Here is a 115,343-nt window from a genome sequence, read left to right as displayed (position 1 = left end):
TACCACTATTTAACAATGCCGGATGGGGATGGTTTTTAAAAAGGTTAGATGACTAAAATAATACCCTGGGAGGTGAAAGCTCCACCACACCGCACCATGAGTTTAACGCAGTGTCACTCGTGGCGGCATCCTATAATCCTATCAATCCAAAAAATCTTAGTTTAGTTTACTGCGCAGGTACTTACTTATAGCGCCAACAGACGAACCAACTGCCCTTACTGCCGATTTTAACCTTTCAGGTGTAATATTGAATTTTTTTGCCCAGAATTGAAGCTCATCATCTTCACTCACATTTATCATGTGGTTAAGGCCAGCGGGGGTTATAGCTTTGGGTTGCATGTTACGGAATTTGGGTTTAGCAAATAGATAACAACGTGCTTTGTGAATGGTTTTTGGGAAAGTGAAAATATTTTAAAAAAATTATGCGGACGGTGAAACTGCCATCCGCATATAGCACAGGCCTGCGACCTGTGCTGATGAGTTTCGCTCCTTTGGAGCTTTAGGAATGGATCCTCTTTAAAATGACGGGAAACAATGGAAAGCTTACAGGTGAATTACAGCGAAACATCAAACCCCAAAGGGGCGACATCCGCCAGCGCAGGTCGCAGGCCTGCGGTCAATTGCGGTATTAAGCGTGATTTGACCGTACCACAATCGGCCTTTTGTTGCGGTAGTGCCTTATTACCATCCATACCACTATGCCTGCAATAACAAATACCCAAAGGTTAGCCAATCCCAGCACCACATTTTCAAAAATAGACCAGCCATTTTCAATACTGCCGCCCAGCCTTTTAAAAAATGGCAGGTTATAGTCCGAGGGATCGTCATTAGCTATGGTCTCTTTATAGATTGTGTTACTTTGGTAAAAACTCAGGCTAACAATGCTATTTTTTACCTCGTCGTCAATTTGCTTGTTGCCAATTTGCTGGTCAACCATATCATCCTTTAAAGCCAATACATTAGCGGGGTTCTTTATCACCACCTTGCCGGCCTTTTGCTGGCTGATTAAATCGTTGCGGTTTTTAAGCTTCAGCCTTGCTGCCATATACTCCAATGATTTATCCGAGATATCCATCCGGCGTACATTTAATACTACGCCCATGTGTGCAACCTCGTTCATAAATTCCTCCAGTTTTTCGGATGGTATTTTTACGGTGATATCGGCAGTAGTGCTAAATGAGGTTACCCGGATGATTGAATCCTCGCTTTTTTTGATGTCTACGCTACGCATACCTGACGATTCGACCTGGTGGTGCATTACCATGCCTTTATAACCTGTGGTAAGTGCGGTAATCTTTTCGCTGGTTTGCTGCACATCTTTTACTTTAAAGCGCATGTCGGCGGTTTTTACCAGTTTGGTTTCAAGTCTGGCGGTATCGAAGGCCCGACTTGTCGAAACGGTGGTATCTGCACTGCTTGCAAACTCTTCCGAACCGCGTTTGCCTTTACAAGCTGCCAGCAATACGATAACTGCCAGCAGGGGAATTAATATTTTTGCTTTCATAACTCAGTATTTGTTTTAACGTTTACAATTGCCTGCTTTTTATTTATTCGCTTAACCAGCACCCAGGTTATCAGTCCGAGCGGTACCAGCACCCATGCTTTAATCAACAAGGCAACAAAGTCGACAAAGACATCCCAGCCTTCTTTTATTGATGTGCCGATGCGCTTTGTAGCCGGTTCATTGTATGAAGATGGATTATTGCTTGCAAGGATTTCGCGGCTAACCACATCATTCTCATAAAAACTAAGTGCGATAACGCCTGTTTTGGCCGAGTCGGCGATGCGGCGGTTATCTATCTGGTGATCAACCATTCGGTTTTTTAGCTCCAGGATGTCACGCGGACTTTTAGCTGCCGCAGGCTTTTGTTCTTCGGTTGATGTTAATTCAGCTTCGTTCTTTAATTTAAGTTGGGTTGCAAGATAATCGAGGGTTTTATCGTTCACGTTCATGTGGCTGCTGTCGATATGGATACCCAGCCGGGCCACCTGCAACAGGAAAACTTCCAGGTAAGCAGGCGGAATTTTTACCGTCATCTCGGCAGTGGGCCTGGTAACGGTAACCCGCATAATGGAATCGTTGCTGCGTTTAAAATCCTGCTGGCTTTGGGGCGTTGAATTGATGGTTTGATGAACAATGGTGCCCTTTAAATCGGCCGTAAGTGAGGCCACCTGTTCGGTGGTTTGCTGTACGCTTTTAACCTTAAAGTGGATGTCGGCTTTTTGTACCAGCCGGCGAACTGGTTGCGCAGTATCAGTTTTGTGCGATTTGTGTACCGGTACTTTTTTGATTACAGCAGTGTCGGGTGTAGTGGATTTATGCAGGATTACTTTTTCATTTGTGACGCTGTCGCCGGCAGTAGATTTTTGAACAACTACATTCGCGCTTGTAGCGCTGTCTGCGGCACCACTTTTCGAGTCCATTTTGCCCTTGCAGGCACAAAAAAGCCCCAGCCCCGCAAGTAGCGGGATTACATGTTTTGTTTTCATAATAAAAAATTAATTTGTTTGTTTTTTGGTACTTATTGATACCCGTAAGTGCCAAAAGGTGACCCGTTTGTGAAGAAGTTGGCAGTTAGGAGCTGGCAGTTGACCGTCCTGATTTTTTGAGCAGCAGTAATTAGTTATTATTGGGATGACTGCAATGGAGGCAAAAGAAGTTGTGATTGACACTTCGGTCAGAAATTGCCCGTCCCGGATTCGTGACTAAGCGATTTGAATCCATTAATCTTTCCTTTTGGAAATTCTCAAGACTATAGGCATTCCAAATATTCTGATATGTTTAGCACGTCCGGTCCTGGCGTTAGAAACCAGTGTGATTACCCACCATGTACGATACTGTCCAGGTGGGAGCGGGGGAATTTATCAACGTAGATTAAAACAAATATTTAATACCAAAATCCATGGTTTGTGTATTGAGCGTTATGGGATTCAACTCCTGTACTGTTGAGTCGAAAGAGACGTTTGGTGCGGCGGTGAAAGCAAAGTGGATCTCAACGCGGTCGCTCAATCTAGCGCCGGCCTGTAAAAGAAAGCCCGTTGAAAAACCGCTTGGTTTGTAAGGATCGGCTTTTGAGTAAGTGATCACTGTATTATAAATACTCGTATTTAATGTGTGTAACGATTGGTTGGAATAAAATGAAACGTTGAACAAAACACCTGCATCTAAATATAACTTCAGCTTGCTGGTATTGTAGATATTAAAAATAGCCTGCGGCGATAAGGAAACGATGCTTTGGTTAAATTTATAGTCGACAACAGTTGTTGAAGGTATCCCAAAACCCGGATCGGCCGAATAGTGATAGTTGGGTTTTGTAAAAGTGTAAGAAAGTTCGGTCCTGAAAATGAACTTTTGCACTACCGAATTTCCTAAAATATCAAGACCTATATTGATCTTCGGTGTTATGCCGGTGTACGACTGCTGGCTATTGATTTTACCAACATTGTTTACCGTGGTCTTGATGCTGTTGGCGGCCAGTCCGACAAAGGGCCTTAAAACAGACTTGGTCTTTGCAGCTATAGCTTCGCCATTTACTTTATTAATCAGCGGCTCAAGGTCGCGGAATTCATAGTTCGCCTCGTTGATCTGTTTGCTTAAGTTGTCGCTCACCGGCATAAATTTACCGATGTGTAACTGTAGCTGGCCTTTGTAAATATCGACATTTACCACATTGTTATAGTCGCTAAAATAGCGGTAGTACCTCAGTTCGATAGGGAGCGTGTTGGTCTCGGCGATCAGGAACCAGGTCTTTAATTCGTCTTTATAGGAGTAAAGAGTGAGGTGCTTACCCGTTACAGCCACTTTTAAATACACCAGTACATTTTTTTTTGCGGTGTCGATATGATCGCGAAGGTCCTGGAGGTTAGTGGCGCCGGTGCTTAGCGGGCCTGCATAAGTAATGTAAGTTTCGAGTCCGTTTACATGCACTTCTTTTGAAGTTTGCGGCGTAAATTCAGTCGCTTGTTTATCAGATGTGCTGTTTTTATATTCGATCGATTTGGGACACAGGTCCCATTCCCTATAATTTATATAGCCTTTCAACGTATCGCCATTACTTTGTATTACATAGCCGGGGCGGTAATTGGATTGTGCAAAAATTGCAACTGGTAACAGGAAAATTAAAAGAGCGTAAAGAAATCTCATCAGAATTGTGAACGGTTAAGTTTGCAGTAGTGAATTACTGCTAATGTAATTAAATTTAGCGATTGTGGTAAAATTACAACCTCTAAAACCATTATATTGTAAGTTTTAGCGGCTTACTATTATTCAGACGGGCAACTATCCTAAATTGCCCGTCTGAATAATAGGGGGAAAGAAAATTGATATAAACTTTTGACAGATAAGTTATTAGGGCTTATCGTAAAATGGACACTATATTTAGGCATTTTAACCGGTTTTAAGCGTAATAAAAACTTATTTAGAATTATTATAAATTAGATATTGGTGTCATTTATTTGTCACTGATACTGTAATAAATTTTACTTTTGTGCTTGAAAATTTCGGGTTATACATACATTTCTCTGTGAATATCAATCATTAACAAAAAAATTATTTAGTATAAATACGCTTTATGAGGAGTTTCTCATTGATTTTTAAACAATTCTCACGGTCGGTTTTACTGATTGCCTGTTTTGCTTTTATGGGCACCTATGCCTATGCACAGGGGGATGCCGTAAAGGGCGAGGCCCTGTTTAAGGCCAAATGTACCGCCTGTCACAAACTTGACCAGCAAGTTGTAGGTCCGGCTTTAGGTAAACTAATTACCGACGAAACCGACGACAAATTCCTGACTAAATGGATCCAGAACAACCAGGCATTAATTGCGGCTAAAAACCCGAAGGCTGTTGCTATTTTCAGCCAGTTTAACCAGGCAAATATGACTGTGTTTGCCGATTTGAGCGATGCGGATGTAGCTGGTATTTTAACGTACGTACGTACTGAATGGAAAAAAATGTCTGCTGCACCTGCTCCGGGAACTGGTCCAGCCGTTGTTGTAGATAAAGGCCCAAGCAAAATAATCATCCTTTCGCTGTTAGGCGTTATTGTTTTAGCGTTTATAGTGATACTGGTTTTAAACCGTGTTATTACAACATTAGAGCGCTTGCTGGCAAAAAACAATGTTACTATACTTGAGGAAGAAGCAGTTGCCGGCGAATCGGTTGACCGTTTAGCTTTCTTAAAAAAACTCGCAAAAAATAAGAAGTTCGTCTTCTTTGTACTGCTCTGCGGTACTATATTTTTAGGCGTTTACACATTTATCGGCCTATGGACTACCAACCTTCACCAGGGTTATCAGCCTGTTCAGCCTATAAAATTTCCACATGACTTGCACGCCGGAGCAATGAAAATTGATTGCCAGTACTGCCACTCAGGTGCTTACAAATCAAAAAATGCAACCATCCCGTCGTTAAACGTGTGTATGAACTGCCACAAGGTGATATCTTCGGCTTTTGGTTCAAAAACAGCATCTGTTGAAATACATAAGATATATGACGCCCTGGGATTTGACCCTGCGACACAGAAGTATGATACTACAAAAGCGCATCCGGTTCAATGGATACGCATACACAACCTGCCCGACCTGGCCTACTTTAACCACTCGCAGCACGTAAAGGTTGGCAAAATTAAATGCCAGACTTGCCACGGCCCGGTACAGGAAATGAAAGAAGTTTACCAGTACTCGCCACTTACCATGAAATGGTGTATACAGTGCCACAAACGTACCAATGTTGACTTTAAAGACAACGCTTACTACGCAAATTTACAGCAGGTACACGATTTACTGAAAGACGGAAAACAAGTTACTGCGTCGCTAATGGGCGGTATCGAGTGCGGCAAATGCCATTATTAATATTATTAAAACGCATTACAGTTTATATAGCTTAAATGGATAGCAATAAAAAATACTGGAAAGGTTTAGAAGAGCTGAACAAAACCCCGGAATTTGTTGAATTAAACAAAAACGAATTTGCGGAGCCTATTCCTATTGAAGATATTTTAACCGGTGGCGGTTTAACAGGTCGTACCCCACGCCGCGATTTTTTAAAGGCGCTTGGTTTTGGCGTTGGTGCTGTAACATTGGCTGCCTGCCAGCCGGTGCCTGTGCACAAATCATTGCCTTACTTAATTAAGCCGGAAGAGGTTACGCCGGGTATACCTAACTACTATGTTTCGACCTACGACGGGCAAGCCATTTTGGTTAAAACCCGTGAAGGCCGCCCTATTAAAATTGAAGGTCACCCGAATGATATTTTAGCTAAAGGTGGCGCAAGTGCGCAGGCACAAGCATCTGTACTAGACCTGTATGACGTAAACCGTTTACAAGGCCCGTTAAAAGATGGCAGCCAAACAGGCTGGGCTCAGGTGGATGATTTTGTGGTGAGGGAATTATTGGCGATTCAAGCCAGCGGTAAAAAAATCGCGATTGTATCTTCAACCGTAACAAGCCCTTCAACACTGGGTGTTATTGCTGATTTTGTTAAGCAATTTCCTGCTGCAAAACATATTAATTATGATGCCGTATCTTACACAGGTATCATACAGGCAAATCAAAACAGTTTTGGTAAAGCAGTATTGCCGCACTACAACTTTGATAAAGCCGACATTATTGTAAGTTTTGCTTCCGATTTCCTGGGCACCTGGATCTCTCCTGAAGAGTTTACCCGTCAGTATGTTTCAAACAGGAACAACAAATCGCTGGAAAGCAAAAAAATGTCGCGCCATATCCAGTTTGAGACTGGTATGAGCCTTACCGGTTCAAACGCCGACGTAAGGATCCCAATCAAACCATCGGAAGAAGGTGCTGCACTTATTGCTTTATACAATGCCATCTCGGGCTCAAGTCTTGCAGGTAAAGCATTAAACAACAAAGTTGCTCAAAACGCTGTTACCATCGCCGCAAAGGAGTTGCTTGCAGCTAAAGGCAAAGCGCTGGTTGTTGCCGGTTCGAACGATGTTGCTACACAGATACTGGTTAACGCTATCAACTCGTTGTTAGGCAGCTACGGCACTACAATCGATTTGGATAACCCGTCGTTACAATATGCAGGTAACGATGCCGAGTTTGTTGAGTTTGTAAATGAAATGAAAAGCGGTGCGGTTGGTGCAGTATTCTTTTTGAATGCCAACCCTGCTTACGACTATTATAACAGCAAAGATATTGCCGACGGACTGAAGAAAGTACGTCTAAAAGTGTCTTTCGCTACCAGTACCGACGAAACTTCGTCGCTTTGTAACGTAGTTGCTCCAAACCATCACTATTTGGAATCATGGGGCGATGACAATGCAATCAGCGGTTATTACACCGTGATGCAGCCAACCATCAACCCCGTTTATGATACCCGCCAGGCTGAACAAAGCCTGATGAAATGGAGCGACAACCCTGCAAAAGAATACTACCGTTACGTACGCGACAACTGGGATAAAAACCTGCTTGCTAAAGGCGGCTTATCAGGTCAGAGCGGCTGGGAAACTTTACTGCAAACAGGTTTTGTAAAAGAAACTCCGAAAGCAGGCGGTTCGTACGCATTTAACATGAGCTTAAGCGCTGTTGCGCAAACTATATCAGACCACAGCACTGAGCTTACTGCTGCCGATGGCAAAACTGAAATGTCGCTTTACCAAAGCCCTGCAATAAGGGATGGTAAACGTGCCAACAACCCATGGTTGCAGGAATTGCCTGATCCGGTTTCGAAAGTAACCTGGGACAACTTTGCTGCCATGGCCCCAGCGGACATGAAAGCAAAAGGCTTACAGGATGGCGATGCGGTTAAAATTGTTGCAAATGGTTATACCATATCATTACCGGTGTTATCACAACCTGGCCAGGCACGCGGTACCATATCGGTAGCTGTTGGTTACGGCCGTACAGTTGTTGGACCGGTTGGTATCAACGTTGGTAAAAATGCATTCCCTTTTTACAGCCTGCGTAACAAAACATTCCAAACCAGCGCTGTTGCAACTTTAACTTCGGTTGGCGAAAACTGGCCATTGGCACAAACACAAACACACCACTCTATCGAGGGCCGTAACAGCATTATTAAGGAAGCTTCATTTACGCAATACCTTAAAAACCCTGCCAGCGGAACTGGTAAAGAAGAAGGACATAAAGAATACAAACCAGATTTGTTCTGGCAGAAACACGATAACCCTACTTACGACTGGGTTATGGCGATCGATCTTAACGCCTGTACAGGTTGCGGCGCGTGCGTAGTTGCATGTAACGCCGAGAATAACGTACCGGTTGTTGGTAAAGACGAAGTTAGCCGCCGCCGCGAAATGCACTGGATACGTATCGATCGCTATTACAGCTTTGACGATAACGGAACAGAAGGTGGTGTTACCAGGGAGCACGCAATTGCCGATCTTAATGTTGATCAGCTTGACCATGTAAAAGTGGTTTACCAGCCAATGCTTTGCCAGCACTGCGAGCATGCACCTTGCGAAACTGTTTGCCCGGTATTGGCAACCGTTCACTCGAGCGAAGGCTTAAACCACATGGCTTACAACCGTTGCGTTGGTACACGTTACTGCGCTAACAACTGTCCTTACAAAGTGCGCCGCTTTAATTGGTTTAACTACTGGAACGATTCGCGTTTTGATAACTACCTGAATAACGAGCATACACAATTAGTACTTAACCCAGATGTGGTAACACGTTTCCGCGGGGTTATGGAAAAATGCTCAATGTGTATCCAGCGTATACAGGCCGGTAAACTGAAAGCTAAAATAGAAAAACGCCCGCTTAAAGACGGAGAAGTAAAAATGGCCTGCCAGCAAACATGTTCGGCAAACGCTATTGTGTTTGGTAATGCAAACGACCCTGAATCAGAAGTTTCAAAGGCTTTGGCCAGCGAAAGAACTTATTACGTATTAGAAGAGCTAAACGTAAAACCAGGTGTTGGTTACCAAACAAAAATTAGGAATATATCTGAAACTGAGGCTTAAATTATACAAGAGAGAGAAAATAGAATATGGCATCTCATAGTGAATCGATAATCAGGGAACCGTTAATTACGGGCGAGAACATTACCTACGCCCAAATAACGAATGATGTACTTCGCCCTGTAGAAAATATGCCCGGTAAAGCGTGGTGGATAGGTTTTACTGTAGCATCATTAGGCGCATGCCTTTGGGTGTTTGCAATAAGCTACACGTTCTGGAACGGGTTAGGCGCCTGGGGTTTAAATAAAACAGTAGGCTGGGCCTGGGACATTACCGGTTTCGTGTGGTGGGTAGGTATTGGTCACGCCGGAACGCTTATTTCGGCAATCCTTTTACTGTTCCGTCAAAACTGGCGTAACTCCATTAACCGCTCGGCCGAAGCGATGACAATCTTCGCGGTAATTTGCGCAGCCACTTACATTTTGGCTCACATGGGCCGCCCATGGATGGCTTTGTTCTCGTTACCAATCCCTAACCAGTACGGTTCGTTATGGGTTAACTTTAACTCACCGCTTATCTGGGACGTGTTCGCGATATCAACTTACTTCTCGGTATCATTAGTTTTCTGGTACACAGGTTTATTGCCCGATTTGGCAACTATTCGTGACCGTGCTACAGGTATCCGCCAAAAAATATATTCGGTATTGTCATTCGGCTGGACAGGTTCAGTTAAAACCTGGCAGCGTTTTGAAACCGTTTGTTTGATTTTGGCCGGTATATCAACGCCGCTGGTATTATCAGTACACACTATTGTATCCATGGACTTTGCCACATCCCTTGAACCGGGATGGCATACTACTATATTCCCGCCATATTTCGTTGCGGGTGCTATCTTCTCGGGTTTCGCCATGGTGCAAACACTGTTGCTGGTTACCCGTAAGGTATTAGGACTTGAAAACTACATCACTATGTTCCACATTGAAGCGATGAACAAAATCATCCTTTTAACAGGTTCGATAGTAGGTGTGGCTTATTTAACAGAGTTTTTCATCGCCTACTACTCTGCCGGCGAATACGAGCAATATACATTCCTTAACAGGTTTATAGGGCCATACTGGTGGGCTGGTTGTATGATGTACGGCTGTAACGTATTGATGACCCAGTTAATGTGGTTCAAAAAAATACGTACAAATATCCCAATTTCATGGGTACTGTCTATCGTGGTAAATATCGGTATGTGGTTTGAGCGATTTGTAATCATCGTTGTTTCCCTGCACCGCGACTTTGTACCATCAAGCTGGGCTATGTTTTATCCAACCTGGGTTGACGTGAGCGTTTTTATCGGTTCAATAGGTTTATTCTTTACCATGTTCCTGTTATTCATCCGCGTATTGCCGTCAATAGCAATGGCCGAAGTAAAACTGATATTGAAGAGCAGCAGCGAGCAAGCCAAGAAGAAGCTGATTGCACATGGCGGTTTGGATAGTGAGCAGGTCGATTTTTACAAAGACGCGTTAACATCGTTTGACAGTGTTAATATTAAAGATTACAAAAAAGCATAAAAATGAGCACCACAAAATATATTTTAGGCCTTTTTGCAGATCCTGATGAGCTGATGCACGGGATTGATACGCTACAGAAAAACAGCGTGCCTATTTACGATGTTTACACCCCTATGCCAATACACGGCATTGAAAAGAAGCTTGGCATTAAGGATTCGCGTTTAGGTTATGCAGCATTTATGTTCGGTTGCCTTGGTGGTACAACCATTTTCAGCATGGCTTATTTCATGCTGGTGCAGGATTGGCCAATGAACATTGGTGGTAAACCGGCATTTGCTGTTCCGGATTTTGTTCCTATCACGTTTGAGTGGACAGTTCTATTTACCGCTTTTGGTATGGTGTTGACATTTTTTTATGCGACGCACCTTTTCCCGGGCCGCACGCCACGTGTGATGGAACTGAGGGCAACCGACGACAGGTTTGTTATTGCCATTGACGCAAAGGGCAACATCCCACACGAGGATATCACGAATTTATTAAAAGAAGCAGGAGCAGTAGAAGTTAAGCATAACGACAGAAAATATGTTAGCTATGAATAAAAGTAAAATATTGGGCATAACGGTTATTGCTATTGTTGCAACAGTAATTATATCATCGTGCAAGGATAAGAGGAGTACCGGATGGGAATACGCTCCCAATATGTATGAGCACATTGCATACGACCCCGACCAGAAGAACGACAATTTTAAGGATGGTAAAACCGCCCAACTGCCACCTGCAGGTACAACCCCGCTTGGTTTTGTAAGGTTTGATTATCCGAATACAAAAGATGGCTACGAAAAAGCCAGCCTTGAAGTAAAAACTACATTACCGCAAACTCAGGCTAACTATGCTGATGGCAAGCTATTATTCGAGCACTTTTGCTCACCATGCCATGGTGTAACAGGTCAGGGTGATGGTTTGGTGGTAGCGCACGGTTATCCGCCGCCGCCGTCATATTCAAAAGGCAATTCGTCGCGCGGTGGCGCCATGAAAGACCTTACGGACGGTAAAATTTATCATACTATTACTTACGGTTTAAACGCTATGGGTTCATACGCATCACAGCTGGAGCCGAAAGAGCGCTGGAAAGTAATTATGTATGTTCACCATTTACAAACTTTATAAGCTGAATTATTAATGAATACTTCTCATAGTTTCGACGGGCAATTTGAATTTAAAGGCAGGGCCAAAACCTGGAGCCTGATCATGATCCTTGTAGGCGTGGTTGGATTACTTGCCGGCTTCCTGACAGGGAATGGAGAACGCACTTTTGCCGACTTACTATTAAACGGCTATTACATAAGCTGTGTATGCATTTGCGGTATTTTCTTTTGCGCGGTGCAATATGTGGCACAGGCCGGATGGTCGACTGCTGTTTTACGCGTTCCGCAGGCATTTGCAAAGGTTTTACCTTACGCAGGTTTAATTTTACTTGCAATTATAGTTGCCGGCTTATTTTTAACTCACCAGGGCCCTAACGAAGAAGGTAAGATAACTGAACTACCTTATCTGTATAAGTTATGGGCGCTTAAAGGTGTAACCCTTAAGGGAAATGAAAATTACGACGCTATTATTACTGCCAAATCAGGATACTTAAATAAAACATTCTTTTTAACTCGCCTGGTAATTTACCTTGGCAGTTACGCGCTTATTGGCCGTATGCTGGTAAAATACTCGCAAAATGAAGATGAACTGGGTGGTATGTTTAACTACAACAAAAGCTTCAAGATGTCGGTATTGTTCCTTCTAATATTTGGCTTTACTGTTCCTTTGTTTGCTTTTGATACCATCATGAGTTTAGAGGCACACTGGTTTTCAACCATGTTTGGCTGGTACAACTTTGCAGCCCTTTGGGTTAGCGGTTTGTCGGTTATTACGTTATCGCTGATACTTTTACGAAAGGCGGGTTACATGCAATGGGTTACAGATGATCACTTGCATAATCTTGGCCAGTTGATGTTTGGTTTCTCGGTGTTCTGGACTTACCTGTGGTTTGCACAATTCCTGCTTACCTGGTATGCCAATATTCCTGAAGAGGCCGCTTATTTCTACCGCAGGTGGGAGCCGCAATTTAAACCGTGGTTTTGGTTAAACATTGTGATCAACTTCCTTGCCCCTTTGTTAACTTTAATGTCGCGCGACTCGAAACGTAAGGTAGCAGTGTTGCAGGTGGCATGCGTTATATTGATATGTGGTCACTGGCTTGATTACTGGCAGATGATTATGCCCGGAACGATAGGCGTTAGTGGTGGAACAGAATGGTACAATATATTGAGCCCCATAGATATTGCAGTGTTTGTTGGCTTTGCAGGCTTATTTGTACTGATGTTTGGTACCGCGTTAAGCAGATTTAAATCGCTTATACCTAAAAAACATCCGTTGCTGGAGGAGAGCCTTCATCATCACATATAATAATTGTTATTTTTGCACTTTAATAAAAAAGAATACCAAACAACCAATAAAATGGGATTCAAACATCTAATAAATTCTAAAAAAACACTATCGCTTTTTGCAGCGTTCGTGCTGTTTGGCACCAACCTGATGGCGCAAACTCCAGCGCAGGGCGATGCTGCCACGGTTGATAAAGGCGCCATGTGGACGGGGATTGCTTATTATGTACTACTGTTTTTAGTTGCAGCAGTTTGTGTTGCGATAGTGGGTAAAATATTAAGGGTTTATGACCTTACCCAAAAAATGCAAGGTAAAAAAGGCATAAACTGGAATGGCGTTATGGGCATTTGCTGTGCGATATTTATAGTAGCAGGCATATATGGTGCGTATTGGTCGTTAACAGTGCAGGGAGCTATGAAGTTACCTGAGTCGGCATCGGCCCACGGTGGTTCAATTGACGATATGTTTACCACAACAACTATTTTAACGCTAATAGTATTTGTTATTACACAAATTTGCCTTTTTGGTTTCGCATTCGTTTACAGGGGTTCCGATAAGCGTAAAGCTCATTTCCTTCCGCACAATAATACTATTGAGAAGGTATGGACAATTATCCCTGCCATAGTTTTAACCATATTAGTTGTATTCGGATTTTTTACCTGGCAAAGGGTAGAGAACAGTTCTCAGCAAAAAGGCGATATAAACATTGACGTTACCGGTCACCAGTTTGCCTGGGAAATTCGTTATCCTGGTGCCGACGGAGAATTAGGCTCGCTTAACTTCAGGCTTACTACAGCAGCCAATAAGTTGGGCGTAGATTTTAAAGACCGCCACAGTTTCGATGATCTTTCAGCAGATACGCTTGTTGTGCCTGTTGACAAATCGATAAGATTAAATATTCATGCGCAAGACGTTATACACAGCGTTTACATGCCTCACTTTAGGTTGCAGCAAAATGCTGTGCCGGGCTTGCCCACCTTTTTTAAATTTGTACCTACTATCACAACCGCGAAAATGCGGATGATAACCGGCAACGCTAATTTTGAATATTTGCTTTATTGTAACAAAATATGCGGATCGGGACACTGGAACATGCAAAAAGTAGTGCGTGTTGTTTCGCAAGCTGAATATCAGGATTGGATAACAAAACAAAAACCATACTTAAGCGACCAGTTAAGAAAAGAGTTGCACGTTGCTGATAGTAAGCCTGCAAACCAGGTATCAGCGTCAAACAGGTTAGCGGTAAACAATTAATATAAGAGTAACGATTATGTCAACATTAGCAGTTCACGATCACGGAGTAGTACACCACGAAGAAAGTCACGAACACCATCATAAAGCAACTTTTCTTAATACATACGTATTTAGCCAGGATCATAAATATATCGCCAAGCAATTCCTTGTTACAGGGATTATCATGGCCTTCATTGCCATGTCGCTGTCGATATTATTCAGGATTCAGCTGGCTTACCCGGAAAAATCATTTCCGTTTCTGACAACATTGCTTGGTCATTTTGCGCCAAACGGCCGTATCAGTGCCGATTTTTATATGTCGCTGGTAACAATCCACGGTACCATCATGGTATTCTTTGTATTAACTGCAGGTTTGAGCGGTACATTTGCGAACTTGTTGATCCCGCTTCAGATTGGTGCACGTGATATGGCATCGCCGTTTGTTAATATGCTTTCGTATTGGTTCTTTTTGATGGCCAGTATAGTAATGCTGTCATCTTTCTTTGTACAAAGCGGCCCTGCAAGCGGTGGCTGGACAATTTATCCGCCATTGTCAGCACTGCCAAAATCTATGCCTGGTTCAGGGATGGGTATGACGCTGTGGCTGGTAAGTATGGTGATGTTTATTGCATCGCAGTTAATGGGTGGTATCAACTATATCAGCACGGTATTAAACATGCGTACTAAAGGTATGGACCTTTGGAAAATGCCGTTAACAGTTTGGGCTTTGTTCCTTACTGCTGTATTGGGTGTATTGTCATTCCCGGTATTAGTTGCAGGTGTTGTGTTGCTTATTTTTGACCGCAGCGCCGGTACCAGCTTTTACTTGTCAGACATCGTTCTTAACGGTTCAGTTCAGCCTTACGAAGGCGGCAGCCCGATATTGTTCCAACACTTATTCTGGTTCCTGGGTCACCCCGAGGTGTATATAGTAATTATGCCTGCGATGGGTCTTTCGTCAGAAGTACTGTCGGTAAACTCACGCAAGCCAATATTTGGTTACCATGCAATGGTTTACTCATTAATTGGTATTTCGGTATTATCATTTATCGTATGGGGACACCACATGTTTGTAACGGGTATGAATCCGTTCCTGGGCGGTGTGTTTATGATAACGACGCTGATTATCGCGGTGCCGTCGGCGGTAAAAACATTCAACTGGTTGGCCACGTTATGGCGCGGTAATATCCGCTTTACGCCGGCTATGCTTTTTGCAATCGGCATGGTATCGTTCTTTATCTCTGGTGGTTTAACAGGTATCTTTCTGGGTAACGCTGCTTTGGATATCAATCTGCACGATACTTACTTTGTTGTTGCCCACTTCCACCTTGTAATGGGATCGGCGGCTATATTTGGTATGCTTGCCGGGGTTTATCATTGGTTCCCTAAAATGTTCCGCCGTATGATGGATGAGCGTTTGGGTTACCTGCACTTTTGGTTAACATTTATCGGCGCTTACCTGGTATTCTTCCCGATGCACTTTATGGGTCTTGAAGGTGTACCACGCCGTTACTATGCCTTTACCGAGTTTGAATCGATGAAGCACTGGTTAACTGTTAACGTATTTATTACGTGGTCGGCTATTATGGCCGGTATTGCACAGCTTGCTTTCGCATACAACTTTATTCATTCTATTTTCTGGGGTAAGAAAACCGTTCAAAACCCATGGAATTCCAACACACTTGAGTGGACTGCGCCAATTGAGCATCACCATGGCAACTGGATAGGAGAGATACCTACCGTTTACCGTTGGCCATATGATTACAGCAAGCCGGGACATGATGAAGATTTTATACCGCAGCACATACCGTTTTCACAAACCATGAGTTCGAACCTTCCTCATGACTTTGAGGATAACCCGGGCGGTTTGGCAGAGCACACCAAATGGACTGATGCGCAAAAAGCTAACGAAGCGGTAAAATAAGTCCTGAGTCTTTAGTCCTGAGTCGTAAGTATTAAGTTTAATAAAGCTTTGCTTATGCCTTGGGACTAATTATTTGGATACTTTGATGAAATATATTGTTTTTGAGCCTTTGCCCCATGCCACTATGGCCTGGGACTTAAGACTTAGGACTTAAGACTTAACATGAGGACATCCACGTCGAAAATCCGGTTCCAGAAAATTAACCTCGCTACAATAATCCTGCTGTTTATATTGATACTTGCCGGTGGAGTTGTACGCAGCACGGGGTCGGGAATGGGATGCCCGGACTGGCCGAAATGTTTCGGGAGGTATGTACCGCCGACGAATGTAAACGAACTACCTAAAGATTATAAGCAAGAATACGTTGCCGGCCGGCTGGCTAAAAATCAACGTTTTGCAAAAACATTAGATGTGTTTGGTTACAGTGATTTAGCTAAACGGATTCGTGAAGACCGTTCAATATTGGTACCTGAAGATTTTAACGCTGTTAAAACCTGGACAGAATACATAAACAGGCTTATAGGTGCGTTATCGGGTTTGTTTTTAATCGCAACGGCCATTTATGCATTTGCTTATCGCGCCGATACTAAATGGATACCTTTTTTAAGTATACTGAACGTTATCCTGGTAGGTTTCCAGGGTTGGCTGGGCTCTATAGTAGTTTCAACAAACCTTGTAGCGTGGATAGTTACCGTGCACATGTTGCTTGCACTGGCTATACTGGCGCTTGCTATTGCTACTTACCACCTGGCTCGTGTTGACGGCAGGCCGGGATTAACAGTTAATCCGCTGGTACATGTTGTAACGTTACTTGCTTTAATAGTAAGCATAGTACAAATTGCATTCGGCAGTGAAGTGCGCGAAAAAATTGATGCTGTTGCAGGCCACTTGCAAGGCGGTTACCGCGACGACTGGATAAGCAATGCAGGCACCATTTTTACCCAGCACCGCGATGTAGCTATTATTGTTTTTATAGCCAATATAGTATTGTATGCTTTGGTTAGGAAAACATTTAGCCGCCACTCTATACAGCAACAAATAATGAGCTTTGCGTTTTTAATGATAATGCTGCAAATAGTTACCGGTATAGTATTGTCGTACTGGGCTTTGCCACCGGTTGCGCAGGCTGCACACGTGCTGCTGGCAACGTTGGTTTTTGGGGCGCAGTTTTACTTGATGTTGAATTTGTACCGGTCGGTTAAAGGGGGGATGCACGGATGATTTGGAGCGATTTTTCAAAGCTGATAAAATTAAGGCTCACCTTTTTGGTGGTGTTTTCGGCATCCATATCATTTTTAATCGGCAGTAAGGTTAACGGTCATATCGACTGGATGAACTGGCTGAAGCTGATAGGTGGCGGGTTTTTAGTAACTGCAGCGGCCAATTGCTTTAACGAAATTATAGAGAAGGACCTTGATAAGCTAATGAAGCGAACCATGGACCGGCCAATGCCATCAGGTAGGATGACCAACGGGCAAGGCCTTGTAATAGGCTTGTTTATGGGCATAGCCGGTACCATATTGTTAGGCGGGCTTAACTTAACAGCGGGATATTTATCAGTATTTTCGGTTTTGTTATATGCATTTGCTTATACGCCATTAAAGCGGAAATCGCCAATAGCAGTTTTTGTGGGCGCTATACCCGGGGCATTGCCACCGCTTATTGGTTACGTTGCCGCGCATCCGCAGATCGATAATATCGCGTTAATCCTGTTCGGTATACAGTTTGTGTGGCAATTCCCGCATTTCTGGGCTATTGCCTGGGTACTTGATGACGACTATAAATTGGCGGGTTTCAGGCTGTTGCCATCCGGAAAAAGAAATTTAACGAGTGCAATTTTTACCTTTGCATCCACTATAATATTGTTACCGGTAAGTTTATTGCCGACATACTATGGCTATGGCGGTTATTATGTTGGCGTGGTTTCGTTAATATGCAGCTTATTGTTTTTATACATGGCATTTAAGCTATTAAAAGATTTGGAAATTCCATCAGCAAAAAAACTGATGTACGGTTCCTTTTTTTACCTGCCGATAGTGCAGTTAATGTTTTTATTTGATTTTATAGGAAAAGTGAAATGATGGCTCAAATACAACAGGAAGACAAACAAAACCTCGGTGCTAAAAAGTTCAACATGTGGATATTCATATTCACATCGTTCCTGCTTTTTATGGGGTTTATGAGCGGTTTTATAGTATACGTTGGCGGCCGCGGGCATGCCTTGCAGGTATTGTTGCCGAACGCATTCATATATAGCACGGTTGTTTTAACGCTTAGCAGCCTAACCTTAATAATGGCAAAAAAAGCCGCGAAAGGTTTGCAGTTAGCCCAACAACGTTTATACTTATGGCTCACGCTTTTTTTAGGGATTGCATTTTTGGCCCTGCAGATTAACGCTTGGCTGGTTTTAATAAAAATGCAGGTGTTTTTTTCAAACCCTAATGCCGCACGTTCATTTATTTACGTGTTTAGCGGCATACATTTTTTACACGTTATAGCAGGCTTACTGGTACTATTAAATACAGTATTAGCCACTTACAGGAACATACCGCAGGTTAAGAATATATTTAAGATCGAAATGGCATCTATTTTTTGGCATTTTCTCGATATTATGTGGATTTGTCTGTATGTTTTTTTACTTTTGAACCAAAATTAAATAATTATCCAAGTACAAATGAGTACAGTAGTAACACAACAAGTTGATGAGGTAAAATCAACACCATGGTCGGGGGGCAGGTCGCCTTTCAATGTTGAGTATGGTAAAATGATGATGTGGTTTTTCCTCCTTTCGGATGCTTTTACATTTTCATCATTACTAATTTCATACGGCGCTTTACGTTTTAGCGCACCAGTTTGGCCAACGCCATCTTTGGTATTCCAATCTTTTCCGGGGCTTATTGAAAAAGATGCGCCGCTGGTTTTTGTGGGTTTAATGACTTTAATCCTGATATTAAGTTCGGTTACCATGGTACTGGCTGTTGAGGCTGGTCATCGTAATGCGAAAAAAGAAGTTGTTACTTGGATGCTCTTGACGGTTGTGGGTGGGTTAATGTTTTTGGGCTGCCAGGCATTAGAATGGAACCATTTATATCACGAAGGCTTTTGGTGGTCGAAAATCCCGAATAAGGAAACATTGCAGGAGTTTTTTAAGCCAGGCGTTCCGTTGTCGCAACAACAGATGTCGAGTCACCAGTTTGCTAACTTGTTCTTCACTATAACAGGTTTCCACGGTTTTCACGTATTCTCGGGAGTTGTAATTAATATCATCATCACCATTAACGTGTTAATAGGCACATACGCCAAACGCGGCAGCTACCTAATGATTGAAAAAGTTGGTCTTTACTGGCACTTTGTAGATTTGGTGTGGGTGTTTGTATTTACTTTCTTCTATTTAGTTTGATAATTTAAAAAGATATTATATGTCATCAGAAACTGCAACCATTCATCATGACGATGCCGCACATGGCGAACATGAGGGAATGACTAAAAAAAGAATACTGAATGTTTTTTATATCCTGTTAGGTATAACTGCTGTTGAGTTTTTTGTAGCACTTGTTATAGCACCTAAGCATCCGGGCGCGTTGTGGATAAACCCGATATACATTGTATTAACGCTGGTTAAAGCGTTCTACATTATAGCTTATTTCATGCACTTGAAATTTGAAAAGATGGGGCTGATTATGGCCATTGTGCTCCCCGTGCTTTTCATCATCGGCTTAATATTGGTACTTACAAATGAAAGCCATTATTGGATTGAACTAAGGCGTGCCCTGAGCAGCCTGTTATAATGAAGGCAGGCATTTCAAAAAAAATCATGATCCTGGTACTTGTTTTAGTAGTACCGGGATTTTTATATTATTTACTTGACGCTCACGGCAAAAACAGGTACCAGCAGTTGAACATATTCGGCGACAAAACTGTTGCAAAAACCACCCACAAGGTAAAAGGCAAGGCCATCCCGGATACAATATACCACACGCTGGCCGATTTTAAGCTAACCGACCAAAACGGCAAACAGGTATCGTTAAGCACTTTTAAGGATAAGATATTTGTCGTAAACTTTTTTTATACAGGCTGCCCGTCGGTGTGTAAACTGATGAACGAGAATGCAAACGTTCTCGACTCATTGTACAAAAAAAACAAGATGGTTTATTTTGTATCGATTACGGTTAACCCAAAACAAGATGACGTTTCGACTTTAAAGAAATATGCTGATGGTTTTAAAGGACTAACGCCAAAACGTATGTTTTTAACGGGCGACACTTCTACCATATACAATCTGGCCCGGACAGGCTTTTTGGTAAACGCCCTGCAAACCGGCCCCAATGACTTTGTATACAGTGATAAGCTGATATTAATAGACGCCCAAAAACGAATAAGGGGGTATTATACCGGGGCATCGTCAAAGGATGTTGACAAGCTGAATGATGAAATTAAGGTTTTGTATTTGGAGGAGGTAAGAAATGGAGAGCCGGCCGTATATTAAATCAGCTGGCAGTAAGTAACCATTATGTTGATAAAGTAAGATTTGATTTTGTTACTAGAAAGATGACCGATAAATTTATATTCCGATTTGTAGCAGCCGTTTCTGTATTTGTGTTTGCGGTAGTGTTAATTCTTAACAGGAAAATATTGCCGGTGCCCGAGGTTACCCCGGCGTTCACCATTTACCTGCCGAAGCTTAATGCAATTTTAAATGGCACCTGCAGCGTACTGCTGCTTGTATCGCTTTACTTTATCAGGCATGGTAATATAACAATGCACAAGCGGGTTAATATACTGGCGTTTTGCCTGTCATCACTTTTCCTGGTATCATACATTACGTTTCATTACCTCATGAAAAAAGAAACCGTTTTTGGCGACCTTGACGGTGATGGCATACTATCTGGCGCGGAACGTGACTCGGTTGGCAGTGTCCGCACCGTATATCTCACTATATTAATTTCCCACATTATATTAGCCGCGGGCGTGTTGCCGCTAATTCTGCTAAGCTTTTACCGTGGCCTGCAAATGCAGGTACAAAAGCACAAAAAACTGGTTCGATGGACATTCCCAATCTGGCTGTATGTAACCATCACCGGAGTTATTGTGTATGTAATGGTATCTCCTTATTATCATTTTTAGACAGATAGCATTACTTCTTCCGCAATTCTTCTAATTTTCGCCGGGTATCCGCTGTTTCCCGCAGGCTTAGCGATTTAGTGTAAGCCTCGATGGCTTTTTGCTTTTCACCGGTTCCTGCATAAAAATCGCCTATGCTGTCAAAAGCATTGCCGCTTTGCGGATGGATATCAATGTTCCTTTTGAAAAGAGAAAAAGCCTCCTTTGTTTTTTTGCTACCCCAACAATAATAGGCAAGGCTATTCACCAATGACTCGGGCGGCACAACGGTGTACCCAAAGCGGTCTGATAGCATCTTGAAATGAGCCGAGAGTACCGAATCTATATTTAGCTCCGAGTGGCAGGCAAACGGGCTCGTTAAAAATGGATAATAATTAAACAAGTACCGTAGTGCATCGTATTCTGCGTTTAGCTCGATAGTGCCATGTCGTTCATTGGGGTAAAATTTATAGCTCCAGTTAAGCCCCCTGGGTTTCGCCTCTTTCAAAGCCTTAATAAAGGGTAACACAGACCGTGTTACGTTTGTACGCGGGTTAAGCGTGTCCTGCATTACTGTTATTGTATCCGTTCCTGGTGTCATGTTGTTAGCAAAGGCCACAAATAATGATTTCTTTGCGATATTAAGGGTTGATAATTGTTGCTGTGCCTGCTTCAACAGTTTTTTGTTATCCCACCACAAACTTGGGTCGATAACGATGTAGGCGTTAAATAATCCGGTGTGGTTAACGAGTGTATTTACGACCGTTAAACCGCCCAGCGAGTGCCCGCTGAAAACGCGATAGGGTGCGGTCGGGTAATGGCTGTCAACGTAAGGGAAAAGCTCATCGGTAATAAATCTTATAAATTTTTCGCCGCCGCCCGACACGTTGTCGCCTGCGACAGGGGTAGGTGTAAGGTCGCGCTGCCGCACGGTATTTGTTATGCCAACAATTATCATATCAGGAATCACACCCGCCATCTGCTGCACTATACCAACTGCTGAATTGAAATGGTCTTCGCCATCCAGGATATACAGCACCGGGTATCGCTCGTCCTTACCGCCATCCGGAATATGCATCAACAAAGCCCGCTTCTCATTCAGAACTTTCGAGAAAATAGTATCAACCGCGCCAATCACAATCCGGTTATCCGGTTTTTGTCCCATTGCCGAGATACAGATGGCGCAAAACAATAAGGTTGTAAATATTCTCATAATTCTTTTCTAAATTCACTAATTCACCAAATCGCTCATTCACTAATTAATCCCTCACCACTTTGTTGTTTTCTTGCCATCAACCTTTACCGGCTGATAAGGATGGTCGAGAAACTCCGCTATCAACACATCCCCTTCCCGGGTATTTAGCGCAGGTCCATGCGTTTTATCAGTAAACAGCACCCGCTGGCTGTTTGGCATATAATGGTGAATTACATCGTTATAAAATGCCGGGCAGTATGGGTCGGTATCCCCGGTTGACAGCAGGGCCGGCACATTTGAATACACCGGAGTTTTTGCGACTGGGTTTACAGGTTTTACGTTCCAGCAACTGCATAGCGGGTGGTTAACATTATTAAACCTGTACCCGGCAAGGTATGGAAATAGTTCGTTTTGTTTATCAATGAGGTGTTGGTCGGCGTACTGTATTTGCTCCGAGCAATACACCGAATAGCGCATGCCCAGCGTGTTACTTTTGCCTGCGTTAAAAATATCATCAAAATATCGCTTCATATACGCCTGCTGCTTACCGTCGATAACCTGTGTAATTAAATACGGTACATTTTTAAGCTGTCCGTTATCCTGCAGGTTGTTCATCAAAAAATCAATTAGCTCGCTGCGGTGATATTTTATAGTGACGCTGTCAGCGCTGCCTTTCTCCAAATATTTTATACTGAATTCCTTATTACCAATGGCGTTAAAATATTGCTTAAACCGCTGCTGTAAGTTGGCATACAATGGGTTATTTGTCGAGTCTCGGTCGCAATTACTAAACACTTTATTAAACGAAGCATTTATGCTGAACATGGCGTCTTCTTCGTAATTAATAAATCCTGGTAGTGCCGAATCAAGAATTACTGACCGTATATGCTGCGGATAATTTCGCAAAACAGTAAGCATCAGCCCGCCGCTGTACGAAATGCCCATCAAATTCAATGAATCGATATTGAGCGCGCGGCGTAAATCTTCAATGTCGGCAGCGTTCTCAATGGTGTTATAAGCTGATAGATCGTTACCGTCGCTAATTAGTTTTTTGCGGCACCTGGCCGCTTCTTTTGCAAGCGCGCTATCTACAGGCTGGTTTTTACGATAGGCGTCCTTGATGGCATCGCTAATACCATCGCACGACAGGCATGGCTGGGCATAGGAAGTCCCACGTTGTTCAAAGGCAATATAATCGCGGTTTTTGGAAAATTGGCGGTAATTGATAAAACGCACTCCTCTTAAAGAACTTGCCCCAGGCCCGCCCGAAGTATAAAGCACCGGGTCTTTTCGTTTATTGGGATTATTACTTTCAACAACAATAAAGGGCAGCTTAATGGTTTTTCCGGCAGGTTTGTTCCTGTTTTCGGGCACTATTAAGTAGGCGCAACGGGTTTTCAGGCTATCGTTTTTAAAGATGCAATCGCAAGGTTCTATTTTTGGGGTATATGATTTTTTTTGTTGTGCGGAGGATATATGATAGCTAAATATAATGCAGCAAAATAGTAGTAGAGTATGTTTTGTCATTTGTCGAGTAGTTAATACTTAGCAAAGTACGGGCATTAAAGGGCGGTTTTTTAGTAAAAAACGGACAATCTTAAAATACGAAAACAGCTAAACTATATTATACGTTAGCTTTTGCCCGGTAAATTTTACCACATCTTTGTAAAAATGGCTCATATCATAGTAGCCAAAATCGTAAGGGGTAAATATTTCTTTTTGATTTATATAGGCAGTTAATGCTACGCGGGTGCGCATAATGGAGAAATAGTTTTTTGGCGATGTGCCCACCACTTTATTAAAATACCGGTTGATGGTTTTCGAGGTGACAAACATCTTTTCGGCCATTTGCGAGGTGTTTATCTGCATACCGGCAGCATCATAATTTCCAATGCAATCAGTTACAAACTGCAGGTAATGGTCGCTATGGGAGCCTTTGTAACAACCTAGCAGGAAGCTTTGCATCAACTCCAGCCTTTCTTCAAAACACAATGGGTGTTTGATTTTTTTAAGCAGAGGCGGCGGTAATATTGTGTTTAAATCTATTACTTGCCCAATCAGAATTGCCTGGTTGATGCCCAGCACAGCTTCGAGCCCGCCGGGAAGAAATTTGACAGTGAAGATATGGTCGGTAGGCTGTTTAAACTTTTCAACGCTGGTATCGCGCAAAACCAAAATATCGTCATCAGCTCTAATTAAGTGCGTTTTGTCGGCTACCAATAAGACGTACGGTGTGCCAAGGTTTATCCAAAAAGTGGGGGTATAACTGGGGAACATTTTTACGCTTTTAAACTCAGGCGTTAAATTGTTCCTAAATAGATTTTCAGCAGGTGGCATCGATTCCGAAAAAAACTCAATGTGGGCAGCCAGTTCATCGCACGGAGCTGCAAATTGATGTACTTTACGGATATCGTTAAAAATCTCAACCATTTAAAAATAAGACGAAGGAAACTTGAAATAGTTACAGGAAAGGGTAACAGGCACGATTTTAAAACAGGCAATAAATAAATAGTTTTTTCGCAAAGCGAATTAAACAATTTTAACCAAAAAACCTTTTAGCTTTGGCCTTTCAGCTTTCATCCTTATGAACAAGATACTCTGCTTCGGCGAAATACTTTGGGATACTTTTGGCGACGAAAAAGTTGCCGGCGGCGCGCCTATGAATGTTGCACGCCACCTGGTGCAGCAACACATGGATGTTTTATTTGCCAGCAGGGTTGGTAAAGATACGTCCGGTGATGGGTTGCTGGAATTTTTAAAAGGCAATGGCCTGTACAGCGAACTCATACAGGTTGATGAAAAGCTGCCATCCTGCGAAGTAACTGTGCAATTGGACAGCCAGGGCGTGGCCACCTACATTATCCCCGAACCCGTATCATGGGATAACATTCAAACCGAATCGGCCCTTACAAAAGCAGCTGCCCAGGCATCGGCAATTGTGTATGGCAGCCTCGCCTGTCGCGAAGGAATAACCCGCGATACGTTACTAAACCTCCTACAGGAAACCACCGCGCTAAAAATATTCGACGTAAACCTGCGCGCGCCACATTTTACCATGTCGACTATTGAAACGCTGGTTGCCGGCGCCGATGTAATAAAAATGAACGAGGATGAAGCGGCCCTGCTGATCGGCAGCAATACCAGCGACCTGAAAGAAAATATCATTGAGTTTCAGAAGAAATATCACCCCAAAACGATTTGCGTTACCCGTGGCGAACATGGCGCCATGGCCTGGCACGACTACGAATTTTACGAACACCCTGGCTGCCCGGTGAACGTTGTTGACACGGTAGGCGCCGGCGATGCTTTCCTGGCTGCGTTTGTATCGGGCCTGTTAAAAAATGAGCCCATGCAGGGGGTAATTGAGAAAGCGTGTTTGGTAGGCTCGTATGTTGCAGGTAAACGCGGTGCGAACCCTATCTACGATGAGAGTCTTTTAGCAAAGTTTTAAATCAATATCCAAATCCAATCCTGCTAATCGAAAATTCCACCATCAGGGGGCTTGGGGGGCTTTTGTCATATTCTCATAACAATTCCATCTAAAACCTTTTTTTAAAAACTTTTACAAATAATATTCCGTTATTTTATATCAGAAAGGGCATTGTATGCGTGGATTCGAATTTTCGAAATTTAAACCCAGCCAGATTCAAAAAGGCGGGTTTGAAGAATTACTGAAATTATTCCTGGAGTTGCTTAACTATACCGCCGGCGATGCTGGCGAAGCTTTGGCTTGGATGAATGAGCTTGATAAGCAATATAACCTTACCAACGATGAGTATGGTATGGGCGATTTCATCGATGAGCTAAAGCAAAAAGGATACTTAAGCGAGGAGGAGCAAAGTGGTGGTTTCAGCATCACTGCTAAAACCGAGCAAAGCATCAGGCAGTCGGCATTGGAGGAGATTTTTGGGAAACTGAAAAAATCTGGGAAGGGGAATCACCGGTCGCCGCAATCAGGGCAGGGGGACGAGAAAAATGCTGAGCGTCGCGAGTTTGAATTTGGCGACAGTCTCGACCAGATCAACATGACCCAGTCGATCCATAACGCACAGGTTAACCATGGCATCGGCGATTTTATGATGACTGAACGTGACCTGGAAGTTGAAGAGATGGATTACAAAACCCTTACTTCGACCGTGCTGATGATTGATATTTCGCACTCGATGATATTGTATGGCGAGGACAGGATCACCCCTGCAAAAAAGGTAGCCATGGCGCTGGCTGAACTTATCCGCACCAAGTACCCTAAGGATACTTTGGATATTGTTGTGTTTGGTAACGATGCCTGGCCGATAACCCTAAAAGACTTACCGTATTTGCAGGTTGGCCCCTATCATACCAATACCTATGCCGGCCTCGAGCTGGCTAACGATTTGCTGCGGCGCCGTAAAACGCACAACAAGCAAATATTTATGATTACCGATGGTAAGCCCACCTGCTTAAAAGAGGGTACTAAATATTATAAGAACAGCATAGGGCTCGACAGGAAAGTGGTTAACAAAACCCTTAACATGGCTGCCCAGTGCAAACGGCTGAAAATACCCATTACCACATTTATGATTGCCAAAGACCCATACCTGCAGCAATTTGTTCGTAAATTTACCGAGACAAACGGCGGTAAAGCTTTTTACAGCTCGCTGAACGGCCTGGGCGAATATATTTTTGAAGATTACATCCGTAACAGGCGAAAAACAGTAAGATGATTTCTTAATTTGAAGATGTGTTAATTTGAAAATTTGAAGATGAATTGATTCTTCATTTTCAAATCATCAAATCGTGAAATTTTCAAATCGGATAATCATCAAATTGACAGCATATGAAAGTTGAGCAGATAAATCACCTTGTATTAACGGTGAAAGACATTGACGAAACCTGCAATTTTTACAGGGATGTTTTGGGTATGGAGGTTGAAGAATTTACAGCGCGAAAAAAGGCACTGAAGTTTGGCAACCAGGGCCTCAGCCTACGCCAAAAGGGCAGGAGCTTTGATTTGGAAGCTGATAAGCCTACGCCTGGCTCGCTTGATATTGGTTTTACGGTTGCAGAGTCGATAGAGCAAATAAAAGCTGAACTTGAGAGTAGAAACATAGCAATTGAGGGGCTGGTTGAACGCCGTAACGCGGCAGGCAAAACCACCTCCATTTATTTCCGCGACCCCGATAGAAATTTAATCGAGGTAAGCAATCACATAGCACATTAGCATTAGATGAATAAAAAAGATATAACCACCCTCGGGCAGTTAAAAAAAACAGATTACAAAAGCCGGTCGGTGAAGGATGAATTGCGCGAGAACCTGATTAAGCAATTGCAAAACGGCGAAGGCGGATTTGAAGGCATAGTAGGATTTGAAGACACGGTAATACCCGATTTACAAACTGCGATACTATCGCGCCATAACATTTTGTTGCTTGGCTTGCGTGGTCAGGCCAAAACCCGTATTGCGCGCTTGCTGGTTAATTTGCTGGATGAGTGGATGCCATACATTGAAGGTTCTGAACTGTACGATGACCCGCTGGCACCGATATCGTGGTTCGGGCATCATGAATTATTAGCCAAAGGCGATGACACGCCGATAGGCTGGGTGCACCGCTCCGAACGTTACACTGAAAAACTAGCTACCCCTGACGTTACCGTTGCCGATTTGATTGGCGATGTAGACCCCATAAAGGCGGCCACCATGAAGCTTAACTACTCCGATGAGCGTGTTATCCACTTCGGGCTAATTCCACGTGCACACCGCGGCATATTCGTAATTAATGAGCTGCCCGATTTGCAGGCGCGTATACAGGTATCGCTGTTTAATATTTTACAGGAGCGGGATATTCAAATCCGAGGCTTTAAGCTGCGCTTGCCGCTGGATATACAATTTGTGTTTACTGCCAATCCCGAGGATTATACTAACCGTGGTTCGATAGTTACGCCGCTGAAAGACCGTATTGAAAGCCAGATATTAACCCACTACCCACGCTCGGTTGAAATTTCGCGCAAAATAACCCAACAGGAAGCATCCCTCTCTGCTGACCAAAGGGCAACCGTTGAAGCTGATGGCCTGGTAAAGGATTTGGTTGAACAAATTGCTTTTGAAGCCCGTAATTCGGAATACATCGATAAAAAATCGGGCGTATCAGCCAGGTTAACGATATCAGCCTATGAAAATTTAATCAGCAACGCAGAAAGGCGGATGTTGATCAATAAAGAAAAAACTACTGCTGTTCGCATTTCAGACTTTTTGGGTGTGATCCCGGCCATTACCGGTAAAATTGAGCTGGTATACGAAGGCGAGTTGGAAGGGCCCGGCAAAGTGGCTAATATCCTTATCGGTAAAGCCATAAAAACGCTGATGGTGCAATTTTTCCCTGACCCGGAAAAAGCCAAAAAAGCCAAAGCACCAAACCCATATGCCGAAATTATCAATTGGTTTGGCGACGGGAACAACCTTTCGCTGGTTGATGAGTTGCCTTTGCAGGAATATAAAAAAGCGCTTAACTCTGTTCCCGGTTTAAAGGCGCTGGTTAAAAAATTCCATCCGCGGCTAACCGAAAGCCAGGATTTGTTGCTGATGGAGTTTGTGCTGCATGGCTTGTCGGAGTTTTCGCAATTAAGCAAAGGCTTTTTGGATAACGGATTTGCGTTCTCGGATATGTTCAACAGTTTGTTTAATTTGCAGCCTGATGACGACGACCTTGATATAGATGATGATCGTTATTAATCGTAAATTTCCAGCTGATAATGAATGGATTACACCTGCAGGTATTTTTACTTGTTGCCGCACTTTTATTGATCGACTTGTATGTTTTAAGCGGTTTAAAAGGTGCATCGAAAAAATGGAAATTCCTGCAAAAAAAGCGCTTTCCACTGTATTATTGGATGTTTTCCACTTTCCTGATTGCCGACCTGTTTTTCGTTGTTTACGTAAAAATGGGCGTGATGGGCAGGGTGGGGCTTATTACATTTTTTTTCCTGGTGTTCCTTTTCAAAATATCGTTTGTCCCATTTATTGCAATAGATGATTTAAGGCGGTTAGTCATATCCATAAAAAAACGAATTGCAACGCGTAGTGGCGTATTGCATACGCCCACGAATATACCCGGACAAACAGCAACATCAACTGCAGCACCAAAAAACATTCCCGATATCCCACGGTCCGAGTTTTTAATGAAGGCAGGTTTGCTGGCAGGCGTAGTGCCATTGGCCGCCTTAAAACTCAATATGAAAAGCGGGCTATATGATTATCATATCAAAAGGCAAAAGCTGTATCTCCCTAACTTGCCGAAAGCATTTGACGGGATAAGACTGGGGCAAATATCCGACATTCATTCCGGTAGTTTTTTTAATAAAACAGCGGTGCTTGGCGGAGTGGAGATGCTGATGCGGGAAAAGACCGATTTTATATTTTTCACCGGCGACCTGGTAAACTCTATGAGTAACGAGGTTAAAGATTACATCGAGATTTTTAACAAGGTAAAAGCGCCACTGGGTGTTTATTCGTGCCTTGGTAACCACGATTATGGCGACTATGCATGGTGGCCCAACGCCGCAGCCAAACAAAAAAACCTGGAAGAAATTATCGGCGCACACAAAACACTGGGCTGGGATTTGCTGATGAACGAGAACCGCCGTTTAAAAGTCGATGGGGAAGAAATAGGAATACTCGGCATTGAAAACTGGGGCGAACTGAGCCGTTTTCCAAAATACGGCCGTATGGACCTCGCAGTCAAAAACACTGGTGATTTGCCGGTAAAGTTACTGCTATCACACGATCCATCACATTGGCGGGCACAGGTGCTGCCGCAGTATCCTCAAATTGACGCAATGTTTTCGGGCCATACGCATGGCATGCAAATGGGCGTACGGACAGAGCATTTTCAATGGAGCCCGATACAATATATTTATAACGAATGGGCCGGGCACTATCAACAGGGCCGGCAGCAATTATATGTTAACGTTGGCTATGGCTTTTTAAACTTTGCCGGAAGAATTGGAATATTGCCGGAGATTACGATATTTGAACTAAAAGCCGGGAATGCACCTGTGGGAAAACAGTCCTAAGTTTGTAGTCTTAAGTCCTGAGTGGGATTATGGTTTTCTGACTTAAGACTCAAGACTACGGACTTAAAAAGACTACCATCAATCGAAAATGAAAAAAACATTTTATTCTGTTTTTGATTTTCTGCTGTTCAGTAATATTTTCATGTCACTTTGTGCCGTTGCACAGGGTCTGCTTACATTTTACCTCATCGGTGCCAAGCCGATGTTACCTGTTCTGGGCCTTTTATTTACGTCAACATTAGGCATTTATAACTTCAGTATCCTGGCCACCAAAACCGGCGACCCGCTTAAATCACCGTATTTACGTATAAGATGGTTTTTTGGACACTACCGGTTAATGGTAACATTCACCATCGTGTCACTGCTTTCGTTAATCCCGCTGTTTGTTTTGCTTTCGATGGAGTCGCGGATACTGCTGATATTTTTAGGTATTATTTCCTTTTTCTACAGCATCCCGCTATTTACCATCGGCGATCAAAAATTCGGGTTGCGGCACATACCCTGGTTAAAACAGTTTATGATAGCCCTGGTATGGACGATGAGTATTGTTTTGCTGCCGGTGCTGGAAGCGCAGCATTTTCATTTAACAACCATCAGTCTGCGTGATATTACCATATTAATAGCCAAACGCTTTCTGTTTATCGCAGCCTTAACCATCCCTTTTGATATCCGCGATTTGTTTGACGACCGCAAATCGGGGTTAAAAACAGTGCCCACCGTTTTAGGCGAAAAAAATGCCTACCTGTTTTGCCAGATATTGCTGGGCGGGTATATTATCCTGTTGCTCCTTTTTAAAAATCATACCATTGGACACGATTTTTGGGCTTTGGCGCTTTCAGTCATCTTAACCGGCTGGCTCATCTTCAAATCAAAATGGGAGAAGAATGAGTATTATTACTTTTTTTGTATGGACGGCGTACTGATACTGCAATATTTGTTGGTCCTATTGTTTAATTGGATTTGGGGATATTTTTAACCCTAATAAATCTGATTTCCACATTAACTACTCCGCCACCGGCAATTCAATACTGCTTGCAAATTGCGCCGAATGATACACCTTCTGCGTGGCCGGTTGATAATCACTTTCCTTTGCTTCAAAAATATTAGGCACATACTTTTGCGGGTTGCGATCGATAATAGGGAACCAGGTGCTTTGTACCTGTACCATGATTTTGTGGCCTTTTTTGAACATGTGGTCGGCGGCGTGTAAATCAATAGTGTATACCTCAACTTTGTTGGGCGTAATAGCCTCCGGGTTACTAAAACTATTTCTAAACCGTCCCCTAAAAACGTCGTCGGCAATCATTAACTGGTAACCCGACATTTTTGGTTCTTTCTTATAATTTTCCGGGTACACATCTATCAGTTTTACCACCCAGTCAGCGTCGCTGCCGGTTGTGGCGGCATATAGTTTGGCAATCACGTCACCGGTTATGGTTACATCCTGCGTTAGCGTATCGGTTTTCCACGTCAGTACATCGGGACGGCTGTCAACGAAACGCTGATCGTCGGTAAGCCACGTATACCAGCGTGAGCCGGGGCCGTATGTTTCCTCAATTGGCCTTGCACGGTAGGGCACCGGTTTTGCCGGATCGGATACATAACTGTCAAATGGCTTTGCCTCTTTTGCTGATGGCTTGTCGAAAGATAGTTTACCGTTGCTGTGAAAATAAATATTTTTGGTGGCAACATCTTTTGGCGGCCAGGCCGAGTAGTTCTTCCATTTGTTTGAACCGGTTTGAAAAGATATTACTTCGGCAAATTTGCCATCGCCTTTATCCTTCAAATACCAGGCAAACCATTTGGCCTGTATCTCTTTCCTGAAATAAGTTGCTGTAGGCTCTTCAAACTTTATGTTGCCCAGGCTCCGGCCATCGCCGCCTGCCCAGCCGCCATGGCGCCATGGGCCCAGCACAATGAAATTCTGATTTTTTGTATCCTTTTTTTCTAAAGCTTTATAGGCATCCTGGGGGCCAACCATATCTTCCTGGTCCCACCAGCCGCTAACATGCTGTATAGCAAGCCGTGGATAGTCCAACCGCGATTTTAGCGCCTGCTTTTTCCAGTAGGCATCGTAATTTGGGTGGATAGTAAAGTTGTTCCAGCTGGGCAACTTGTCGTGGATGTATTTTTTGTTCATGTTTGATAATGGCCCCAGCTTCAAATACCAATCGTAGGTATCATAATTGCCAAATTGGTAAAGCGAATCTGTCTTTGATATTTCTTCCATAAAAGCATATTCAAAAGCATAGCTTAAACGGAATGCCCCGTTATGGTGCAAATCATCATTCATAAACATGTCCGAAGGTGTTGCCTGTTCTGAAACGGCCTTTAATGCCGGATGTGGGTCGAGTGCGGCTATGATGGTTGTCCAGCCATCGTATGATATACCGTACATGCCTGCTCTGCCGTTGTTGTCCGGGATGTTTTTTAACAGCCAGTCTATCGTATCATAAGTATCGCTGGCTTCGTCAATGGCTTTAGGATTGCTTTTGTCCCTGCTAAAGCGCATCATCGCATACTTACCTTCCGACAAGTACCTGCCCCTTATATCCTGGAAAACAAAAATATAGCCGTCATCAGCCATGTCCTTAACGTAGCCCTGTTTTTCAGGGCTGGGATATTCGTTAACACCGTAGGGCGTTCGCAATATTAAAAACGGTAACTTTTCAGTTTGTCCTTTTGGTGAAAATATAACAGTGTGCAATTTAATGCCGTCGCGCATGGTTATCATTTCTTCCCGGCGGTTGTATTTATCCTCTGGTTTTACCTGTTGGGCCTTTAAACTAAAAACGTCGAACAGTAAAACACCAAAAAGGCTGACTCTTATAAATAATACTTTCATCTTTGCTGAGTTAAGGTTATTAAAGATAGGTAATTCGTTGATTAAGTTGATTAAGTGAGTGGTTAAGTGGGTTAAAATAATTTTGAACTAAAAAGTGGCTTCCAACTATAATAATTCAGCGTGGTTTTATGATAGGCTTTCGCGACTGGTTTACGGGCGGGCTTTGATAAACGCGCAGGTTTACTTACTGCAATTTGTGCCTGCCAATAGTGCCGTTTTGATAGTTGGCGGCGGCACCGGTTGGATACTGGAAGAATTAACCAAAATACACCCATCGGGCCTCGGCATAACTTATGTGGAGATTGCTGCCGATATGATGGCCCGCTCCAGGCGACAAAATACCGGGCTAAACAGCGTTGTTTTTATTAATGACGCCATTGAAAATGTAGGTATTAATAGGGAATTTGATGCAGTGATAACACCTTTTTTATTTGATAATTTTACAGAAGCAACTGCACAAACAGTGTTCAACTATATCCATCAGTTGCTTAAGCCTGGCGCGATTTGGCTTAATGCCGATTTTCAACTTACCGGCAAATGGTGGCAAAGTGTTTTATTAAAAGCTATGTTTTTATTTTTCAGGATTCTTTGCAAAATCGAAGCATCGGAATTGCCGGATGTGGACCGGCTTTTTACTTCGGGTGGCTTTAAGGCGCTTGAGGGAAAATGTTTTTATGGTGATTTTGTGGTGGCGAAAATCTACAAAAAAAGGTAGAGACACAAAGTATTGTGTCTCTACAAGGAGGGCTGTTTACCCGTTATAAACAAACTTATAACCAATACCCCTCACCGTTTGCAAATATTGCGGCGAATCTGGATTTGATTCAATTTTTTTACGGAGGCGCACTATGTGCATATCAAGGGTGCGGGTGTTTACATCGGCGTTATAACCCCAAACTTCCATCATCAATTCCTCGCGATTAATTACCTTGTTCTTATTTTTTAGGAAGTACAGCAATATGCGGTTTTCCAGTATGGTCAGTTCAATTTTACGCCCCTCTTTAACAAGCAGGTGTGTATTGGGCAAATGCTCCATATTGGCAAATTTGTACGACTCGGTTTTCTCGCTGTTTAACGAGAATTTTATCTTATTGTCAATCATAGCCACCAATACGTCCATATTAAACGGCTTGATGATATAATCGCTTACACCGAAATTGTAGGCCTCAATTTTGTCCACATCCTGTCCTTTGGCGGTCATCATAATAACAAGATTGTCGAAACCTTTCTGACGTATATTGGTGCAAACTTCCGAACCTTGTTTGCCTGGTAGCATCCAGTCGAGCAAAACAATTTCGGGCAATTCGCTCAAAATTATTTTCTCGGCATCATCACCATTGGCGGCTTCCAAAACTTTATAACCTTCGCTTTGCAAGCGCTCAGATACCAGGAAACGCAGGTTTTCGTCATCTTCAACCAGCGCAATTTTTATTTCTTTATTCATATCTCAATTTTCGTAAGGTAAGGTAACTATAAACTCCGAACCTTCTTTTACTTTACTGTTAACAATTATCTCTCCGTCCATAAAATTAACCAGTTCTTTACAAAAAGCCAAGCCGAGGCCCACGCTCCCGTTTTGATTATACTGATTTTCTATCCTGTAAAACTTTTTAAATACGTTTGTCAGTTCATCTTTTTGTATTCCTATGCCCCGGTCTCTAAACGAAAAAACTATATTTCGCTTGTTGCTGCCTACGTGTATGGCAAGCTCTTTTTTATGCGGATGCGAATATTTATACGCGTTCTCTATCAGGTTTTGAAAAACGCTACCCAGTAGCACCGGGTCGGTATAAAACGTGTCTACCTTTCCAAAAGCGAAGCTGATTTTAAAATCCGGGTATTTTATCCGGAAAGTTTCAATGTAACTTTTTACAAAATGCTCAACATCAATTTGTTCCCTTTTTATATCTATTGATTTATTTTCGAGCTGAGTAAATGAAAGAAGTTTGTTCATTAACTCGTTCAGTTTATCGGCCTCCTCATTTAAAATCCTGCCGTATTGTTTGCGCTGGCGTTCGGTTAGCTCGCTGTCACCGCTCAGGTTCGAGCCGGCTATTTTTATAACGCTTACCGGCGTTTTAAATTCATGGGTAAAGTTGTTAATAAAATCGTACTGCAATTTAAACAGCTTAACGTTAACGCTCAGGTTGCGGTAAATAAGCCAGCCAATAAGCACCAGGAAGCAATAAATTAACAGTACTAAGGCGCCGATAGGCATAAACCTGCGATTAATCTCAGCATTAAGATAATTCGGCGCCGAACGGAAATAAAGCTTATAGTCGGAAAATGCGCCCGGAAGCGTTACTTCTGTCACCATAGTGCCGCTGGGGTTATCGGGCGGATCGTACACAACGGGTTGTAAGGTTACTTCCTGGTATAATTCTTTGTGCGTGTTTTTTATTTTAAGAAGGTATGGATCTAAAAAAAATGTCATCATATTTTGTTTTGAATATGATGTGGAGTTAGGGTGCCGTTGCAGTTCTCTTATTATTTTTACGTCCTCACGTCGTAATATATTCGAGTAGCTTATTTTATCGTGCTTTATGTCATAAAAAGTCCGGAATATTTCATCTGCAGTAGAACCGCGTAGCGTATCCGTTTGGGCAATATAATTGCCGAGTTTGGTAGCCATTAATTCAAAGTCGGGCTCACTGGTAGTATTCCAAATTCTAATCCCCTGGGCCCTTCCATTTTTTTGCCAGTATTGATACATGGCATTTATTGAAATTCCTAAGTTGTTTTTAATAATAACGCCATTTTTTTGGTTGCCAATTTGTACATCATAAAAAACGATCCGTTTCACAAAATCATAGTTTCGGAATACAGAATCGGTATAGCGGGCAGCTGCAGTTGAGTCCATAAAGCCCTGGTACGATGTAATTTGCGGTATAGTGTTATTAAAAAAATTACCATATGGCTTAACGGTTTGTTCCTGCACATCAATTTTTTTCGATGCAAATTCATTTTCAACATACTTAGCATTAAGGTAATAGGATACGATAAGGGCAATTATAAAAGTTATCGATATAAGTATCAGGAAAATGATAATTAATGAAAAGTTTTTTCGGTAAGTGGTGGCCTGCTTTGTCATAAAAACAGGTTTTATTGTTTTACCCGCATATTCTCGTCCAGGAACTTCTCAATCTCGGTATACATCTCGGTACGGTTTGCCTGGCTGCGGAACGTGGTACGTTCCATTGGTTTTAAAAAATATCTAACCTTATCGCTTCCGTTTTGTTTTTGCAGTTCGCGCACAAACTGGTTTAACTCGCTAATGTTTGCACGGTCGTCCCTGGCGCCCTGGAAAATAAGCAGCGGCGCGCGTATTTTATCGGTATTAAATACCGGTGATATAGCCCTGAGCTGACTGGCATCAGTTTCAGGGTTACCAACCCGTTCATATGTCATCTGTACCATCGGCTTAAAAAATGGCGGCGCGTCCTTTATATAGGTGAAGAAGTTAATCAGCCCGTGTTGTACAATAGCACAATTATATAATTGAGGATGAAAAGAGACACCATACAAGGCAGAAAAGCCTCCAAAACCGCCGCCGAAAATGGCGATTTTCTTTGGGTTCGCTGTTTTATTTGCAATAAGCCAGCTTACTCCATCGGTAATATCCTGTTGTATTTTGCCGCCAACTTCTTTAAATCCAGCACTATGGAATGCCTTGCCAAAACCGGTTGATCCGCGGTAGTTTACCTGGAAAACAGCATAGCCCCGGTTAGCTAAAAATTGCACTTCGGGGTTGTAGCCCCAGCCATTATGGAGAAATGGCCCGTCATGCGGCATCACTACCACCGGCAGGTTGGTGGTTTTTGTGCCAAGAGGAAGTGTAAGATAACCGTTAATCACCATGCCATCTCCAGCTTTGTAGCTAATGGGTTGCATCGTGCTCAGTTCGTCTTGCTTAAGATCCGGGTTTATATCGCCCAGTTTGCTAAGTTTTCCGGTACTGCGCTCAAACAGGTAATACGAGCCCGGGTTACGGTCGGTGTAGGTAAAGACAATAAATTTATTTTCGGCACTATCCCTGTCGGCTATATCAACCTCGTTGCCCTTCAACTCGGCATTTAATTTATCATAAATGCTTTTTATATCCGGGTCCAGGTAATGGGTTTGAGGTTTTGCTGCATCCCATGATACTAACTCAATTTTATGCGTGTTTTTTGAATAATCCCAGCTTTGGATGTCTGCATTGTCGTTAGCAAAAATCACTTTACGCTCCTTGCCATCCTCGGCATTGATCTCAACCAGGGCCGATTTGTCACGATTGACGTTTGACAATGCATAGAAGTGGTTTTTCTCCCCTGTAAAGGCTATAGGCCTTACTGACGTTTTGAAATTGTTAGCTATAATACGTTTAAACGGGGTATCATCATTAGGGCGATAGAGTATGCTTTCGTCAACACCGTCCGATGCCCTCACCAGTCGTATTTTTCCATTGGCGTCGGGATACCATTGAGTTATATTACCAGGGTTTATCAGGTAAGGTTTTAGCTCGCCGGTTTTGATATTCAACCTGTAAATATCAAAATTGGCCGGGTCGCGCTGGTTCATCCTTACAGTGATAATGTCCGGTTCGTGCCTGTCGCGCCCTAAAATGGCGATCCGCACTTTATTCTGAGAAATAATGAGTGATGTTTTTAAGGTGAATATGTCCAGGGCAAACATTTTTATTTCGTCGGATGCGATATTGTCCTGGAAAAAAACTATTTCATTATTATATGTCCAATAGTAATCGCCCCTAACCGAATAATCGGTAAACGAAGTGCCCATTCGCACCTTACCATCGGTCAGCGACTGGATAAATAAGTTTTGTTTATCCTTAAAAGGCTTCAGGTATGAAAGGTATTTGCCATCGGGAGATATGCGATAGGCAACTTTTTCGGGTGTTTTAAAAAAGTCAATTATAGCTATCTGGCGCGCATGTTGCTTGCAGGCACTCAGTGCGGCCATTAAAACAAATAAAAATATTCTCAGATGCTTCAACATCAGTGTATACTCCAGAGGTTTATTAATCAGGTTAAATTATACAATAAACTCTATCTATTCAAACTGTCACTACAATTTTACCGCGCGCAATTTTAAGATTTAAGCAATTGAAAATGTGCTAAATTGATAATTTGAAAATGAAAAATGCGTTTGATGGTATAATAACAAAGAAATCGGCGTTGATTATCAAATTGCAAATCATCAAAATACCTCGTCAGTAAATCAATAAAAATCTTCAAATAAAAAACATATTTTTGAAAAGATGAAGAAAGTCCTCTTATGTTTTTTATTTCTATTCGCAGCCGCTCCCCGGCTGTTTGCCCAGGATAATGACCTTTTGCTGGCTAAGCAGTACGCCGCTAATGGCGACCCACAAAAGGCTTTCGACATATACCAAAAACTGTATAAGCAAAATAACGAAGAGTATTTTACTGTTTACATGAGCAGCCTGATTGAGCTCAAAAAGTTTGACGAAGCTGTTACAACCGCAAAAAAAATGGTGCGTAAGCACCCTGAAGAAAAGCAATACAACATAACTCTTGCCAATGCCTATACGCAGCAAGGCCAGGTTGAGAAAGCAAACGCCATATATGATGAACTTATTAAAAACCTGCCGCCCGACCAAGCGCAAATAAGTATGCTGGCCTCGTTATTTTACCAGAACGCAAATGTTGATTATGCTATAAAAATATTTTTACAGGGTCGCAAGCTGCTGAAAAACGAGCAGGTCTTTTCTTACGAATTGATAAATCTTTACCGCTATAAAAGGGATAAGGCTGCCCTGGTTGAAGAGTATATGAATTTTTTGCCGACAAACCCGCCGTTTATAAACCAGGCAGAAAACACCATGTCGAATTTATTTGAGGGGCCGGTCGATTATGACATATTAAAGGCAGCATTATTGAAACGTATTCAAAAAGATCCGCAGCAAACCATATACCCCGAATTACTCACCTGGCAATTTTTGCAACAGCGGCAGTTTGACATGGCGCTGAACCAGGCACTGGCCATGAGCCGACGGCAAAACGATGATGGCGCCAATATTTTTGAGCTCTGCCGTACCCTGGTTAGCAACGAAGCTTATGATGCAGCAATCCGCGGATATGAGTATTTGGTAAGTAAGGGGAAAGATAATTCGTTATACATACCCGCTAAAATCGAGTTGATAAACACCAAAAATTTAAGGGTAACGTCAGGGAAATATGTTAAGGAAGATTTGATCAGTCTTGAAAAGGATTATATCGATTTACTAACCGAGTTCGGCAAAAACGCCAACACTGTTTTTGCTATGCAGAAGCTAGCCAACCTGCAGGCTTTTAAGCTTCATAAAATAGCTGATGCAAAGGCGCTACTTGAAGACGCTGTAAAAATACCAGGCGTTAGGCCTGTCCTGCTGGCCAGTTGCAAGCTCGACCTTGGCGATGTTTCGCTATTGGACAATAAGCCCTGGGATGCCACTTTACTGTATAGCCAGGTTGAGATAGATTTTAAAAACACTGCAGTTGGCCAGGATGCCAAGTACCGGAATGCCAAGCTCGCCTATTATACCGGCGATTTTACATGGGCCAAAGGGCAGCTGGATGTGCTGAAAGCGGCTACGTCGCAGTTGATTGCTAACGACGCGTTAAATCTGTCGCTATTGATATCAGATAGTATTGTAGCCGATACCAGCGGAGCGCCCCTGAAAATTTATGCGCGCGCCGACCTGGCCCTTTTTGCCGAACAGCCCGAGAAAGCATTGATTACCCTGGATAGTATAGACGTAAAATATCCCAGTAACTCGCTTACTGATGATATTTTAATGGCGAAAGCACGGCTGTTTATTCAGCAGAAAAATTATGCCGATGCCGTGCCACTGTTAAAGAAAATTGCCGAAGAACACAGTTTTGACCTTTGGGCCGACGACGCCGTTTTTATGCTGGGCGACATTTATGAAAATCAGCTAAACGATAAAGAAAAGGCTAAAATCTACTATCAAAAAATTATTACCGACTATGCCGGAAGCCTTTACATCAATGAGGCACGCAAGCGTTTCAGGGTGCTGAGGGGGGATAAGAACGAAGCAGCCAGTTGATTAGGTCGATTAAGTGAGTAGTTGATTAAGTTCGAATGGCATGCAACTCTCCCTAACCAAATCAACTTAATCTAACTCAATCAACCAAAAAAATGTATTTTTGTCCTAATGATTATATTTAATGATACCGTAATAGTGGATGAATCAATCCACGAAAAATGGCTGAACTGGATGCAGGAAGTGTATATACCTGCTGTAATGGAAACCAGGCATTTTAAATCGTACCAGGTGCTTACCGTTATCGATTCGCCGAATGAGGGTGTTACTTATTGTGTACAGTATCATGCGGCAACAATCGAAGACTTTAATCAATTTTATTCCCGGCATTTACACCGTTTGCAGGATATTCACAACCAGGAATTTGAAAACCAATTTGTGATATTTAATACCCTGATGAAAACCGTCGACTAAAAATGAAAATAACAAACACCGATATAGAAGGGCTGTTGATAATTGAGCCCCAAATCTTTAATGATGACCGTGGTTATTTTTACGAAAGCTACAACAAGGCCAAATTCACTGATGCAGGGATAGCTGTTGATTTTGTGCAGGATAACCAGTCATTTTCGCGCAAAGGCGCTGTTAGGGCACTGCACGGTCAGGCTAACCCTTATGCACAAGGCAAACTGGTGCGGGTGATAAATGGCAGGGTATTAGACGTTGCAGTTGACATACGGAAAACGTCACCAACTTACGGCCAGCATTTCTCTATCGAGCTAAGCGGCGAAAACAAAAAAATGTTTTGGATACCTGCAGGCTTTCTGCATGGTTTCTCGGTACTAGAAGACAATACCATCTTCAACTACAAAGTAAATAACTACTACGATAAAAATTCTGAAATTGGCGTTATATGGAATGATCCTACTTTGAATATAGATTGGCGCCTGGCTCCAGGTGAAGCACGGCTATCGCCTAAAGACGAGCTTTTATCATCTTTTAAAGATTTAAAAAGTCCCTTCTGACCAGGATCAACGGATTTTGGCGCTTTTTCCGATTGTAAAAAATGGCTGGTTTGTTAACCAGAGGTAACTGATAAAAGGCCGGTATTTCTACCAGCCTTTTATCAAATATAATTCCTAAAATCTGTCAGTCCCAGTTACTGTTTTATTAAATTATACAATTCGTCCAGTTTGGGACTTAATATAATTTCAATCCGCCTGTTTTTTGAAAGTGCATCTGCCGTGGTGCCAGGATCAATTGGTTGGTATTGGCTTTTGCCGGTTGCAGTAAGCCTGTGAGGGTCAATCTTTTCAACTTCGGTAAGATAACGGCAAACCGATGTAGAACGAAGCACACTTAAATCCCAGTTATCCTTTATCTGCCCGAGATTAATTACTTTTTTATCATCGGTATGGCCTTCAACAGCAATGTTGATATCAGCTTCTTTATTAAGCACTGCTGCCAATTGTGCCAGTGCCTGCTTGCCGCGCGCATCAATTACAATACTGCCCGAAGGGAACAATAATTTATCAGTTAGTGACACGTAAACTTTGCCATTGCGGATATCAACTGAAAGGCCATTTGCCTGGAAACCAAGCAAAGCTTTTTGCAGTTTGTCCCTTAAAGCATTGGTAGCCTCATCGCGTTTCTTTAAGGCATCTTCCACTTCTTTTAGCCGGGCCTCACGTTTCTTTAGATCTGAAGATAGCGCGGTAACTTTTGACGAACTGGCATTATAATTATTATTCAGAGAATTGTACTTGTCGTTAAGGGCATTGTAGGTGCCTTTAAGCGATTCATTAGCACCCTGTGCCTCACGTATTTCGCGGTGCAGGCGCATAGTATCAGCGCGGAGCATAGCCACCGTATCAAATAAGGCGTTTGAACGCATGGATAGCGAATCGCGTTCGGCAACCAATGCCTTATATTTTTTTGGCGACATTACCACGCAGGAGTGGAGTGTCAAAAGTAAGACAGCTGAAAATAAAATATTCCTGGTTTTCATATTAAGGTTATTAAATATTTTAGGTGATGGCGTTATTTAAAAATACATTCAGTGGATAAATTTTGCTACATATTGTAGCTACGGTTTCAGGCGCGGCTTTTTTCATCAGGTCCTCATCCCTAAACTGGTGGAAGGCTACAAAACTCTTAAGTTTTAGCAAGTCAATATTCTCGTTGTCGGCGCCGTATTCGCGCGGCACAGTTTTAAGTGCATCCTGTTTTCTGAATTCGCCGAATAGCTTTTTAAACGCAGCATCGTCAACTATATTTTTAAGCTCGTGCGCATTATAGTCAATCTCCTGGCGTATCGCTTTTAAATGTGCAGCTTCAGGCATCCAATATCCCCCGGCAATAAATGAGTTGCCTGGTGCAATTTGCAGGTAGTATTCTGCTCCCCCAAGCCTTAACCCTTTGGCGGGTATGCTAATGCCGAAATTGTTTTTATAGGGTGTTTTGTCTTTTCTGAAACGTATGTCGCGGTAAATACGCATTACGCATTTTTTGGGATCGAGCGCGGCGTCAATTCCGGGGTCGACTTTGTGCATTAGTTTTAGCAGTTCCGCGGTGAAATCTATCACATTTGTGCGGGCGGCCTCATAGCGTTCCTTATTTACCTGGAACCATTCCCGGTTATTATTTTCAACCAGGTCTTTTAAAAAATCAAAGGTATGGCGTTGAATCATCAATATCTAAATGCGGCTGGTAATTTATCTTGGGTGACATCAAATATAAAAGCAAAACGCGGGAGTACCTGAAATTTATTGGCGACAGCACAAATAACCCGCCAATAATAGTCCCGGTGTAAAGCCATGGTGAACTGGCATTATGGGTAAGCAGGTACGTAAGTGCAACAATACCAAACCCTTCAAATACATTCAGCGCATAGCTTATATACATGGCGGCATAAAAATAACCCGGTTCAATTTCAAAGTGTAAATTGCAATGGGGGCAGACTTCATGAATTTTGTTGGATCCGAAGTTGTACATGCCTCCGCTAAACATAGCGCCCCGCCTGCAGCGTGGGCACTTGGTATGCAGCATTGCCCATGATTTTGATGTTTCGGCCATTTAGTAGTTCATGGTTGATGGTTTATAGTTCATGGTAAAATAGCATATCAGGCAACGAGCGGCTCATTAAATGACAGGCAGCTGCCATGAACTATGAACCATCAACTATGAACTAATTCAAATTCAACTTTTCGTTGCGAACTTCAAGACTAACATTTTTACGGCGATAATTTTTATACCAGATATATCCGCCCACGGCAACTACCAGGTAGGGGGCGCCCAACAAAAATAAAATGCCTTTGTTTAATCCCCTGGCGGCGTTACCACCATTTTTGGTATTGGTTTCAACCGTAGCGGCGCATTGGGCGCACTGGGCCTTAACCGGTTTGGCGCTAATTATCGCCATGCAAAACATAATGGAAAATATCAATGTTTTTACGCTTGCTTTCATGGTTGCAAATTTACAGTATTATTTATTGGTAAGCAATTTGAAATGTATCTGCCAGGTTAATGCTGCGATAATTGAAAAAACGCTTAATATGGTTTCCCCGCAGCCAACTCCCTGTTCGCCCATTTTACGGCCAATTTCTCACGGTATTGCGCATAATTTGCTTTAAAGGCCATCTTCAACACACTATCGAGGCCTCCTTTTATGGCCAGGTTGTAAATGCTGGCTGCTTTCCGGCTTATAGAGGCATCCCATGCACGCAGGCTGAGCGAATAACCGCCTTCAACATATTTCATCCAGTGCCAATAGCCGGTCGGCATAAACAACGTATCGCCATGCTCTAAAAACACCTCTATGCCTTCGACACCGTCAAGGGCGGGGAATTTTTTGGTGTCCGGGTTTAGTACATCATAGTCTTCCAACGCATAGGTAGCATTAGGGATGCAGTACAAACGGCGTTTCCATTTATTTTCAAACAATATCACATGCTTTTTACCCCCAAAATGGGTATGGAAAATATGCGGCAAATCAATATCGTAATGCAAAAAAGTAACCGAGTTTGAACCACCGAAAAACATGGAAGGCATGCTCTCTAAAAAGCCTCCCATCAGTTCTTTTGGAAACGCAATATCATCCAGAAGTTGTGGGGCATGCTTAAAAATATTAAAAAAGAATATCCGCAGTTCAGTAGGTTCAGACATGATCAAGTCGATGTACTTATCAAACGGCATTTCCGCAGCCGACGAATTAATAGGTTTTGACGGGTCGGCTTTTGAATTATCGTACAGTGGCACTACTTTGCTGCCAACAACGCTTTTTAAATATTCAGGGGTCCATTTTTCGCGGGCTGCCCAATTATTGGTTAAGCCCTTAATAACCAGTGGACGGCGCGGCTTTAAATAATTGGCTGTAAAATCGGCAGGGCTAATAGTTTCTACGGTATCAATAGGGCGGAGAATAAAACTCATATCTTATGTTGATTTCCTATTAATACAAGTTTAAATAAAAACTTATCCATCGGAAAGCTAACAAAATAACGAAATTATCCCGCCCGTTGTATTAATAAATTGTTAAAAATTATTTTAGTTAAAAGCACGACAGCAACAAAGCAGGCCATCTCAATTTGAAATGACCTGCTTTTATTATTGGTAAATTGATACCAATTGTAAACCGGCAAGAATGCTTTTAGTTAGGCATAAGTACAGTATTCACTACATGTATAACGCCGTTGCTTTGAAATACATCAGCAATGGTTATCCACGATTTGCCGCCTTTTTCATCAACCAAATACAATTTTTTACCTTCTGCCATCACTGTTAAAGTACCGCCCTGAACGGTTTTTAATTCAGATTTTCCTTTACCGGCTTTTACCTGCATCCACAAGTCTTTAGCACTTAAACGGCCAGCAACTACGTGGTAAGTTAAAATTTTGGTTAAAGTAGCTTTGTTTTCAGGTTTCACCAGGTTGTCCACTGTTCCAGCTGGCAGTTTGCCAAATGCCTCATCAGTTGGTGCAAATACGGTGAATGGGCCAGTGCCTTCAAGTGTTTCAACCAGGCCGGCTGCTTTAACTGCAGCAACCAACGTTTTGTGGTCGTTTGAGTTTACTGCGTTTTCAATAATGTTTTTGGTAGGGTACATTGCTGCGCCGCCAACCATTTTTGTTTGTGCATTTGCTTTGGGCGCAATTGCAATAGCTGCTAAAGCAAAGGCCGCGATTATTAATTTTTTCATGTGATTATAATGTTGTTTTGGGGAAGATACGCGCTGCGTTTTAGCGCGGTTTTTATTCATCCCATAATTCGCATAGCCACAGGTTTTAAGCAGTTTTAAACCGAAAAGCAGCCAATTACGTAAGTACCGCCCACGTATGAAACAAGATGTTTTGGAGGTAAATACAATATTTATGCCGTCTGACTTATCTTAAAAAAACAATCCCCCGGCAATGTTATCGGCATACAGTTTTCCTGATGCTGTCAGGTAAATCACATCTTCTTTTTGCTCAATCCACCCGTTCTCAAAGTAGCGCTGGGCACCTTTGGTTAGTTCGCTTTCGGCGCCGGGGGCAATAGTGTTTAGTTTTTTCAGGTCTAACCCCCACATGGTGCGGAGGGAGGTCATTATGTATTCGTTCAGACGGTCGGTTTCTGTAAGCAGTTCGGTTTCTGCGGAGATTTTACCTATTTCGAGCGATTGGATATATTTTGCGTTATTGGCTACGTTCCATTGCCTGGTCTCGCCATTGTAGGAATGCGCCGATGGGCCTATACCCATGTATTTTACACCTTTCCAATAATTGGAGTTATGCCGGGAATAGTGTCCATGTTTGCAAAAGTTTGATATTTCGTAATGCTCGAAACCATGGGTTTGCATAGCATCCATCAGTAATATAAACTGCTCGGCACTTTGCTGCTCATCCATGGCTGGTTGTTTTTTCTTTTTGATAAATGATGCAAGTGCGGTTTGCGGCTCAACCGTCATGGAATAGGATGATACGTGGGGGATATCCAGCTCAAAAACTTTATCAAGGTTGTATTTCCATTTGGCATCGCTCAGCAGCGGATAACCATAAATCAGGTCGACTGTAATGTTTTCAAAACCAATATCCTGCGCTCTTTTAACAGATGCTTCGGCCTCGGCGGCGCGATGCACCCGGTTCATCCAGATCAAATCGTCATCAAAAAACGATTGAATGCCTATGCTGAATCTGTTAATATTAGTTCGACGCAGTGCATGCAATTTTGCTTTGTCCAGGTCATCTGGGTTAGCTTCTATGGTAATTTCGGCGTTGGAGGCTACGGTATGCAGCGAAGTGATGGTGCCGATAAGTATATTTAGCTCATCTGCGCTCAATATAGATGGCGTACCTCCGCCGAAGTAAATGGTCTCAACCGTCTCGTTATCCAGGTAGCTTTTTTGCAGCGTTATTTCCTTAATTAAAGCCTGCAACAGTTCGTCTTTGTATTTTAAAGACGTGCTGAAATGGAAATCGCAGTAATGACATGCCTGTTTACAAAAAGGAATATGGATATAGATGCCTGCCATGAGGCAAAGATAAGCGCAACTATCAGTTTCTTGTGATTTATATTGATAAGGACTATGCTGATTCTGTAACCCGGATCACCAACAATTGTTTAAAACATAACGTGCAGCTATTAAAGCGCGGTTTACTTAAATTGATTAGTGAACCCTAAAATTCCACTTCGAGTTATCGCTATTCATGTCAAACTTCGCAAGTGTCGGTGTGCTGTCTCCAGAGGAAACTAAAGCCAGATGCTCGTTCGAGTTCGGAACCACCTTTGGCATAATCCTGTAAGTTCCATCCGTCAACTGATCGATCCGCCATAATTGTTCCGACGCACCAGTAAACGTTGGTACTGTAATAAGTTCAGCATCTGCTGTTGCCGCTAATGCACGGTCTGTTCCGGCAATTACTATTTTATAATATGGTCCGCCCAGGTATCCTCCTGCACCAGGTACTGGTGAAATTGTCCATTTCTGGTGAGGTCGAAACATGTAATCACTCAAGTTAACGCCAATGTTTCCGGCAGGCCAGGTTTTAAGTACATCTGCTAATTCTTGTGAGGGTACAGGTTTTACAGGTTCGTCGTTATTTCTGTTAAATCGCATTCCACCCGGCATTCTTGTAAAATCTACGGCCAGTTCAAGGGCGTATCCTCTCCGCTCAGACTCAATCTCAAAAGTTCCTTCTTTTAAATTATCACCTGCAACAGGCCATTCATTTTTCCATAGTAAGGGGCGGATACCCAATACGCTACGACCACTCTGCTCTAAATCTGCTTCATAATGGCACGACATTTTTTCCACCCCGGAGCCAAGTACTATGCGTCCAAAATGCCCTGGCCCAATCAGCCTGTCGCCGGCTGCAACTACCATTTTGCCACCGCCCTTCAACATTTCCCTTCCTATGTTATCAAGGTATGGGCCGGTTATCTTTTTAGAACGGCCAACAACGATATTATAGGTTGAGTTTGGGCCATCACAGCATGTTCCATGTGTTCCAAGCAGGTAGTACCAACCGTCCCGGTATATCAAATCTGTGGCTTCACAATCGATGGCTATATTCAATGCCTTATTTCCTTCTACACGTTTGCCTGTTTTGGGATCAAGTTCCACAAGACGTATATAACCCCAATAAGTGCCGTAGGACAACCATAGCCTTCCGTCGGTTGGATCCAGCAAAAGCCCCGGATCTATCGAATCATTGTCCTCTATACCATCGGACGAGGCGACTACAACAGCTTCAGAATACTTAAAATCAGGAGATTTTGGATCTAGAGTTTTATTCCACATGGTCAATATCTTTCCATTATGTCCGCCCGCCAGACCGCCGCCGGTTGCTCCATATACAATAAGGTAGCGATCACCAATTTTTAATATATCAGGGGCGGCCCCTCCGCCTGGTCTTACTGCGCCTCCATTCCATGCCCAGCCATCTTCGGATATTAACCCTCCCCCGCCTGTTCCGAATGTGTAATACTTACCGTCGCACACTGCAATGGTTGACGGATCATGTATAAAAGGCTTGCCAACTTGTGCCATCGCACTTCCTGTTGACAATATTGAAAATAGGGATATAGTGCTTATTACCTTAACTATTAATTTCATAATTACTCAATTGCTATATAAATTCGACGTGAATGGGATGATGAACTAATTTATTTGAGACTGATAGTGAGATCTTTTATCGGCTCTCCTTTTTCATCCAGCAGCCGAACGCAAAAATCACTAAGTCCGGGGCCATTGATTAATGCTCCCCTGATTATATTTTTCCCTTTGTTAAGTGTCAATCGGGTCGAGACACAATCGTCCATTACCATCCGTCTGTCTCCGTCAAGTACCACAGCTTCCTGTCCATTTAACCACCACGTTGATCCTCCATTTGAGCCTACCGCCAATCTTACATTTTTTACTTCCCGCGGACTGTTAACTATAGTTACCGCCCAAAATAATACGGCATAGGTATGTTTCTTTAACCCGTAGGCAAGGCGAAATAATTTGACGTTGAAAGTTGGACTTTCCAGCGCATGCCACGCCAATTCCTGCTCTCCAACTTTTATTTGGTCCCGGTCTTTAGGGATAACAGTAAACTGATTCGGAAAATAAGCAGTGTCAAAGTGTGTTTTTAGGTAACTATTAGTAAAGACAAGATTACTCCGTATTGACTTGTTTATAGGGTCTAAAAGTAACCAGCGCTGAATAAACCCTTCGGAATCCGGGGTCTTTTTTGATGTGGTTGCCGGGGTAAAGAATGGTGCGATAGTTCGCACAGAATCGTTATCCGTTATTTTATCAACCCTGCCTCCTGAAATGGCAGACTGTGCTTGCGATTTCAATGCTGCCAAAATTACTAAGCCCGCTGCCAGCAACGATAGATTGCGTTTAATATTCATAGTAGCTACTTTAATTTAAATCGATTTTTTGGTATATAATAAGATGACAAGTGTACCTCCATTCGAAAAAAAATCATCGCTTCAATTAATAAATATATACAACGTTCGTTCAGGCGTCCATACTTAGAGATTGGGTTTGGGTGCCCGGAAGCATTAGGACGTTAATAAATAACTGGCTATATTCAAATGGTTGATTTAAACATTTATTGGCTATTTATAGTAAAAAATGGCATCGATTAATAAAACGTAAACAGAATTTAGGACAAAGTTTTTCAAGGCATTGTAACACCTGTCAATTAAATTTTCGACTAACCCATTAGCAGTTATTTGTCGTATTTAAAAAGACTTACGATCAGAAAATGCGTCTCTTCCAGAAACTTAAAATATGAAAAAAATGAACTTAAAATGTTTAACCATTGTATTAGCGTCCGCCTTGACCAGTAGCCTTTGCATGGCCCAAACAAATTCCGCAGAGATAAAGGAAGATTTTCAAGCTTCAAGCCTCAACCAACCGGGCCAGGAATATCCCCAGGTAAATTCACAAGGCTACGTACGTTTTCACATAAAAGCGCCTAAAGCCGACAGTGTACGGGTTACTTTGGGCCTGGGCGGAAGAGGAGGTACAAAACTTGCCAAAGGCGCCGACGGATATTTTACCGGCACAACAGAAGGGCCAATGGACGAAGGTTTCCACTATTATCATTTAATAGTCGATGGAGGGACATTCAATGACCCTGGTACAATGAACTATTATGGTTCAACCCGTTGGGAAAGTGGTGTTGAAATACCGGCCCATGACCAGGACTTTTATGCACTAAAGGATATTCCCCATGGAAATGTTCAGCAAGTACTTTTTCCCTCAAAGAGCACAAATACCCAGCGGAGAGCATTTGTTTATACCCCTCCGGGTTACGAAAAAGATAGATCTAAAAAGTATCCTGTGCTGTATTTGCAACACGGCTGGGGCGAAGATGAAACCGCATGGAGCAACCAGGGACATGCCAATTTAATTATGGATAACCTGATTGCAGAAAGCAAGATAAAACCATTCATTATCGTGATGACCTATGGCATGACCAATGACATAAAACCAGGCGGCATAAGGAATTTCAAGATAGATGCTTTTGAAACCGTATTGACGGATGAATTAGTGCCTTATGTAGATGCCAACTTTCGCACTGTTGCCGATAGGGAACACCGCGCAATGGCAGGCCTCTCCATGGGCGGTATGGAGACACATTTAATTACACTTGCAAAGCCCGACGAATTTGCCTACTACGGTTTACTAAGCGGGGGCACTTATACACCTGCCGAATTACAAGATAAACCTAAAGCCAAACTTATATTTATAAGCTGCGGTAGTAAGGAAAACCCTACCGGCGTAAATAACGCTACTGCTGCATTAAAGAACGCCGGCTACAACGCAGTGTCCTTTATTTCCAGTAATACGGCCCACGAATTTCTGACCTGGCGCCGGAGCCTAAAAGAACTTGCACTGTTGTTGTTTAACAATTAAGCAGCCTTGCGACACAGTTATTAATCACACGTTACTGAATATAATTAAACCTAAAAATGCTAAAACCATCAAGAAACTACCAATATGCTATTTTAGTATGTTGCATGTTTTTCGGAATGCGCACTTCGGCGCAGGAGTCCACAAAATTAACGGTCCGCTTGGATCAACCCGGGCATGTCTCCAGTCCGATGTTGTATGGGTTGATGACGGAAGAAATCAATTACTCCTATGATGGCGGAATTTATGCCGAGCTAATCAGGAACCGCAGTTTTAAAGATAACAATAAGAACCCGGATTATTGGAGCTTAATAAAGAGTGTTGCTGATTCATCTGCTATTGCATTGGATAGTAAGCACCCGGTAAATGAGGCTTTAACTGAGTGCTTAAGATTTAATTTGGCCACAGACGGTAAAAATACAGGACTGGCAAATGATGGTTTTTGGGGGATACCTGTTTTTCCTTCAACCAGTTATCAAGGCAGTTTTTATGCTATGACTGATGGTAGTAACGCGGGGGCAATTACGGTAGAGATCGAATCGACGGACGGCAAAAGCATGCTTGCGACAGCAAATGTCACAGGGGTTAGCGGGGTTTGGAAAAAATTCACTTTTAATCTTACTACTGCCGCCGCCGTAACGCCAACTGCAGATACGCGTTTCGTGATCCGGCCGTTGGCTAAAGGAACCTATTGGTTTACACTTGTATCTTTATTCCCGCCCACCTATCAAAATACAGCTAATGGCAACAGGCGCGATATTATGCAGCTTCTCGCTTCCATGAGCCCTAAGTTTTTGCGGTTGCCTGGTGGTAATTACCTGGAGGGTAATATGTTTTCGACCAGGTATAATTGGAAAAAAACGTTAGGGCCAATTGATGAAAGGCCTGGCCATCAGGGTACCTGGGGATATCGGTCGTCTGACGGAATGGGCTTACTGGAATATTTGGAATGGTGCGAGGATTTAAATATGGAGCCATTGCTGGCCGTTTTTGCTGGCTATACCTTAAACCGCGATTATGTGGAAGCAGGGCCGTTCCTGAAGCCTTACGTTGATGAGGCCCTGGAAGAAATAGAATACGTTACCGGCGATACCACTACCAAATACGGAAAAGAACGCGCCCGCGATGGACATCCTGCGCCTTTCCCGTTACATTATGTTGAAGTTGGAAATGAGGACGGTTTTGATATGTCTGGAAGTTATGAAGGCAGGTTCACCCAGTTTTATGATGCCATTCGCAGTAAATATCCCAATCTCCATATTATTTCAACCACCGGCGGTAAGGACTTTTTGGGTCAGCGTTTCCCGCTTACCAAACGCATTCCCGATGTTATGGATGAGCATTATTATAGAAATGCCTTCGATATGGAAAGCGATGCCGATCATTACGACAACTATGACAGAAACGGCCCAAAAATATTTGTTGGCGAATGGGCTACCCGCGAAGGTAAGCCAACACCAAATTTCAACTCGGCACTTGGCGATGGCGCCTGGATGACGGGGATGGAACGAAATTCGGATATTGTTGTGATGGAATGCTCGGCACCTTTGTTTGTAAACGTTAACCCCGGCGGCATGCAATGGGAATCGGATTTAATAGGTTATAATACGCTAACCAGCTATGGGTCGCCATCCTATTATGCCCAACAGATGTTTAGCAATTACCATGGCGATAATGTGGTGAGTATGATTGGTGAGGGTATTCCTGTTCAAGTACAAAAATTGAATCATAAGGATAGTTTGAGCAAAGTTACCCCCAAAACTTATCCTTCTTTATTTTACGTAACCACCCGCGATACGAAAACCGGCAGGTTATATATTAAAGTTGTTAACGCAGGCGTTGCCGCCAAAGAGGTAATCTTTGATTTAAAGGGCATATCATCAGTAAAAAGCAACGGAACAGTTGTTGTTATGAAAGCCGAAAAGCCAGAGGATACAAATTCGATAACAGAACCGGAAAAAATTACACCTGCAGTATCAACTTATAAAGGATTTAAGAAAACCTTTACATTTAGCTTTCCTAAATACTCAATTACGGTGCTTCAAATCGATACCCAAAAATGACCAGATTTTTAAACAGATTAATTTGGGGGATGGCCTTTGTATTGTTTCCCAAACCCGGCGTACATGCACAAATAGCTCATAATCCAATTATTTATGCAGATGTGCCGGATATGTCAATAATCAGGGTAGGCGATAGTTACTATATGAGCAGCACAACCATGCACATGAGCCCTGGTGTGCCAATAATGAAATCGAAGGATTTGGTTAATTGGAAAATTGTGAGCTACGCTTATGATATTTTAGACGATACAGATGACCTGAACTTAAATAATGATAAAAATAGCTACGGGAAAGGTTCGTGGGCAAGCAGCCTGCGTTACCATAACGGCATGTACTATGTATCAACCTTTGCCGGCAATACAGGCAAAACTTATATCTATAGCACGCGTGACATTGAAAAAGGCCCGTGGAAGGCTTTGTCCTTTAAACCAAGCCTGCATGATCATTCCTTGTTTTTTGACGACGATGGCAAGGTTTATATGGTTTACGGAAGCGGAAAGATCATGTTAGCGCAATTGAAAGATGACCTCTCCGGAATTAGACCAGATATAAAGCCACAAGTGTTGATTGAGAATGCCAGCCTGGTTGCAGGGCCCAATGTTGGTTTGCCGGCTGAGGGTTCGCAGTTATTCAAAATAAAAGGGAAGTATTACCTTTTCAATATCTGCTGGCCACGCGGTGGGATGCGAACTGTACTGATTCACCGGGCTGATCATATCGCCGGCCCTTACGAAGGCAGGTTGGCCCTGCAGGATAAAGGCGTAGCCCAGGGCGGCTTGGTGGACGCACCCGATGGCCGATGGTTTGCCTATCTTTTCCGCGATTTCGGTGCTGTGGGGCGGGTGCCCTACCTGGTTTCGGTACAATGGGATAATGGTTGGCCCATATTAGGGATAAATCATCAGGCGCCCGATACAATACCATTAACGATAAACAAACCGATGATGCCGGGAATTATTTCATCAGATGAATTTGGCCGTAAGCCGGGTGAGCGCGATTTGCCGCTGGTTTGGCAATGGAACCATAACCCGGTAAATAAATTGTGGTCGGTAAAACAACCTAAGGGATACCTTAGGCTTACCACAGGGAGGGTTGACACCAATATACTGACGGCAAGGAATACACTTACTCAACGCACTTTCGGGCCCGAGTGTTCGGCTGTTACGTCTATTGATGTTTCCGGGCTTAAAGATGGCGACCGGGCCGGGCTTGCGCTGCTACAAAAAAAATTCGGCTGGGTGGGTGTGAAGGCTGAGGGTGGGAAAAAGTTTATGGTTATGGTAAATGCACAAGGTGATTCTTCTATCGAGTCCCCATGTATTCCATTAACGCAAAGCCGGGTATATTTAAAAGCCTCATGTGATTTTAAGGACCGGACAGATAAAGCGTACTTTTATTATAGCCTCGATGGGCGTAATTGGTTACCAATCGGTTCTGCGCTGCAAATGGTTTATACCCTTCCTCACTTTATGGGTTATCGGTTTGGTCTTTTTAATTATGCCACAAAAACTATAGGCGGCTATGCCGACTTCGATTTTTTTCGGGTTAGCAATAACATATCATCCCGGAATTAACTATGATACTCCCTAATTATAGACACAAGTGTTGCATTTGTATTAATCAGTGCTATTGTAAAATTCGCAATCATTTTACCTTGCGTGGCTATTGTTGCAAACCGTGGCCAACAGTTTAACATACAATTCAATGAAAAACTTAATACTTCTTTTGTACTTGTTGTTTTTTTGGGGCTTCGAAGCCAAATCGCAAAACAAAAAACCCAATCTTGATACTTCAGGGAGTGTTCCGGCTGTTACCAATGTAAGAGGGGCAAAATACCCGCTTATTTTATCTAATCATCAGGTTATGTTCCGCATAAAGGCGCCCGATGCTCAAAAGTTACAAATAGACCTGGGTAAAAAATATGATTTGATAAAGGGTAATGACGGTTTTTGGAGTGTGACTACAGATTCAATAAGTGAAGGCTTCCATTATTATTCGATTGTAATAGATGGCATAGCAACAGCCGACCCGGCAAGCGAAAGTTTTTATGGCATGGGACGTATGGCCAGTGGCATTGAAATACCATTTGCGGGCGGAGAATACTATGCGGAAAAAGATGTACCGCATGGCGACATCCGCATAAAAAAATATTATTCAACTGTTGCGAGGTCGTGGCGGAAGGTTTACATCTATACCCCTCCCGGTTACGACGCCAATATCAATGAAAAATATCCTGTGCTATACATTTTGCATGGCGGGGGCGAAGACGAACGCGGCTGGGCTACCCAAGGAAAAACTGACCTGATTATGGACAACCTGATTGCCGAAAAAAAAGCTAAGCCTATGCTGGTTGTAATGCCCGATGCCAATTTAGGTGCCGGGGCATTTGGCGAAGATGGTTTAAAGGCTTTTGCGGCAGAAATGAAGCAATGCCTCATGCCATTTATTGAGAAAACTTATCGAACCATAAACACAAATGCCAATCGCGCGTTGGCCGGTTTATCAATGGGCGGAATTAACACCCTATATACAGGAGTATATAACACTAATTACTTTTCATACCTGGGGGTATTCAGTTCCGGATGGATTGTACCTATGCAAAACAGCATAGCCGATGCCCAATATGATTACATGAAGCAAAACAGTACGAAGATTAATACCGACCTGAAATTGTTTTGGTTGTCTGAAGGCGGGAAAGACGACATAGCTTATAAAAACGGCCAAATTATGCTGGCGAAGTTTGACGAATTGGGTATACATCATGCTTATTACGAATACCCTGGCGGACATACCTGGCCCGTTTGGAGAAACAATCTATACCATTTTGCACCGCTATTGTTTAAATAAAACAAAACACGAACGAATGAAATACTTCAGGAGATGCCTGGCATTAACCGGCTTAATGTTTTCCGTAAATTATTTGATGGCACAAAACCCATTGATAAGGGATCAATTTACTGCCGACCCATCGGCGCGCGTTTTCAATGGCAAGGTATATCTCTATCCGTCACATGATATTTTAGCTACGCCGGGGCATGGCAAAGCCGGTTGGTTTTGTATGCAGGACTATCACGTGTTTGCATCAACAAACCTTACCGATTGGACTGATCATGGGGTAATTGTAAGCCAAAATAAAGTGCCCTGGGCCGACTCGGCAGCTTACAGCATGTGGGCTCCCGACTGCATTGAGCGCGCCGGAAAATACTATTTCTATTTCCCGGCTCCTGCAAAGGGCGGCGGTGCACGTGGTTTTTCTGTAGGTGTTGCAGTAGCAAACGATCCTTCGGGTCCGTTTGTTTCCCAACCATCGCCCATTGCCGGCATTCACGGTATTGACCCTAATGTGCAAATTGATAAAGATGGGCAGGCATACATTTATTGGGCGCAGGGAAACCTGTACGGAGCAAAACTTAAAGCAAATATGCTCGAGCTTGCCTCCGAACCGGTAAAGCTTGAGGGCTTCCCTGATAAAGGTTTAAAAGAAGGCCCGTATTTGTTTGAACGCAAGGGTATTTATTATATGACCTACCCGCATGTGGCCGATAAAATAGAGCGGCTTGAATACGCCATGTCAAACAATCCATTGGGCCCGTTCAAGTATGCCGGTGTGCTTATGGACGAATCGGCCTCAGGATGCTGGACGAATCACCCCTCGGTCATCGAATTCAAAAACCAATGGTATTTGTTTTATCATAATAATGACTTATCGCCAAACTTTGATAAAAACCGGTCGGTAAGAGTCGACAGTTTATTTTTTGATGCAGATGGATCTATCCGAAAAGTTACCCCGACTTTACGGGGCGTTGGTGTCTCGAACGCAGCAAAGAAAATTGAAATGGACAGGTTTAGTGCCAAAAGCCAGAGTGGTGTCGAAATTGCATTTTTGGACACCCTGAACAAATTCAAGGGCTGGAAAACAATATTTGAGAAACCGGGTTCGTGGATAAAATACAACAGTGTATCATTCGATCCTCCCAAATTAAAGTACCTCAATATAAACGCCCGTTCAGCAACAGGCGGAACCTTATTAATAAGTATCGAGGGTGCGCCAAACAAGATCATGGCAAAAATGAATATTCCAAAAGGAGATAACTGGAGCGTATCAAAATACAAAATATTATCGACGACCTCGGGTGTCAAAAATCTTATTTTACAATTGCAAAGTAGTGGCAATTTGGAAGTTGATTGGATAAGTTTTGAGTAGATCGGATAGTCCCAAATTAGCTGTCCAAATCAAGTATCATAAATGTGGTATTTACAAACAGCTATTTACCTTGAATTTTGGCTGTAACAGTCACCAGGTCAACAAAAAGTGTTATAGCTTTATGCCAGTACTCTCTTTTTTTCAATTTTTCTGTATTCGGTTGGCAGCATGTTAAATTTATCTTTAAACGAGCGGGAAAAGTAATGCGGGGTAGCGAAACCAGCTTCATAAGCTATCTGTGAAATTGTAAGATCACTTTTCAGCAGCAATACCGCAGCCCTGTCGAGTTTATACGATCTGATAAATTCAACAGGAGGGAGGCCGGTAAGCTCGAATATCTTTGTGTAAAGGGCCCCCCGGCTCATCGACAAATGCTGGCTCAAATCCACAACAGAAAATTTAGGATTGTTTAAATTGTTGTCGATATAGTTTATCACTTTGGCTAAGAACTTCTCTTTGGTCGACTCGACTTCCATGCCCGTATGGACAACTTTTAATTGCCTTGTGTAGGTGTTCTTAAGAGAAGTGTTAAGTTGAAGAAGGTTTTTGATTTTTACATTTAATATTTCGAAGTTAAAAGGTTTGGTCAGATAATCGTTCGCGCCCGATTCAAGCCCCCTCAACTGCTCATCCTCACCTGTGCGGGCTGTAAGCATTATAAATGGAATGTGGTTTGTACGTTTGTCGGCTTTGATTTTTCTACTTAGTGCTATGCCATTCATGTATGGCATGGTTATATCGCTTATGATCAAATCGGGATGGCATGAAAGCGCCCTATCCCAACCTTCTTCACCGTTTGATGCCTCAACAATTTTATATTGTTTTTTTAAATTGTCCTTTATATAATAGCGGAATTCATCGTTATCCTCCACGATAAGTATTACCGGGATATCTCCGACAGGCAGGTCGTTATCTGGTTTTGAAAGCGCAGTTTGTTTATCATCAGTTGGATTGGCTGGAAGCCAAATATTTTCAGCACTATCGGCAAAAATCTCGAGAGGGAGTAATACGCTGAAAACCGAACCTTTACCTGGTTCACTTTCAACAGATATGCTGCCGTCATGCATTTCAACAAACTCTTTTGTGATTGAAAGGCCGATTCCGCTTCCCGGGTTTGCATTGCTTATATTGGTATCGCTTACCTGGTAAAACCGCTTAAAAATCAACTGTTTTGTTTCCGCATCTATACCGATGCCGTTATCACTTATTTTGAATTCAAGCACGGTTTTATCGGCCTGTGATGTCGGATGCTGAACTACATCGACGGAAACAATTCCTCCGGGCAATGTAAATTTAAAGGCGTTTGAAAGAAGGTTAAATAGGATGCGCTCCACCTTATCGTGATCAAACCGTACGAATAGTTTTTCATGTGTGGCATTAAATTCAAGCGCTATGCACCGCGATTCAGATAAATCATGAAACGAATCTACAACTCCGCTGATGAACGAGATTATTTCGCCTTCGCCCAGGCTAAGTTTCAATTCTTGTTCTTCTAATTTCCGGAAATCTAAAAGTTGATTTACCAAATTCAATAGCCGTCGGGCGTTTCTTAATATCACCGACAACTGGCCGGTTGTTTGATCATCTTTATGCTCCGCCAATAATTTATTTGCGGGAGCCATTATAAGCGAAATTGGGGTGCGGAATTCATGACTAAGGTTGGTGAGAAATTTTATTTTCAACAGATCCAGTTCATGAACCCGCTCCGCTTCTCTTCTTTCTTGTTCAAGAGCAAGTTTAGCTTTCAATTTGTTAATACCTCTATGGCGGATAAGCAATAACGCGCCCGCTGCCGCCAGCGCATATAACAGGTATGCGTACCACGTCATCCATATAGGCGGATGAATTACGATTCGGATTCGTGCCCCGGAGCTGTTCCATATACCATCATTGTTGCAGGCCCGCACTTCAAAAAGATATTCACCAGGGTCTAAGTTGGTGTAATACGCCGTTGTAGCGGAACCTACATAATTCCAGGTTTTATTGAACGATTTCAATATATAGGCGTAATGATTTTGCTGGGGTAGTGTAAAATTGATTGCAGAATAGCTAATAGAAAAGTTTTGCTTATAATCTAAGTCGATTTGTTTTGCTACCGAAATGTCCTGCTTAAGAGGTGAGTGATCGGCTGGCGATATAACGGTATTGTTTACTTTCAAGGCGGTAAAAAAAACCGGAGGAACGTTGCTGTTACGATTTACTTCTTGTGTAGGGTCGATATAATTAAAGCCTTCTGCCCCGCCAAAGAAAAGCAGTCCCTTACTTGTCCGAAGCCCCGATCCGTCAATAAATGCGTCATTTTGCAGGCCATTGTAAGCTGAGTAATGTGTGAACTTTTTTAATGCAATATTAAATTTACATATTCCCTTTCCTGTGGTTAACCAAATGTTACCGCTTTGGTCCTCCAGCAGTTTGTGTACTACTCCGTCTGGCAGTTTTTCTGGCGCAAGGTAACTTGCTAATTTTTTACTGCTGGAGTTGAAACAAAATAAACCATCGCCTGCAGTGCCTATCCACATATTACGGTCGTGATCTTCCATGAGTGAAAATGCGCGGTCAACTGCCATCCCGGTGTTCTTATTGCTGTATACTTGAAATTTTTGGCTTTTTGGGTTTAAGACCGCTATTCCACTACCGTATGTACCGATCCAGATATTTCCCTCATGATCTTCTTCAATAGCCCTGATGAAACCATTTACAGGTAACTGTCTTTCATCGGCAGAAACAGGATTTGATACGTATTTCAGGAAAGTCCTGGTGCTGGGATCAAATACGTTTACACCGCCACCATTGGTTCCGATCCAAATCTTCCCCTTGCTGTCTTCCTTAAAACAAAAAATTTCGTCATTATTTATATGCGTAATATCTTTTCCGGCAGTTAACTGTTGATACTGGCCGGTTTTGGTGTTATAAATAAATATACCGTCCTGAAAAGTGCCGATCCAGAGTTGTTGATTTCGGTCAAGTATCATACTCAGGATTGGAAGCCCGGCCGAATTATTCTTTTCCTTTGCCTTAAGAGTAATATGGCTGAACAGGCCACTCTTTAAATGAAAAAGGTTCAACCCTCCGCCATCTGTACCAACAAATATATCCCCATCTTTATTTTCGGCGAATGAGGAAACAAATGGCGCATTCAGGCCTGCCGGGTCGTAGGCGTTATTTTGTTTTGAATTAAACAGGGTGAGATTTTTGTCGTACTTATCCACACCTCCCTGGTAGGTACCGATCCAATAAATGCCACGGGGATCATTATAAATACAACGAATAGACTTGCTGCTCACACTAAATTTATCCCGGTCGTCATGATTATAACGTTTTATTTTCCCCGACAACGTATTTACGATATTCAGTCCACCCTCAGCGCCTACCCAAATATCGTTTCCGCTTGGAGCTATACTATAAATAAGATTGCCGCTCAGGGTGCCGTTGTCTTCGGCGTTATACTTAAAATTCCGGAAGGTTTTTAAGTCGGGCGACAGGCAGCTAAGTCCGTCATTTGTGCCTATCCATAGCCTGTACTGGCATTCGGCTATCGCATTAACTCCATCATTTGGGATGCTTGCGGGGTTGTTATTGTCGTGCCTGAAGGAAATAAAATTGTTCCTTGCTTCATTATAAAGATATAGCCCTTTCTCTGTACCAATCCACATTCGCTGTTGACTATCCTTGAAGATAGATAATACGATGCCCGGCCGAAGCTGCCCGGGTTTATGTTCGTCGGGTTTAAAAAATGTTCCTTTTGCGGTTTTAGGGTCAAATATGCACAAGCCCCCCAGCGTGCCAATCCAGAGCCGACCATTATTATCGCCGTACATTGCCTTAATGTAACTGTCCGTAACTTCTTTGTATTTGGAGCGTATTTCGAGAGGGTGAAACTGATCGTGGGAACGGTCGAAAAAATACAATCCGCCGCCCATAGTACCAACCCAAAGCTGCCCGCCACCATCTTCATACATACATGCCACTTCCTTCGAGCGGTAGCCCGATTTATCGGAAGGATCAAAACGGTAGGCCTTGTGTTCCATGCCGTCGAATCTGTCAAGGCCGTCCGCTGTTGCAAACCATACATATCCGTAATGGTCTTTTATAATAGCGTTAACTGTGTTCGAAAGCAATCCATCGTGAGATGTTAATACTGTGAACCGTATAGCCTGACCGCAGCATTGAAAGGTAATGCCCAATGCCATTAATGCTATAAAAAACATCCTTTTGACTATAATACGCTTAATTTGTAACGCAAAATTTAACATGGCAAATGCTATTACTTTTTAAATTGTACAGTAGCTTCTCATAAAAAGGAAGATACTAAGTATACTGATCATTTAATTTCCCGAAACAGGAGGTTTATAAAGGTTCCACTTCCGCCTAAAGGATTGGCAGAAATTGCACAAGGGTAAATTTAAACTTAAAATTCAATTATGCAATCGATTGCAGAAAAAAAATATTGCTGTTCTCGGCCTTACGATTTGCTGTATATTTGGCAGGGTTTAAAGCGTAGCATTTCTTAAAACCATTTCCACATTTAATAGTGACACCCGGATAAAATGGGCATATTTCAACCAAAGTGTTGATTTATTCAACATTTGTGGCATGTCAAGTTCTATTAAGGGAATAATTTTGACGAAAATTAATCGAATAGTTATTGGTTGACGATCTGCTATATCGTTAACTACAATTAGCCTGTCGAATAATATCACCAATTGTTACAAACAATATTAGCCTAGGGAAATTTACCTGCTCGTGTACTACAGCAATTTGTAAGAGTTACGAAGGTTTTTATTGCGAACAGGATAAAGATTTTAAAGCAGGTGAATGGGGCTATCCCGTGTTATTAAGAGAAAAAATTATATCACAATGCCTATTTATTTAAAATATGAATATTAAAAAATTAGTGTTTTTGTATTTAATGGCTACAGCGCTGCCGGTTTTTGCAAATTGTCAAAGCCACAAGGCTTCAAAAAAGATAACGGGTATGGGCGCAGTTGCTTCCGGAACTTATCCTAATCTTTTCAATGAAGCGGGTTATAGCAAGGCAGAAATAGACAGCAAGGTGGCAAAGGCTTATCATGATGTGTTTGAAGGCCCCAATAAGGTATACTTCGAGGTAGGCGATACAATGGCGTATGTATCTGACGTAAAAAACCACGATGCCAGGACAGAAGGCCTTTCGTATGGCATGATGGTCGCTGTGCAACTTAACAAAAAAGATGTTTTTGACAGGATATGGCGATGGTCGAAAAAATACCTCCAACACCAGGACGGGCCTCGTGAAGGATATTTTGCCTGGAGCATTAATCCCCAAACAATGAAGCGTAACTCTGAGGGTTCGGCGTCCGACGGGGAGTTATATTTTATCACCGACCTGCTTTTTGCCGCCAACAGGTGGGGAAATAATACCGGCATTAACTACTACGCAGAGGCCAGGAAGATACTGGACGCCATGTGGAAAAAAGACGGTACCGGCAATATACATCCGCTAATAAACATGGAAGCAAAGCAAATTTCGTTTGTGCCCGAGGGTGGTGGGTATGAATGGACTGATGCTTCGTATCATCTGCCTGCATTCTACGAAGTATGGGCGCTTTACGCCAGGGATGGTCACGAACAATTTTACCGGGATTGTGCGAATACGGCAAGGGCTTTTTTACACCGGGCTTGCGACCCTGTTACAGGACTTAATGCTGATAATAGCGAATTTAGTGGCAAGCCGCACAGTTGGGGGAAAATGAAGCCTGCCTTTCGATTCGACTCATGGCGGGTTCCCATGAATATTGCGATGGACTATGTTTGGTTCGGCAAGGATAAAGCATGGCAACGAGATTATGCAAAACGCATCCAAAATTTTCTGCGTACAAAAGGGATCAACAATTTCGATGATCAGTTCAACACAGATGGTACCACGCCCGAATTTGTTTTACCGGCAGGCGGCGTTAAAAAATTACGGCATTCGCTGGGCTTGGTAGCTACGTCTGCTGCTGCCTCACTCATGGTCACCGACAAAGCAAAATTCGACTTTGTGCGCCCGCTTTGGAACGCGAAGCTGGAACCTTATGCGGATAATTATTTTGACCCATATTACGATGGTTTATTATACATATTCAGCCTGATGCATCTAAGCGGCAAATACCAACTTATACAACCACAAACCAATTAAAATTTCATCGGTCTGTAATAACTATACAATGAACATATCCTTAAAAACCAGGCGTTTGCTTTTTGCACTATTCACCTTTACTTTTTGTAGTATAACAGCTTATGCGCAAGGCATAGTTACCCAGGCACGGGTAGGTTTTGATGAATTTCGTGCGGATATCCCGCACGGTAAAATCGACACCATTACTTATGAATCAAAGACGGTGGGCGACACACGCCGCGCACTTATTTATACTCCCCCGGGATATTCTAAAAATAAAAAATATCCGGTGTTGTATCTTTTGCATGGCATTGGTGGCGATGAAAAAGAGTGGTACAACGGTGGCAGTCCCCAGGTGATATTGGATAATCTGTATGCGCAAAATAAAATTGTGCCAATGATAGTGGTGCTGCCCAACGGCAGGGCAATAAAAGACGACCGGGCAATTGGCAATGTAATGGCGCCCGATAAGGTGCAAGGTTTTGCCAATTTTGAAAAAGACCTGTTAACCGACCTTATTCCATTTATTGACAATAAGTACCATGTTTATGCTGATAAAGATCACAGGGCTGTGGCCGGCCTTTCAATGGGGGGCGGGCAATCATTAAATTTTGGGTTAGGAAACCTCAATGTATTTTCGTGGGTAGGCGCTTTTTCGGCAGCCCCCAACACCAAAAAGCCGGAGGATTTAATTCCTGATCCTGATGCCGTAAAGAATAAGCTGAAATTGCTTTGGATATCATGCGGCTCAAGCGATGGATTGCTTTTATTCAGCAAACGCACTCACGATTATCTAGTAGAGAAAAATGTACCACACATATACTATATCGAGCCTGGTGTCCACAATTTTAAGGTATGGAAAAATGGCTTGTATATGTTTTCGCAATTAATTTTTAAATCTATAGATGCATCAACTTTCCCTCAATATGCTTACAACGAGGTGGGCGTGCCCGCACCTACTAATATTCCGGGCGTAAAATATCCCGAGATATTCCCTGATAATACCGTGTTTTTCCGTGTAAAGGCCCCAGATGCAAAAACTGTTCAAATCGACCTGTTAAAAAAATATACAATGAGCAAAGACACAGGTGGTTATTGGACCGTAACTACTGATCCGGTTGCATTGGGATTCCATTATTACTCCTTAATAATTGACGGCGTTGCCGTCGTTGACCCGGCTACCCAAACTTATTATGGAATGGGAAGAATGGCGAGCGGGATTGACATACCCGACCCGGACGGTGATTTTTATACCATAAAGGACGTGCCTCACGGCGAAATCCGTTCGGTAAACTACTACTCAATCATAACAAAGGCATGGAGGCGGGCAAACGTTTACACACCACCGGGTTATGATACGCAAACAGACAAACGATATCCGGTACTTTACCTGCAACATGGTTCGGGCGAAGACGAAACCGGCTGGCCGACGCAAGGTAAAATGAATTTTATATTGGATAACCTGATAGCCGCTAAACAGGCAACCCCTATGATAGTTGTGATGGACCGGGGCTATGCCACCGATCCGACGCAACCGCCGGCAACCAACGCCCGTGGAATAAGCATGGCAGGTAATGTTTTTCCAGATGTATTGGTGAAGGAAGTTATTCCAATGGTTGATGCTAAATTCCGGACGCTCGCCGACCGTGATCACCGTGCCATGGCAGGGCTATCCATGGGAGGGTTTCAAACTTTTCAAACCACAATGACCAATCTCGACAAATTTGCTTATGTAGGGGGCTTCAGCGGTGCCGCATTCATGCAACCTGGTACTGATATAACCAAAATGTACAATGGCGTGTTTGCCGATGCAAATGCCTTTAACCAAAAAGTTAAAGTACTTTATCTAAGTGTTGGTACTATCGAGCCGGAAAGAATGCAAACCATGGTAAAGGGATTTCATGAGGCACTTGAAAAGGCAGGCATTAAACAGGTGTTTTACGAATCGCCGGGAACGGCACACGAGTGGCAATCATGGAGGCGATCTTTAAACCAGTTTGCAAGCCTGATATTCAAGAATTAGGATCCCCCGCAAAATGAAACTTAAAATTTTAGTGGCGGCTTGCCTTATTTTGTTGGCCTTGAGCGGTTTTTCGCAGGATAAGAAGTTTTACATATTTATTTGCTTCGGGCAATCAAACATGGAGGGCAATGCCAGGATACAGGGGCAGGACTCGATCGGTATTGACAGCAGGTTTCAGGTACTGCAAGCTGTTGACTGCAGCGAAAAGGGCAGGCTAAAAGACAATTGGTACACAGCTATGCCGCCATTGGCACGTTGCACAACCGGCCTTACGCCGGCCGATTATTTTGGACGGACGCTTGTAGCCAACATGCCGGAAAAAATACGGATTGGCATCATTAACGTTTCCGTCGCTGGGGCTAAAATTGAGATTTTTGAAAGAGATAGCTACCAATCGTACCTTGCAACCGCTCCCGGATGGATGAAGAACATAGTTGCCGAATATGGAGGTAACCCTTACAACCGATTGGTAGCCCTGGCCAAATTAGCGCAAAAGTCGGGGGTGATTAAGGGTATATTGTTACATCAGGGAGAATCCAATACCAACGATACCCTATGGACAAAAAAGGTAAAAGGCGTTTACGATAATTTGATGAAGGATTTAAAGCTAAAACCCCGAAGGGTGCCGTTACTTGCGGGTGAAGTGGTGAATGCCGACCAGAACGGTATTTGCGCAAGCATGAACAAAATTATAGGCACACTTCCGCAAATTGTTCCAAACTCGTATGTTATTTCATCGGCAGGCTGTACCTGCTCCCCCGATCATTTGCATTTTACTGCCGAGGGATGTAGGTTGTTGGGAACGCGATATGGCAATACAATGCTTTCGTTATTAGGTTATAAGGTTAAAGAAAATTAATAAGCAAATAAACCATTAACAAATATGGAATTTTCTACTACAGCAAAAAATGCAAGTCGGGGTATGTTGGTTCTCACAATTGCGTTTATGGTTTTATCATTTGTTCAGTGTGCTTCCAAACATCTGGTAACATCACCTGCTACGGCGGGTATCAATGCCGATAAAGGTTTGAAAGATTACTATAAAGATTATTTTCCTGTTGGGGTTGCGGTAAGCATGGCTTCTTTGCATGGCCCCGATTCGGCATTAATTGTAAAAGAGTTTAACAGCGTAACCCCGGAAAATGATATGAAGATGGGGCCGATACACCCATCCGAAAACGTTTATAATTGGAAAAATGCAGATGCTATTGTTGATTTTGCTGTGAGTCATCATATCAAAATACGTGGACATAATTTATGCTGGCATAACCAGGAAGCTGCATGGATGTTTAAGGGGCCGAATGGTGAACCGGTAACTAAAGAGTTGCTTTTACAACGCTTAAAAGATCATATTTTTGCCGTAGCAGGAAGATATAAAGGCAAAATTTACGCCTGGGACGTAGTGAATGAGGCGGTTGATGATAGCGAGGACACCACGCAGGTATATCGCAAAAGTAACTGGTACAAAATATGCAATGGCCCCGATTTTATCGATTCGGCTTTTAAATATGCGCACGAAGCTGACCCCATTGCGAAGTTATACTACAATGACTATAACAGTGAACGTCCGGCTAAAAGAGAGAAGATATATAAGCTGTTAAAAAAGTTGATTGCCGACCACACACCTATTGATGGCGTCGGCATGCAGGCCCATTGGAAACTGAACGACCCATCGCCCGATGAATTGCGTAAAGCCCTTGACGAGGTAACCTCCCTGGGCTTAAAGGTGCAGTTTACCGAAATGGATATTACTATACGCTTGCCAAAGCCAAACCCAGCCGCCGGTACAACAGCAGCACCTGCAGGGGCAACGCCAACACCCGACCCGGGGTTTACCCCCGAAGTGGAAGCCAAACAAGTTGCGCAATACAAAATGGCCTTTGATATTATCAGGCAGTATAAGCAATATATAACAAACGTTACATTTTGGAACGTGTCTGATCGGTCGAGCTGGCTGGACGTGAGAGGCGGAGGACCTATGGGAGGGGCTGCAGCGGGTGTAAACACACCCCGTGTAGTAATAAAGGCCTACCCCTTATTATTTGATGAAAATAGGCAACGTAAAAAGGCCTATTGGTCGGTTGTTAATTTTTAAGCGATGATAAACCAAATATATGACAGCATCATTTTATAAAAAAGCGAACATTTTTGTTACGGCATTATTGATATTCTCATCGCTACAGGCACAACAAAAACAGGTGGGTAAAAAGGCAGCCCTGGTCCACAGCCCCAACCGCTATAAATTATGGTATAACAAACCTGCTAAAAGCTGGAACGAAGCTTTACCGATCGGGAATGGCTTTATAGGCGCAATGGTATTTGGCAATGTACAAAACGAACGCATCCAACTCAATGAATCAACCATATGGGGAGGTGGGCCGAATAATACCGTCGATTCGGGCGCGAGGCCATATATTAATAAGGTTAGGGCGTTGCTTGCTGAGAAGAAATACGCCGAAGCGCAGGAATTGGCTAATAGCAAATTAGGGCCAAAGGGCAACAGTGGCATGCCGTACCAGCTTGCCGGTAATTTATACATCAAGTTTTCCGGTACAGATAGTGTTAGCAATTACTATCGCGATTTGGATATTGCAAATGCGAAGGCTGTTGTAAAATACACTTTAAACGGTGTTAACTACAAACGGGAATATTTTACCGCTTTTGGCAACAATGTGCTTATGGCCAGGCTAACGGCCAATAAACCAGGTATGATTAGCTGCAAGATAAAACTTCAAAGCCCACTAAAATCTTTGGTTAGTGTAAATGGAAGAGAAACGCTGGTTTTATCCGGCCAGGGCAGCGACCACGAAGGCCAAAAAGGGCAGATCAAATATACCGTGCTCACCAGGGTTAAAAATTCCCGCGGGACTTGCGTTACGGATACTTCGGGCATAACTATTGCTAATGCTGATACAGCCGTCATATATCTTTCAATGGCCACCAATTTTGTGAATTATCACAATGTTTCGGCAAATGCGATGAACCGGGCTAACGATATTTTGTATAAAGCTTACCAGCAGAGCTTCGATAATCTGCTGAATAAACACACCAGGTTTTACCGCTCTTATTTCGATAGGGTTAAACTCAATCTCGGCATCAATAGCGCTGCAAACAAACCTACAGATGTCCGCATAGAAAATTTCTCAAATGATAATGATGCACAGCTGGCCGAACTATATTTTCAATACGGGCGGTACCTGTTAATTTGTTCATCTCAGCCAGGCTCGCAACCAGCCAATTTACAGGGAATTTGGAATGGAGAGGTCAAAGGCCCCTGGGACAGCAAGTACACCATTAACATAAACACCGAAATGAATTATTGGCCAAGCGAGGTAACACAACTACCAGAATTGAGTACTCCGCTTTTTCAGATGATTGAAGATTTGTCTGTTACTGGTACTCCAACTGCAAAAATAATGTACGGAACACGCGGATGGATGCTGCACCATAACACTGATATCTGGCGTATTACCGGGATAGTGGATGGCGCCTTTTGGGGATTGTGGCCAACATCAAACGCGTGGCTCAGCCATCATCTTTGGGAACATTATTTATATTCGGGCGATAGGGCATTTCTGAAGAAATATTATCCGGTAATGAAGGGGGCCGCTGAATATTATATTGATGCCCTGCAAAAGGAACCAGATCACGGTTGGTTGGTAGTGTCGCCCTCAATATCGCCGGAACACGAATATATCGATGGTAAAACCCCGGTATCAGTAACTGCTGGCGCTACCATGGATAACCAATTGGTTTATGGCCTGTTTACAGCTGTGATCAGGGCAGCAGCCGAACTGAATGTCGATAAAGTCTTTGCGGATAGCCTGGCTAATTGTCGTAGCCAATTACCGCCTATGCAAATTGGCAAACATGGCCAGCTGCAGGAGTGGCTGGAAGATTTTGACCGTACCGACGATCACCATCGGCATGTTTCTCATTTGTATGGTTTGTTTCCGGGTAATCAAATATCACCTTTCACGCAGCCACAACTATTTGCGGCTGTGAAAAACTCGCTTGTCTACCGTGGTGATGTATCAACAGGATGGTCGATGGCATGGAAGATCAATTTATGGGCGCGTTTATTGGATGGCAATCATGCGTATAAACTTATTAAGGATCAAATAAAACCGGTAGGTGGGGGTTCTGGCGGCACTTATCCAAATTTATTTGATGCCCATCCGCCTTTCCAGATCGACGGTAATTTTGGCTGCACTTCGGGGATAGCAGAAATGCTTTTGCAAAGCCACGACGGCGCAATTTACCTGTTGCCGGCCTTGCCCGATGATTGGAAGGATGGCAGCGTTTCAGGACTAGTGGCCCGGGGAGGCTTTAAAGTTGATATGACCTGGGCCGACCACAAAATTGTAAAACTGATTATACATTCTTCGCTCGGCGGAAACTGCCGGCTGCGTTTAAATCAACAAATGGCCACCAAATTACTGAGCGCAGCACATGGGAGCAACAAAAATCGTTTTTACCAAGCGATGGACTTAAAAACGCCGATAATAAAAACCAGCGCCGAAAGCCTTACACCAACCCTTGCCAAAACGTGGGTTTACGATATGCCAACAGTAGCTGGTAAAACTTATTTTATAGAATAGTCCGAAAGTCGGGAAAGTCCGAAGAAGCTACAACTGACGTTTCGGCAAAAAATAAATTAAGTTATATAAAAAAGGCCAACTAAATAGCCGAAGTGTTCCTCTTAGTTTATCTGAAATTTTAACATGCAGCAGCTGAGCTTTTTAAACGGCCGCTGCACGTTCGTTTTTAAACATATTATTTACCCGAACTCGTGTAGGTATTGATCATTTCTATCTTTCCATTATCCAGGTGATGTAACCCGGTAACCTTAACATTCCTGAGATGTGTTCTGCCCGAAAGTTCAGTGTCGTGGTAAAAAATATACCAATTATTATTAAACTTAATAATAGAGTGATGCGTTGTCCAACCTTGCACAGGCTGCATAAAGTGGCCAGCGTAAACAAAAGGTCCCATAGGGTTCGAGCCGATAGCATAGGCCAGAAAATGCGTATCGCCGGTAGAGTAGGTTAAATAATACTTCCCCTTAAATTTATGCATCCATGAGCCTTCAAAAAAACGACGGTCATGATCGCCACCTAATAGTTCGTGCCCGGCGCTGTCAACTATAAGGGCATTATGTACTTTTCCATCAATTTCCATCATGCTTTTATCCAATTTGGCTACCCTGCAACTAATTGCCGGTGCCTTATCATTGTGAAGATCAGTTTTTGAACCGTTGGCCTCATATTTTCCAGTCTGCCAGCGTTGAAGCTGACCACCCCAAATACCTCCAAAATACATATATGCGCTTCCGTCATCGTCAATAAATACAGCAGGATCGATGCTGTAGCTTCCGGCAATGGGATGTGGATTGGCCTTAAACGGCCCTGCTGGCTTATCGGATGTTGCGCATCCTATTTGAAAAACGCCGTCTTTGTTTTTTGCCGGAAAATACAGGAAGTATTTGCCATTTTTAAACGCGGCGTCGGGTGCCCATAGCTGTTTGCCAACCCATGGAATGTTGTTAATGTCGAGTGCGACGCCGTGGTCGGTAACTTTTCCGCCTATATGATCAAGCGATAATATATGATAATCGCGCATTGCAAAATGATCGCCATTATCGTTTTCGGGTACACCTGCGTCAATATCATGAGAGGGATAAATGTAAATTTTTCCATTGAACACGTGGGCGGACGGATCGGCTGTGTAAATGGTTTTAATTAGTGGCGGATTAAGGAACTTAACCTTGTTGGTGTTTTTCTGCGCACTTAACGAATTGACCACGAGCGTCGACGCGACGGTCAAAATCGTCATCTTTAAAACATTCTTCTTCATTATTTTGATTTATTTAATATTGATTAATCCACTATAGGTATTTGAAGTTTTTTCCGTCGACGAAGTTAAGCCGGATAGATATCCCCGCTATGCACGTTTGTGTATATATATAACTCATATGTTCAGTTGTTTTGTTCAGATGTTATATTAATAAAGACAAATGTTGTGTTTTAGAATTATGGCCTAATTTAACTTTGTTTAAGTTAAGCATCCGCTTCCAATTTTAAACCAGTTTTCATGTTTTTGAGATATAGATTACGTACGTTATTATTTATACCAGGTATTTGCAGTTTGCTGATTACATGTAAGCCACACTCCCCGGCCAATATGACTGACCTGCTGCAGGAACTAAAAAAGCGAAATTACAACCCGCAAAATATTTTCAGCTCCGATGCCCGGCTTGCCGCCAGCGATTCGGCGTTAAAAGCAGATTCCCCAAACTACGATGCGCAATTGTTGGCAAAAAAGGCGTTGTTTGAATTGCAGGAAGGCCACGAGCAGCGCGCTGTTGATATTTTTAATAAAATTGCGAGACTTCCTCGTTACATGAACCCTGTAAATATGTTGCCTGATCAGGCTGTTAGTTATATGCGTTTAGGCGAACGGGCAAACTGCATGCTTAACCATAATGGTTCATCGTGCATATTCCCTATTTCGGGGGCAGGCGTACATCAAATTCAAACAGGATCACAACGGGCAATAGAAACGCTGGAAAAAAATTTGAGGGCAGACCCGCAGGATGCCCAGTCGCGATGGCTGTTAAACATAGCTTATATGACGCTGGGCGGCTATCCGGCGCAAGTTCCTTCCCAATACCTCATACCAAATTTAGATGCCGACGATGGGCCGCACAAAGTAAAGCCGTTTGCTGATGTAGCTGAAAATGTAGGTATAAATCTGAATAGCAGGGCTGGCGGCTCCATAGTGGATGATTTCGACGGCGACGGATACCTGGACATTATTACTTCAGGAATGGATTTGCAGGACCACATGCATTATTTTCACAATAACGGCGACGGTACCTTTAGCGACCGTACTGCTCGAAGCGGCTTGCAAAATGAGGTTGGCGGCTTGAATATTGAACAAACCGATTATAACAACGATGGCCGTCCGGACATCTTTATAATGCGTGGAGGCTGGCTTCGGGACGGGTTCGGTAATCAGCCCTGCTCTTTACTCAAAAACAATGGCAACGGAACATTTACCGAAGTGACCTTTGCAGCCGGTTTAAAATTCATGGACCCGACACAAACAGCCGTGTGGGCCGATTTTAATAACGATGGCTGGCTTGATGTTTTTATAGGCAAGGAAAGCCATGGTGGAACTGACCCTAAAAGCAATCATCCATCGGCGTTTTATCTGAATAACCACGACGGTACTTTTACCGAAATGGCCCAAAAAGCCCATTGCCAGGTCAATGATTTTGTGAAAGGGGTAACGGCAGCGGATTATAATAACGATGGCTGGCCCGACATTTTTGTTTCGACCATGAGCGGAAAGAAATATTTACTGAAAAACAAATGTAAAGGCGGGAAAGATGTGGGTTTTGAAGATGTTACCGATAAATCGGGCATCAACATAAAACAAAACACATTCACTACCTGGTTTTTTGATTACAATAACGATGGATGGCCCGATATTTTGATGGGCAGTTATAATTTTAGTACCACCCTGGGCTATTATGCGGCGTTGGAGGCGTTGGGTACTCCTGTACCGGACAACGGAAATATTTTTCTTTTTAAAAACAACCACGATGGTACGTTTACAAATGTAACGCACAGCACGGGGCTGGATAAAGTGGTTTTCAGCATGGGCGGCAATTTTGGTGATATTGATAATGATGGTTATCCGGATATGTATTTTGGTACGGGTAACCCGGATTTTGGATCGCTAATCCCTAATAAACTATTCCGTAATATAGGCGGCGAAAAATTTGCCGATGTAACCAGTTCGTCGCGCACGGGTAATTTGCAGAAAGGCCATGGTGTTTCATTTGCCGATTTCCGAAACAACGGCCTGCAGGATATTTTCATCGAAATGGGCGGAGCGTACACAGGTGATGCTTACCCGAGTTCATTATATCTTAATCCGGGCCAAAACAACAATAATTGGATAGGTTTAAAGCTGGTTGGCACAAAGTCGAATAAGTCTGCAATCGGCTCACGGATCAAGGTTACCTTTACAGACAATGGCTTACAACGCACTGTATTTAAAGATGTAAATTCCGGCGGAAGTTTCGGTTCGTCGCCCCTTAGGCAGGAGATAGGGATAGGGCAGGCCACTACGATCGATGATATCGAGATCCGGTGGGCGGGCAGCGGCACGGTGCAGCATCTTCATAAAATTAAGCCTTGCCAGTTTTTAGAAATAACAGAAAATGGCAAAATAACGCCACTTAATTTAAAGGCACTAAAATTTAAAACCAATACGCAGCCGATGCCAATGCCAATGGCTGGCATGACCCTAAAAAGTAAAGGGATATAGGAGTAAGCTAAAACTTAACCACCCTCGTTTTTCCTGAACTATCTTTTATTGATACCTGCGCTATCTTATCATTTACCAGGATAAACCTTGACGATTGGGAAAGAAACGAACTTCCGTAGTAAAATTCCTGTTTGGTGCTACTGCCATCTTTATAAGTGATGATTGCGCTTTGTTCTGTATCGCTTATTTTTAAGATTGAAGCTTTGGCATTTAATTGAAAAACCCGGAGAGGCCCTGCGTGTTCGCTTGCTGCCAGCAGATAGTTGTTAGCTGCTCCTTTCAACTTTACCAGTGCCTTTCCATTCCCGGGTAAATATATCCCGCTACCTGCAATTGATAACGGAGTAAAACCACCCTTGCCGTTACCTTTTAGCAACAAGCCATTTAAGGCATCATATCTTCCAAGTGTAACATCGGTACCAAAATCATTGCCATTGATCAACAGATCGAGATTGCCGTCTCCATCAAAATCGTCAGCCACCATCCCATTTAAGGCTGAAACCTGTGCATCGACAGGCAAGGGTACCATTGTGAATTTGCCTTCGCCATCGTTTCTGAAATAACATGACCTTAATTCGGTGGCTTTAAGCCGCAACGCACTTTTCATTTGTTCCGCACTGAGCAAATCCTGCATAGTAGCCTCCGCATACGAATGATAGTTAGTGAACTTTACACGTAAACTTATCATCTGCTTAAAAGCGTCTTCTCTTACATTTGCCGGGTATTCACGTTTTATGCCGTCTTTACCCGGAAGAAACAGCGATGGAAATGCATCAAACCTGTTTCTTTTATCGAAATCGCTTGCTGTGATATACACCGGAAACTCATCACTGGCCTGGTACAGGGAATTTAAGCCTGCATTTCCAACTATATAATCCGTTCGGCCTGTATGCCTGAAATCACCCGCAACTATTGAGTTCCACCACCCGGTTTTATTGCTTACTCCGCTTTTTGCTGTAACGTTTACAAACCTTCCACCTGTATTTTTCAAAAAGATTACCGGCATCCATTCTCCCGCTAATATCAAATCTGTTTTACCATCGTTGTCAAAATCACTAAAAATGGCATCGCATACCAATCCAATCTTTTTAAGGTCGGGAGCAACTTCATTGGTTACATCTGTAAATTTTACCTTGCCGTCTTTTGTGTCATTTCTTAATATATAGCTATTTACCGGTTCAGGGTATCGCCATGGCTCAACCCGCCCCGAGATAAAAAGATCTAATTTGCCGTCATTATTATAATCAAATGCCCTTACACATAGTTTACTTTTAAAACATTCCGGCAACGCATCCTTTGCTAGCGTGAAATGGCCGTTACCATCATTAATATACAACCGGTCCTGGTATGATGGGTCATTTGCCCGAGATTTATACCCACCGCTGGTAATCAATACATCGGGAAATTTATCGCCGTTCGAATCGAAAATTAGAATCCCCTCATCAAGATATGGGGGATCATATTTCTTTTCTTCTAAAATATTTCTTTGTATAAATGTGCCGTCTTTTCGTTGGAAAAAAACCTGTGCCGGTTCAGTTAAATTTCCACCTATAACTATGTCATCTAATCCATCGCAGTTAATATCGCCAACAGAAAGTGCAGGATTATATTCTGAAAGTTTATGTGGCAAAAGTTTTTGAATATTAAAGTCTTGATAATCAGTGTCGCGATGAATGTATTTAATCGCACTTTTTTCTGTGATATTTGTAAATAAAGGCGTTTTTATTGAAACAGGATTTGACCAGGTATAGGTTTGATGAGCATCGCTGGTGTTTGCTGACAAAGTTTGATCTGCATTTACATTTAAAAATGTTTGCTTGTATTTGTTCGGCCATCTGACAACCACCGAGTCAATAGTTTTGCATTTACCCAATCCGAAATGAGCTATAGGCTGAATACTGGAGAGATAACCCCGGAAAGGATTGTTTTCATATACCTGATGTAAACCGTGCTGGTAATATATATCGACGAAAGTTCCTATCCCCTCCCGGTTTTGATTGGACCCCTTAAACACGACATTAAGATAATGCTGCGCAGTTTCTTTATCTCCGGCCGCGGTATTTTTGTAAATCAGTGCTTCATCATTGATATTGTTAATTACAAGGTCCATCGCCCCATCATTGTTTAAGTCGGCGTACACCGCGCCGTTAGAAAATGAGGGTATGCCCAGTCCCCAATCTAAACTTACATCATTAAATTGGACGCCGCCCTGGTTATGAAAAGCGTAGTTATGAATTTTGACTGAAGGTATTTGGTTTAGAATTTCCTTTTTTGGCGTTATCAAAAATGCATTGGATCTGTACGTAATAAAATCATGATCCGTAACATCGCGGGGATAGCCGTTCGTAACTATAATATCGCGGTAACCATCATTGTCAAAATCGGTTACCATTGGGGTCCAGCTCCAGTCTGTTTGGGCCACACCGCTTAAAAAGCCAATTTCGCTAAATACAGGTTCACCGATCTTGTTGTTTTCTCCAATAGAAGGCCCCTGGTTTAGTTGAAGTGTATTGCGTACATATTGATATTGGTAACCGTAATGGTCAAAGTTCTGGAAAGTGTTATAACTACTTGGCCCCGACATCATTTTTTTTCGGAAATTATCCGGGGGACTCATATCGAGTTCAAATATATCGGCCAGGCCGTCGTTATTTATGTCCTCGATATCCTGACCCATAGCATTGAACGATGTATGTTTGAAATACTCTTTCGACTTGTCGGTAAAAGTTCCGTCGTGATTATTGATATACAAAATATTATTCGACAGAAAGTCGTTGGTAACATAAATATCCTTCCATCCATCCAAATTAATATCGGCTATTGTTGCGGCGTGTCCATATCCTTCTATCTTGATCCCGGAAGCTAACGACACATCTTTAAACACGGGATGCTTGAGTTTCACGTCCCAGTCGTTCCGGTACAATCGCCCCATACTTCTGGCGTTACCGGTAACATTAATGGGGCGGAATTGGTTCGGGTATTCAGCTGGGTTTGGCTCATTTACCGTCAAATACATATCAAGGTCGCCATCGTTATCATAATCAAAAAAGCTCGCCATTGTGGAGAATAGTTGAATATCAAGCCCATATTCCTTCGCTTCTTCTCTAAATACGGGGACACCGGCTTTATTAGCTCCCTGGTTTATATACAATAAGTTTTGCCGTTTTTTGGGATCGTTTGCAAACGAATTGCAAACGTATATATCAGGCAAGCCATCGTTATTAATGTCGATAACAGAAACACCTTTTCCCCAACGTCCTTTGCCATCTACACCTGCCTCGAGAGTAACATCCTCGAATTTAAAGTTACCTCGGTTGATATATAATTTATTCGCTACCATGTTGCCGGTAAAATAAACATCCGGCAAGCCATCGTTATTAAAGTCTCCTATACCAACACCCCCGCCGTTATATACAGTGGCATTATCGATCGGGTTGATGGAATCGTTTTCTGTAATTTGGTTGTTAAACGTAATACCGGAAGCAGAGGAAGATATTTGCTCAAACAGTGTGCGCTTTTTGCAGGAAATGAGCAATATAGTTACAGCAATAACAAGGGTGAGCTTATTCATAAATAGCTTAAATATATGAAAAAACAGGCGGCTGATTCAGCCGCCTGTTTTTAAAAGAGTGTTTTAAATTAATTATATTATTAATAGCCTGGATTTTGATGCCCGGCAACGAGCGGATTATTGTCAAGTTCAGACTGTGGTATAGGCAGTAGCTCATCTCTGCCAGGGTGGAATTTAGCAATTGGCTCAGTAGAGAAATATCCCTTTTTACGCCATCTTAAAATGTCAATATTACGCACCTGTTCATCGCCTAATTCAACCATTTTTTCGTGCATTATGGCTTTAACTACATCCTCTTTTGTAACAACAGGAAATTGTGCCGTCGGATATGGCGGCATAGCAACATCGGGTCTTGCGCGTACCATGTTCAGATAAGCTACAGCTCCGGAAATGTCGCCCAGCTCATTGGCACATTCGGCAAGGTTAATTAAAACCTCCGAATAGCGTATAATTCGCTGGTTGTTACCGCCAGGGTGGAACCCGGCAGTGCCTGCACTTTCCTGGTAAATAAGCATAAATTTACGCCAGCTTATTTTTTTAGTAACGCCGTTAAGAATAGAAGAATTTCCATTTTGATCCGCATCGGTTAAAGTACTTAGCCCGTTATTATACATGTCTCCGGTTTGGTAAACGCTATATGAAAAGCGCGGGTCTGTTTTCACTGCGCCTGTAGCTGTACTTTCAAATTCATTTAAGTATTTGTCCGAAGGAATAAGGTTCCTCCATGCAACCGGGCAATATTCCTGGTTTCTCACCGTACTCTGGGATTCAGTCGCGCTTTCGCCGCCCCAGTTGTAACTATTGTCGCCTTTGTCCACAAATACAACTTCAAAAATTGATTCCGGGTTAAATTCTGTTGCTAACTCAAAATTATCCAAATAGCGATTTGTTAAAGCGTATCCATCAGGCCCTGTAGTCGGTATTTTTAAAAATGCTGCTTTAGCACCTGCATAGTCGCCTTTTTGCATTAACACCCTGCCTAACATAGCATTGGCAGCGGCGGCCGTGGCCCTTCCTTTGTCAGTCGCTGATTTCGCGGGTAGTGCTGCTGCGGCATCTGTCAGATCCTGAATAATTTGCGCATAAACTGCGTCAACAGATGCCCGCGGTTGAAATGCGGCGGGACTTTTTGGTACCGTTGTTAACAAAGGCACACCGCCCCACATGCTAACCAGGTCAAAATAAGCCCAGCCTCGTAAAAATTTTGCTTCTCCAACTGTTTCATTTTTGTCTGCCACATTGTCTGTAACGTTTGGCGCATTGTCGGTTACCACGTTGGCGCGGAATATTACCGTGTACCAGCCATTCCATACCGAGTTCATAACTGAATTTGTAGGGTCGTCGGTGTTTTCATACAACTGCCTGCGCGGAACTTCCAATTGTCCGCCGCCCGGGGTAACCTCATCGCTGCGGGTGTCATGTAAGTAATACCACTCACGAGACACCAGGTTGTTTTGGTGCATAGCTGCGTAGGCGGCGTTAACTGCCGATTTTAACTGTACCGCCGTTTTGTAATAGTTGCCGGTAGTCAGGTTGTTGGGATCAGATGTATCCAACGCTGCTTTTTTACAGGAGAATACGATCACCGTTATCATTAGCAGGATAGCAGCTGCTGAAAAATAAATTTTTCCATGTTTCATAATATACAATTTTTTTGATTATTAAAATGTTGCTTGTAAACCTACCAGCAGCGTCCTTGGCTGAGGGTATTGTCCATAGTCTATACCATTTGTAAGCGTTCCATTTTTAGAGCCGACCTCGGGATCCAGCCCGGTATATTTGGTAACCGTGAATATGTTTGCACCCGACAGGTAGATCCTAACTTTGCTTACGTTATTATCGGTAGCATTCTTAAGCCAGCCTGTTGGAAAGCTGTATCCTATCTGGAGGTTTTTTAAGCGGAGATATGAACCGCTTTCAATCCAGCGTGACGAAACCCTTAAATTACTGTTGGGGTCGCCAGAGATTGCCCTCGGAATATTAGTATTAGTATTTGACGGAGTCCAGGCATTTAAAACATGAACATCTGAATTAAACAACCTGGCCATCCCTTCAAGGATCACTTTTTCGGCGTTAAATATTTTATTGCCATACACTCCCTGGAAAAACGCAGTCATGTCGAAATTTTTGTAACTGGCAGAATAATTTAACGAATATGAAAATTTGGGAAGATAACTGCCCAGGTTAACCCTGTCCCTTGCATCAATAACGCCATCTTGGTTTACATCTTTAAATTTGATGTCGCCCGGCGCTGCATTAGTTTGCGTAGCGTGGCCGCTCACATCAGATGCGCTCTGAAATATACCTTCTACCACGTAACCATAAAAATACTGGATGGATTGGCCGGGTACGGTATTAGTAATCACGCCGTTACCAAAGTCAGCATCCTGGCCGGCCGAAATAGAACCATTTGCACTACCTGTTAATGAGGTAACTTTATTCCGGTCTAAACTAAACACCCCGGTTATATCATATCTAAAGTCGCCGGCTGTTTTATGATACCCTGCAGTAAGTTCAATACCCTTATTATCCATTGAACCAACATTTGCTAAGGGCCCGCCAACACCATAGCTCGGTGGAACTGGCACACCTAAGATAAGGTTATCGGTTTTTCTGTCATAAACCTCGGCCGATAAAGTAAACGCGTTTTGAAATAAGCCAAGGTCAACACCAATGTTTGTTGAGTTGGTTATTTCCCAATGGAGCTGAGGGTTACTTAGTCCGCCGTAATAGGATCCGTTACCCTGGTTAGCACCCGTTGCCAGGTTATTAAACGGATAGGTTGTGCCGCCCGCTGAAACATTCGATACATATGGATAATTACCCAGTACAGTTCCGTTTATACCGGTACGGCCATAACCTGCACGCAGCTTCAATTCGCTGATTGACGTCATACCCTTCATGAAATCTTCCTGGTCGACTTTCCAGCCCACTGAAGCCGCAGGAAACCATTCATATTTGTGCCCCGGGGCCCAAACCGACAAACCATCCTGGCGTACTGAACCTGAAAGTAAATATTTCCCCGCATAATCATAACTCACACGCCCAACATATGATGTCAAAACATTTGTGCCATAAGTGTAATTAGTAGTTATGTTAGTTGCGTTCTGCAGGGTTTTTATCGTGTTATTGTTTTGGTTACCGAAAGAGTTGTGGCTATCGCCCCGGTTTGTTTGAGCTTCGTAAACTGCCACAGCCGAAACGTGGTGTTTTTTGGCAAATGTTTTGTCGAAGGTCAATTGTTCGGTATATAGCGTAGTTGTACCACTCCCAACATTTTCAGTTATTGAAGCAAGCGGGCTGCTTGACGTACCGCCGTCATTGTATATAGGCGTATACTGTTCCTGCCTGTTTGTTCCATAATCGATGCCATAAGTAGAATTAAACTTAAGCCATGGAGTAAACTTTACTGTTAAAAACAGGTTACCATGTATTCCGAAGCCGTAATTACGGTTGTCGTTAATCAACGCCTGTTCAACTGGGTTAACCGGGTCGGCGCCATCGAAACTGTTTTGAGGACCGAAATAGCCACCCTGATTATTGGGGTTGTAAACAGGTATATATGGTTGCATCCTTATCACATTGGTAAGAGGCGTCCTGTTGCCCGGTGGGATACCAAACCGCTGGCGGGTAGAAGAAACATTAAAAGTTTCGCCGATGGTAACAAACTTGTTTACATTGTGATCGGAATTCATACGGAAGTTTTTCCGGGTATAAAACGTTCCAACTGTGATACCGTCCTGGTCAAAATAACCACCAGATGTAAAGAAACGGGAAACATCATTTCCGCCGCTTATTGTGACATCATGCTGCTGGATAGCCCCTTTTTGAAAATATGCACTTTGCCAGTCGGTATTAGTTTGTGCAAAAGTTTGCGTGGAGCCGGCGTAAATAGGCAGGTTAAAGTTCGCCGATTGTAAACGTGGAGGCAGTCCAATTCCTGCGGATCCGTCTAATGCCCGCTCATACTGAAGATACTGATTGGTATTAAGGAGATCATACCTTTTGGTAACTTGCTGAAAACCTCCGTAAGAACTGATGCTTACCTGGGCCTTATTATTTCTTGATCCCTTTTTGGTGGTAATCAGGATAACGCCGTTGGTTCCCCGGGAGCCATAGATCGCTGCCGAGCTTGCATCTTTAAGTACATCAACGGATTGTATTTCCTGTGCATCCAAGCCGCCGATAGATCCAGCGACACCATCAATAATGTACAGCGGATCACCCCCATAACCTATCGAACTTACGCCGCGGACTTGAACTACAGGCGCGGTACCGGGAGAACCATTGTTGGTAACAGTTAAACCAGCTACCCTGCCTTGTAATGCCTGATCGACACCGGAGACGGGCAGTTCTGTTAACGTTTTGCCGCTTACTGAGGAAACGGCGCCGGTTACGTTGGCACGCTTTTGTGTTCCGTAACCTACAACAACTACCTCATTTAATGATTTAGAATCACTCTTTAATGCTACGTTAATTACTGATTTACCCGACACAGCTTCATCTTTTGAAGCATAGCCTACAAAGCTAAAAACAAGCACTGCCTGTTCGTTAGGTACCTCAATTCTAAACGCGCCGGAAACGTCGGTCCCGACCGCAGTAGATGTGCCTTTTATTCTAACAGTTACACCGGGGAGCGGCAACCCATCCTCGTCGGTTACCTTGCCCGTTATAACCTTGCTTAAGTCTGATTTTGCTGCATCAGGATTTAAATGCCGCAAATGAGCCGGGTCATTAGCCGCGAACGTGTAGTTTATACTATTAATACATATAATTACTAGTATAGCCGTCAATCTAATGAAAGTGCTTAGTAAATATTTTTTTTTCATATTCTGGTTTGTTGATTGAAAAATTGGTAAAAGTTAAATTGGCTGTTCGATCGGTAGCGTGTGTATTGAGGTTCAATTTAATTTGCGATTGCACCATACTAATAACAGGCACCGATTTAGTTTAATGCGGGCCGCAATCTGTGGCCGGCAAAACAAAAACTTTTTATTTATTCTCTCATAAATATGTGTTTAAAAGGTATGCAATCGATTGCAGAACTGAACCGGATTATACTTTCCTGTATACAACTAAACATTGTGTGCAGGTCGATCAAGGTTTAACTTAAATCGAAATTTTAAAAGGAACTGGCCGGTCGGCTCTACTGGTTTATAATAATAGTAACTTACAGTTAACGAATAGTAACTGTTATAAAGGAGTAAAATTAGCTTTGAGGGAAAGTAGAGTAACACATTTTTTGCCATAAAAAAACAACATTTGTCAATTTAATGCTTAATCATCTGAACAAATGTTGTCGCCGTAGCAATTAGTACGCGGTATATCATGTAAATGGCTGTTAGGAATTATTACTTGGTAAAGTATTCAGTAAAAGGCATTCTTGACATTTCTTTCCATGTGTTTTAAGTTTTTTGGCTCACTTGCGATTGTCCCGACTGCTCGGATTCTACCCACTGTTTAATCGCAAATGTATACTGCTACCATTAACGACTATGGCACGATCGTGTTCAAGTCGGTTCCCGGTAAGGGAGTGACCTTTTATTTTAGTTTAAGAAAGATGTAATTGCTTTTTTTGCCCAATATGTTTGACCGCTTCACCAGGGCCGCAAAGCCCTGTACTCCCGGCGAACGTCATACGGGGGGACTGTACCTTGTCCGCAAAACGAACAATCGCCTTGGCGGCGACCTTTTTGCTGGCCGCAGTGTTACTTATTTGTTATTTTTTGAATGTAACTGATTGTGTGACAGTTATTAATTCAATGCCGGCCATGTGGCAAAGATAAGCGGAAGGATGAGTTTCTTGAGATTTATATTGATAAGGACTATGCTGATTCTGGAACCCGGATTAGGGCAGTCTATAAAAGCCAATGTTTGCTTCGTAGTTGTTTCCATACAACTGATATTGTGTTGAACGCCCAATGTTTAGATTTGGTTATAATTAGAAAATAGATCCGTAACCAATGTTCCCAGAGCTCATGAGAAATCTTCATATCTGTTGAAATATATTTGAAGTTACTATTGCTTAATTAAAATATATTATATGTTTGTACATTATGATATATTAAATTAGCTATTGTTAGTCAATTCGTTTTGGAGGTGGCGAATTAATCAATGGTTTTGCTGGAGTGAAGTCGATCTACAATCATGGAAAGGTAAATGTGTACATACAATCGGCAGAATTTAACGGTAAACAACTAAATAATTGCTGGTTATACCGGGACGAATTGATGAAAGGCGGTAAAATAATATTCACCATGGGTAACAAACCGAATAAGACACGGGGTACCCGGGTTCCGCCTCCTTCAGCCCAATAAAATAGATTGCCTTATTTATTAAATATGAATATGATGTATATTGGCTACTTATAAACCAACCAGGAATCTGGAAAAGTAAAATCATAATCTTAAAAGAATTCTTTTAATGAGAAGACTCATTTTAATATTGCTATGTGCCGGCTTGGCCGTTGTGGTTTTTATTTATTTTCATTCACCATCTGTTGACCTGCCACCCGATGTGAAACAGGCATATGATGCCCTGCCGGGATCATTGGATTATAATACAGATGTTAAGCCAATACTTTCTGACAAATGTTTCGCATGTCATGGTCCTGATAAAGCAAAACAAAAAGCTGGGTTAAGGCTGGATATTGCAAAGTTTGCCTATGCCGAATTGCCGGAAGATAAGGGTAAGGTAGCCATTAACCCGGGGGATTTGGCGGGGAGCGAATTCTTTCACCGTATTCTTTCTGACGACCCTAAGTACAGGATGCCTTCTCCGGAATCACACCATACGTTAACAGCCACTGAAAAAGCAATTTTGATAAAATGGATAAAGGATGGCGCTGTTTATAAACCGCATTGGGCCTTTGTGAAACCCATAAAACCTAATGTTCCTGACGTTGATGAAAAAGGCTGGACAATTAATAACCCGATAGATAATTTTGTTTTGGCTAAGCTTCAGCAGAAAAATCTTCATCCTTCGGGGCAGGCGAACAAGGAACTGTTGTTGAGGCGGCTTTCGCTGGATCTAACCGGTCTTCCGCCAACACTGAGTGAAATAGATGGTTTCTTAAATGACAAATCAGCAAATGCTTATGAAAAGCAGGTTGATCGTTTGCTGAATTCCCCGCACTATGGCGAAAGAATGGCTGTAGATTGGCTGGATGTTGCGCGTTATGCTGATTCGCACGGTTACACCGTTGACAAGCTAAGGGATATGTCACCCTATCGCGATTGGGTAATAAAAGCTTTTAACAGCAATTTTCCTTATGATAAATTCCTGCAGTGGCAACTCGCCGGCGACCTGATGCCCCACCCGACCCGCGATATGATTATTGCTACTGCCTTTAACCGTAATCACCCGCAAAATATGGAGGGCGGTATTGTTGAAGAGGAATTTCAGACGGAATATGTAATGGACCGCACTAATACCTTTGGTAATGCAGTGCTTGGCTTGTCTGTAGGTTGTGCCAAATGCCATGATCATAAATTCGACCCGATTACTCAAAAAAATTATTACCAGTTATTCAGCTTTTTTAATAATGTAAAAGAGGCCGGGCAAATTTCGTTTGACGATGCACTACCCACACCTACTTTGATGCTGCCAACCAAAGAAAAGGAGAAGATATTGCAGTTCATAAATCACAATATTTCGAATGAGCAGAAAGCTATAGTTGAAACAGGATATAAAGCAGGCGCCACTTTTGAAAAATGGCTAAATAGCGGGAGCTACAAAAAACTTACTACAGGCGAAATACCTGGCGATGGCTTACAGGCATATTATACTTTTAATAATAATTTAGTTAACACAACCAATAACAAGAATGTTGGTGTTATGAAGCGCGAAGGCGGTCAGGCGGGCGAGGCGCCATCGTTTGTAAATAGGGGTGATGGCAAAGCGTTGCTTTTGAGCGGCGATTCGTGGCTTGACTTAAAGCCAGTGGGTGTTTTCAGGAAGTCGGAACCATTTAGCATCGGCATTTGGGTGAATATCCCCAAACAGCTTACTGAGGGGATTATCCTTCATAAAGGCACCGCCGAGCGCCTGTACAATTTCAAGGGATACCATTTGTATTTGAAAAATAATAAGCTTGAATTGAATATGGCCCACACGGGCCCGTCAAATGCTATTACAAAAGTGAGCGTTGATGATGTTCCGCGTGAGAAATGGATACAGCTCACCATAACTTACGATGGCTCATCGAAAGCTGCCGGATTTAAATTATATGAGGATGGTGCCGAGATGAAAATGGAGACCACCATGGATCAGTTGACTAAAGATATCCTGTTTACTGGCGGAACACAACCTGGGTTGCAAATTGGCGCCTGGGAGCGGGGGCGTGGTTTTAAGGACGGAAAAGTTGACGATATTACTGTTTACAACAGAACATTAACGCCGTTTGAAGCCAAAATTCTGGCACAAAAAGCAAGTTGGAGCCAAATTGCGGCTAAAGAAAGGTCTGCGCTGTCAGCTGCTGAAGTAGATGTGTTAAAAAGCTATTATTTAACAGCCGTCGATCGTGATTTAAAAGCAGAGGCAGAGAAATTAAAAACATTGCGAACCACTTTGTCAGATTCAACAGAGAATATTGAGGAGTTAATGGTAATGCAGGAAATGCCAAAACCCAAGAAATCGTTCCTGCTTAAAAGGGGTAATTATGACATGCGTGGCGAACAAGTTTTCCCCAATACCCCTGAGGCTATATTACCGTATCCATCAAATTTGCCTAAAAACAGGTATGGACTGGCGCAATGGGTAACCAACCCTGATAATCCTTTGGCTGCGAGGGTAGCTGTAAATCGTTTTTGGCAAAACTTTTTTGGTATTGGCATAGTGAAAACCGCCGAAGATTTTGGTAACCAGGGCGAAATGCCATCGCATCCGGAGCTGCTGGATTGGTTGGCAGTAACTTTTATGGAATCGGGCTGGAATGTTAAGGCGCTAAACAAAATGATCGTTATGTCTGCTACGTACAGGCAGGACTCACGCGCGTCAGAAATAATAGAAAAAGACCCGGAGAATCGTTTCCTGTCCCACGGACCAGCTTACCGGATGACGGCGGAAATGATACGGGACAATGCTTTGTTTGCAAGTGGACTATTAAATGCCCGGATCGGCGGTAAAAGCGTAAAACCCTATCAACCGGATGGTATGTGGGAAATAAACAACACTCATTACATTCCTGATACCGGCCAGGCTGTTTACAGGCGCAGTTTATATGTTGTTTTAAAAAGATCGGTACCCAATCCAACCCTTTCAACCTTTGATGCACCATCCCGCAGCTATTGTATCATGCGCCGGCAAAAAACCAATACCCCGCTACAGGCCCTGGTTACGCTTAATGATCCAACTTTTATTGAAGCTGCCAGGGTGCTGGGTGAGCAAATGACCAGGATAAACGATAAACGAAAGGCCATAACGGATACGTATAGAAAACTTGCAGGAAAAAGGCCTTTACCAAAAGAAGTAGATCTGCTGCTAATGCTTCAGCAGGTTGAGGCCGATAAATTTAAAAAGTATCCTGAAAAGGAGAAGGGCTGGCTAAATACCGGCCAATATAAAATTGATAAAAAATTGGATGCAGCTTTAGTGACCGCCAACACGGTTGTTGCCAGTACCATATTAAATTCTGATGCATCCCTTACAAAAAGATAAACACTATGTCAAATCACCATCACGATGAAGAGTTTAGGCTCAATACTCCTGAATTTGAGCAGCTAAATAAGAAGCTTGAACGGCGCGAGTTTTTAACCAAAACTGCGATGGGCTTGGGGGCAATAGCTGTAGGGTCGTTATTTGGTAAAAGTCTTTTTGGCAAATCCGGTACAGCAATGGCCGGTAGTGCCGGTGATACCGAGCAGGATATTTTAAGGGCAATCCCTCATTTTGCCCCGAAGGCAAAAAGAGTAGTGTATTTATTTATGAGCGGCGGGCCATCTCAGTTTGAATTGTTTGATTACAAACCTAAGCTGGCAACTATGGCCGGGCAAAACCTGCCCGATTCGGTTCGAAAAGGACAGCGGCTTACCGGGATGAGCGCTAATCAAAGTTCGCTGCCGGTAGTGCCATCGTTTTTTAAGTTTAACCAGCATGGGCAAAGCCAAACATGGATGAGTGAGCTGATGCCGCATACAGCACAGGTGGTTGATGATCTGTGTATTGTAAAGTCAGTTTTTTCAGAACAGATCAACCACGATCCGGCGATTACGTTTTTTCAAACAGGTAACCAGCTTCCCGGCCGGCCATCTATAGGTTCGTGGTTAAGCTACGGCTTAGGTTCGGATAATAATAATTTGCCAACCTTTATAGTATTAGTTTCTAAAAACGGGCAAAAAGATCAGCCACTGTATTCGAGATTGTGGGGTAATGGATTTCTTCCGTCTAAATTCCAGGGGGTACAGTTTGGTTCGGGAAAAGACCCGGTGTTGTTTTTAAATAATCCTGAAGGTTACGATGGGAACGACCGGAAGGAAATGCTGGATTACCTCTCAAAACTTAATAAATTACAAAATGGGGCCTACGGCGATCCTGAGGTTGATGCAAGAATAGCACAATACGAAATGGCTTACCGGATGCAAACATCTGTGCCAGAAGTAATGAGTACAGCTAATGAGCCAAATGAAGCTTTTGAGATGTATGGCCCAGATAGCCGTGATCCGGGTACTTACGCCGCCAATTGTTTGCTGGCACGTAAGCTGCTTGAAAAAGATGTAAAGTTCCTGCAACTTTATCACCAGGGGTGGGATCAGCATAGCAGCTTGCCCAAGGGCATTGCCCAACAATGTAAAGCAACCGACCAGGCGACAGCCGCCTTGATCAAAGACTTAAAACAGCGTGGACTGCTGGAGGATACCCTGGTAATTTGGGGAGGCGAATTTGGCCGTACCGTATACTCCCAGGGAAAATTGACAGCCAATGATTACGGACGCGACCATCATCCGCGCTGTTTTACCATGTGGATGGCTGGCGCAGGTGTTAAGCCCGGTATCACCTATGGCGAAACTGACGATTTCAGCTATAATATTGTAAAAGATCCGGTACATGTTCATGATTTCCATGCTACACTTTTACACCTGATGGGTATTGATCATGAACGGCTCACTTATAAATTCCAGGGCAGGCGTTTCCGCCTTACCGATGTGGAAGGGAAAGTTGTAAAAAATATATTAACCTGATAATTTAAAAAACCATGGATAACTCGAGAAGAAACTTTATTCGCAATTCTGCTATAGCATCTGTAGCAGTTGCAGCTACACCTGAGCGAAGCTTTGCTATTTTACATAAAGATAAACAGCCGGACGAGCAAATTATAGGGCAAGCCGGCTTTACCTACAAGGCTGACAAGAACTGGGCAAAAATCAGTATAAATAATACACCGCTGGCTAACTGCCACGAAATGGTGCAGGACAGCAAGGGCCGCCTTATTATGCTTGGCGACCACATCCACAATAACATCCTGATCTTTGATAAATCGGGAAAGTTAATAGATTACTGGGGAACAGCTTTACCGGGTGGCCACGGGTTAAGCATCAGCAAAGAGGGGGGCGAAGATTTTTTACTGCTCACTGACTGCGGCTGGGCTGTTGACAAAACAGGTAATGGCTACGGACAGTCGGGCCAGGTTCTAAAAACCACCCTTGATGGTAAGCTGATATTTGCTATTGGCCACCCCCGTACCATTGGTATCTATAAAGATGATGAACCATTTAAGCCAACCGAAACTGCTGTAGCACCTAATGGGGATATTTATGTAGCTGATGGATACGGCTCAGATTATATCATCCATTACAACAGTAAAGGGCAATATATTCGTCATTTTGGCGGGCACCACAATGCTAATACAGAACATAATTTGATTAATGCGCACGGTGTATCCGTCGATACCCGCGACGTAAATAACCCAACACTGATCTGCACTTCGCGCGAGGAAAATTGTTTCAAGGTATTTACGCTTGATGGCAAATTTATTAAACGTATTGATATGCCTGGTATGTACGTTTGCCGTGCAGTTATCAATGGACCAAATGTTTATGCCGGTGTATGCTGGTCGAAGGATGCAGCCGGAAAACGTTTTGACTATTCGGGTTTTGTAACAATTTTGGATGCGGATAACAAAGTGATATCAAATCCGGGAGGTGCTGCGCCGGTTTATAAAAATGGCGTTTTACAGCAAACATTACAAGCTGTAAACCCGGTTTTTTATCATGGTCATGATGTTTGCGTTGATGAAGACAAAAATATGTATGTATGCCAGTGGAATGCCTATCATACAGCCCCGGTAAAATTAACGCGTGTATGATTTTTTTGAATATCAGCACGTTTTCGGGCCATTTGCATCCGCTTATTGTGCACTTGCCAATAGGCTTTATATTATTGGCCGCAGTTTTTAATATTTTATCGTACTCAAAAAAGCATGAAAATTTAAAATCTGCTGTGCCTGTAGCCTTGCTAATGGGTTTTATATCGGCTGTTTTGGCCTGTGTTTTTGGATATATTCTCTCCACATCAGGCGATTACGATCAAAATGTATTAAGGCATCATGAGTTTTCAGGTATCACCCTTGCCATTATTTCGGGGATATTATATTTTATGGCAACTGATCATTCGGGGAAAATGGCGTTCATCCCGGGTAAATTATTTTCTATTATTCTGGTAGGCCTCGTTGCGCTCATGAGCTATAGTGGGCACCAGGGCGCAAGCCTTACTCATGGCAACGATTATCTGACTATGCAAACCTTAACAAGGACGGTACGTGACAAGCCAACCAGCGTCGATAGCGCCATAATATTTGAAGACGTTGTGCAGCCCATTCTGCAAAATAAATGCTCGCAATGCCACCGCGACGGAAAGTTAAAAGGGAATTTATCTGTTGAATCGCTGCAAACTCTTCGTAAAGGAGGTAAAAGCGGACCGGCAGTAGCCCCGGGAAAACTAAATGCAAGTGAATTGTATAAACGGATAACCCTCGATCCGGATAATAAGGATTTTATGCCTAAAGATGGTAAAACGCCCCTTACAAAATCAGAAGTAAAAATTATAAAATGGTGGATAGAAAATGGCGACGCAATTAGCGGCAAAAGAATTGCAGAGCTCAAAAATATAAACATAATAATACCGGAACTGGCAACCTACCTGGGAATTGGTGGAGTTGTTTTACCGGCTGCAGATGAACGTGTATCTGCACAAGTCACTAATCCGGATATCCCCATGGTTACTGATACATCGCTTATCGGTCAGTTAAGAAAAAAAGGGTTGATGGTAAGGGTGATGCTGAGAAAACCGCTGATGCTTGATATAACACTCCCGGTCGGTTCGGTAATAAAAGCTGCGGAATTTAAGAACGATGTTATCCCCCTTGCCAAAAATATTGTCTGGCTCAATATATCGGGTAATAACTTTACTGACGGTGACCTTTCATTTCTCAAGCTGTTTACAAACCTTGAAAAATTGCGGCTCGAAAAGAACCCGCTGACCGACCAGGTAAGCAATAACCTCATAGCATTAAAACACCTGGAAGCCGTTAATTTAAATGAAACAAAAATCACGGATGCTGCTGTTATTAATTTGAAAAAGAACCCGGCCATTAAAAGAATTTATACCTGGGGTACAGGCGTGAGGCAAGTAAATTGATTTTTTGATGCATGAAAATTTATGTTCGATGGCGCTAAAAATACAGATCATCGGATTATCTTATCCTAAAATGTAGCCTTATATGGAGCGGTTCTTACAAAGGGTAATCAACCTACTGATTATCTGTATGATATTTATTAACCAGGTTAAGCAATACGCCGTTGGTCCACCCGAAGCCATCCTGTAACGGGTATTCGCCGCCGCCAGCTTTTATGTCGGTGTCGATGACGTTATATTTTTCCATCAGCTTGCCCGTGCTTTCAAACACCCGCATATTCGTACCTATCCAGCTTTGAGCTATTGACTGGGCAAGGCCGGTTTGATTATATTTATTTAAACCATCAATTGCCATATATTGTAATGGTGCCCATGCATTTGGGCTGTCCCATTGCTGGCCAGAACGGTTGCCCGTGGTAACCAGGCCCCCTGGTTTAAAAAAATCCGCCTTTAACCCGGCGGCTACTTTTATAGCTTGCCTGGCATCGGCGAGGCTAAACTCGAGAGGATAAACGCCGGCCAGCGTGCGGAAAGCGGTGGTGTGCTTTAGTTTAAAATTGTAATCCATAAACCAGCTCTCTTTCTCACTCCAGCAATATTTTTGAATCGCATTTTTGCGCGACGTTGCTTTTGCAAGATAAGCCTGTTGTTTGCCAGCGTTGCCTTGTAGCAGGTATGACTGTGCTATAGTAGTTTCTAAGTGATATAACAGGCAGTTAAGGTCAACAGGGATAATTTCTGTAGTTTTTATGGTGCTTAATTTACCGGTGGTATCCATCCAACGGGTGCTGAAATCCCAGCCCGACTCCGCCGCGGCCCGGATGTTGCGGAAAAAATCGCCAGGTTTTTGCGTGGTTTCTTTAGCAGCGTCAATATCCTTTTTGTATGATTCTTCGCGGGGCTTGTCCGACTCGTCCCAATAGCGATTTAAAATTTCGCCTTCATCCATTCTTACGCTGTTGCGGTACGCCTGCCCGGGCTTAAGGGTTTCGGCGCCTTTCATCCAGAACTCATATTCTTTTAATAATTCAGGCTGATAGGTAACGAGCGTTTTTTCGCCCTCATCTTTCGCCAGCAAATCCAGCATCATCGAAAAAAATGGTGGCTGCGAACGTGTAAGGTAATAAGTGCGGTTTCCGTTTGGTATAAAGCCGAACTTATCAATCATGTAAGCGAAATTGTTAATGATGTTTTTTATGATAACAATTTTGTGACTTTCCTGCAGGCCAAGCATGGTAAAGTATGAGTCCCAGTAATATGTTTCCCTGAAACGGCCGCCGGGTACTATAAAATCGTTTGGAAGCGGGATTAATGACGAGTATTTTGATACAGTATCGTGTTTGCGATAAAGCACCTGCCACAGCGTATCAATGTGCTTGCGTATGCCGGCAGATACGTCGCTTTTAAAAACATTGCCGTTGGCCAGGGGAACATTGAAATTTGCCAGGATAAACTTTTTAAGGTCGAACCCGGGCTTGTCTTTTTGGCTGTTATAGTACTTAATTATTAGCGAAGGCTCAATAAGTGGGTTGGCATCAACAAAAGTTTTATTGTCGGGAAATATATCAGAAAGCTGAACTGCTTCAAACAGGCTCGGGAACAGTTGCCTGGGAGTTTGGATTTGCGAAAACGCTGCGACTGAAAAAAACGCAAATAATAAAACTAATGATGTTTTTTTTAAAGGTACCATGGTATTTAAGAGGTTGTATAGATTGGGATTGATGCAGGCAGTAAGGCATAGCCTGGTAAAACACTGGTAAGTTAAAAAATATTTTAATACAATTAGGCTTAAATTCAAATGGTTAGTGATTGAGTTTCAAGTAGAGCGACGAAATGTCAATTGTATAAGATTTTTCGACACATTCAAGAGGTAGTTTTTCATTGCATTCAGAATCACAAATTGACCTTTTCGATCTTCTGAACACTTACTATCACATGAATAGCAAGCGCGATAAGGTATTAACAGTGTTAACATAATTTCGATTTTTATTTACATAAATATTTATAAATCAAATGGTTGTAAAAGTAAGGTATTAACACTGTGAACTGGATAGCGAAGGGTTTCGAACACGCAAAGCGTTCCATTTTTGCACGTGGAACACCCGGAACGCTGTGAAAGCTATAGTTGGTATTCCTCAATCTTTCGGTAAAGCGTGGTAAGGCCAATGTTCATCAGCCGGGCGGCTTCGGTTTTGTTGCCTTTGGTGTATTGCAATATTTTTCGGATATGGTTTTTCTCTACGGCCGACAACTCAAAAACAGTTCCGCCCGATTCGGGTTGGGCGTCATATCCGGTAGGCAAAAGGTTTGCTGTAAGCGTGTCACCATCACATAAAATAACCGCGCGCTCAATTAAATTTTTCAGTTCCCGCACATTGCCCTTCCAGTTATAGCTCTCCAGTTTTTTTAACAAGCCGGCGTCGATGTTTTTTATCCTGGGGTTGGTTTTTGCCGCGTAGAGTTTAAGGTAATGCCCGGCCAGCGGTTTGATGTCTTCGGTACGTTCATTTAGCGAAGGCAGGTAAATAGTGAAAACCGACAACCGGTAAAACAAATCCTGCCTGAAACGGCCTTTTTCTATTTCATCCTGCAAATTGCGATTGGTGGCGGCAAGTATGCGGGCATTAATCTTTTGGGTTTTGGTATCCCCTATTTTAATAAACTCGCCCGATTCAAGGACACGCAGCAGTTTAGCCTGCAGATCTATACTCATCTCCCCTATTTCATCCAGAAACAGGGTACCGCCATCGGCTTCTTCAACCAGGCCTTTTTTGTCTTTTTGTGCTCCCGTAAACGCCCCGGCGCGGTAACCGAATAATTCGCTTTCCAGCAATTCGGACGAGAATGCGCTGCAATTTACCGCTACAAAACTTTTGCTCTTGCGGTTGCTGTTGTAGTGAATACATTGGGCAAAAACTTCCTTGCCGGTGCCCGTTTCGCCTAATAATAACACAGTGGTATCGGTTGCTGAAACTTTGCGTGCGAGGTTAATGGCATCTTTTATTTGAGCGGAACTTCCTAAAATACCATCAAAGCTGTGTTGATTGATGATCTTATTTTCAAGCTCGTAAAGTTTATACTGCAGGCTTGCTTTCTCGAAGGCCTTTGAAACCAGGGGTAAAATCTTTTCATTATCGTCGCCTTTAATGATGTAATCGAAAGCGCCGTTTTTTATGGCGGTTACGCCATCTTGTATCGTACCATAGGCAGTAAGGCATATTACCTCCGCATAAGGGCTTTTTTCTTTTACATGTTTTACCAGTTCGACGCCGTTAATATCGGGCAATTTTACATCGCTCAATACCACATGGATAATTTCCGCATCCAGTAGTTTTAGTCCTTCGCGGGCGGTACCAGCCTGCAACACCCTGTAACCCTCCATCTCGATGATACGGCTAAGCAATCCCCGTAATTTTGCTTCATCGTCGATAATTAATACGCTTTTTTGCATTGCTGATTTTTAGAAGGTGATATTGCATTCAAAACTATTGAATTTAACGGGGATTATTTAAACAAACATGCGTTATGGCTTACCTATGCTATTAATGATGTTTTTGAACGGGGTGATGTTCGATATTATCAACCGTGTAAACCTCCAGCAAACCGTTTTCATTTACAGATAAATCGCTCAGGCCTTGCGGCAATGGTGTTTTCTTCTTTTTAGGGCCGAATAAGGGGAGTATAATTATTGCCAACAATGCGCTTACTTTAAGCACGATATAAAATGCTGTCATTTTCTTCGATATTTATAAATATGGCCGGGTTGTGAAACCTGGCACGTGGGGAGTGTGCTAAATGTATGCCATATTTAAGCCGGCATAAGTAAATATTACTTTAAACCTTGTAAACATGGTTTTTATGAATTGACGCGGCTTTGCATAAAAATGAATAGCGTTTCATTTCGGAAGGGTGATGTTTTCAAAACGGTAATTGATTGATATAAGAAATATGTCATTTCGAGGTACGAGGAGAAAACTTGTCCGCAGGCTAAGCATGCGAAAATGTAAGGCGTAAAAGGTTTCTCACTATCGTTCGAAATGACATTTTTTTTATCCGACTAACTTTGTCCTTCCGATGTCTCAGGGATGCTCAATTATTTGTACTTTTGAAATTACAGCACACGGTTACTCAGCCAAGTATGTCGTCATCAAATTATTATAAGTTACCTTTAATAGATGGGCTTGAAGCGCTGGATGCTGTAAATTACAATACGCCGTTCCCGTTCCATTTTCATCCGACGTACAATATTTCGCTGGTATACGAGGGCGTATTTGAAACAAAGTTGAGCGATAAAAGCGTAAGTGCCGTAAAGGGAACGATACTGGTTACCAATCCGCACGAAATTCACGCCAACCCCTGCGTAAAGGCCGATGCACGCAGTTTTTTTACCTTTTACCTCACCGCCGATTTTTTTGAATATGCTAACAACCTAAAAAACCTGCAGTTTAAAGAAAAGGTGATTCACGACGACGTGATTTTTGCGGAGCTTCACCAGGTATCGCTTAAAATAAAATCAGGCTATTCCGGAAACAGTTATGAAAAGCAGCTCACCGATGCGCTGAAAATGATGGCCTTAACGCATGGTACTATTGTTGATGAGCACGGACACGAGAAAATCACCGCAATGTTTGACAATTACCTGGATGAGACCCATTTCGAAAAGTTTTCATTGCAAGATGCCGCCGACCAGCTTGGTTTAGACAAATTTAAGTTTCTGCGGCTTTTCAAATTCCAAACCGGCTTAACCCCGAACAATTACCTGATTTTAAAAAAGATTGAGAAAAGCAAGATAATGCTGGCCGATGGCGTAAACCTGCTCGGCGTAGCCATCGACCTTGGCTTTTACGATACAGCCCATTTTTGCAAGCATTTTAAAAAATTTACCGGCACCTCGCCTATTGCGTATCAATCGTCGGTTTAAAACCTGTTGCAATATCATACAATAGCTTGAAGTTCCTGCCTGCTACTTTTGTTGTACAAATTATAAGTACATGAAAAAGTTAGTATTAATCGCGTTGCTGTTTAGCACTATAACAGCATCTGCACAAACCAATAACCCATCGGCCTACCGCAAGGATTTTGACTATTTATGGAATACCATTGACAGCAACTACTGTTATTTCAACAAAAAACCTATCGACTGGAATAAAGTAAAAACCATTTATGCACCACAGATAGATACGGTGACCACCCGCAACTCGTTTGTGACAATAATTGAACAAGTACTGAATGAACTTTACGACCACCACATTTCCCCCGGGACTAATACTGATTTATCACGCCGCCTGGTGCCCACCGGTGCAGACATTTGGGCCGAATTTCACAGTGGCAGGGCCATAGTAACAGAAGTACGCAAAGGCTTCGGCGCCGAAAAAGTGGGGATAACCGCCGGAATGGAAGTAGTTGCTGTAAATGGTGTACCCGTAAACCAGGCTTTATTGCCTTTTTTAGCACATACTGCCGATATAGAGGCTAAAAACTATGCGCTGCGTTTGCTCTTGGCAGGCGACCATGTTACCAAACGGGTTATCTCCCTAAAAAATAACGATGGTGTTAAAGATTATTACCCCGATAAGGATGAACTAATGCTGGAGCATGTGAAATATCAGGAGATGGTCGAGTCGAAAATAATTGGCGAAGTGGGGTATATAAAAGTGAACAATTTTTTATTTGATAACAGCATAATCGCGAAATTTGACAGTGTACTAAACAAGCTGCTACAGACCAAAGCATTGATAATTGATATGCGCGAAACGCCAAGCGGTGGCAATACATCGGTTGCACGCGCTATTTTAGGGCGATTTATAACTGCTGAACATTTTTACCAGAAGCACGAGTATTACGCCGAGGAAAAAGAAACCGGCATAAAACGCAGCTGGGAAGAAATTGTATCGCCCCGTGGTATAACTTATACAAAACCTTTGGTTATACTTGCCGATCATTGGACAGGCAGTATAGCCGAGGGCATAACCATCGGTTTCGACGGAATGAAGAGGGCAACTGTTATTGGCACCACGCTGGCGAGGCTAAACGGCTCGGTTGAAAGTTTCAGGATGCCGAACACGAAAATTGGGTTTAATATACCAACTGAAAGGCTTTATCATGTTAGCGGCTTACCTCGTGAACTGTATAAACCAACAATTGTGGCTGATGTAACCAAACAAAAACCAGGCGCCGGCGGCGATGTGATTTTGAACCGGGCGTTGGCATTTTTAAGTAATAAAACTAAATAAGTGAATATGACTTATCACGGAAAAATAAACTTCTCGAGCGAAAATTATGCGGGTGTCCATCAACAAATTATGGACGCATTGGCAAAGGCAAACTTCGGCAGCGCACCATCTTATGGAAACGACACCTATACCAAAGAAACCGTCGCACTTTTCAAGCAGCACTTTGGCGAAGATATAGACGTGTATTTCGCCTTTAACGGCACCGGCGCTAACAACTTCGGCATAGGTTCGGTAACAGAAAAATTCAGCTCGATATTTTGTACCGAAGTAGCCCATTTGCTGGTCGATGAATCAACCGCACCCGAAACTTTTATAGGATGCAGAATGTACCCGGTGGACCACGTGGATGGCAAAATTGTGCTGGCCGATCTAAAAAGCAAAATCAAGCGCTTTGGCGATGTGCACCACCCGCAACCCAAAGTTATATCATTAACTCAGCCTACCGAATACGGCACTGTTTATACTTTAGATGAACTGAAAGCAATTAAACAGGTATGCACCGATAATGGCATGCTGCTGCATGTTGATGGGGCCAGGTTTTTCAATGCGGCTGTTTTTTTAAATGCTACTTTGAAACAAATAAGCGCCGACGCTGGAGTCGACATCCTGACACTTGGCGGCACCAAAAGCGGGCTCATGTTTGGCGAGGCTGTTATCTTTTTTAATACCGATAAGCCCGGCTCGCATAAATACAATTTGAAAAGGAGTATGCAGCTGGCATCAAAAAACAGGTTTATCGCTGTGCAGTTTGATACTTTGTTGCGTGGTGGTTTATGGAAGGAAGTTGCAGAACATAGTAATAAACTTGCAATCCTGCTGAAAAATTCGCTTGCAAACATCCCGGCGATAACGTTCACGCAACCGGTGGAAACCAATGCGGTGTTTGTTACACTCCCGGCAAAGGTTTACGATAAAACGCAGGAATTTTCGAGTTTTTATGAATGGAACGAAGAGAAAAACGAGTATAGGTTAATGATTTCGTTTAATACAACAGAAGAAGAAATAAAGGTTTTTGTTGATAAACTGCGGCTTTTAATCGCGCAGACAACATGATATATATTTAACAGGGCGGGTACACAGTAAAAACCACAGGCATAAAATATGAACTACTTTTTAAGCTGCGATTGGGGTACAAGCGCGCTCAGGTTAATGTTGGTCGATGCGGTTAGCGGAGAAATCATTGCCAGGGAAAGTTCGGATCAAGGTATTGCTGATACTTTTGCGCAGTGGAAGACGACCGAAAGTCCCCGCGAGGTTTTTTATCTTGATGTACTCAGCCTGCAAATTATAGCTATCGAAAAAAAGCTTAATTTAAACCTGGATGGTGTTCCGGTAATTGCTTCGGGCATGGCCTCTTCCTCCATCGGGATTATGGAATTGCCGTATAGCGAATTGCCATTTGATTTATCAGGCAGCAATCTTACGACGCATTATCTGCCCGCAACTGCAGGTTTTAATCATAAAAAAAATTTAGTCTCGGGAGTAAAAAGCGCAGATGATGTAATGCGGGGCGAAGAAACACAGTTAATAGGCTGTATCGACCCGATGCAAACCGTTATAAATGACGAAATTTTTATTTTTCCGGGTACACATTCAAAGCACATTCGTATAAATAAAAACCAGGTCACCGCATTTAAAACATTTATGACCGGCGATTTTTTTGAGCTACTGTCGCAAAAAAGCATTCTGAGCGGGTCTGTTGAAAAAACAGCTGATATAGAAAACCCAGGCCAATTGACTAGTTTTAAAGCAGGCGTTGAAGAAGGTGCAAGTAACGGTTTGCTTTCCGCTGCATTTAGAGTCCGTACAAACAATTTGTTCACCAAGTACAATAAGGCGGAAAATTTTAATTTTCTAAGCGGCTTATTAATAGGCGCTGAACTAACAGATCCGGCAATAAGAACCGCAAAAAAAATCCACCTGTTATGCGGCTCAAAACTTGCACAGTACTATCCCACTGCATTTGAATGCTTAGGGCTATCACAACAGCTGAAAACTTACCCAGCCCAATGGGTTGATGATGCTGTTGCAAGGGCACATTTTAAAATATACCACCAGAAACAAAAGTAATATGAACGCGAAATTTTCATGGGAGCTTTTTGATGCGTTGCCCGTTGTAGGCATCATGCGCAATTTACCTGCAGACCAGGTTGAAGCCATTGCTCAAACTTACCATAAATCGGGTTTTAGCTGTCTCGAGGTTACTATGAATTCGGCGGGGGCCGAAGAAAACATCTATGAACTTGCTAAAGCTTATGGTGGCCGGCTCAACATCGGTGCCGGCACAGTTTGCAGTATGCATGACCTCGAAAAAGCATTAAAAGCAAATGCCCAATTTATAGTAGCGCCGGTTATCAATGAAGACGTTATAAAAGCCTGTGTAAACGAGCAGATTCCCATATTCCCCGGAGCGTATACACCTTCAGAAATTTACAAGGCCTGGACCTTGGGAGCGAGCCTGGTTAAAGTTTTCCCCGCAACGGCATTAGGCACGGGATACATCAAAGAAGTATTGGCGCCGTTAAACCATATTAAATTGATACCCACCGGTGGCATCAATTTCGAAAATTTTACCGGCTATTTAGCCGCCGGAGCGAAAGGTGTTGGCATCGGCAGCCATCTTTTCCCGGCTGACATTATAAAAAATAAAAATTGGGAGGTCCTCGAAAAAATATACGGCAACTTTAGAGAAAAATACCAGGCATATTTAAAGTAACGGCCCTGCCGGTTAATAGGTACCACCCGCCTCACTCCATAACGAACATGCCTTTCCTATTTAATATAGACTCTAATCTTTTTTCCTCATATGTAATTTGTGTACAATGCTGTCGCCAAGCGTTTTACCATAAGCTGAAGACACTACTGTTGAATTTCGGAAATGTATCCCGCCGTAAAACCTGGACCATGAGGTTTCGTCTGCTACCTGGCGGAAGGACTTAAATGTGCGGCTTTTAATGCCAAACTCAAGTTCTGAAGTATCTTTGTAAGCCAGGTTGTCGCCAAATACATCCGTTAACACTTCGGCAGCAGCGGCAGATATTGTACAATGCCCGCAGGTGTACTCCGGAAATGGCGGAGTTTGCAGGTGGGGCCGCCAATCCGGATTAAAATATTTGTCGATAACCGTTTCGGGTCTTACCGTTGCATTTTTAAACTTTGCGGCCCAACATTCAATAAAAGCGTCAAATAAAGCAATTGAAGTTTTTGCATAGGCATAAACCGTTGTAGGGAAATCGGCTTTAGCCTGCTCGGCTGCAATTCCTGTAACACTCATCCAATGACCGGGCGGCGAAAACTTCTTTGTAATAAACATTACGTGGCCCATCACATTTAATTTTCCGGGATTATCGTCCCAAAAATCAGCAATATGAATTTGTTCGGGGGTTAATTTGCCTGATACATCAATCATGCTCGCAACCTCCTGGTAATATTTGCTTTGCTTATCGGTTACGTTAAATGCAGGCGGGGGCGCCACATCAAACTGGTTGGCGTCATGCATCGCCATAGTTCTGATCTCGCTCCAGTGCGGTTCAACAGCCGCCGCATACGATGGTGGAGTCGGCACCCATCTACCGGGTATGTTTTTTACAGAATATTTAGAGGCGCTGCGGGTTTTTAAATAATTATCGCCTTTGCTCCATTTCATTATCGACAGCCCTACCCTTTTCGCATAATCTTCGGAGCCGGCTATCATATCGCCCGGCATGCCATGGTCTGCCGCCAGCTTATGCAGGCTATCGATATAATATTTCATACTCCCCTCCGGGAAAGTTACAGCCTGCCCCACCCTGCAAAAAGCCAGCAATGCAGCATATTCAAAATCTATTTTCTCGTTTGGCTGTGGTTTCGCCACGGTTTGAAATCCGTTTAGCTGTCCGCATAAGGTACGGTACTGGTTCGGGTAGCCCGCAGCAATCACCTCGTAGGCAGCAACGTTTGCGTAGGCATAATTGCGCGAGGCTACAACCGGCGAAAAGTTGTTGCCCATTACCACGCTGTTCAGTTCATGCACGGCCTGGCTAAACAGCACAGGGTTATGTATAATTTTTTCATAGTCGGGCTTTCTACAGGACGCAAGAAATGTAAAAAACACTACAACGCCGAATACATAATATTTCATTTATAAATAGTTTAAATCAACCGTATGTTGCCACAAAATCTGCTATAAATCTGCCAAAATAATTGTCGCGTGTACTGGTTTAAAGTGGTTTAATTAGCACCACTAATATATATGTTTAAGTCGCTATTACGAAAATGATTTCGATGTTCTTTACCATCATAAAGCTATGCGCAAACGTTTGATTTTGGCAAATTGCAAAATACCGGTAAATGAGTTTTTCCCAACTTTAAACATTCGCTTTTATTTATGCGAAATGTAGTTTTGATGCCGACTTTTCGCTTCGATATGGTTATTTTTGTTCATACTTATTCTCCTGTTTTGTAATGATCAAACGTTTTTTCTGGGTACTATTAGTCCTTGTAGTAGTTTTTTTCGCCGGCATTTATATTTATATTCCATCAACTATTTTGGCGAGTGGCTCTGTAGTAGTTAAAACTGCCGAACACCATGCCGCTGATTTCTTAACTTCGAATACAGGTTGGAAAACCTGGTGGCCCGGCCAACAATTAACAGACGGTAAAACCTACCAATACCACGACAAAACTTATCGCCTTATTAAACTAAGCAATAGCGGGCCTTCGTTCGTTACAGTTGGTGACCAGGACACAATTAACACCAATATCACCTTTATTGCCGTAGATAAAGAAAGCACCACGATAACCTGGGCAGCTACCCTAAAGAGCAGCCTGAATCCTTTTAAAAGGATAAAACAATACGAAGAAGTAGTCGACCTAACGAAAAATTTGGACGAAGTTTTGCAGCGCCTTAAGCAATTTTTAGATGACGACAAAAAAGTTTACCAAATTGATGTAAGCGTTCAGAAAGTAAAAGATTCGGTGATACTTACCACCAACACTATTTTAAATCACTCCCCGGATATGCAACAGGTATACAAAATGATTGCCGTACTTAAGCAACAGGTTGTACAACAAAAAGGGGTTGAAATGGGCCCACCGATGCTAAATGTACATCAATCCGGTGCAAACGAATTCGGGGTAATGGTTGGTATCCCCATCGACAAGGTAATTAACACAAGCGGGAAAACATCAATAAACAAAATGGTTTTAGGGAACATACTTGTAGCGGAAGTAAAAGGCGGACCAAATACCGTGCAATCCGCTATCAATTCGCTCGATACTTACCGGAAGGACCACAGCTTGGTATCGCCGGCGATGCCCTACCAATCGTTGATAACAAACCGCATGACCGAGCAGGATACCTCCAAATGGATCACAAAAATTTACTGCCCGATTTTTTAAAGGCGCGGCTATTATTGATTAACTAAAAGCAGCCTGCCGTCATAAGTAAGCACCAGGTATTCGGTTTTACCGGCCGTTTTAATGGGTTGCAGGTAAGTAATTTCCTGGAAATTAAAAGCAGGGTTAACCCAATAACGGGGTGTTTTAAAATCATCCTTTTTATTATCGAAACTTAAATCGGTTAGTCCAAGAGCGTCATATTTACCCTCGTATGGCACCACTCCCCAAAAATTACCGTTGATAATAACATCATTTTTCCCCGAGGCTATAACTGATTTTATGGGCGCCTGCTGGTAGGCAAACGGTAATACTTTAACGGTTTTTGCATGTAATATATCGCTTATAAATATACTCTCAAAAGTATTGGCAGTAAGTTTTTTACTTTCGTCAAGCTTATCCTTAAATATTTCCCCGGTTGTTTTGTCCGCCATTTTTTGATAGCTCAGCCAATCCTTTTTCAGGTATGGTAACTCCTGCTCCAGGTCGTTTTTGGGCCTGAAGGGGTAGTAGTTTCCTTTATAACTATAAGATAGCAACAGGTCATTTCTGCCATCGTTGTCCACATCGTTGTTGTAGGCAAATAAAGGCGTTGATTCTGAAACGTTGAATTTATTATTTAACCCCCAATTGCCCGCAATCAAATCAGGTTTCCCATCGTTATCCAAATCAGTAATTAATGCCGATTGCCACCAGCCTGTCATCCCGTCCAATAGTGTCGACGAAAACTTGGCTAATTGGTGATTTTTACTCAGGAAAATACTTACAGGCTGCCACTCGGCGGTAACTACAATATCATTCTCGCCATTGTGGTCAATATCCACCGAGGTAATACTTGTTAAGTATTTGATATTGGTAAGCTGATCAAATTTACTGTTTGTTATTGCTTCAAAATTTCCATTGCCCTTATTAATCAAGATAACAGATGTTGAAGGCGCGGTATAGTTCCTGAATGAAACGGCGCCGGATAAAAACACATCCGGCAAACCGTCGCCGTTAAAATCGTACAAAAATAGTTTTGCGTACCGGCCTGACAACTTTGGCAGCAGCTTGTTTTCGAATTGGTTATTGCCTTTGTTAATATATAATCGCGGCGGTAATAAGTTGCCCGCATCGGCAAATGGATGGTTTGAGCTCAGCACCAGTAAATCGGGCTTTCCATCCGCGTTTACATCTACCCACTTTGCATCAGCATCGCCATCACCCTGGTTAAAAGCCGCGACCGGTACTTTGGTAAAGCTTCCATCTTTATTGCCTGTAAGCAGGTATTTTTCTTCACCAGGGACGCCCCCCACATAAATATCATCATAGCCATCACTGTTTTCATCAGCCACTGCAACAGCCGGGGTATGCGGCAAATAACAATGCGGCAACAGGTAATTGTAATTAAAATCAGGCGTTTCAAAGGTTTTAATGGCCGCCAGGGTTTTAACCGCCGGCATCGTATAGTCAAACAATTTTTTATCGCTTAAAAAACTGGCAATTAAACCCGAGGTGTTGTCAGTTGTTTTAGTGTTTGCAGCGTTATATGTTAGAACGGCTTTTTTACTTAGTGTAAAGTTACTAATTACCTGGTACGAGTTATCAGGCCAAACAACCATCAGTTCGCGGGGTTTATCATTGGGTAAAAATGTAAAAGTGAGTTCTGCGCTTTGCCCGCTTTCGTAGGCATTGCTGGTTTGAATTTCCTGGTGGTCGACCTGCGAGGTTGATTTCATAAAAAACTTCGTCCCGATGCCGTCAATATTGCCTGCTTTATATTTTATCGCGTATTTTAGGTAAGCAGGTTTATTTTCACTATGATTTTCGATGGAAAGGTTTTGATATACCGACGCCGGTTCATCCATGTTATTTGTTACGATTTCCAGGTCGCCATCATTATCCAAATCAACAGCTATAGAGCCCGAGGAAATAGATGGCTTTTGCATATCGTTGGTAAGTGAAACGTCAGTAAACTTCAAGCTATCGCTGCCCTTGTATAAAAAGTTGTGCACGGCGCCATCCGGCATCATGTCGATTTTCTGGCGGTCAAATTTTCTCTCCGACTTGTATTGCCTGATGGTGTTTGGGTCACCAAGATACTTGAGGTAGTCCATGTCGTTCAGCCGCTTTTTTATCCCGTTCGAAAAAAACAGGTCCTTGCGTCCATCCATGTCAAAATCCTGCGCCAATGGCGACCATGTCCAATCTGTAGCCGACACTCCTGAATACAGGGCTATGTCGACAAATTTCTTGCCGTTGGCAACATTGAGTTGTAAGCAGTTTTTTGAGTATTGATAATAAAAACCGGCATTTACCTCCTGGTTATAAATATCCAAAGGCTCATCATTTATGGTTGATTTCAGCGCCTTCATATCTTCGGGCAGCATATCAGTCGATAGCACATCCAGTTGCCCGTCTTTATTGATATCACTCATGGTGTTACCCATCGAGAAAAGACTGGTATGGCCAAAGGCGCTTTTTAACTGTTCTTTGAAAGTCCCGTTGTGTTGATTGATATAGTAGTAATCCTGCTCAAAAAAATCATTGCTTACATAAATATCGTCCCAACCGTCATTGTTTAAGTCACCAACGCTAACACCAAGCCCATAACCTATCGGCGCGGCATAAATTCCCGAACCCGCAGTGACATCGGTAAAATGGCCGCCATCGTTTCTAAACAGGTGGTCACCCGCATTGTGGCTGTATTTGAAGCGCTGCGAAGAATCGCCGTAGGTGTCATTACTATGAACCGACGATGTGAGCAAAAACATGTCCAAATCACCGTCCTTGTCATAGTCAGTGAAAGAAGCCTGGGTGGAAAACCCTTCAAAATCTAGCCCATATTTAGCCGCACTCTCCGTAAAGGTTAAATCGCCATTGTTGATGTAAAGCTGATTTTTCCCTTTAAAGCCATGATAGCCGGAAACCACGGTTACATAAATATCTTTCAGTCCGTCGCCGTTTATGTCCACTACGGTAACGCCGGTTTTCCAATCGCCGGTGCCGGCCACTCCGGCTTTTGCGGTAATGTCTTCAAACTGAAGTTTACCTTTATTCAGATATAGTTTGTTTGGGCCCTGGTTTGATACAAAATACAGGTCGGGCAAGCCATCGTTGTTAAAATCGGCCGATGCCACACCGGCGCCATTGTAGAAGTATAAATAATCAAGGATATTAACTGAATCAGTCGGGGTATTTTTATTAACAAAGTCGATATGTGTTTCGCTTGCCGGCAGTAGCCTAAATATGCTTTCAACCGGTTTTTTATGGCTGCATGCTGATAACACACAGGCAATACCTAAACCTATAATTAGTGCAACTGGCTTCATTTTACTATTGTTACAGGCTATTTGTTAAGCTGAAAAGCCTTAAGCTTATCGTCGTTTAACCCAAAAAGATACGTTTTAGCGCCTGTGCTACTTTTTATAACAAGCGATGACCGAACCTGCCCTTTTATCATTATCCCGCTTTGCGATGGGTCGGCATACACAAATTGATTGTTGACATATTTATACATTAACCCATACCCTGCATCAAGCCTTCCAATCTCGGGTTTAAAATCGAAAAAATTACCTGCCATTAGCAAAGTATTTTTGCCGGTGTGGTCAATATCATCAGCCAGGATAGTGTTTATCGGCGCAAACTGTGCCCTGGCCGGCATCGGCTTACATATAAATTTACTTTTACCATTATTGAAAAAAACTGCCGATTGCAGGTACGTCATTTGATGCACTTCGCAGCTATCAAGCATATCGGGTGTAAACACTTCCGTAAAGGGTTTGCCCGCATAATCAATGTAGTTAAGGAAGCGTTTTTTAAACAGGGGCATTTGCCCAACCAAATCCTGTTTCATGTTAAACGTGTACTCCACGTGGTCCGATTTATACATTGATGTAACACATTCCTTAGTGCCGTTATTATCAAAATCTTTTACATAAATTTTCATCGGCTCGGTAAACGAGGCCCTGAATTTACTATTGGTGCCTAAGTTGCCGGCAATAATATCAGGTTTGCCGTCACCGTCAACATCTGCTACCTCAAGGCTGCTCCACCAGCCTTTGTAATTATCCAGCTGTTTGTCTTCCGTAAACCCACCGTTGTTATTCATAAATATTTTTATACCCATCCAATTACCGGTAACCACTAAATCGGCAAAACCATTGTTGTCCAAATCAATCCATTGGGCAGCGGTCACCATTCCCAGCCTGGTATCATTTCCAAATACTTTTGCGGATACATCGGTAAAATGTCCTTTGCCATCGTTGTGAAACACATACGATTTTGGGAAAGATCCATACAATCCAGGCACGCTCCGGCCACCGATAAACAGGTCCAGACTGCCGTCTTTATCATAGTCGCAGGCTGTAATTACTGAAGCATTCACCGCTGCATGGATAGTTCTGGTTTGGTCCCATTTTAAATGGCCTTTTCCATCGTTTTCATAAAACCTCGGGAAGTAAATTGGAGTGCCCGCTTCGTCGGCATTACCGCCAACAGCAACAATCAAATCTTCATCGCCGTCGTTATCAAAGTCGCCAAATACGGCGCCTGCATTTTCAAGATAATTTGCCTTTTCAAAATCCTCCGGCACATATTGCTTAAAGTGCCCGTTTTTTTGCTGGATGTAAATTGAGGCATGGTTTCCTTTTGAGCCGCCAAAATAGAAGTCTTTTAAACCGTCATTATTTATATCGCCCGATGCCATATAAGGGTTCTCGACAGATAGCTTTTGAAGCATCAGTTTTTCGTTGTCAAAATCAACAAAGTCATCTTCAATGTGCCGCGGTATGCTGTCGAACAGGCTTTTTGCAGTTTCTTTGAAAATAGGTTTTACCGGCTTTTTATCGAAGTTATACTTTAATAAAGCGTTTGCGATTTTAAACGTGTAGGCTTTGTTTACTTTAAGGCCTTTTACCACCTCATATTTGCCACCGGGCCAAATCACCTGCACTGAATCGACCGTTGTGTTATTGCCCAAACCAATGGTAATTAAATTTGGCGAAGTGCAGCTTTGAAAACCACGCGTTGGCTGGTTGTAATATATTTGCGAGGTGTTTTTGTTAAATACTTTAATTGTGCTGCCAATGCCAAACCGGTTTAAGCCTTCGCCCTGTAATTTTATTTGAATGAAGTGATGCAACGTCGCATCGGAATTGTTTTTGTAGATAAATGACGGCATGTTTACATTGTTAACAATCAGGTCATTGTCGCCGTCATTGTCCAAGTCGGCGTAAGCAGCGCCGTTACTGAACGATGGCGTGGCCAGGCCAAAATCTTCGGCTTTATTTGAAAAAGTCAGGTCCTTATTGTTTAAAAATGCATAGTTTGATAAGGGTGTCGACGTCATCCTTTTGGTAAAATCCGCAAAGTCAAACTTCTTTTTATCCCTAACCTTGTTCATATTGTCTTTATTAGATAGGAACTCAATATAATCCTGGTCGGTAAGGTCCTTATAAATGCCGTTGCATACAAAAATATCTTTCCAGCCATCATTATTCATATCAAACATCAATGCGCCCCAGCTCCAGTCGGTGGCTGCTATGCCACTGTGAAAGGCAATTTCCGAAAAGGTGTTATCCCCATTATTCAGCTGCAGGCAATTCTGTGTGTACTGGTTAAAGTAGCCGTCGCGCTGTTTCAATTTTTGTTCGTCGTACGATTCGAAGGCTGTCATCTTTTTAAGCCGTTTATCGCCTTCGGGCAGCATTTCGGTTGTAAAGATGTCATACTGACCATCGTTGTTAATGTCAGCAATATCTGACCCCATCGAGGCCAGGCTGAGGTGCCCTGTTTCGTCCTGTATCTCTTCCTTAAATGTGCCGTTCTTTTGGTTGATGTATAAGTAATCGCGTTCGAAAAAATCGTTCGAAACATAAATATCCGGATAGCCATCCTGGTTAATATCAACCACCGAAACGCCAAGCCCGAAACCAATATCGCTCGAGTATATGCCTGCTTCTTTGGTAACATTAGTAAAATGGCCATTGTCATTCCGGTAAAGGCGTGCGCCTCCTAATTTGTCAATTACCGTTCTCAGGTTTTTGGTAAAATCAAACGTAGCAATAGGCCTGAATGAATTGTTGAGTACAAAACAATCCAGGTCGCCGTCGTTGTCATAATCAAAAAATATGGCCTGGGTCGACAGTCCATTGTCGGCCAGGCCATATTTTTCAGCTTCTTCTTTAAACGTGCCATCGTGCTGGTTGATAAACAATTCGTTACCGCGCGACTTGTCGGGACCGTTGCCGCTGTGGCAAACGTAAATATCAAGCCAGCCGTCGCCATTTATGTCAACCATAGTTGCGCCAGTACTCCAGTATTTTGTACCTTTTACACCAGCCTTTTCGGTAACATCATCAAACTTCCAGTTGCCTTTGTTAATATAAAGTTTGTTACTGCCCAGGTTCGATGTCATAAACACATCGTTCAGTCCATCGTTATTTAAATCGCCAATAGCAACGCCGCCGCCATTATAGTAGTTTCTAAATACAAAAACGTTGGTACGCCCCTGGTCGTTAAGCTCATTGATAAAGTTTATGCCAATATCAGCATTGTTTTGCAAAGTGAATAAGGTTGGCTTTTTATTAGTATGGCATGAAAGTAAGGCAGCAAAAAGAATAATAAAAAACGGCAAATTTTTATTTGGCATAACCGGGGAAAAAACAAACGTAGCGAAATAAATTTCGCTACGCTCTCTTCAATCAACTTTTCTCAATATATTAATAACCAGTATTTTGCTTCAGGTTAGGGTTTGAATCCACAGCACGTTGCGGGATAGGGTAAACCGTCCTGAACGCAGCGCTTTTTGTAGGCCGCTGGTCAACAGGATCATTGAATTTACCAAACCTGATCTGGTCATTTCTTCTCCAGCCTTCCCAATAAAGCTCCCGGCCTCTTTCGGCAAGCATGGCAGTGGCGTCAACAGCGGTTAAAGCTGAAGCTCCACGGTCTGTCCTTAAATCGTTTACAATTGCTAATGGTGTTTTACCCAACGGATCGGTGCCACCTCTCATAATAGCTTCTGCTTTCATTAACAACACATCGCTGTAGCGAAGCAATACATAGGCATTTGTAGCATTATCATCGTTTACTGATCCATCAGCGGCAGGGTGTGGTAAGTATTTAATAACCCTGATACCCTGTGCTTCAGTTGAATAATTCAAATCAACTTTAGGAGTAAAAATCAGTGGCTGCCCACCCCGCTGTTTAAGCGCTACATTTCCAGGTCCATATTGCTGGCCTATAAGAAATCCTGTTTTCAATCCGTTCAAATCAGTCATACCCGGATAATTTCCACCAAGGCGTTCATCAGTTGGTTCAAAACTGCCATAAAAATCCGACAGCGTTGTAAACCCGTTCCAACTACTTGGGCTTTGGTTATAGTGCATTGTCATTCTCCACCTGTTGTGAGCATTAGCAGGCGCGTTTGTTGCTGTATTAACGCGGCCAAATATTATTTCATGACTCAAAGTTGTGTTATCCCACGAAAAATTTGTGAAATATTTACCGGGTGCGGTTAGCTGATAGTCGCCGCTGCTGATAACTTTATTTGAATATTCAATTACTTTGCTCATATCGGCAGGCGTAAATGTAAATGGCCCGCCAACCGCTGATGCTGTGTAAACTGCTTTATTCAGGTAAACCTTAGCTAAAAGCGCATCGGCAGCAGCTTTGCCGGCATGGCCAATGTCAGCTGGTGTGGTAAGATTGGCTTCTGCAAACTCAAGGTCCTTAATAATAAAATCGGTAGCCGCGCTGCGGGTAAAAACTGAAGGGTTAGCATCCGATGCTCCAGCCGGATCCCTGAATGGCGCCTGGCCAAAAAGATCGACTACCTGGAACATAAAATATGCCCTTAAAAAGCTGGCTTCGGCTTTCACCTGGGTAGATACCCCTGAAGCTGTAATAACCTGTGTGGCGCGAAAAACACCTGTGTTTAATTCATCCCAAGTATCGCTGATCTGCTGGTGAAACTGGTCCCACGAATGTGTGTGCAGTTTACGCCACGTTCCAAAATCTCCCCAGTCTGTCCCGCGGGTGGGGCCCATCATTTCATCTGTTGGATGCTCCTGTAAGGCATACGTATTTGCCTGGTTGGTCTGTCCGTTCAGCTGGTTGTAAACCCCGGCAAGATCAGATACAGAACCATTCCCTGTCCTTACGGTTTTCGATCCGTAAACCGTTTCGTTCAGCTTTGTGCAACTCATGGATGTGATTAAAAGCACAGCCATGCATGTCGTTCCAATTTTTACTGTTAATTTTTTCATATCTATATTTTTAAAATCCAGCGTTTATCCCAAATGTAATTGTCCTTGCTTTCGGATAGCCTGTGTAATCTATCCCTCTCGATGGAACACTGTTTATATCTTTGTTAACGTTAATTTCCGGGTCAAGTCCTTTATACGCTGTAAAGAGGGCCAAATTCTGACCACTTAACACAAATCGCAGCGATTTGATTGCTTTACCATTTTTCAAAGCCACTGTATAACCAAGCGTTGCGTTTGAAATACGTACGAAATCGCCTTTTTCAAGCCAGCGGGTCGAAACCTGTCCGGAGTTAAGTACGTTTTCGTTAGTAAAGGCAACATCAGAAGTCACGTTGTGGCCTGTAAGCAAACTGCCCCTGTAGAAATATGCATTAGCAGTATTGTCGTATACATAAAAGCCTGTTACAGCATTTACAAACACGCTTAAGCTCCATGGCCCGTAGCTGAAATTATTTGTTAAGCTAGCCGTAAATTTAGGTAGCGCACTGCCTTGTAAAGTCTGGCCATCAATACCATTTGGATATTTTGCAAAACCTTGCTCGTCGAGGCCATCATATTGCGATACCTTAAAGGTAAACAGCGGATAACCGTTTTGTATTACCTGTGAATATGCGCCCGATAAACCCTGGCCGCTTATTGCACCGGTAATTACAACACGACTGGCAAAATTTTCTACGGTATTTTTAAGAAAGGTCATATTATAATTAATGTCCCAGTTAAATTTGGGGCCTTGCACAGCCGATATATTTAAACCGAACTCTAAACCTTTATTAATAACATTTCCCGGTAAGTTAATCCATTGGCTTGGTGCCGGTGCCGGTTGGGCAAATACGTTCAGGAACAACAGGTCTTTCGTGCTCTTATTAAAATAGTCAACCGTTCCTGTCACTCTTCCCTTTAAAATCGCGAAATCAATACCAGCTCCGTATTGGGTGGTAGTTTCCCATTTCAAATCGGGGTTGGGAGCATAAAGTTGGTTGCTACCACCTCCAAGTTGAGACTGGAATACGGAAAGCGACTGGTATGCCGGGAACTCCTGGTTACCGGTTTTACCATAGTTTAACCGTAAGCCTAAATCATCAAATATTCCTTTTGGCGCAAAGTCTTCATTCATTATCTTCCATTTAACAGCTAATGCCGGGAAGGTTGCGTATTTATGATTTACACCAAACTTGGATGAACCGTCTGTACGTACTGTTGCTGTAACCAAATATTTGTCTTTGTATGAATAAAATATCCTGCCATAGTATGATTGCAACTCAGATTTTGTGGAGTCGCCAAAAATAGGGAAGCGGGTTTTAAAATCGTTAAGGTTTTTTACAAGCACATTAGGTGTTGAAGTCTGAAACCTTACGTCATTAAAACCAAAATTCTTAAATACCTGGTACGAGTACCCACCCAAAACGGTTAATTGACTATTGTCGGACCATTTTCTATCATAGGTTAGCGTATGTTCGACAATTTGGTTTGTAAGTTTAACCTGCTGTAAAGAAGCTTGCCCGATACCCGAAATAGATGGCGTGCTTTGGCCTCTTATATTACCACCGCTGGTGTAACCAGGGATAAGCGGGTCGTAAAAGGTAGTCCTTTTTGATAAAGCATAATCATTACCAAAAGTACCACGGTAACTCAAATCTTTAGTTATCTTTATCGTTGCAGCTATATTCGCCAGGCTCCGGTTAACATTGTCGCGGTCGTCTGTCAGGTTAAGCATCGCAACGGGGTTGAGAGCGGTTCCATCAAAAAAATAAGTACCATCGGCATTTTTAATCGGGTAAGTTGGGTTTAAGCCAAGGGTTGCACCAATTAAACTTCCGGTAAAACCCGCATTATTGGTAATAGGCGCAAACTGGTCTTTAACATTCGACTGCAAATAATTCAAGTCGAGTTTTACAACATCTTTAAACAAATATTGCGATGCATTGATGCGGCCTGTTAAACGTTTTAATCCCGAAGTTTTAACTACACCCTGCTGGTCATCATAACTAAAAGAGGCGCGATAGGTAAATTTATCCTTGGCTCCGCCAAATCCTAAAGTCGCGTTTTGTGAAACCGAACTGCGGAATATCTGGTCCTGGTAGTTTACGTTAGCGCCCTTGTTTATCGCATCAGCATTGGCGCCCGTAGCGGCAACTGCTTTTAAAAAGGTAGGGCCGTCCAACAGTTTATAGCGGCTTGCTGTTGAAGCAAAAGTGGTATTTTCAGAGAATTGAATTCCCTGGCCTTTTCTTCCTTTGCGCGTAGTTATCAAAACTACACCGTTGGCGCCACGTGAACCATATATTGCCGAAGCAGATGCATCTTTTAATATAGAGATGTTCTCAATATCTGCAGGGTTTATAAACTCCAATGGGTTCCTTGGCGAAGATGACCCGGCAACCATTGTAGGGCTGGAACCTGAATAAGAGTCGTTTGAAATCGGAACACCGTCAATTACATACAGCGGATCGTTACCAGCCCTGATTGAGCCGGTTCCCCGTATATTTATTGACGCACCGCTACCTGGTTCGCCGCTCGAAGGCGTTACTGTAACACCTGCTATACGGCCTGCCAGTAACTGGTCTGGCGTAGCTATCAGCCCCTTGTTAAAGTCTCTTGAGCCCAACGAGGCAACAGAGCCTGTCGCATCCTTAACTCTTTGGGTACCGTAACCTACCACTACCACTTCGTTTAATGTCCTGGTGTCGGCACTTAATTTTACATTGATTACAGATCTGCCATTAATTGCAACGGTTTGTGGAGAATAACCTGTGTAGCTAAATACCAGGGAAGTTACGCCAGCCGGTACAGAAACAGAATAATCGCCGTTGGTGTCGGTCAGGCCTCCGCCGGTTGGTCCTACTTTTACGGCAACGCCAATTAGTGTGGTGCCATCTTTGCTGTCAGTTACTTTACCTGTAATTACTTTGTTCTGAGCCAATAATGACTGAGTAAAAAAGCAAAAAACTGCAAAGAAGCTTAAACTGAGTAAACGTTTAAATTGCATAGTTTAAGTTGTTTAAATTGTTTGAAATTGGTTTTATATTCATTGGTTTTTAAGGTTCTATTAAAGATGCATCCACTGCCTGAAATTTCGCACAGGTTAATTAAATTCTGAATATTTTATCTAAACAAAAAACAATTAGCCTAAAATGACAATCCTCGAAAAAATTCAGTAAGCTTGGTTAAATTGGTCTTCACAAAAGCTGTAACTTTCGTATTACAATATTAGCGATTGTGGATTGGTAAAAATAGAGCAATCGCCGTTGCAGCGCGTCAAGAGGGAGGATTTTAACGATTTTATAATTTTATATAAAAAATTTAAACATTAATTAATTGATAATCAATTGATTAATGTTTAATATAGATCAAAAAATATAATCATTTTTTACCCTTTTATTGCCGTTAAAGCATGAATTATTAGCAAAAGGGAATACTTTTTTACCACTTTTAGGTTTGTTTGTCAAAATCAAACGCCTTAATAGCCATAATTTGTTTATCAAAATTTTCGTGGTCTATTGCCCTTGCTTTTATCCTCATTTTGTAAACGTAAATAGTATTTACAGAATATTCCAGTATTTTGGCGATAGTATCGTCGTCGTTAATCCCAATACGGATAAGGGCGTAAATTCTAAGGTCAGTATTCAATAACTCGTTTTCGTGCGGCCAGGATTGATCCTTTTTTTCAAAAAGCGAATTAAAGGCGAAGATAAAATTGGGAAATATTTTGATGAAAATATGGTCGAAACTGTAATACAGGGAAGCCCGTTCGTTTTTTATATCTATTTTATTGATGAGTTCATTTATATCTTCATACTTCTTCATAGATAGTTTTGTGCCTACCGTCATTTTTAGTTTCTCGAGCTTCAAGATGTAGCCTGATATCTCTTTAAAAAACTGCCCAATATACTCTTCCTTAATATTAGCATCTTCCAACAGCTTGTCGTTGATATATTCCAACTGAACATTTTTATCCTCGATAATCTTCTCTTTCGTTTTTACCTTATTAAGCTGGTTAAACATCAATACAAGGAAAATAACTACCAGGATTGCTAAGGAAGTAATGATTAACAGGTAAATAAGTATCTTATTTTTCTGATGTTCTGAGTTGTTTATCTCTTCAGCCGCAATCAACGGCAGTATCGATCCTATCTGTATTTTTCGCTGCCGCGCACCATAGAAATCCGCATCTGCTTTTGCCAGTTTTATGAACTGGTAGGCATCTTCAATGCTCCCCTGCTTGTATAAAAGCCCCGCCAGCGTGTAAAGGGCCACTGTTTCGCGGGTTGATGATCGTACATCAGCAATTGCTGATTCAATGGTCATATTCAACCCATCCTGTTGCTGGTCGCTTTTAATGTAAATTTCTCCCAGTGAACAGGCTACCATTGCCCGCAGGTGCATGGAAATCAGTGAACCTTGTCTTAAAAGTTTTTGAAAGGCATAGGCGCCCTGCTCAAACTCCCCTTCCTGCAACTTTTGCAGACCTATGTAATAGGTCTTAGCTGTAGCATTATCCACGCTAAAATAAATTGCGGAATCGAGATACCTGTTTCCCGTTTTAATGTATGAAGGGGTAAAATATTTATCATGGTTATAATAAGCCAGGTCGTAGTAGCTCCGCCCCATTAAAAAATAATACTCTGATTTTACAGAATCCTCCAGTTTATTAACATCAACCTTGCCAAGCACCCTAAATGTTTCGTTAAACAATCCGGAGGAAAGTAAAATAAAACTTAATTTAACTTCACTATAATACTCTTTAGGTTTGTAGTTTATGCGCTTACTAATGTTAATCATTTTGTTAACATATACATAAGCAGAATCAAACTGGTATGATTTATATTCATCATACAGCCAGTTAGCCAAAGTAAACTGGGCCTGGTAATCATCTTTATTTATTTTACTTTCACTTTCTTTTAGCTTCTTAATGTGTAATTCCTTCTTTGACAGGTATTCATCTGATTTACCGAGCTCGG

At 42.7% G+C, this 115,343-nt stretch carries 81 protein-coding genes (1 of these 81 only partly in view); 47 read left to right on the top strand and 34 right to left on the bottom strand.

Annotated features, from left to right (window positions below):
* Window positions 1-156 precede the first annotated feature (156 nt).
* From NAF19_RS06270 to NAF19_RS06255, 4 genes are all read right to left on the bottom strand, one after another.
* Window positions 157-339 carry a DUF3606 domain-containing protein gene (locus NAF19_RS06270; RefSeq protein ID WP_252788964.1) on the bottom strand — a complete coding sequence of 61 codons (183 nt, stop codon included), beginning with the start codon at window positions 337-339 and terminating at the stop codon, window positions 157-159.
* 289 nt (window positions 340-628) lie between these two features.
* Window positions 629-1,504, bottom strand: a complete 876-nt coding sequence (locus NAF19_RS06265) for a DUF4349 domain-containing protein (RefSeq protein ID WP_252788963.1) — start codon at window positions 1,502-1,504, stop codon at window positions 629-631.
* Window positions 1,501-2,490 (bottom strand): DUF4349 domain-containing protein, encoded by a 990-nt coding sequence (locus NAF19_RS06260; RefSeq protein ID WP_252788962.1) that lies wholly within the window; start codon window positions 2,488-2,490, stop codon window positions 1,501-1,503. Before NAF19_RS06260 ends, NAF19_RS06265 begins: the two co-directional genes overlap by 4 nt.
* Before the next feature lie 385 nt (window positions 2,491-2,875).
* Window positions 2,876-4,144: a hypothetical protein gene (locus NAF19_RS06255; protein ID WP_252788961.1), complete on the bottom strand. Its 1,269-nt coding sequence runs from the start codon at window positions 4,142-4,144 to the stop codon at window positions 2,876-2,878.
* 427 nt (window positions 4,145-4,571) lie between these two features.
* Here NAF19_RS06255 and NAF19_RS06250 point away from each other — a divergent pair, with 427 nt between their 5' ends.
* From NAF19_RS06250 to NAF19_RS06180, 15 genes are all read left to right on the top strand, one after another.
* The gene (locus NAF19_RS06250) at window positions 4,572-5,852 is read left to right on the top strand and encodes a c-type cytochrome (protein ID WP_252788960.1); all 1,281 of its coding nucleotides are present in this window, start codon (window positions 4,572-4,574) and stop codon (window positions 5,850-5,852) included.
* 35 nt (window positions 5,853-5,887) lie between these two features.
* A complete protein-coding gene (locus NAF19_RS06245) occupies window positions 5,888-8,947 on the top strand; it encodes a TAT-variant-translocated molybdopterin oxidoreductase (protein ID WP_252788959.1) in 3,060 nt (1,019 codons plus the stop codon).
* Window positions 8,948-8,973: 26 nt separating this feature from the next.
* On the top strand, window positions 8,974-10,446 hold the full coding sequence (gene nrfD, locus NAF19_RS06240; RefSeq protein WP_252788958.1) for an NrfD/PsrC family molybdoenzyme membrane anchor subunit: 1,473 nt from the start codon (window positions 8,974-8,976) through the stop codon (window positions 10,444-10,446).
* 2 nt (window positions 10,447-10,448) lie between these two features.
* Window positions 10,449-10,985, top strand: coding sequence for a DUF3341 domain-containing protein (locus tag NAF19_RS06235; protein ID WP_252788957.1), 537 nt, complete (start codon window positions 10,449-10,451; stop codon window positions 10,983-10,985).
* Window positions 10,969-11,553 (top strand): c-type cytochrome, encoded by a 585-nt coding sequence (locus NAF19_RS06230; RefSeq protein ID WP_252788956.1) that lies wholly within the window; start codon window positions 10,969-10,971, stop codon window positions 11,551-11,553. Before NAF19_RS06235 ends, NAF19_RS06230 begins: the two co-directional genes overlap by 17 nt.
* A gap of 12 nt (window positions 11,554-11,565) precedes the next feature.
* The gene (locus NAF19_RS06225; RefSeq protein WP_252788955.1) at window positions 11,566-12,840 is read left to right on the top strand and encodes a quinol:cytochrome C oxidoreductase; all 1,275 of its coding nucleotides are present in this window, start codon (window positions 11,566-11,568) and stop codon (window positions 12,838-12,840) included.
* A gap of 51 nt (window positions 12,841-12,891) precedes the next feature.
* Window positions 12,892-14,073: a cytochrome c oxidase subunit II gene (locus NAF19_RS06220; RefSeq protein WP_252788954.1), complete on the top strand. Its 1,182-nt coding sequence runs from the start codon at window positions 12,892-12,894 to the stop codon at window positions 14,071-14,073.
* Window positions 14,074-14,089: 16 nt separating this feature from the next.
* Complete coding sequence (locus tag NAF19_RS06215) at window positions 14,090-15,976, top strand: cytochrome c oxidase subunit I (protein ID WP_252788953.1); 1,887 nt, start codon at window positions 14,090-14,092, stop codon at window positions 15,974-15,976.
* A 162-nt stretch (window positions 15,977-16,138) separates the two neighbouring features.
* Window positions 16,139-17,197: a COX15/CtaA family protein gene (locus tag NAF19_RS06210; protein ID WP_252788952.1), complete on the top strand. Its 1,059-nt coding sequence runs from the start codon at window positions 16,139-16,141 to the stop codon at window positions 17,195-17,197.
* On the top strand, window positions 17,194-18,057 hold the full coding sequence (gene cyoE / locus NAF19_RS06205) for a heme o synthase (protein WP_252788951.1): 864 nt from the start codon (window positions 17,194-17,196) through the stop codon (window positions 18,055-18,057). Before NAF19_RS06210 ends, cyoE begins: the two co-directional genes overlap by 4 nt.
* Window positions 18,054-18,632 carry a cytochrome c oxidase subunit 3 gene (locus NAF19_RS06200; RefSeq protein WP_252788950.1) on the top strand — a complete coding sequence of 193 codons (579 nt, stop codon included), beginning with the start codon at window positions 18,054-18,056 and terminating at the stop codon, window positions 18,630-18,632. Before cyoE ends, NAF19_RS06200 begins: the two co-directional genes overlap by 4 nt.
* A gap of 18 nt (window positions 18,633-18,650) precedes the next feature.
* Window positions 18,651-19,376, top strand: a complete 726-nt coding sequence (locus NAF19_RS06195; protein WP_252788949.1) for a cytochrome c oxidase subunit 3 — start codon at window positions 18,651-18,653, stop codon at window positions 19,374-19,376.
* 19 nt (window positions 19,377-19,395) lie between these two features.
* On the top strand, window positions 19,396-19,764 hold the full coding sequence (locus NAF19_RS06190) for a cytochrome C oxidase subunit IV family protein (RefSeq protein ID WP_252788948.1): 369 nt from the start codon (window positions 19,396-19,398) through the stop codon (window positions 19,762-19,764).
* Window positions 19,765-19,790: 26 nt separating this feature from the next.
* Window positions 19,791-20,462, top strand: coding sequence for an SCO family protein (locus NAF19_RS06185; protein ID WP_252788947.1), 672 nt, complete (start codon window positions 19,791-19,793; stop codon window positions 20,460-20,462).
* Window positions 20,463-20,524: 62 nt separating this feature from the next.
* Complete coding sequence (locus NAF19_RS06180; protein WP_252788946.1) at window positions 20,525-21,100, top strand: DUF420 domain-containing protein; 576 nt, start codon at window positions 20,525-20,527, stop codon at window positions 21,098-21,100.
* Window positions 21,101-21,110: 10 nt separating this feature from the next.
* On the opposite strand, the gene NAF19_RS06175 is transcribed toward NAF19_RS06180, so the two are convergent.
* The 3 genes from NAF19_RS06175 to NAF19_RS06165 all read right to left on the bottom strand — a co-directional run bounded on the left by NAF19_RS06175 (window position 21,111) and on the right by NAF19_RS06165 (window position 24,701).
* Window positions 21,111-22,289 carry an alpha/beta hydrolase-fold protein gene (locus NAF19_RS06175; RefSeq protein WP_252788945.1) on the bottom strand — a complete coding sequence of 393 codons (1,179 nt, stop codon included), beginning with the start codon at window positions 22,287-22,289 and terminating at the stop codon, window positions 21,111-21,113.
* A 54-nt stretch (window positions 22,290-22,343) separates the two neighbouring features.
* Window positions 22,344-23,798 (bottom strand): alpha/beta fold hydrolase, encoded by a 1,455-nt coding sequence (locus tag NAF19_RS06170; RefSeq protein ID WP_252788944.1) that lies wholly within the window; start codon window positions 23,796-23,798, stop codon window positions 22,344-22,346.
* A gap of 87 nt (window positions 23,799-23,885) precedes the next feature.
* On the bottom strand, window positions 23,886-24,701 hold the full coding sequence (locus NAF19_RS06165) for a helix-turn-helix domain-containing protein (RefSeq protein WP_252788943.1): 816 nt from the start codon (window positions 24,699-24,701) through the stop codon (window positions 23,886-23,888).
* Window positions 24,702-24,855: 154 nt separating this feature from the next.
* Between NAF19_RS06165 and NAF19_RS06160 the strand changes: the two genes are divergently transcribed.
* The 6 genes from NAF19_RS06160 to NAF19_RS06135 all read left to right on the top strand — a co-directional run bounded on the left by NAF19_RS06160 (window position 24,856) and on the right by NAF19_RS06135 (window position 31,296).
* The gene (locus NAF19_RS06160) at window positions 24,856-25,722 is read left to right on the top strand and encodes a carbohydrate kinase family protein (RefSeq protein ID WP_252788942.1); all 867 of its coding nucleotides are present in this window, start codon (window positions 24,856-24,858) and stop codon (window positions 25,720-25,722) included.
* A 154-nt stretch (window positions 25,723-25,876) separates the two neighbouring features.
* Window positions 25,877-26,974, top strand: a complete 1,098-nt coding sequence (locus NAF19_RS06155) for a vWA domain-containing protein (protein WP_252788941.1) — start codon at window positions 25,877-25,879, stop codon at window positions 26,972-26,974.
* A gap of 113 nt (window positions 26,975-27,087) precedes the next feature.
* Complete coding sequence (locus NAF19_RS06150; protein WP_252788940.1) at window positions 27,088-27,471, top strand: VOC family protein; 384 nt, start codon at window positions 27,088-27,090, stop codon at window positions 27,469-27,471.
* Window positions 27,472-27,477: 6 nt separating this feature from the next.
* Window positions 27,478-28,980, top strand: coding sequence for a sigma 54-interacting transcriptional regulator (locus tag NAF19_RS06145; RefSeq protein ID WP_252788939.1), 1,503 nt, complete (start codon window positions 27,478-27,480; stop codon window positions 28,978-28,980).
* Between the two features lie 20 nt (window positions 28,981-29,000).
* Window positions 29,001-30,320 carry a metallophosphoesterase gene (locus NAF19_RS06140; RefSeq protein WP_252788938.1) on the top strand — a complete coding sequence of 440 codons (1,320 nt, stop codon included), beginning with the start codon at window positions 29,001-29,003 and terminating at the stop codon, window positions 30,318-30,320.
* An 88-nt stretch (window positions 30,321-30,408) separates the two neighbouring features.
* Entirely contained in the window at window positions 30,409-31,296 is an 888-nt protein-coding gene (locus NAF19_RS06135; protein ID WP_252788937.1) for a UbiA family prenyltransferase, read from the top strand.
* A 27-nt stretch (window positions 31,297-31,323) separates the two neighbouring features.
* Here NAF19_RS06135 and NAF19_RS06130 read toward each other — a convergent pair whose 3' ends face one another.
* Entirely contained in the window at window positions 31,324-33,165 is a 1,842-nt protein-coding gene (locus NAF19_RS06130) for a CocE/NonD family hydrolase (protein WP_252788936.1), read from the bottom strand.
* Between the two features lie 94 nt (window positions 33,166-33,259).
* On the opposite strand from NAF19_RS06130, the gene NAF19_RS06125 reads away from it, so the two are divergent.
* Window positions 33,260-33,880, top strand: coding sequence for a class I SAM-dependent methyltransferase (locus NAF19_RS06125; RefSeq protein WP_252788935.1), 621 nt, complete (start codon window positions 33,260-33,262; stop codon window positions 33,878-33,880).
* A 36-nt stretch (window positions 33,881-33,916) separates the two neighbouring features.
* Here the strand turns inward: NAF19_RS06125 and NAF19_RS06120 are convergent, their stop codons facing one another.
* The 3 genes from NAF19_RS06120 to NAF19_RS06110 are packed head-to-tail and all read right to left on the bottom strand — an operon-like array spanning window position 33,917 to window position 38,124.
* Window positions 33,917-34,609: a response regulator transcription factor gene (locus NAF19_RS06120; protein ID WP_252788934.1), complete on the bottom strand. Its 693-nt coding sequence runs from the start codon at window positions 34,607-34,609 to the stop codon at window positions 33,917-33,919.
* A gap of 3 nt (window positions 34,610-34,612) precedes the next feature.
* A complete protein-coding gene (locus tag NAF19_RS06115) occupies window positions 34,613-36,256 on the bottom strand; it encodes a sensor histidine kinase (protein ID WP_252788933.1) in 1,644 nt (547 codons plus the stop codon).
* A gap of 11 nt (window positions 36,257-36,267) precedes the next feature.
* Window positions 36,268-38,124 carry an alpha/beta hydrolase family protein gene (locus NAF19_RS06110; RefSeq protein WP_252788932.1) on the bottom strand — a complete coding sequence of 619 codons (1,857 nt, stop codon included), beginning with the start codon at window positions 38,122-38,124 and terminating at the stop codon, window positions 36,268-36,270.
* A gap of 298 nt (window positions 38,125-38,422) precedes the next feature.
* On the opposite strand from NAF19_RS06110, the gene NAF19_RS06105 reads away from it, so the two are divergent.
* The 3 genes from NAF19_RS06105 (at window position 38,423) to rfbC (ending at window position 41,196) form a co-directional block, all read left to right on the top strand.
* Complete coding sequence (locus NAF19_RS06105; RefSeq protein ID WP_252788931.1) at window positions 38,423-40,234, top strand: tetratricopeptide repeat protein; 1,812 nt, start codon at window positions 38,423-38,425, stop codon at window positions 40,232-40,234.
* Window positions 40,235-40,342: 108 nt separating this feature from the next.
* Complete coding sequence (locus tag NAF19_RS06100) at window positions 40,343-40,645, top strand: DUF4286 family protein (protein ID WP_252788930.1); 303 nt, start codon at window positions 40,343-40,345, stop codon at window positions 40,643-40,645.
* A gap of 2 nt (window positions 40,646-40,647) precedes the next feature.
* On the top strand, window positions 40,648-41,196 hold the full coding sequence (gene rfbC, locus NAF19_RS06095) for a dTDP-4-dehydrorhamnose 3,5-epimerase (RefSeq protein ID WP_252788929.1): 549 nt from the start codon (window positions 40,648-40,650) through the stop codon (window positions 41,194-41,196).
* Between the two features lie 134 nt (window positions 41,197-41,330).
* Here rfbC and NAF19_RS06090 read toward each other — a convergent pair whose 3' ends face one another.
* The 9 genes from NAF19_RS06090 to NAF19_RS06050 form a co-directional block, all read right to left on the bottom strand.
* The gene (locus NAF19_RS06090; RefSeq protein WP_252788928.1) at window positions 41,331-42,179 is read right to left on the bottom strand and encodes an OmpA family protein; all 849 of its coding nucleotides are present in this window, start codon (window positions 42,177-42,179) and stop codon (window positions 41,331-41,333) included.
* 19 nt (window positions 42,180-42,198) lie between these two features.
* The gene (locus tag NAF19_RS06085; protein ID WP_252788927.1) at window positions 42,199-42,861 is read right to left on the bottom strand and encodes a DUF2461 domain-containing protein; all 663 of its coding nucleotides are present in this window, start codon (window positions 42,859-42,861) and stop codon (window positions 42,199-42,201) included.
* The gene (locus tag NAF19_RS06080; RefSeq protein ID WP_252788926.1) at window positions 42,839-43,246 is read right to left on the bottom strand and encodes a DUF983 domain-containing protein; all 408 of its coding nucleotides are present in this window, start codon (window positions 43,244-43,246) and stop codon (window positions 42,839-42,841) included. The genes NAF19_RS06085 and NAF19_RS06080 overlap by 23 nt, the downstream gene beginning before the upstream one ends.
* Before the next feature lie 112 nt (window positions 43,247-43,358).
* Window positions 43,359-43,637, bottom strand: a complete 279-nt coding sequence (locus NAF19_RS06075) for a hypothetical protein (protein ID WP_252788925.1) — start codon at window positions 43,635-43,637, stop codon at window positions 43,359-43,361.
* An 83-nt stretch (window positions 43,638-43,720) separates the two neighbouring features.
* Entirely contained in the window at window positions 43,721-44,602 is an 882-nt protein-coding gene (locus tag NAF19_RS06070; RefSeq protein WP_252788924.1) for a cupin-like domain-containing protein, read from the bottom strand.
* A gap of 217 nt (window positions 44,603-44,819) precedes the next feature.
* Window positions 44,820-45,368 carry a fasciclin domain-containing protein gene (locus tag NAF19_RS06065; RefSeq protein WP_252788923.1) on the bottom strand — a complete coding sequence of 183 codons (549 nt, stop codon included), beginning with the start codon at window positions 45,366-45,368 and terminating at the stop codon, window positions 44,820-44,822.
* A gap of 189 nt (window positions 45,369-45,557) precedes the next feature.
* Complete coding sequence (gene hemW / locus NAF19_RS06060; protein WP_252788922.1) at window positions 45,558-46,679, bottom strand: radical SAM family heme chaperone HemW; 1,122 nt, start codon at window positions 46,677-46,679, stop codon at window positions 45,558-45,560.
* A gap of 135 nt (window positions 46,680-46,814) precedes the next feature.
* The gene (locus NAF19_RS06055) at window positions 46,815-48,263 is read right to left on the bottom strand and encodes a family 43 glycosylhydrolase (RefSeq protein WP_252788921.1); all 1,449 of its coding nucleotides are present in this window, start codon (window positions 48,261-48,263) and stop codon (window positions 46,815-46,817) included.
* 50 nt (window positions 48,264-48,313) lie between these two features.
* Window positions 48,314-49,048 (bottom strand): hypothetical protein, encoded by a 735-nt coding sequence (locus NAF19_RS06050; protein WP_252788920.1) that lies wholly within the window; start codon window positions 49,046-49,048, stop codon window positions 48,314-48,316.
* Window positions 49,049-49,442: 394 nt separating this feature from the next.
* On the opposite strand from NAF19_RS06050, the gene NAF19_RS06045 reads away from it, so the two are divergent.
* The 5 genes from NAF19_RS06045 to NAF19_RS06025 all read left to right on the top strand — a co-directional run bounded on the left by NAF19_RS06045 (window position 49,443) and on the right by NAF19_RS06025 (window position 56,828).
* Window positions 49,443-50,564 carry an alpha/beta hydrolase-fold protein gene (locus NAF19_RS06045; RefSeq protein ID WP_252788919.1) on the top strand — a complete coding sequence of 374 codons (1,122 nt, stop codon included), beginning with the start codon at window positions 49,443-49,445 and terminating at the stop codon, window positions 50,562-50,564.
* Between the two features lie 56 nt (window positions 50,565-50,620).
* On the top strand, window positions 50,621-52,624 hold the full coding sequence (locus tag NAF19_RS06040) for an alpha-L-arabinofuranosidase family protein (protein ID WP_252788918.1): 2,004 nt from the start codon (window positions 50,621-50,623) through the stop codon (window positions 52,622-52,624).
* Complete coding sequence (locus tag NAF19_RS06035; protein WP_252788917.1) at window positions 52,621-54,198, top strand: glycoside hydrolase family 43 protein; 1,578 nt, start codon at window positions 52,621-52,623, stop codon at window positions 54,196-54,198. Before NAF19_RS06040 ends, NAF19_RS06035 begins: the two co-directional genes overlap by 4 nt.
* A gap of 130 nt (window positions 54,199-54,328) precedes the next feature.
* Entirely contained in the window at window positions 54,329-55,471 is a 1,143-nt protein-coding gene (locus NAF19_RS06030; RefSeq protein ID WP_252788916.1) for an alpha/beta hydrolase-fold protein, read from the top strand.
* A 16-nt stretch (window positions 55,472-55,487) separates the two neighbouring features.
* Window positions 55,488-56,828: a family 43 glycosylhydrolase gene (locus tag NAF19_RS06025; RefSeq protein WP_252788915.1), complete on the top strand. Its 1,341-nt coding sequence runs from the start codon at window positions 55,488-55,490 to the stop codon at window positions 56,826-56,828.
* A gap of 119 nt (window positions 56,829-56,947) precedes the next feature.
* Here the strand turns inward: NAF19_RS06025 and NAF19_RS06020 are convergent, their stop codons facing one another.
* Entirely contained in the window at window positions 56,948-61,036 is a 4,089-nt protein-coding gene (locus NAF19_RS06020; RefSeq protein WP_252788914.1) for a hybrid sensor histidine kinase/response regulator transcription factor, read from the bottom strand.
* Between the two features lie 668 nt (window positions 61,037-61,704).
* On the opposite strand from NAF19_RS06020, the gene NAF19_RS06015 reads away from it, so the two are divergent.
* The 5 genes from NAF19_RS06015 to NAF19_RS05995 are packed head-to-tail and all read left to right on the top strand — an operon-like array spanning window position 61,705 to window position 69,588.
* A complete protein-coding gene (locus NAF19_RS06015) occupies window positions 61,705-62,985 on the top strand; it encodes a family 8 glycosyl hydrolase (protein WP_252788913.1) in 1,281 nt (426 codons plus the stop codon).
* A 28-nt stretch (window positions 62,986-63,013) separates the two neighbouring features.
* Complete coding sequence (locus NAF19_RS06010; protein WP_252788912.1) at window positions 63,014-64,987, top strand: alpha/beta hydrolase-fold protein; 1,974 nt, start codon at window positions 63,014-63,016, stop codon at window positions 64,985-64,987.
* A 13-nt stretch (window positions 64,988-65,000) separates the two neighbouring features.
* The gene (locus tag NAF19_RS06005; RefSeq protein ID WP_252788911.1) at window positions 65,001-65,846 is read left to right on the top strand and encodes a sialate O-acetylesterase; all 846 of its coding nucleotides are present in this window, start codon (window positions 65,001-65,003) and stop codon (window positions 65,844-65,846) included.
* Window positions 65,847-65,870: 24 nt separating this feature from the next.
* Complete coding sequence (locus NAF19_RS06000) at window positions 65,871-67,082, top strand: endo-1,4-beta-xylanase (protein ID WP_252788910.1); 1,212 nt, start codon at window positions 65,871-65,873, stop codon at window positions 67,080-67,082.
* Window positions 67,083-67,101: 19 nt separating this feature from the next.
* Complete coding sequence (locus tag NAF19_RS05995) at window positions 67,102-69,588, top strand: glycosyl hydrolase family 95 catalytic domain-containing protein (RefSeq protein ID WP_252788909.1); 2,487 nt, start codon at window positions 67,102-67,104, stop codon at window positions 69,586-69,588.
* 175 nt (window positions 69,589-69,763) lie between these two features.
* Here NAF19_RS05995 and NAF19_RS05990 read toward each other — a convergent pair whose 3' ends face one another.
* Window positions 69,764-70,843, bottom strand: coding sequence for a glycoside hydrolase family 43 protein (locus NAF19_RS05990; RefSeq protein ID WP_252788908.1), 1,080 nt, complete (start codon window positions 70,841-70,843; stop codon window positions 69,764-69,766).
* Window positions 70,844-71,170: 327 nt separating this feature from the next.
* Here NAF19_RS05990 and NAF19_RS05985 point away from each other — a divergent pair, with 327 nt between their 5' ends.
* Window positions 71,171-73,327 carry an FG-GAP-like repeat-containing protein gene (locus NAF19_RS05985; protein ID WP_252788907.1) on the top strand — a complete coding sequence of 719 codons (2,157 nt, stop codon included), beginning with the start codon at window positions 71,171-71,173 and terminating at the stop codon, window positions 73,325-73,327.
* 7 nt (window positions 73,328-73,334) lie between these two features.
* On the opposite strand, the gene NAF19_RS05980 is transcribed toward NAF19_RS05985, so the two are convergent.
* The 3 genes from NAF19_RS05980 to NAF19_RS05970 all read right to left on the bottom strand — a co-directional run bounded on the left by NAF19_RS05980 (window position 73,335) and on the right by NAF19_RS05970 (window position 81,727).
* A complete protein-coding gene (locus tag NAF19_RS05980) occupies window positions 73,335-76,898 on the bottom strand; it encodes a VCBS repeat-containing protein (protein WP_252788906.1) in 3,564 nt (1,187 codons plus the stop codon).
* 80 nt (window positions 76,899-76,978) lie between these two features.
* The gene (locus NAF19_RS05975; protein WP_252788905.1) at window positions 76,979-78,538 is read right to left on the bottom strand and encodes a RagB/SusD family nutrient uptake outer membrane protein; all 1,560 of its coding nucleotides are present in this window, start codon (window positions 78,536-78,538) and stop codon (window positions 76,979-76,981) included.
* Between the two features lie 21 nt (window positions 78,539-78,559).
* Window positions 78,560-81,727 (bottom strand): SusC/RagA family TonB-linked outer membrane protein, encoded by a 3,168-nt coding sequence (locus NAF19_RS05970; RefSeq protein WP_252788904.1) that lies wholly within the window; start codon window positions 81,725-81,727, stop codon window positions 78,560-78,562.
* Between the two features lie 1,299 nt (window positions 81,728-83,026).
* Here NAF19_RS05970 and NAF19_RS05965 point away from each other — a divergent pair.
* From NAF19_RS05965 to NAF19_RS05945, 5 genes are all read left to right on the top strand, one after another.
* The gene (locus tag NAF19_RS05965; protein ID WP_370362848.1) at window positions 83,027-83,215 is read left to right on the top strand and encodes a glycoside hydrolase domain-containing protein; all 189 of its coding nucleotides are present in this window, start codon (window positions 83,027-83,029) and stop codon (window positions 83,213-83,215) included.
* 106 nt (window positions 83,216-83,321) lie between these two features.
* Window positions 83,322-86,555 (top strand): DUF1553 domain-containing protein, encoded by a 3,234-nt coding sequence (locus tag NAF19_RS05960; RefSeq protein WP_252788903.1) that lies wholly within the window; start codon window positions 83,322-83,324, stop codon window positions 86,553-86,555.
* Window positions 86,556-86,560: 5 nt separating this feature from the next.
* The gene (locus tag NAF19_RS05955; RefSeq protein ID WP_252788902.1) at window positions 86,561-88,075 is read left to right on the top strand and encodes a DUF1501 domain-containing protein; all 1,515 of its coding nucleotides are present in this window, start codon (window positions 86,561-86,563) and stop codon (window positions 88,073-88,075) included.
* 14 nt (window positions 88,076-88,089) lie between these two features.
* Window positions 88,090-89,199, top strand: coding sequence for a twin-arginine translocation signal domain-containing protein (locus NAF19_RS05950; RefSeq protein ID WP_252788901.1), 1,110 nt, complete (start codon window positions 88,090-88,092; stop codon window positions 89,197-89,199).
* A complete protein-coding gene (locus NAF19_RS05945) occupies window positions 89,196-90,530 on the top strand; it encodes a c-type cytochrome domain-containing protein (RefSeq protein ID WP_252788900.1) in 1,335 nt (444 codons plus the stop codon). Before NAF19_RS05950 ends, NAF19_RS05945 begins: the two co-directional genes overlap by 4 nt.
* A gap of 112 nt (window positions 90,531-90,642) precedes the next feature.
* On the opposite strand, the gene treA is transcribed toward NAF19_RS05945, so the two are convergent.
* From treA to NAF19_RS05930, 3 genes are all read right to left on the bottom strand, one after another.
* Window positions 90,643-92,217, bottom strand: a complete 1,575-nt coding sequence (treA, locus tag NAF19_RS05940; RefSeq protein ID WP_252788899.1) for an alpha,alpha-trehalase TreA — start codon at window positions 92,215-92,217, stop codon at window positions 90,643-90,645.
* A 429-nt stretch (window positions 92,218-92,646) separates the two neighbouring features.
* Window positions 92,647-93,978: a sigma-54-dependent transcriptional regulator gene (locus NAF19_RS05935; RefSeq protein WP_252788898.1), complete on the bottom strand. Its 1,332-nt coding sequence runs from the start codon at window positions 93,976-93,978 to the stop codon at window positions 92,647-92,649.
* A 91-nt stretch (window positions 93,979-94,069) separates the two neighbouring features.
* Window positions 94,070-94,261 carry a hypothetical protein gene (locus NAF19_RS05930; protein ID WP_252788897.1) on the bottom strand — a complete coding sequence of 64 codons (192 nt, stop codon included), beginning with the start codon at window positions 94,259-94,261 and terminating at the stop codon, window positions 94,070-94,072.
* Window positions 94,262-94,632: 371 nt separating this feature from the next.
* Between NAF19_RS05930 and NAF19_RS05925 the strand changes: the two genes are divergently transcribed.
* The 5 genes from NAF19_RS05925 (at window position 94,633) to NAF19_RS05905 (ending at window position 99,476) form a co-directional block, all read left to right on the top strand.
* Entirely contained in the window at window positions 94,633-95,448 is an 816-nt protein-coding gene (locus tag NAF19_RS05925) for an AraC family transcriptional regulator (RefSeq protein WP_252788896.1), read from the top strand.
* A 70-nt stretch (window positions 95,449-95,518) separates the two neighbouring features.
* The gene (locus NAF19_RS05920) at window positions 95,519-96,760 is read left to right on the top strand and encodes a S41 family peptidase (protein ID WP_252788895.1); all 1,242 of its coding nucleotides are present in this window, start codon (window positions 95,519-95,521) and stop codon (window positions 96,758-96,760) included.
* A 6-nt stretch (window positions 96,761-96,766) separates the two neighbouring features.
* The gene (locus tag NAF19_RS05915) at window positions 96,767-97,813 is read left to right on the top strand and encodes a threonine aldolase family protein (protein WP_252788894.1); all 1,047 of its coding nucleotides are present in this window, start codon (window positions 96,767-96,769) and stop codon (window positions 97,811-97,813) included.
* A gap of 48 nt (window positions 97,814-97,861) precedes the next feature.
* A complete protein-coding gene (locus NAF19_RS05910; RefSeq protein ID WP_252788893.1) occupies window positions 97,862-98,830 on the top strand; it encodes a 2-dehydro-3-deoxygalactonokinase in 969 nt (322 codons plus the stop codon).
* Window position 98,831: 1 nt separating this feature from the next.
* The gene (locus tag NAF19_RS05905) at window positions 98,832-99,476 is read left to right on the top strand and encodes a bifunctional 4-hydroxy-2-oxoglutarate aldolase/2-dehydro-3-deoxy-phosphogluconate aldolase (RefSeq protein ID WP_252788892.1); all 645 of its coding nucleotides are present in this window, start codon (window positions 98,832-98,834) and stop codon (window positions 99,474-99,476) included.
* A 72-nt stretch (window positions 99,477-99,548) separates the two neighbouring features.
* Here NAF19_RS05905 and NAF19_RS05900 read toward each other — a convergent pair whose 3' ends face one another.
* On the bottom strand, window positions 99,549-100,880 hold the full coding sequence (locus NAF19_RS05900) for a vanadium-dependent haloperoxidase (RefSeq protein ID WP_252788891.1): 1,332 nt from the start codon (window positions 100,878-100,880) through the stop codon (window positions 99,549-99,551).
* A 323-nt stretch (window positions 100,881-101,203) separates the two neighbouring features.
* Here NAF19_RS05900 and NAF19_RS05895 point away from each other — a divergent pair, with 323 nt between their 5' ends.
* Window positions 101,204-102,139, top strand: coding sequence for a GyrI-like domain-containing protein (locus tag NAF19_RS05895; RefSeq protein ID WP_252788890.1), 936 nt, complete (start codon window positions 101,204-101,206; stop codon window positions 102,137-102,139).
* Between the two features lie 11 nt (window positions 102,140-102,150).
* Here the strand turns inward: NAF19_RS05895 and NAF19_RS05890 are convergent, their stop codons facing one another.
* The 5 genes from NAF19_RS05890 to susR form a co-directional block, all read right to left on the bottom strand.
* Window positions 102,151-105,447: an FG-GAP repeat domain-containing protein gene (locus NAF19_RS05890; protein WP_252788889.1), complete on the bottom strand. Its 3,297-nt coding sequence runs from the start codon at window positions 105,445-105,447 to the stop codon at window positions 102,151-102,153.
* A 17-nt stretch (window positions 105,448-105,464) separates the two neighbouring features.
* A complete protein-coding gene (locus NAF19_RS05885; protein WP_252788888.1) occupies window positions 105,465-108,767 on the bottom strand; it encodes a VCBS repeat-containing protein in 3,303 nt (1,100 codons plus the stop codon).
* 70 nt (window positions 108,768-108,837) lie between these two features.
* Window positions 108,838-110,385, bottom strand: coding sequence for a RagB/SusD family nutrient uptake outer membrane protein (locus NAF19_RS05880; RefSeq protein WP_252788887.1), 1,548 nt, complete (start codon window positions 110,383-110,385; stop codon window positions 108,838-108,840).
* Window positions 110,386-110,395: 10 nt separating this feature from the next.
* The gene (locus tag NAF19_RS05875; RefSeq protein ID WP_252788886.1) at window positions 110,396-113,371 is read right to left on the bottom strand and encodes a SusC/RagA family TonB-linked outer membrane protein; all 2,976 of its coding nucleotides are present in this window, start codon (window positions 113,369-113,371) and stop codon (window positions 110,396-110,398) included.
* 443 nt (window positions 113,372-113,814) lie between these two features.
* Window positions 113,815-115,343, bottom strand: partial view of a SusR family glycan utilization regulator gene (gene susR, locus NAF19_RS05870; protein WP_252788885.1) — the 3' portion only. Its footprint extends 94 nt past the window's final position; 1,529 of the gene's 1,623 nt are visible here — the last part of the coding sequence; the start codon falls outside the window, past its right edge; it ends in the stop codon at window positions 113,815-113,817.

Origin of the sequence: Mucilaginibacter flavidus (assembly GCF_024055575.1) — a bacterium.
In the GTDB taxonomy this organism is placed as follows: Bacteria; Bacteroidota; Bacteroidia; order Sphingobacteriales; family Sphingobacteriaceae; genus Mucilaginibacter; species Mucilaginibacter flavidus.
The sequence above is the reverse complement of the archived record's forward strand: the minus strand, read 5'-3'. Positions and strand labels throughout refer to the sequence as shown.

Excerpts from the sequence above, each read along its gene's own strand:
- NAF19_RS06270 (WP_252788964.1), bottom strand. The coding sequence starts at position 339 with ATGCAACCCAAAGCTATAACCCCCGCTGGCCTTAACCACATGATAAAT.
- NAF19_RS06265 (WP_252788963.1), bottom strand. The coding sequence starts at position 1,504 with ATGAAAGCAAAAATATTAATTCCCCTGCTGGCAGTTATCGTATTGCTG.
- NAF19_RS06260 (WP_252788962.1), bottom strand. The coding sequence starts at position 2,490 with ATGAAAACAAAACATGTAATCCCGCTACTTGCGGGGCTGGGGCTTTTT.
- NAF19_RS06255 (WP_252788961.1), bottom strand. The coding sequence starts at position 4,144 with ATGAGATTTCTTTACGCTCTTTTAATTTTCCTGTTACCAGTTGCAATT.
- NAF19_RS06250 (WP_252788960.1), top strand. The coding sequence starts at position 4,572 with ATGAGGAGTTTCTCATTGATTTTTAAACAATTCTCACGGTCGGTTTTA.
- NAF19_RS06245 (WP_252788959.1), top strand. The coding sequence starts at position 5,888 with ATGGATAGCAATAAAAAATACTGGAAAGGTTTAGAAGAGCTGAACAAA.
- nrfD (WP_252788958.1), top strand. The coding sequence starts at position 8,974 with ATGGCATCTCATAGTGAATCGATAATCAGGGAACCGTTAATTACGGGC.
- NAF19_RS06235 (WP_252788957.1), top strand. The coding sequence starts at position 10,449 with ATGAGCACCACAAAATATATTTTAGGCCTTTTTGCAGATCCTGATGAG.
- NAF19_RS06230 (WP_252788956.1), top strand. The coding sequence starts at position 10,969 with ATGTTAGCTATGAATAAAAGTAAAATATTGGGCATAACGGTTATTGCT.
- NAF19_RS06225 (WP_252788955.1), top strand. The coding sequence starts at position 11,566 with ATGAATACTTCTCATAGTTTCGACGGGCAATTTGAATTTAAAGGCAGG.
- NAF19_RS06220 (WP_252788954.1), top strand. The coding sequence starts at position 12,892 with ATGGGATTCAAACATCTAATAAATTCTAAAAAAACACTATCGCTTTTT.
- NAF19_RS06215 (WP_252788953.1), top strand. The coding sequence starts at position 14,090 with ATGTCAACATTAGCAGTTCACGATCACGGAGTAGTACACCACGAAGAA.
- NAF19_RS06210 (WP_252788952.1), top strand. The coding sequence starts at position 16,139 with ATGAGGACATCCACGTCGAAAATCCGGTTCCAGAAAATTAACCTCGCT.
- cyoE (WP_252788951.1), top strand. The coding sequence starts at position 17,194 with ATGATTTGGAGCGATTTTTCAAAGCTGATAAAATTAAGGCTCACCTTT.
- NAF19_RS06200 (WP_252788950.1), top strand. The coding sequence starts at position 18,054 with ATGATGGCTCAAATACAACAGGAAGACAAACAAAACCTCGGTGCTAAA.
- NAF19_RS06195 (WP_252788949.1), top strand. The coding sequence starts at position 18,651 with ATGAGTACAGTAGTAACACAACAAGTTGATGAGGTAAAATCAACACCA.
- NAF19_RS06190 (WP_252788948.1), top strand. The coding sequence starts at position 19,396 with ATGTCATCAGAAACTGCAACCATTCATCATGACGATGCCGCACATGGC.
- NAF19_RS06185 (WP_252788947.1), top strand. The coding sequence starts at position 19,791 with ATGATCCTGGTACTTGTTTTAGTAGTACCGGGATTTTTATATTATTTA.
- NAF19_RS06180 (WP_252788946.1), top strand. The coding sequence starts at position 20,525 with ATGACCGATAAATTTATATTCCGATTTGTAGCAGCCGTTTCTGTATTT.
- NAF19_RS06175 (WP_252788945.1), bottom strand. The coding sequence starts at position 22,289 with ATGAGAATATTTACAACCTTATTGTTTTGCGCCATCTGTATCTCGGCA.
- NAF19_RS06170 (WP_252788944.1), bottom strand. The coding sequence starts at position 23,798 with ATGACAAAACATACTCTACTACTATTTTGCTGCATTATATTTAGCTAT.
- NAF19_RS06165 (WP_252788943.1), bottom strand. The coding sequence starts at position 24,701 with ATGGTTGAGATTTTTAACGATATCCGTAAAGTACATCAATTTGCAGCT.
- NAF19_RS06160 (WP_252788942.1), top strand. The coding sequence starts at position 24,856 with ATGAACAAGATACTCTGCTTCGGCGAAATACTTTGGGATACTTTTGGC.
- NAF19_RS06155 (WP_252788941.1), top strand. The coding sequence starts at position 25,877 with ATGCGTGGATTCGAATTTTCGAAATTTAAACCCAGCCAGATTCAAAAA.
- NAF19_RS06150 (WP_252788940.1), top strand. The coding sequence starts at position 27,088 with ATGAAAGTTGAGCAGATAAATCACCTTGTATTAACGGTGAAAGACATT.
- NAF19_RS06145 (WP_252788939.1), top strand. The coding sequence starts at position 27,478 with ATGAATAAAAAAGATATAACCACCCTCGGGCAGTTAAAAAAAACAGAT.
- NAF19_RS06140 (WP_252788938.1), top strand. The coding sequence starts at position 29,001 with ATGAATGGATTACACCTGCAGGTATTTTTACTTGTTGCCGCACTTTTA.
- NAF19_RS06135 (WP_252788937.1), top strand. The coding sequence starts at position 30,409 with ATGAAAAAAACATTTTATTCTGTTTTTGATTTTCTGCTGTTCAGTAAT.
- NAF19_RS06130 (WP_252788936.1), bottom strand. The coding sequence starts at position 33,165 with ATGAAAGTATTATTTATAAGAGTCAGCCTTTTTGGTGTTTTACTGTTC.
- NAF19_RS06120 (WP_252788934.1), bottom strand. The coding sequence starts at position 34,609 with ATGAATAAAGAAATAAAAATTGCGCTGGTTGAAGATGACGAAAACCTG.
- NAF19_RS06115 (WP_252788933.1), bottom strand. The coding sequence starts at position 36,256 with ATGACAAAGCAGGCCACCACTTACCGAAAAAACTTTTCATTAATTATC.
- NAF19_RS06110 (WP_252788932.1), bottom strand. The coding sequence starts at position 38,124 with ATGGCCGCACTGAGTGCCTGCAAGCAACATGCGCGCCAGATAGCTATA.
- NAF19_RS06105 (WP_252788931.1), top strand. The coding sequence starts at position 38,423 with ATGAAGAAAGTCCTCTTATGTTTTTTATTTCTATTCGCAGCCGCTCCC.
- NAF19_RS06100 (WP_252788930.1), top strand. The coding sequence starts at position 40,343 with ATGATTATATTTAATGATACCGTAATAGTGGATGAATCAATCCACGAA.
- rfbC (WP_252788929.1), top strand. The coding sequence starts at position 40,648 with ATGAAAATAACAAACACCGATATAGAAGGGCTGTTGATAATTGAGCCC.
- NAF19_RS06090 (WP_252788928.1), bottom strand. The coding sequence starts at position 42,179 with ATGAAAACCAGGAATATTTTATTTTCAGCTGTCTTACTTTTGACACTC.
- NAF19_RS06085 (WP_252788927.1), bottom strand. The coding sequence starts at position 42,861 with ATGATTCAACGCCATACCTTTGATTTTTTAAAAGACCTGGTTGAAAAT.
- NAF19_RS06080 (WP_252788926.1), bottom strand. The coding sequence starts at position 43,246 with ATGGCCGAAACATCAAAATCATGGGCAATGCTGCATACCAAGTGCCCA.
- NAF19_RS06075 (WP_252788925.1), bottom strand. The coding sequence starts at position 43,637 with ATGAAAGCAAGCGTAAAAACATTGATATTTTCCATTATGTTTTGCATG.
- NAF19_RS06070 (WP_252788924.1), bottom strand. The coding sequence starts at position 44,602 with ATGAGTTTTATTCTCCGCCCTATTGATACCGTAGAAACTATTAGCCCT.
- NAF19_RS06065 (WP_252788923.1), bottom strand. The coding sequence starts at position 45,368 with ATGAAAAAATTAATAATCGCGGCCTTTGCTTTAGCAGCTATTGCAATT.
- hemW (WP_252788922.1), bottom strand. The coding sequence starts at position 46,679 with ATGGCAGGCATCTATATCCATATTCCTTTTTGTAAACAGGCATGTCAT.
- NAF19_RS06055 (WP_252788921.1), bottom strand. The coding sequence starts at position 48,263 with ATGAAATTAATAGTTAAGGTAATAAGCACTATATCCCTATTTTCAATA.
- NAF19_RS06050 (WP_252788920.1), bottom strand. The coding sequence starts at position 49,048 with ATGAATATTAAACGCAATCTATCGTTGCTGGCAGCGGGCTTAGTAATT.
- NAF19_RS06045 (WP_252788919.1), top strand. The coding sequence starts at position 49,443 with ATGAACTTAAAATGTTTAACCATTGTATTAGCGTCCGCCTTGACCAGT.
- NAF19_RS06040 (WP_252788918.1), top strand. The coding sequence starts at position 50,621 with ATGCTAAAACCATCAAGAAACTACCAATATGCTATTTTAGTATGTTGC.
- NAF19_RS06035 (WP_252788917.1), top strand. The coding sequence starts at position 52,621 with ATGACCAGATTTTTAAACAGATTAATTTGGGGGATGGCCTTTGTATTG.
- NAF19_RS06030 (WP_252788916.1), top strand. The coding sequence starts at position 54,329 with ATGAAAAACTTAATACTTCTTTTGTACTTGTTGTTTTTTTGGGGCTTC.
- NAF19_RS06025 (WP_252788915.1), top strand. The coding sequence starts at position 55,488 with ATGAAATACTTCAGGAGATGCCTGGCATTAACCGGCTTAATGTTTTCC.
- NAF19_RS06020 (WP_252788914.1), bottom strand. The coding sequence starts at position 61,036 with ATGTTTTTTATAGCATTAATGGCATTGGGCATTACCTTTCAATGCTGC.
- NAF19_RS06015 (WP_252788913.1), top strand. The coding sequence starts at position 61,705 with ATGAATATTAAAAAATTAGTGTTTTTGTATTTAATGGCTACAGCGCTG.
- NAF19_RS06010 (WP_252788912.1), top strand. The coding sequence starts at position 63,014 with ATGAACATATCCTTAAAAACCAGGCGTTTGCTTTTTGCACTATTCACC.
- NAF19_RS06005 (WP_252788911.1), top strand. The coding sequence starts at position 65,001 with ATGAAACTTAAAATTTTAGTGGCGGCTTGCCTTATTTTGTTGGCCTTG.
- NAF19_RS06000 (WP_252788910.1), top strand. The coding sequence starts at position 65,871 with ATGGAATTTTCTACTACAGCAAAAAATGCAAGTCGGGGTATGTTGGTT.
- NAF19_RS05995 (WP_252788909.1), top strand. The coding sequence starts at position 67,102 with ATGACAGCATCATTTTATAAAAAAGCGAACATTTTTGTTACGGCATTA.
- NAF19_RS05990 (WP_252788908.1), bottom strand. The coding sequence starts at position 70,843 with ATGAAGAAGAATGTTTTAAAGATGACGATTTTGACCGTCGCGTCGACG.
- NAF19_RS05985 (WP_252788907.1), top strand. The coding sequence starts at position 71,171 with ATGACTGACCTGCTGCAGGAACTAAAAAAGCGAAATTACAACCCGCAA.
- NAF19_RS05980 (WP_252788906.1), bottom strand. The coding sequence starts at position 76,898 with ATGAATAAGCTCACCCTTGTTATTGCTGTAACTATATTGCTCATTTCC.
- NAF19_RS05975 (WP_252788905.1), bottom strand. The coding sequence starts at position 78,538 with ATGAAACATGGAAAAATTTATTTTTCAGCAGCTGCTATCCTGCTAATG.
- NAF19_RS05970 (WP_252788904.1), bottom strand. The coding sequence starts at position 81,727 with ATGAAAAAAAAATATTTACTAAGCACTTTCATTAGATTGACGGCTATA.
- NAF19_RS05960 (WP_252788903.1), top strand. The coding sequence starts at position 83,322 with ATGAGAAGACTCATTTTAATATTGCTATGTGCCGGCTTGGCCGTTGTG.
- NAF19_RS05955 (WP_252788902.1), top strand. The coding sequence starts at position 86,561 with ATGTCAAATCACCATCACGATGAAGAGTTTAGGCTCAATACTCCTGAA.
- NAF19_RS05950 (WP_252788901.1), top strand. The coding sequence starts at position 88,090 with ATGGATAACTCGAGAAGAAACTTTATTCGCAATTCTGCTATAGCATCT.
- NAF19_RS05945 (WP_252788900.1), top strand. The coding sequence starts at position 89,196 with ATGATTTTTTTGAATATCAGCACGTTTTCGGGCCATTTGCATCCGCTT.
- treA (WP_252788899.1), bottom strand. The coding sequence starts at position 92,217 with ATGGTACCTTTAAAAAAAACATCATTAGTTTTATTATTTGCGTTTTTT.
- NAF19_RS05935 (WP_252788898.1), bottom strand. The coding sequence starts at position 93,978 with ATGCAAAAAAGCGTATTAATTATCGACGATGAAGCAAAATTACGGGGA.
- NAF19_RS05930 (WP_252788897.1), bottom strand. The coding sequence starts at position 94,261 with ATGACAGCATTTTATATCGTGCTTAAAGTAAGCGCATTGTTGGCAATA.
- NAF19_RS05920 (WP_252788895.1), top strand. The coding sequence starts at position 95,519 with ATGAAAAAGTTAGTATTAATCGCGTTGCTGTTTAGCACTATAACAGCA.
- NAF19_RS05915 (WP_252788894.1), top strand. The coding sequence starts at position 96,767 with ATGACTTATCACGGAAAAATAAACTTCTCGAGCGAAAATTATGCGGGT.
- NAF19_RS05910 (WP_252788893.1), top strand. The coding sequence starts at position 97,862 with ATGAACTACTTTTTAAGCTGCGATTGGGGTACAAGCGCGCTCAGGTTA.
- NAF19_RS05905 (WP_252788892.1), top strand. The coding sequence starts at position 98,832 with ATGAACGCGAAATTTTCATGGGAGCTTTTTGATGCGTTGCCCGTTGTA.
- NAF19_RS05900 (WP_252788891.1), bottom strand. The coding sequence starts at position 100,880 with ATGAAATATTATGTATTCGGCGTTGTAGTGTTTTTTACATTTCTTGCG.
- NAF19_RS05895 (WP_252788890.1), top strand. The coding sequence starts at position 101,204 with ATGATCAAACGTTTTTTCTGGGTACTATTAGTCCTTGTAGTAGTTTTT.
- NAF19_RS05890 (WP_252788889.1), bottom strand. The coding sequence starts at position 105,447 with ATGAAGCCAGTTGCACTAATTATAGGTTTAGGTATTGCCTGTGTGTTA.
- NAF19_RS05885 (WP_252788888.1), bottom strand. The coding sequence starts at position 108,767 with ATGCCAAATAAAAATTTGCCGTTTTTTATTATTCTTTTTGCTGCCTTA.
- NAF19_RS05880 (WP_252788887.1), bottom strand. The coding sequence starts at position 110,385 with ATGAAAAAATTAACAGTAAAAATTGGAACGACATGCATGGCTGTGCTT.
- NAF19_RS05875 (WP_252788886.1), bottom strand. The coding sequence starts at position 113,371 with ATGCAATTTAAACGTTTACTCAGTTTAAGCTTCTTTGCAGTTTTTTGC.